We start from the raw sequence: 97625 nt of genomic DNA, 5'->3' as shown, positions 1-97625 counted from the left end.
CAAAGCGGTGGGAAGAGAGAAATTAAACAAAACTATCAACGTGATGGGAATAGTTCACGGGCGACTACATCCCCTGGACAAGCCAGAGGATGAGGGGAAGTGAACTCCCTTACTTGACAATCACCTTCGCGCCTTCATCGACGCGGTTGTAAAGATCGATGATGTCCTGGTTCATCAGGCGGATGCAGCCCGATGACATTGCTTTGCCGATGGACCACCATTCCGGCGTGCCGTGCAGGCGATAGCCGGTGTCGCGGCCGCCCTGGTAAAGATAAAGCGCGCGAGCGCCGAGTGGGTTCTTCAAGCCCGGCTCCATGCCGCCGCGATAGACAGCCAGTTCCGGCTGGCGCTTGATCATCGGGGCGGGCGGCGTCCACGTTGGCCATTCGCGCTTCATGGCGACGCGCGCCGTGCCGGACCATCCGAAGCCTTCGCGCCCAACGCCGATGCCGTAGCGCATCGCCTTGCCGCCGGGCATGACGTAATAGAGGAACTTGTTTTCGGTATCGACGATCACCGTCCCCGGCGCTTCCTGGGTTTGGTAGTCAACAATCTGCCGCTGATATTGGGGCGGGATTTTACCGTAGGGTATGGCGGGAAGCGTGTAGCCTGCATCCGTCACCGAGGAATAGGCAAGAACGTGGCTGCGCTCTTCCGCTGTTGTACAGCCTGCTAGAGCGGCTGCGGCAAGTATTGCGGCAGCTGCCTGTAACTGCTTGATATTCATATATCTTCCCTCACGAAATATATCTGATCCGACGAATCACCCAAACCAGTTACACCAACCTATTGACCGTTTTCTTAACTGACGGTTAACCATAATGCGAGTTCTTCAACGGTGGCTTGTTTCCGAAAAATGCCGATGTGGCGCGGAAAAGCCACATTTCTGGCTTCCGCAGCGCATGATCCCGAAAAGTTGCAGACTTTTCGGATAAGATCATGCGGGCAAAGAAAGAGCCTTCCAATGCCGATCATGACCCTCAACCAGACCCATCCGCTCGCCGACGGACGCCAGTCGGAAAACGCCATGCTGGTGCGGCGCGGCGTGCAGCGCCTGTTCCTGGAAATGGGGCTGGCGGTCCTGCCGGAACTGCCGCTGGCTTCCGGACGCCGCGCCGACCTCGCCGCGCTGACGAAGAGCGGCGATGTCTGGATCGTCGAGATCAAATCATCGATCGAGGACTGGAAGGCGGACCGCAAATGGCCGGACTATCGCCTCCATTGCGACCGGCTGTTCTTCGCCACCCATCCCGGTGTGCCGCGCGAAATCTTCCCCGAGGAGTGCGGCCTCATCCTCTCCGATGGCTATGGCGCGGAAATCCTGCGTGAAGCACCCGAACACCGGCTTGCGGCGGCAACGCGTAAGGCGATGACGCTTCGCTTCGCCCGCATCGGCGCGTCGAGATTGACGTTAGCGGAACTGGCGGGACTGGTGATGCCGGAGGACGTAGGGGAATAGGTTCTATCCTCCCCTATCTGGGCGCTCTCTTCGCCAATATCCTCTGCAGCGTCCGGCGATGCATGTTGAGCCGACGGGCAGTTTCGGAGACGTTGCGCTCGCACATTTCATAGACCCGCTGGATATGCTCCCACCGCACGCGGTCGGCGGACATCGGGTTTTCCGGCGGCGGCACCTTCTCGCCGGAGCGCCGGGTAAGTGCGGCAAAGACTTCGTCCGCATCGGCGGGCTTGGAGAGATAATCGATGGCGCCGAGCTTCACGGCGTTGACGGCGGTGGCGATGTTGCCATAGCCCGTCAGCACGATGGCGCGGGTATCCTCTCTGCGGCCACGGATTGCCTCGATGATATCAAGCCCGTTGCCGTCGCCGAGCCGCATGTCTACCACCGCATAGGCGGGCGCGGAATTCTTGACCGCCGCAATTCCCTCTTCGACGGATTCAGCCGTCGTCACCTGAAAGCCGCGGGCTTCCATCGCGCGGGCGAGGCGCTGGAGGAACGGCTTGTCGTCATCGACCAGAAGAAGGGAAGGGTCGCTGCCGATGGCGGCGGCGTTGTCCTGATCTGCATCTTCCATCAGGGTATGTCCTCTAGAGCATGATCCCGAAAAGTTGCAGACTTTTCGGATAAGATTATGCGGCCTAACAAAGCTTTTTCTTGATGTCCCTTATTGATGTCATGCGTCAAAAAGTCAAATAGCCAGCACAATTTCGACGCACGCGGCATTCGGCAATGCGTAATGCGGCTAACAAACCGTCATTCAAACCGCCAGGGCGGCGCGCGGCCAGACTACCTTTATCTCCGCGCCCTGTCCGGGATCGCTGCGGTTGCGGAAGGTGATGTCGGCCCCGGAGCGCTCCAGCAGTGTCTTGGCGATGAAAAGCCCGAGCCCCAGCCCACCGCCGCCATTGGCGCTGGCGTCGCGGCTGGTCATATAGGGCTCGCCGATGCGGTCGAGTATATCGGGCGAAAAGCCCTGGCCGTCGTCGAGAATGGTGATTTCCACCGTGCTGTCGGTCCATTTCCAGGCAACGCTCGCCTTGGCCCGGGCGAAATCGACAGCGTTCTCGATGAGGTTACCCAGCCCGTAGATGACACCGGGATTGCGCCGGGCCACCGGCTCCGGCCCTTCGCCGCCGGTTTTGCTAACCTCGATGGCGATGCCGAAATTTCGATGTGGCGCGATTACCTCCTCGATGAGCGAGGAAAGCGGCAGCCGCGACATATGCTCCTCTCCCTCGCTCGAGAGGCTCGTCAACCGTTGCAGGATCTCGCGGCAGCGCTGCGTCTGCGAGCGCAGCAGTTCCAGATCGTCCGCCAGCCGCTCGTCCGCCCCAAGCGCGCGCTGCATTTCCTTGACCACCAGCGCGATGGTGGCGAGCGGCGTGCCGAGTTCATGCGCGGCGGCGGCGGCAAGCCCGTCAAGCGCCGAGAGATGCTGCTCGCGCTGGAGCACGAGTTCCGTCGCCGCGAGCGCGTCGGCCAATTGCCGCGCTTCCTCCGCCACGCGGTAGGCATAGACGCCGGTGAACACCAGCGCCGAGACGATGGCGCACCAGACCCCCGCGATGAGCAGGTAAGGCAGCGTCATCTCGATGCCGGGATACCAGGGCAGGGGACGGTGGTAGATGGCCAGAAGCGTGGTGCAGACGATGACAAGCGCGCCCAGCACCATGGTGCTGCGGGCGGGAAGCGATGTCGCTGAAATGACAACAGGCACGATCAGCAGCACCGCGAACGGATTTTGCAGCCCGCCGGTGAGATAGAGAAGCCCGGCAAGCTGAAGCAGGTCGAAGGCGAGAACGGCAAAAGCCGCTTCCGGCGCAAGCCGGTGATTGACCGGGTAGCGGAAGGAGAGAAGCAGATTAAGCCACGCGGAAGCCGCGATCAGCCCCAGGCAGATGCTGACCGGGAAGGGGAATTCCAGGTAGAGCATCACGGTGAGGATGGCCGCCGTCTGCCCGGCAATTGCCAGCCAGCGCAGCCGCACCAGCGTCGTCAGCCGGAGCCGGCGCGAGAGAAACGAGGCGCGATTGTTGAAATCGGGGGTCATTGTGTTTTCCTACTGCCCGCGCGGTTTCGCCCGCCGCGTCGCTTCCGCATTGGCGGGGTCTTCGGGCCAGACATGCTTGGGATAACGCCCGCGCATATCGGCCCGCACATCGGCCCATGAACCTTTCCAGAAACCCGGCAGGTCACGGGTGATCTGGATCGGGCGATGAGCGGGGGAGAGCAGCTCCAGCAGCAGCGGCACCTTGCCGTCCGCTATGGATGGATGAACGCCGAGGCCGAAAAGTTCCTGCACCCGCACCGCGATGACCGGTTCCTCCGCATCGTAACGGATGGGTATTTGCGAGCCGGTCGGCACTTCGAAATGCGTGGGCGCTAGCTTGTCCACCTGGCGCTGCAAATCGAAAGGGACGAGGCTCATCAGCCCATTTTTCAGCGCATGGCCCGCAATGCGGTCGAGCTGCGCTTCGCCGGTCAGGAACGGCAGCAGCCAGTCCTCCAGTTTTTCGAGAAGCGGCTCGTCTTCCATCGACGGCCAGGGTTCGCCAAGGCCGCGATGGAGCCAGCCGAGGCGGCGGCGCAGGGTTTCCGCTTCCTTGCTCCATGGCAGGATGGCGAGGCCATGCGCCCGCCCCGCTTCGATCACACCCTCGTCGGCGGCGCTCCCCGATGGCGCGGCGAGCGGTTTTTCTGAGAGAGCGATGGCGCCGATGCGGACCGCCTCGCGGGCGCGCAATGCATTCTTTTCGGGATCGTAGATGATCTGCCTGCCGCTCTCGATCTGATCGCCCAAAGCGGAACGTATCTCCGTTTCCGACACCTCCGCTGCTGAAAGAATGCGCGCACGGCCCGCCTTGCCGCTCATATCGGCCACGACAAGCCATGGCGCGCGGCTAAGGCTGACGCCGGGATCGACTTCGCCGCCGCGCCCATTGGCGAGCAGGAACTGCCCCGTCGCCCCGCGCGCCTTGGCGATGCGGTCTGGATAGGCGTCGATCAGCATCCGCCCGATGCTTGACCCGGCAGGCGCGCCCTTGTTCGGCACCGAAGCTGCAAGGCGTTTGGCCAATCCCTTGGCCCGCATGGCGCGGTCGGAGCGGTCATTGCGAAAGCGCCCGGCGCGTGCTTCGAGATCCGTTTCATTGCCGCCAAGCCCGCGCTCGGTGAGAAGCATCGCGAGTTCCGCGGCGGTCTGCGCTTCGCCGCGCTTGCCCGCTTCCGCCACCATATGCGCGAGGCGGACGGGCAGCGCCAGCGCGCGCATCGCCTCCGCTTCCGGCGTGAATCGGCCCGCCGCATCCAGCGCGCCAAGCCGGGTCAAGAGCGCTTTCGCCTCGGCCAATGCCGGTTTCGGTGGCGGATCGAGAAAAGCGAGCGTTGCGGGATCGGTCACGCCCCATGCGGCGCAGTCGAGCACGAGGCCGGAAAGATCGGCCTCCAGAATTTCCGGCGGCGAGAAGGGCGGCAGCGCAGCCGTCTGGCCCGAATGCCAGAGGCGGATGGCGACGCCCGGCGCCGTTCGCCCGGCCCGGCCCGCCCGCTGATCCACCGCCGCACGCGAGGCGCGGACGGTTTCAAGCCGGGTAAGCCCAGTCGCGGGTTCGTATTTCGGCAGGCGGGCGAGGCCGGAATCGATCACCACCCGCACGCCGTCAATAGTGATCGAGGTTTCGGCAATGGAGGTCGCCAGCACCACCTTGCGCTTGCCATCAGGCGCGGGGCGGATGGCGGCGTCCTGATCCCGCCCTTCCATCGCACCATAGAGCGGCGCGAGTATGACATTTGCAGACAGGCGACCCTCGAGGAGCCGCGCCGTGCGCTCGATTTCGCCTTGTCCGGGGAGGAAGGCAAGGATGCTGCCCGTCTCCTCCGCCAGGGCCTCGCGGATTGCTCGCGCCATTGCATCCTCGATGCGCTCGTCGTGCTTGCGGTCGCGATAGCGGATATCGACCGGATGGGCGCGGCCCTCGCTCGTCACCACAGGCGCGTCGCCCAGCAATGACGCCACGCGCGCGCCGTCGAGCGTCGCCGACATCACGAGTATCTTCAGATCGTCGCGCAAGCCCGCCTGCACGTCGAGCGCCAGCGCCAGTCCGAAATCCGCGTCGAGGCTGCGCTCGTGAAACTCGTCGAAGAGAATGGCGGAAACGCCCTTCAAATCCGGATCGTCGAGGATCATCCGCGCGAACACGCCCTCGGTGACGACAAGGATTTTGGTCTTCGTCGAAACCTTGCTTTCCAGCCGCATCCGGTAGCCGACCGTACCGCCGGGTTCTTCGCCAATGAGCGAGGCCATGCGGCTTGCGGCGGCGCGGGCGGCGAGCCTGCGCGGCTCCAGAAGCACGATCATGCCATCCTTCCGCCACGGAGCGCCCAGCATATGGAGCGGCACCAGCGTCGTCTTGCCCGCGCCGGGTGGCGCGACGAGCACGGCGCTCGCATGGGCCGCCAGCGCCTCATCGAGCGCGGGAAGAACACGGGTAACGGGAAGGTCGGGCAGGCTTGGCAAAAAATGTTCCATAAATGCATCCGGAGGCTCACCGATACACCAGTTTTGCCGGGAATGGAAAGGCGCAACCGAAGCGGTTGACATACTCCCCCATAGTATATACCGTCCGCAGCATTCGGGAGGGCCAATGCCACATTCACCTGACGATAAGAAGCGCGCCCTGACGCGCCTGCGCCGCATCAAGGGGCAGGCCGAGGCGCTGGAGCGCGCGGTGGAAGCCGGCACGGAATGCGCGGCCCTGCTGCAGCAGATCGCGGCATTGCGCGGCGCTGCCAATGGGCTGATGGCGGAGGTACTGGAGAGCCATTTCCGCGAGACCTTCGGGCTCGCGGGGGGACCCACCGGTCCGGCCAACCCCGACGCGCAAATCGACGAAATCATGGGAATTCTGCGCACCTATCTCAAATAGCGCTAATACATCGAACTGGAAGGAAACTTTGTCATGAAATCTCGCGCCGCCGTCGCCTGGGAAGCGAACAAGCCGCTCACCATCGAGACCATCGAGATAGGCGGGCCGAAGCCGGGGGAAGTGCTGGTCGAGATCATGGCGACCGGTGTCTGCCATACCGACGCCTACACGCTGTCGGGCCTCGATTCGGAGGGCAAGTTCCCGGCCATTCTCGGCCATGAGGGCGCGGGCATCGTGCGGGAGGTCGGCGCGGGTGTCACCTCGGTCAAGCCCGGCGATCACGTCATACCGCTTTACACGCCGGAATGCCGTGGGTGCAAAACCTGCCTGTCGCAGCGCTCCAATCTCTGCACCGCCATCCGCGCCACGCAAGGCCAGGGCCTGATGCCGGACAAGACCACGCGCTTCTCATGCGATGCCGGCGAGGTGTTCCATTACATGGGCTGCTCGACCTTCTCCAATTTCACCGTTCTGCCGGAAATCGCGGTCGCCAAGGTGCGCGAGGACGCGCCCTTCGACAAGATCTGCTATATCGGCTGCGGCGTCACGACAGGCATCGGCGCGGTGGTTTATACGGCGAAGGTCTGGCCGGGCGCGAATGTCGTGGTCTTCGGCCTTGGCGGCATCGGCCTCAATGTCATTCAGGGTGCGCGCATGGTCGGCGCGGACAAGATCATCGGCGTCGATCTCAACCCCGCCAAGGTCGAGATGGCGAAGAAATTCGGCATGACCCACTTCGTCAACCCGGACGAGGTCGGTCGCGACAAGGTGGTCGAGGCCATTGTGGACCTGACCGGCGGCGGGGCGGATTTCTCCTTCGAGTGCATCGGTAATGTCCACACCATGCGCCAGGCGCTGGAATGCTGCCATCGCGGCTGGGGCGAGTCGATCATCATCGGCGTCGCTCCCTCGGGCACGGAGATTTCCACGCGCCCGTTCCAACTCGTCACGGGCCGCGTCTGGAAAGGCTCGGCCTTCGGCGGCGCGCGTGGCCGCACCGACGTGCCGAAGATCGTCGACTGGTACATGGAAGGCAAGATCGATATCGACTCCCTCATCACCCACACCATGCCGCTCGATGAGATCAACACCGCCTTCGACCTGATGCATGAGGGCAAGTCGATCCGCTCCGTGGTGGTCTATTGATGGGCGACGGAGAATTGCAATTCGTCTGGAGCAAGCTCGATGAGCTTGCTCCGCGCGACCTCTATGCCGTGCTGAAACTGCGCGTGGATGTTTTCGTCGTCGAGCAGAAATGCCCTTATCCGGAACTGGACGGCAAGGACCTTGACGCCCTGCATCTGCGGGTGCTGGACGACGGCGCGCTCGCGGCCTACTTACGCATTCTTCCGCCCTCAGGGGAAGGCTCCGCCCGGATCGGCCGCGTCATCGTGGCACCCAGCCACCGCGGCAGGAGACTCGGCGAAACGATCATGCGCGAGGCGGTCGTCTATTGCCGGGAGCGCTTTCATGACCGCGATATCGAAATCAGCGCCCAGAGCCATCTTCACGGCTTCTACGGCTCTTTCGGCTTCGTTCCGGTCTCGGAGGAATATCTCGAAGATGGCATCCCGCATATCGACATGCGGCTTGCAGCTTAGACCCTCACCGCACCATGCGCGGGTCGCCGGCGAACAGCGCCTTGGGGAAGCCCAGGCGCAGTTCCGGCATGTCGCAGAGCGCGTTCACGCCATAATCGGAAAACACCATGCGCCAAGTGGCAAAGCGCGACGGGCGCGGGCTTGAGAAGGCTTGGGCGGTGAGAATGGCGAAGTTCGCGCCGCCCTTCGGATCGCGCACCGAGCGATAGCGTATAATCGCGATTTCCGCCGTCCGCGCGGCGTCACAGAGCGCGAGGCAGGCGGAATAGTTGGTCAGATGCGTCCAATGCGCCTCGTCCTTCACCAAAGGCTCGGCGGTCAGATCGATCGCATCGCCTGAAAACTTCACCTGAAACGCGGTGAATTCCAGCGCATTGCCCGGCCAGGACGTTTGCGGGCTCTCGGCGAAGAACAGCAGCCGATAGAAGGCGGTCTCGGCGACGGCGGTTTCCATCGCCTCGCTGCCATAGAACACGCCCGGCGTATAGCCGGCGCGGCGAAAGCGGGAGTCATCGGGATAGCGGCCATAGCGGAAAGGCGTGGCCAACAGATAATCGAGGCCCCGGCATTCCGGCGGCAGGGGCGGCTTGGTTACCTCGAGCGCGTCTTCCAAAAGCCCCTGCTCATCCAGCGTATCGACAAGCTTCATGGTGGAGACGCGGTGCTGCGCCTCGACCAGCCGCCAGCAGCTTCCTTCGTGAGGCCGTGCCTCAGAGCGGAGCGCGGCGGGCGTCCAGATAGGCGAGGACATGGGCGAGGCCATCTATGGTCTTGATCCGTTCCAGTGGCTTGCCGCCAAGCGCCGTATTGTCCGCGCGCAGCCATTGCCGCGCGGCCGCATCGTCGCCGCCCATGATCGCATCGAGCGAGCGATAGAGACGAATGAAAAGCAACGCCAGCTCATAGGGTTTGCCGCTCAAGGCAGTATCCCCGCCGCCGCGCTTCAGCCGCGAAAGCGAAGCCTCCGAAAGCCCGACAATGACAGCCAGTTCTTTGCCGCTGACCCCGAGCAGGTCCGCAGCGCGAATGAGCGCTTTGGCAACGACAGCCACCCGATCCGAAAGGCTTGGCTCCGGCCGTGCCCGGCCAAACGGCGCTTGTCCTTCAGAGAAACCCAGCATTGTCTTCTCTCCATTCCTCATGAAAGAATATATGGAGCAATTTCAGGAGAAATCAAGTGCTATTTTCGCGCCTCGGTGACACTTTCATCGGTATGCCGCCTTGTGGTTGCGTTGTCAGCTTCTGCACTGGCCAAGGCTTGGTATCGCCTACCGTGTCGAAGCGGTAGCGGGACAACAGCACCGCCAGCGCAATGACGCCCTCCTGCAGGGCGAAGCTCGCGCCGATGCAGACGCGCGGGCCTGCGCCGAAGGGCAGGTACTGGAAACGGTCGATTTTATCGCGATGTTCGGGGTGGAAGCGAGCCGGGATGAAGGCTTCCGGGTTTTCCCAATAGAGGCGGTGACGGTGGATCGTCCATGGCATGGCGAGCACCGCCGTGTCCTTCCTGATTTTCAGGTCCTGATATTGGTCGTCCTCCACCGCTTCCCGGTTGATCGAGGGCGCCGGCGGATAGAGCCGCATCGCCTCCTCGAAGGCGGCGCGAGTGAGAGGCAGCCTCGTCAGCCATTCCTGCGGCGGGAGATCGCGCCCGCCATTGGCGAAGAAGGCGTCGATTTCATTCTCGACGATCTCGCGCTCCTGCGGCGCTTCGGCCAGGAGATAGAGTGTCCAGCCCAGCGCCCGGGCCGTTGTTTCGTGTCCCGCGCCGATGAAGGTGATGATGTTGTCCTCGATTTCGGTGCGGGAGAGGCCTTCTGGCCCCTCGGTTTTGAGAAGCAGCGTCAGAAAATCATTGGCCACGTCTTCATTTTTCGCCATGCGCGCCTTGCGCATGGCCACCGTGTCGGTAACGATCTTGCGGAAGAAGGCGAGTGACCTTCGCCCCCTGATCTGGGTGAAGCGTGGCAGCCAGTTAGGCGCGCCCAACAAGTCGAGTGGATCGACTCTACCCATGGTTTCGAACAGATTGTCGATTTCCTTGGCGAACTGGCCAGATTCTCCGGCGATCTCACCGGAAAACAGCGTTGCCGCCAGAATGTCATAAGTGAGCAGTGTCATGTCGCGCGCGACATCGGTGACGAGGCCCGGCGTGGCGTAGCGTTCCGCGAAGGCTTCGGAGCGCTCCCGCATCGCCTCGGCGAAGCCGTGGATATGGCGCGGTGTGAATACCGGCGCCATCGCCTTGCGCGAGCGTCGCCAGACCTCGCCCTCTGCCGTCAATAGCCCGTCGCGCAGGATCGGCCGCAGGATGCGTTGGCGCACCCGCGCCATGCGGTAGTTCTTTGCATTATCCACCAGCACATGGCGGATAAGCCCGGGATCGTTGGCGATAAGGGTGTGGGTGCCGAGCCAATCCACCTCCACCCATGGCTCATTGTAGGAAGGCTTGCCCCAGAGTTCGAGCGGGTTGCGGTATATGATGCGGATAAGCTCGAGACGCCCGACCGGCTTGTCGCGCGGCCTGGGCGCGGGCGGAATGAAGGGATTATCCCTTCCGCCCTTGGTGCATACGCCGCCCATTGTCATGTCGCTCATCAACAAACCTCCCGAGTTAAACCCGCCGCCTTGGTCCAATATAGGAATGTAATGGGCGAGCGGCCATGGGAGAGGCGATTTCCCCGCAAAATCGCCGCAAAGATTTGGAAAAACTGGCTTTAGCGCCTATATTGAAGTCTTCTCAGCGCGTGATTCGAGGGGCTTCCCGCGCTGTTCTTTTCGGCAGACAGACGAAAGTTTTCCATGAGCGAAATATCCGAGACGACACCGGAAGCAAACTCCGGCGCATCCTCCGAATATGGGGCTGATTCCATCAAGGTGCTCAAGGGGCTGGATGCGGTGCGAAAGCGCCCCGGCATGTATATCGGCGACACCGACGATGGTTCTGGCCTGCACCACATGGTCTACGAGGTGGTGGACAACGCGATCGACGAGGCGCTCGCCGGTCACGCCACCCTTGTCACCGTCACGCTCAATCCCGATGGCTCCTGCACCGTCACCGACAACGGTCGCGGCATTCCAACCGGCATCCATTCTTCGGAAGGTGTATCGGCGGCGGAAGTCATCATGACGCAGCTCCATGCGGGCGGCAAGTTCGACCAGAATTCCTACAAAGTGTCCGGCGGCCTGCACGGCGTCGGCGTCTCCGTGGTCAATGCCCTGTCGGTCTGGCTCAAGCTGAAGATCCGCCGCGCCGGTCAGATTCACGAGATGAGCTTCACCCATGGCGTACCGGACGCTCCGCTTGCCGTCGCCGGCGACGCGGGCGCGGAGACGGGAACGGAAGTCACCTTCCTGCCGAGCTCCGAAACTTTCACCATGGTCGAGTTCGATTACGACACGCTGGAACGGCGCCTGCGCGAGCTTGCGTTCCTCAATTCCGGCGTGCGCATCCTTCTGACCGACAAGCGCCATGCGGACGTCAGGAAACAGGAACTGCATTATGATGGCGGCCTGGTCGAATATGTTCGCCATATCGACAGCGGCAAAAGCTCGGTCATCGGCGAGCCCATTTACATCCACACCGAAAAGGACGGGATGACCGTCGAGGTGGCGATGTGGTGGAACGATTCCTACCACGAGAAAGTGCTCTGCTTCACCAACAACATTCCGCAGCGCGAGGGGGGAACGCACCTCGCCGGCTTCCGTGGCGCACTGACCCGTCAGGTGACGGGCTATGCCGAAAGCTCGGGGTTGACCAAGAAGGAAAAGGTGGCGCTTATCGGTGACGATTGCCGGGAGGGGCTGACCGCCATTCTCTCCGTCAAGGTGCCGGACCCGAAATTCTCCTCGCAAACGAAAGACAAGCTGGTTTCCTCAGAAGTTCGCCCCGTGGTGGAAAGCTGCGTCAATGAAGCTCTGTCCATCTGGCTGGAGGAACATCCAGCGCAGGCGAAAATCATTGTCGATAAAGTCATTCAGGCTGCGGCTGCCCGTGAGGCTGCCCGCAAGGCCCGTGACATTACACGCAAATCAAATCTCACCATGACATCCTTGCCCGGCAAGCTGGCGGACTGCCAGGAGCGCGATCCGGCCAAGTCCGAGATATTCATCGTCGAGGGTGACTCAGCGGGCGGCTCGGCCAAGGGCGGGCGCTCGCGCCAGAACCAGGCGATCCTGCCCCTGCGCGGCAAGATCCTGAATGTCGAACGCGTGAAGCTGGACAGGATGCTGACGTCGGAGCAGATCGGCACGCTCATCATGGCGCTTGGCACCTCCATCGGGAAGGATGAGGTGAACGGGTTCAACCCGGACAAGCTGCGCTATCACAAGATCATCATCATGACCGACGCCGACGTGGACGGCGCGCACATTCGCACGCTACTCCTGACCTTCTTCTTCCGGCAGATGCCGGAGCTGATCGAGCGCGGCCATCTCTATATCGCCCAGCCGCCGCTCTATAAGGTGACGCGCGGCAAGTCCTCGCAATATATCAAGAACGAGGAAGCCTTCGAGGAATATCTGATCGAATCGGGCCTGGAAGAGGCGACGCTGACTCTCGCCAATGGTGAGGTGCGGGCACGGGCTGACCTGCGCGCCATCATCGACGATGCGCTGACCGTCCGCCAACTCCTGGGCGGCCTCCACACCCGCTATAACCGCAACGTCGCGGAACAGGCCGCCATCGCCGGCGCGCTCAATCCGGAAGCGGTGAGCGATGCGCAAAGGGCGCAACTGGCCGCCGACGATATCGCCCGCCGTCTCGACCTCATCGCTGAGGAGACAGAGCGCGGCTGGGCCGGGTTTGTGACGGAAGAAGGCGGCTACCGCTTCGAGCGGATGCTTCGCGGCGTCAAGGACGTCACCACGCTCGACATGGCGTTGCTCGGTTCCGCTGATGCCCGCCAGCTTGACCGTTTTGCGGCGCGCTTGCATGAGGTTTACGCCGCGCCTCCCGCGCTTCGCCGCAAGGACAAGATCGAAGTAATCTCCGGGCCGCTGGCGCTGCTTGACGCCGTCTTCGCCACCGGAAAAAAAGGTCTGACCCTGCAGCGCTATAAAGGCTTGGGCGAAATGAACGCCGAGCAGCTCTGGGAGACGACGCTCGACCCCAACGCCCGCTCGCTGTTGCAGGTCAAGGTTTCCGACGCTACCGATGCGGATTCGCTCTTCAGCCGCCTGATGGGCGACAATGTCGAGCCGCGCCGCGAATTCATCCAGGAAAACGCGCTGAGCGTCGCCAATCTCGACGTATAATCGGTTTTTCGCCGAAATTCTCAAAAGAAGGCCCGGGATGCGCCGCATCCTCGGGCCTTCGTGCATTCACGATTGACAAGCAAGGTTTGTACCAGTTTTGTAAAGGCGGGGAGACATCTATCCAAGGGGGAGAAAAACGTAAACGCCATGGCACTTTCGCCAAAGCTCGACTTGCGGCAATCGCAATCGCTGGTCATGACGCCGCAGCTGATGCAATCCATCCGGCTGTTGCAGATGACCCATATCGAGCTTGAGCATTTCATCGATGTGGAAATCGAGAAGAACCCGCTGCTTGAGCGACTCGATGAGGCCGATGGTCCGGCCCCTGACGATGCCGACGAGAACAGGCGCGAGGAGCAGGCGGAAGAGGGTGACTGGCTCAGGGACAACAGCGTGTTGGATGCTGGCGCCATCGCGGAGGCATATGACGCCTCCATGGAAAACGTCTTCCCCGACGACCCCGGGCGCCATGACGAGATCGCGCCCGACCTCGCTGCGCAATGGAAATCGTCCAGCGGCGACGGCTATGTCGCCACAGGTGAAGGTTTCGATATCGAGCAGGTGACTGCGCATCGCATTTCCCTGCGCGAGCATGTGGAAGAGCAGATATTGTTCGCCTTGCGCGATCCCGCCGAACGGCTTATCGCTGCCGACCTCACAGATCATCTCGATGAACTGGGTTATCTGCGCGCGGATATCGCTGACGTGGCGGCGCGCCTGGGGGTGGCGTTGCCGCGCGTCGAGCGTGTGCTCGCTGTCCTGCAAGGCTTCGATCCACCTGGTTTGTTCGCCCGTGATCTTGCCGAATGCCTGGGGCTTCAGCTCAAGGAAAAGAACCGCTTCGACCCGGCCATGCAGGCGCTGGTCGCCAATCTGGAATTGCTGGCGAAGCGGGATTTCCAGTCGCTGAAAAAGCTGTGCGGCGTCGATGAACACGACCTCCTCGACATGCTGGCGGAAATCCGTCTTCTCGACCCGAAACCGGGCGCGCTGTTTTCGACGAACGCGGCGGAAGCCATCGTGCCTGATATCCACGTCCTGCCCGCGCCTGACGGCGGCTGGGAGATCGAGCTCAACCCCGCCGCCCTGCCGCGCGTGCTGGTCAATCATGATTACTATACGGTCGTTGCGCGTGGCGCCGGACCGCAGGACAAGGATTTTCTTGTCGAGTGCATGCAGACCGCCAATTGGCTGGCGCGCAGCCTCGACCAGCGGGCGCGCACCATCCTCAAAGTCGCCCGCGAGATCGTGCGGCGGCAGGATGGTTTTCTCGCCCATGGCATTTCGCATTTGCGGCCGCTCAATCTGCGCATGGTCGCGGACGCCATCCAGATGCATGAATCGACGGTCAGCCGCGTCACCGCCAATAAATACATGCTGACGCCGCGCGGCGTTTTCGAATTGCGCTATTTCTTCACCGCCGCCATCGCCTCGGCGGAAGAGGGCTGCGCCGCGCATTCGTCCGAGGCGGTGCGCCACCAGATCCGCCGGTTGATAGAGCGCGAGACCCCCGATTCGATATTGTCCGACGACGCCATTGTGGATATCCTCAATCGCGAAGGCGTGGATATCGCCCGGCGCACCGTCGCCAAATACAGGGAAGCGATGAGCATCCCCTCATCGATCCAGCGGCGCCGGGAAAAGAAGGCGCTCGCCGCTGCCGGATAAGAGGGCTGGAGTGCCGGAGAGTTGTTGGACTTTTCAGCTGCAACCAGGGAAGGAGGCCGTTAAGGTTTCCTTAAGTTTGAATTGACTTTCCCAACGTCAACACATAGAAGCCCGCTCGCGTGGACAATACGCGAGCGGGCCCTCGCTTGGGCAGGTTGCCGGAAAGGGAGGATTGCACGCAGTGGTGGTTTGATGCATGATTTCACAAAGCCGCAGGCTTTTGGACAAGATCATGCAGATAATGTCGGAACGGGAAAGTTGATCGCATGATCCGGGCATGAAGATACCGGATCGCTTTGCTCACACCGCGCCTTGTGGTTAGATGTGACCCGAGGTGAAACGCAAACGAGGCATAACCACATGAGTCTGCGTGTATCTGGCAAGCATATGGACATCGGCGATGCATTCCGCATCCGGATCGAGGAACGGATCGGAGAGGCAGTCGGCAAATATTTCGACGGGGGGTATTCCGGCCACGTGACGGTCGTGAAATCCGGCTCCCGCTTTTCGGCGGATTGCATGCTCTATCTCGATACGGGCGCTGCCCTGCAGACGACGGGCGAGGCGCAGGATCCGCAACTGGCCTTCGATGCCGCCGCCGACCGGATCGAGACACGCCTGCGCCGTTACAAGCGTCGGCTGAAATCGCATCAGGTCGCCAACAGCAATTCCGCTTATGACGACGTGGCCTACCGGGTGATGTCGCCCGTGCCGGAGGATGATGAGGACGAAGTTCCGCAGGAGTATGCGCCTACGATTGTCGCCGAAACCTCCGTTTCGCTGCGCACCATGAGCGTCGCCTCCGCCGTCGTGGAACTCGACCTCAAGGACAATCCGGTCCTGGTGTTCCGCAATGCCGGCAACGACCAGGTCAATATCGTGTACCGCCGGGCCGATGGAAATATCGGCTGGATCGACCCTTCGGCGGTGAAGGGGCAGAAGATGTCCCGCTCTTGAGCATGAGTTGAAGGTCGCAGCGGGAAAGCCGCGGGCTTTTCGAAGGAGATTATGCGCCTGGAAACAAATCATTCCGGCGCAATTGGTGGGATCCGGCGCGGCGTTTCCAGCTCCGGATCCTGAGGGGTTTCCGCATTGTTCGGGGTGCGCGGAGGCTTATATAGAGCCGGGGTCGTGAGGCCCCGCAGTAGAAGGAATGGAGAGAATGGATCTTAGCGATCTGATTCAGCCGGCGGCTATCCTGCCGGCGCTGAAAGCGGGCTCCAAAAAACAATTGCTTCAGATCATGGCCGAGAAGGCCGCGGAACTGACCGGTCTCCCCGAACGCGAGGTATTCGATACCGTGCTGCAGCGGGAGCGGCTCGGCTCCACGGGCGTGGGCAATGGTATCGCCATTCCCCATGGCAAGCTGCCCAGCGTCAAGCGCATCACCGGCATCTTCGCCCGTCTCGACAATCCCGTGGATTTCGAGGCGCTGGACGACCAGCCCGTCGATATTGTTTTCCTGCTGCTCGCGCCTGAAAATGCGGGTGCGGATCATCTGAAGGCGCTGTCCCGTATCGCCCGCCTGCTGCGGGATCCCGATGTGGTGATGAAGCTGCGCGGCACTCATGACGCGCAGGCGCTCTATGCTTTCCTGACCACACAGCCGACGTCGCACGCGGCTTGAAGCTCCACCGCCTCATCCTCGGGATAAGCCCGAGGACGACGGGACATAGGATTACTGCAGCATCACCGTGCGCAATTCATGCTCTTGCGCGCCGGCAAGAATATTGGCGCGGGCGTCGGAGAGCACGATGGGCGCGCCGTCGGCGCCGAAGAGGGCCCAGAGCTCCAGTCCCGGGGCCATGGGCGGCAGTGCGGGAAAGCTGCGCGCCAGATCGTCGGTGCGCATCTTGCGCATATAGGCGACTTCGCCCGCACCCAGATGTGCGAATTCTGCTTCCGTGAAAATTTGCTTTTGAGTGGTCATTTAAGCCTCCATCCTGACAAGCCGTGGCCGACCTTGCCTTGAGAGCTGAGCATGATCCCAAAAAGTTGCAGACTTTTTGGATAAGGTCATGCGACTGAAGCAATGCATGATCCCAAAAAGTGGAAGGCTTTTTGGATTAGACCATGCGACTGAAGCGATGCACGATCCCGAAGTAACGGGCTATTTGGATGGGACCATGCGGCCAAATTAAGATCGAGTAGCCTTCTCAATCCTTCACGCTGATATCGATACGCTTGACGAGGCGTTCCGGTTCCGGACGATCAAGATCGATTGAGAGCAATCCGTTCTTGAGTTGCGCCGAGATCACCCGCATTCCGTCCGCCAGCACGAAGACGCGCTGGAATTGGCGGGCCGCGATGCCGCGGTGCAGGAACTCGCGTTCCTCTTCCTCGGTCTGCCGTCCGCGAATGACGAGCTGGTTGTCCTCAGTGGTGACTTCCAGGTCATTGTCGGAAAAGCCCGCTACCGCAAGGGTGATCCTCAGCCGTTCATGGCCGGAATTGGTGCGCAGGCGTTCGATATTATAGGGCGGATATCCGTCGCCGGATTTTGCGATTCGCTCCAGGGTTTTTTCCATCGTATCGAACCCGAGCAAAAGCGGGCTCGAAAACGGCGTCATGCGTGTCATTTTCAGTCCTCGTCAAAGCGACCGTACCCAGCAAGCCCGGGGAAGATAAAGCGGTTTTCCGTCAGGCTTTGCGTGGGCAATTTGGAAGAACCCATTTCGGCATTTCTCCCTTGCCTTGAGATATGGTCCGTGAAATCGGTCTGTTCAAGAGCAGAATCGGATTCCTGCCCGCTGGGTTCTCCATCCGGGCCGTTTTCCCTCGTCTACGATAAGGAATGGTTACGCAAATGGCGCGCAAGATCATCATCGACACTGACCCCGGCCAGGACGACGCGCTGGCAATCCTGCTGGCGCTGGCAAGCCCGGAACTCGATGTCCTCGGCATCACCGTGGTGGCAGGCAACGTGCCGCTGGCTCTGACCGAGAAGAACGCGCGCAAGATCTGCGAGCTGGCGGGCCGGACGGATGTGAAAATCTATGCAGGCGCTGCGCAACCGCTGATGCGCCGGCTGGTGACCGCGGAGCACGTGCATGGCCGCACTGGCCTCGACGGGCCCGACCTGCCCGAGCCGCAAATGCCGCTCCAGCCGCAGCACGCCGTCGATTTCCTCATCGAGACGATTATGCGCGAGGAGCCGGGCAGCCTCACGCTCTGCCCCATCGGCCCGCTCACCAATATCGCGCAGGCGCTGATCCGCGCGCCGGAGATCGCGCCGCGCATCCGCGAGATCGTGCTGATGGGCGGCGGCTTCTTCGAGGGCGGCAACATCACGCCCACCGCCGAATTCAACATCTATGTCGACCCGGAAGCGGCGAAGATCGTATTTGCCTCCGGCGTCCCGCTGGTCGTCATGCCGCTCGACGTCACCCACAAGGCGCTGACCACCGCCAGGCGCATCGACCGCTTCCGCGCCATGGGCACCCGCGCGGGCGACGCCTGCGTGGCGCTGCTCGAATTCTTCGAGCGCTTCGACGAAGCGAAGTACGGCAGCGACGGCGGCCCGCTCCATGACCCCAACGTCATTGCCTATCTCCTGAAACCGGAGCTCTATTCCGGCCGCACCTGCAATGTCGAAATCGAGACGCAGTCGGAGCTGACCTTGGGCATGACTGTGGTCGATTGGTGGGGCGTGACGGGCCGCGCTAATAACGCGCTCGTCATGCGCGATGTGGACCACGACGGGTTCTTCGCGCTGCTGACGGAGCGGATTGAGCAGCTGTAGGGGCGCTTGGGCTTGGCGCTTACCCCGGCAACTCCCCCGCCAACGGAATAGCCGGCTGCGCTCCGGGCTTGAGACACGCAATCGAAGCCGCAATCGCCGCGCGGCGGCAGGCGGCTTCCAGTTCCAGGCCCGTGTCCAGACCGGCGGCGAGATAGCCGCAGAAGGTGTCGCCCGCGCCAACCGTATCGACCGGCGCGACCGGATAGGCAGGGACGGCGAATTGCCGGTCTGGCGTCGTGACGCGTAGCCCGTCCGCGCCCAACGTCACGATCACCGTGCGCCCCGTCCTGCCCGTGAAACCCGCCATCCGGGCCTCGCGGTCCGTACCCTCGAGCTTCAGTCGATCCGCGGCGAGGTCGAATTCCGTTTCATTGGCAATGACGATATCGGCAAGCGGCAGCAGGTCCGCCGCTTCGTTCTGCCAGGGCGCGGTGTTGAGGATGGAGACCGTACCGCTCGCCCGCGCCGCTTCCAGCGCAGCCTTGACGAGGGGGAGGGGGATTTCATGCTGGAGCAGCAGATGCCCGCCGGAAAGGCCCGCGCCATCGACATCGCCTTGCGAAATTGTACCGTTCGCCCCCGGCACCACGACGATCACGTTCTCGCCCGACGCCTCGACGGTGATGAGCGCTACGCCCGTTGCACTCTCGGTCTTGCGCACGCGGGAAAGATCGACGCCGCCTTTCTCAAGAAGCGCCAGCGCTTCCGCCGCGAAGGCATCATTGCCCACTGCACCGATCATGTGCACCGTGCCGCCCGCCCGTGCTGCGGCCAGCGCCTGATTCGCTCCTTTGCCGCCCGGCGCGGTCTGGAAAGCAGAGCCGGACACCGTCTCGCCGGGCTTAGGCAATTGCGCGGTCCGGGCGATAAGATCGAGATTGATGGAGCCGATAACGGTGATCATGGGAACCCCTGCTGCGTGATGATGGAAGCCATATACAGGCTATCGGCGGGAAATGGCCAGAGGATCAGCGCCCCTTCGCGGTCGCAAGCGCCCGCGCGAAGGCGGAGGCGAAGCTTTCGCGATCGTCGGGATTGAGGAAGGAGCCGATGGCGATTCGCCGCCCTTCGCCTTCCACATTCATGGCGGTGATGCCGATTTCCTCGTGCCGCGAGACGCGGAAGCGCGCCCAGAACGGGTTGAAGCGATGCTCACGCGTCCGCCCCGATGGCGCCACCTGCCGGATGTCGAGCGCGGTGCGCGAAACCGATATCTCCTCCCGCGCCCGGCCCGCCCGGTAATTGAAGCGGAAGGCGAGATAGACGAGCAGCACATCGAGGCCGAAAAAGCCGAACACCGGCCACGCGCCGATGGAGAGAAACAGGATGCCGGTGAATATCCACCCGGCAAGGAGCGCCGTCATCAGAACCAGAAAGCCGGTGCGCCCAAGCGAGCGGTGCGGCACCAGCAGCGCCTGGAAGAAAGGCGCGTCATTTGCGTGTGTGTTTGCGCCATCCGGATGGCTCATTTCATTCTGCTTCCTTGCCGCGCAGGGAGGTGGACGAGTATAGAGGGGATATGGAAAACACCAAAATCAAATCGGCGGAAAAGGCCGTCGCAAGGCGTCCGGCCCGCGTGGCGGGAACGCTCTATACGAAGGCGGAAATCCATGAGATTTTCCGCCGCTTTTCGGTCCAGCGCCCCGAGCCGAAAGGGGAACTGGAATATGTAAACTCCTTTACGCTTCTTGTCGCCGTGGTGCTCTCGGCGCAGGCGACGGATGTCGGCGTCAACAAGGCGACGCGCCCGCTCTTCGCCATTGCCGACACGCCGCAGAAGATGCTGGCGCTCGGCGAGGCGAAGGTCGGCGAATATATCAAGACCATCGGCCTGTGGCGCAACAAGGCAAAGAATGTCGTCGCCCTCTCGGAAGCGCTGATCCGCGACCATGGCGGCGAGGTGCCGGACAATCGCGACGACCTCGTCAAGCTTCCCGGCGTTGGCCGCAAGACCGCCAATGTGGTCCTCAACGTTGCCTTCAACCGGGCCGCCATGGCAGTAGACACCCACATCTTCCGCATCGGCAACCGCATCGGACTTGCACCTGGGAAAACCCCTGAAGCGGTCGAGGACAAGCTCATGCGGGTGGTGCCCAAGGAATATCTCCTCCACGCCCACCATTGGCTGATCCTGCATGGCCGCTATGTCTGCAAGGCGCGCAAGCCCGAATGCGAAGAATGCATCATCGCCGACCTCTGCAAGGCGGCGGTGAAAACCACCGACATCCCCGCGCCGCTGATTCCTATTATCCCCTGATCATGGAAGCTGCCGGAGCCTGCTCGCGTCGCGATACCGCCTTGTAGAGATGCACCATCATTGCGGCGGCGAAGAGCGGCGTCAGAAGGTTGACGATGGGGATGGCGAGGAAGGCGGCGATGATAAGCCCGGCCAGAAACACCGTGACGGCATATTTGCTGCGCAGCGCCTTCGCCTCGTCGGGCGTGCGAAACCGCATTGCCGCGAACTCGAAATATTCCCGCCCCAGAAGATAGCCGTTGACGATGAAGAAGGCGATGAGATTGACGCCCGGCACCAGCAGCAGGAACAGCGCGAAAATGTTGCCGACGATGACAACGCCGAGGAATTTCAGCGAAAGCACCAGCGACTGCATCAAGGGAAGCGCCTGTCCGGGCGCATCGGCGGGGTAATCCGTCCGCTCGATGATCTCGGCCGCGTCGTCGAGGAACAGCCCGGCAATCAAGGCGGTGATGGGCGCGATCAGCAGCGCCAGCCCGAGCGCGAGGCCAAGGCTGGCAAAGATCGCTCCGACCGTGCCGAGCCATCCCGCCCACTCGGGCAATCCGGGCAGCATCTGGCCGAGATAGGGCCACGCCAGATGGACGAAGATCTGGCGCAGCGCGATCCACAGCAGCATGAGAATGACGAACGTCGCCCCCAGCGATTTCCACAGGAGCGAACGGAATGCCGGCGTAGGCAGATGCCGTAGCGCGGCGCTGGCCGCATCGAAAATCATCATTATATCCCTTGGTCAAATGCTGGATGCGCGGTCCAACACATAGGGTGGATGGAAGTCTTGGAAAAGGGCAAGGCTAGCCAAGAGCGCCGCAAAACGGTACATCGAATCCTTGCGGGGATATTGCCGCTATCGTCAACTGCTGGGGCCGCTCGATTTCCCATGTCCAAATTCGATGTTTTGTGCATCGGCAATGCGATTGTCGATATTCTCGCGCGCACCGATGATGTCTTCCTGGTGAAGAACGCCATCATCAAGGGCGCGATGAACCTCATAGACGCACCACGCGCCGAACTGCTCTATGAGCGGATGGGCCCCGCGGTGGAAATGTCCGGCGGCAGTGCCGGCAACACCGCCGCCGGTGTCGCCAGCCTCGGCGGACGCGCCGCCTATTTCGGCAAGGTCGCGGCGGATTATCTCGGCCGCATCTTCACCCATGACATCCGCGCGCAAGGCGTGGTGTTTGACACCCGTCCGCTGGACGGCGGCGTTCCCACCGCCCGGTCGATGATTTTCGTGACCGCCGATGGCGAGCGCTCGATGAACACCTATCTCGGCGCCTGCGTCGAGCTCGGACCCGAGGATGTCGAAAGCTCCAAGGTGGCCGAAGCAAAGGTCACCTATTTCGAAGGCTATCTCTGGGATCCCCCGCGCGCCAAGGAGGCGATCCGGCTATCCGCCAAGCTCGCCCATGAGCACGGGCGCGAAGTGGCGATGACCCTTTCCGACCCGTTCTGCGTCGACCGCTATCGCGACGAGTTTCTGGAACTGATGCGTTCCGGCACGGTCGATATCGTCTTCGCCAACGAGGCAGAGCTGAAATCGCTCTATCAGACGGAATCCTTCGAGGCCGGGCTGGAGGCGATCCGTCAGGATTGCAAGCTCGCCGCGGTGACGCGCTCGGAAAAGGGTTCTGTCATCGTATCAGGCGATGAAACCGTGGCCGTCCCCGCCATCGAGCTGCGCGAACTCGTCGACACGACCGGAGCGGGCGATCTCTACGCCTCCGGCTTTCTCTATGGCTACACAAACGGCTATTTGCTGGAAAACTGCGCTCATCTGGGCTCGCTGGCAGCCGGCGTCATCATCCAGCAAATGGGCCCCCGCCCCCAATCGAGCTTGCGAGATATTGCGGAGCAGAGGGGGTTGATAAAGGGAGTGCCGGCGGAGGGGTAGCTGGGTAAAGCGCCCTCCTTCCCCCTTGCGGGGAAGGTGTCTGCGGAGCAGACGGATGGGGGTGGTGACGTTTGCGCTTCTGCTGGAGATAGTGGCGTAAACGTCACCACCCCCACCCGACCCTTCGGGCCACCCTCCCCGCAAGGGGGAGGGTGCGCGCTTATCGTCAGGCGTCCTTTTCAGCCTGCGGATTGACCGGACCCGGCTCCGCCGGAGCGTCGGCCGCCGCCTGCTTGGGGCCGCCGCGCGAGACGCCGACGAGGGCGGGGCGCAGCACGCGGTCGCCGATGACGTAACCCGCCTGCACCACCTGCAGCACCGTGTTGTTCGGCACATCGGCATTGGGGATTTCGAACATCGCCTGATGGAAATTCGGATCGAATTTCTGGCCCTCGGGCTCGATCTTCTTCACGCCATGGCGCTCCAGCGTGGAAAGCATGGCGCGTTCCGTCATCTCCACGCCTTCGGCGAGCGCCTTCAGGCCCGTATCGCCCGCCTCCAGCGCTTCCGCCGGAATAGCTTCCAGCGCGCGGGCGAGATTGTCCGATACGGCGAGCATGTCGCGCGCGAAATTGGTGACCGCGTAAGCCTTCGCATCCTGCACGTCTCGGGCGGTGCGCTTGCGCAAATTCTCCATGTCAGCGGCAAGCCGCAGGAGCTGGTCCTTCAATTCGCTGTTCTCGGCCTGAAGCTCCGCAACCGGGTCGGCCTCTGTTTCCGCTTCATCTTCCGCTGCTTCGGCTTTCGCCTCGGCCTTCCTGGATTTCAGGAAATCGTCTGCCGCGCGCTTCAGCGCATCGCGATCCCTGGGATTATTGATGTCGCGCTGATGCAGATCGGCAGCCTCGTCCTTATGCTTCTCTTCAGCCATTCTCTTCTTCCGTTCTAAAAATCGTCGTCGCCCGGATATCGAGCTTCATATCTTGGAAATCAAGTGGTTGTGAAGAAATGCATCATCTCGCCAATTAGCGCAACAGCCTCGAAACGAGCTGCGCCGTATAATCCACCATCGGCACGATGCGGGCATAGTTGAGCCGCGTCGGACCGATGACTCCGAGCGCGCCAACCACCCGTTGCTCCGCGTCGCGATAGGGCGCGACGATGAGCGAGGAGCCGGACAGCGAGAAGAGCTTGTTCTCTGAGCCGATGAAGATGCGCACGCCCGATCCCGCCTCGGCCAGTTCCAGCAACTGGATCATGCCTTCCTTGGTTTCAAGATCGTCGAAGAGGTGCCGCAGCCGCTCGACATCTTCCTGGGCGTTGATGTTTTCGAGAAGATTGGCGCGCCCGCGCACGATAAGCCGCGTCGGCTGGTCATTGCCGCCGCCGCTCCAGATCGCGAGGCCCTGCTCGACCAGATGCTGCGACAGCGTGTCGAGTTCCTGCTTCGTCTCCTCCTTGAGTTGCGCCAACTCGCTGCGCGCCTCCGATAGCGTGCGGCCCTGAATATGCGCGTTGAGGAAGTTGGATGCTTCGGCCAGCTGCGAGGCTGTCACGCCGGGGGGCAGCGAGATGATGCGGTTTTCCACGTCGCCGCTCTGGGTGACCATCACTGCAAGCGCCTGCGTCGGCTCCAGCCGCACGAATTCGATATGCTTGAGCGCGCCTTCCGCCTTGGTGGCTAGCACCAGCCCTGCGCCGCGCGACAGGCCGGAGAGGATCTGGCTTGCTTCGGTCAGCACGTTTTCCACCGAATTGCCGCCGCCCGCCGCGCGCACCTGCGTCTCGATCGACTTGCGCTCGTCGGGCGGCAGGTCGCCGATCTCGAGAAACGCATCGACGAAAAAGCGCAGGCCAAGCTGCGTCGGCAGGCGTCCCGCCGAGACATGCGGCGCGTAGATGAGGCCCAATTGCTCGAGGTCGCTCATCACATTGCGGATCGTCGCCGGCGAAAGCGCCAGCGGCAGAAGACGGGAGAGATTGCGTGAACCGACCGGCTCGCCGTCGCCCAGATAGCTTTCCACGATGCGCCGGAAAATGTCGCGCGAGCGCTGGTCGAGGGTCGCAAGCGTTTCGGGAACTGCTGCTTTCATCATGTCCGTTGCGCGGGCTCCATCAGGCCTGAATGGCTGGGTTGAACATGATTATATATGCGCGCCCATCCGGCGGTCAAAGGCGCGCTGCCCTTAAGTATCTTTCTATTTCCGTCGTTGCGGCCTAAAAGCCCATTTCAGATAAGATGAATCGAGGGTCCCCATGCGTCCATCCAAGCGCGCCGCAGACGAAATGCGCGCCGTCTCATTCGAGCGCGGCGTTTCCAAACATGCCGAAGGCTCCTGTCTGGTCCGCTTCGGCGATACGCATGTGCTCTGCACGGCGAGCCTGGAAGAAAAAGTGCCGGGCTGGATGCGCAATTCCGGCAAGGGCTGGGTGACGGCGGAATATGGCATGCTGCCCCGCTCCACCGGCGACCGGATGCGGCGCGAAGCTTCCACCGGCAAGCAGGGCGGGCGAACGCTGGAGATTCAAAGATTGATCGGCCGTTCCTTACGCGCCGTGGTCGATCTCCAGGCGCTGGGCGAGCAGCAGATCACCATCGATTGTGACGTCATCCAGGCCGATGGCGGCACCCGAACCGCCGCAATCTCCGGCGGCTGGGTGGCGCTCCATGAGTGCCTGCGCTGGATGGAAACGCGCCAGATGGTGAAGGTCGAGAAGGTTCTGAAGGACCACGTTGCCGCCATTTCCTGCGGCATATGGGGTGGCGAGCCGGTCATCGACCTCGACTATGCCGAGGATTCGACCGCCGCGACCGACGCCAATTTCGTCATGACAGGCAAGGGCGGCATCGTCGAAATCCAGGGCACTGCCGAGGGCGAGCCGTTCTCGGAAGAGCAGTTCGGCTCGCTTATGCAACTTGCGCGCACGGGCATCAACCGGCTCGTTTCCCTGCAGAAGATGGCGGTGGCTTGATCGAATGAGAAGACTGGAAAAAGGCCGGCTGATCGTTGCTACCCACAACAAGGGCAAGCTCAAGGAAATCCATGACCTGATCGGCCCGTTCGGCTTCGAGACGCAATCGGCGGGCGAACTAGGCCTGCCCGAGCCGGAAGAGACGGGCACGACCTTCGAGGAAAACGCCGCCATCAAGGCGCTGGCCGCGGCGAAAGTCACCGGACTGCCCGCCCTCTCGGACGATTCGGGCGTCGCCGTCGATGCCCTAGATGGCGCGCCGGGCGTCTACACCGCCAACTGGGCGGAACTGCCCGACGGCACGCGCGATTTCGTCTACGGCATGCACAGCGTGGAAAATGCGCTGCGCGAGAAGGGCGCGCTCACGCCGGACAAGCGTACCGCGCGGTTCGTCTCGGTCATCTGTATCGCCTGGCCGGACGGGCACACGGATTTCTATCGCGGAGAGGTAGAAGGCACGCTCGTCTGGCCGCCGCGTGGAGAGCAGGGCTTCGGCTATGACCCGATGTTCCTGCCCGATGGTCACGAGCGCACCTTTGGCGAAATGTCCGCCGAGGAGAAGCATGGCTGGAAGCCGGGGATGGCGGAAGCGCTGTCGCATCGCGCCCGCGCCTTCCGTCTTTTCGCGCGCGATGCGCTCGGGATCGAGTGATGACACGAGGCGAAGGCAGCTTCGGCGTCTATCTCCATTGGCCGTTCTGCGCGGCCAAATGCCCTTATTGCGACTTCAACAGCCATGTCCGCCACCAGCAGGTGGACCAGCCGCGCTTTGCCGCCGCCTTCGCCCGCGAAATGCGGACGATACGGCAGCGAACAGGCCCCCGCACCGTCACCAGCATTTTTCTGGGCGGCGGCACGCCTTCGCTGATGGAGCCGGCCACCGTGGAGCGGCTGCTGAACGAGATCGCGGCCAATTGGAGCATTGCTGATGGCGTCGAGGTGACGCTGGAGGCCAACCCGTCGAGCGTCGAGGCGGAGCGCTTTCGCGGCTATCGCGCGGCGGGCGTCAACCGCGTTTCCATGGGCGTGCAGGCGCTGAACGATCAGGATTTGCGGCGGCTCGGTCGGCTGCACAATGTCGAGGAAGCGCTGAAGGCGATCGGGCTTGCCCGCGAGATTTTCCCACGCCTGTCCTTCGACCTCATCTATGCCCGCCCTGACCAGACCATCGCCGATTGGCGCGCGGAACTGGAACGGGCCATCGAACTCGCCGCCGATCATCTGTCACTCTATCAGCTCACCATTGAGGAAGGCACGCCCTTCTACAATCTCTGGAAGGCGGGCAAGCTGGTCACCCCCGATGGCGACCACGCCGCCGCGCTCTATCTCGAAACGCAGGAAGTGACGGCGGCGCGCGGTCTCCCGGCTTACGAAATATCCAATCACGCCGCACCGGGCGCCGAATCGCGGCACAATCTCGTCTACTGGCGCTATGGCGAATATGCCGGCATCGGGCCGGGCGCCCATGGCCGTTTCGTCGAGAACGGCGTGCGCACCGTGACCATGACCGAGCGCCATCCCGAGACCTGGGCCGAAAAGGCCGAGCGCGAGGGCCAGGGTATCGTCGAGGAAGAATATCTGACGCCCGACCAGGAGGGCGACGAGTTCCTGATGATGGGTCTGCGCCTGACCGAAGGTGTGGACATCACCCGCTACCGCCGCCTGACCGGGCACGAGATTGACGAGGGCAGGCTAGAAGCGCTCATCGGCCAGGGCCTGATCGAACCGATGACCCGCACCCGCATCCGCGCCACACCGGAGGGCGCGCTGCTGCTCGACGCGGTGGTGGCGGATCTGGCGGCTTAGATAGCTTGGCGTCTGGGCCTTTGCCGGATAGGGTTGAAACCGCCTTTTCAGATGAAACCGGTGCTCATGCATTTACCGCCGCTCACCCTCCTCTGGCCTGCCGGCCATCTCCCCCTCAAGGGGGGAGATTGCGCCTTCATCGGTATTCGGTACCAATCGCCAGCGTTGCAAAGGTGGGGCAGAGGGCGGTGTCAGCCAATCTCCCCCCTTGAGGGGGAGGTGCCCGGCAGGGCAGAGGGGGGTATTGCGCAAGCGCTTCCAAACAAACAGGAGTGCTTTTGTTGACCCATCCCGACACCTCCCAGCGAGACTACCTCATCGGCCAGGCGACCTTCCATGCTCGCCCGCTCGAGCCCGCGCTCTACATCGTAGCCACGCCCATCGGAAATCTCGGTGACATGACCATCCGCGGTCTTGAAACGCTCGCCTCCGCCGATATTCTCGCCTGCGAGGACACGCGCGTCACCCGCGTGCTGCTCGACCGTTTCGGCATAGCCAAGCGCCCCGTCGCCTATCACGAGCACAACGCCGCCGAAGCGGGGCCTAAACTTATCGCCGCACTCAAGGAGGGCAAAAGCGTTGCGCTTGTCTCGGATGCCGGGACGCCGCTCGTCTCCGACCCCGGCTACCGGCTGGTGGGCGAGGCGAGGGCGGCGGGCATTCGCGTCGTTCCCGTTCCCGGTGCATCCGCCGTGCTGGCGGCATTGATGGCGTCTGGCTTGCCGACCGACAGTTTCCACTTCGCCGGCTTTCTGCCGGTGAAGCAGGGCCAGCGCCGCGCGAAACTGGAAGCACTGCAAAGGATCGACGCGACGCTCGTCTTCTTCGAATCCCCCAACCGTACCGCCGCCACGCTTGCCGACATGGCCGCGGTATTCGGCGAGACGCGCCCCGGCGCGCTCTGCCGCGAACTCACCAAGGCCTATGAGACGGTTGTGACCGCGCCGCTCGGGGAACTCACCCGGCAATTCGACGGCGAGGACCGCCTGCGCGGCGAAGTCGTCCTGCTAGTCGGCCCTCCGCAAGCGGCGGACGCCCCTGCGAGCGCCGAGGACATCGACCGGCTTCTTCTCTCGCTCGCAGCCGAAATGTCGCCGTCCAAGGCGGCGGGCGAAGCGGCGCGGATGACCGGCGGCCACAAAGGCGAACTCTACCAGCGGCTGATCGAACTGAAAGAGCGGCGCGGATGATGGAGTTGGAGCGCAAGCGCAAGGCGTTCTTCCGCGGACATTCTGCGGAACGGCTCGCCTCACTGGCGTTGATGCTCAAAGGCTTCCGCATCGTTGCGCGCCGCTACAAGACCCGGCTTGGCGAAATCGACCTGATCGCCCGTCGGGGTCATCTCGTTCTGGTAGTTGAGGTCAAAGCCCGCCCCTCGCTCGAATCCGCCATGGAGGCGGTAGGCTACACATCCATGCGACGGATCGAGGCTGCCGCCGATCTCTGGCTTGCCCGTCAGCCCGACCGGGCGCATCTCTCGCTGCGCTTCGATCTCGTCGCCGTCCTGCCCTGGCGCTGGCCCGTGCATGTGCCCGCGGCGTTTATGGCGGCCCGTTAAATCCTTGTCCTGATTGGTAAATCCCATCTAAATTGTGGGATATTCGCACCTTCGCCTTCTGGACGAATATTCTTGGGGCCTGTCGTTTTCGGGAAAAACGCTCCGAATTGCGTATAGGTGCGCGCAAGTCTGTTCCTTATAAACTTCAGGTAAATCCCGGATAATCCGGGGTGAACTGAAAAGGATTTCCCGTGGCGTCTGATTCTGCCTCCCTGTCGGTATTTCCCGCCTTCTTCCGCGTCCAGAATAAAGTGGTCGTGGTCGTGGGCGATGGCGAGGAGGCGCTCAACAAGGCGCGGCTTCTCGGACAGACCAATGCCACGATCCGCGTAGTGGCTCCGCACCCGGCGCTCGCACTTGCGCGCTATATTGCTGATCATGGGCTTGATCATATCGGCGAAGCTTTCGCGCCGTCCCATATTTCCGGCGCGAAGCTCGTCTTCGTCGCCACCGGCGAGGAAGAGCGGGATGCGGCAATCGCCGCCGAGGCGCGCCGCCAGCGCATCCCCGTCAATGTGGTGGACCGCCCCGAGCTTTGCGATTTTCTAACCCCGGCCATCGTCAACCGCGCGCCGCTTGCCATAGCCATCGGCTCGGAAGGCACGGGCCCTGTGCTGACGCAGATGATCCGCGCCCGCATCGACGCCGCCCTGTCGCCGCGTCTGGGCGCGCTTGCCCGGTTCGCCGAGTCCTACCGCCCTGCCGTCGAGAAATTGCTCGCCAAGGGCGTGGCCCGCCGGATGTTCTGGCGCACCTTCTTTTCCGGCGCGGTGGCGAGCGGGATCGAGCGTGGCGATGAACCTGCCGCCCATGCCGCCGCGCGGTCGCTGCTCGAGGCGGAAACGCCGCAGGGCTATGTCTGGCTCGTCGGTGCAGGCCCTGGTGCGGAGGATCTTTTGACGCTGCGCGCGCAGCGCGTGCTGATGGAGGCGGATGTGATCGTGCACGACACCGGCGTTCCAGATAGCGTCATCGCGATGGGACGCCGCGATGCCGAGCGCATTGCCGTGGGGAGCCGCAAGGGTTGCCGGGCGCGAAGCCGGGAGGCCGGGGCGCTGCTTGTGCAATTGGCGGGCGAAGGCAAGCGCGTCGCGCGGCTCAAATCCGGCGACCTGTTCCTCTCCAGCCGCGCGGGCGAGGAGATGGCGACGTTGCAGGCGGCAGGCATCGGCGCGGAAATCGTCCCTGGCATTTCGCTCGCCTTTACGGCCGTTTCACCCGCTGCAGCCAGGGACATTCACGCGCCGCACTCCGAAGGATTGACCACATGACGAGCAAGGTTCTGACCGCCAACCGCCTTATCGACGGTGAAGTCGTCTGGTATGGTGCCGATGGGGAATGGCGCAGCACCATCGATGGCGTATGGGTTGCCCGCGACGCCGAGACCGAAGTCGCGCTGGCGGCAGCCGGCAAGGCAGCGGTCCGCGCCAATCTGGTGGTCGATGTCAATCTGATCGATGTCGAGGATCGCGGCGGCAAGCTGCATCCGCTGCGCCTGCGCGAGCGCATCCGCATCTCCGGGCCGACCATCGATTTCGGCCCAGGCATTCTTTCCGAGGTTTAAGCCATGTATCGTTATGACGAATTCGACCGCGCCTTCGTCGCCGCCCGTGTCGCGCAGTTCAAGGATCAGGTCGAGCGCCGCCTCGCAGGCGAGCTGACCGAGGATCAGTTCCGCCCCCTTCGCCTGATGAACGGCGTCTACCTCCAGCTTCATGCCTATATGCTGCGCGTCGCCGTTCCCTATGGTACACTGTCCTCCCGGCAGGTGCGCAAGCTTGCCCATATCGCCCGCAAATATGACCGCGGCTACGGCCATTTCACCACGCGGCAGAACATCCAGTACAATTGGCCGGCGCTGGCGGATATTCCGGCTATTCTCGACGAGCTTGCAGAAGTCGAGATGCACGCCATGCAGACCTCGGGCAATTGCATCCGCAATGTCACCGCCGATCATTTCGCCGGTGTCGCGGCGGATGAGGTGGCCGATCCGCGCCCCTATGCGGAAATTCTGCGGCAATGGTCGTCGCTCCACCCGGAATTCTCCTACCTGCCGCGCAAGTTCAAGATTGCCGTGACAGGCGCGGAGCACGACCGCGCGGCAATCCAGGTGCATGACATCGGCCTGCACCTGAAGAAAACGCAAGCGGGTGAGTTGGGCTTCGCCGTCTATGTGGGCGGCGGCCAGGGACGCACGCCAATGGTGGCGAAGAAGATTCGCGATTTCCTGCCTGTCGAGGATCTGCTGTCCTACACCACGGCAATCGTCCGCGTTTACAATCTCCATGGCCGCCGCGACAACAAGTTCAAGGCCCGTATCAAGATTCTCGTCCATGAAACCGGCGCGGAGGAACTGACCCGCCAGATCGAAGCCGAATGGCAGGCGCTGAAAGAGAGCGAACTCAAGCTGCCGCAAGCCGATATCGATGCCATCGAAACCTATTTTCGCCCGCCAGCACTGGCGGATAGGCCGGAAGGATGGGCCACACTGGCCGCGGCCAAAAAGGCGGATGCCGGTTTCGCAGCTTGGGTGGACCAGAATGTCACGCCGCACAAGCACCCGGACTACGGCGTCGTCACCATCTCGCTGAAACCCATCGGCGGTATTCCCGGCGACGCCAGCGCCTCGCAGATGGACCTTGTCGCTGATATTGCAGAGCAGTTCAGCCAGGACGAAATCCGCGTCAGCCACGAGCAGAATCTGGTACTGCCGCATGCGGCGCTCGCCGATCTTCGCGCGGTCTACGACCTGCTTCTCACTGACGGGCTCGCCACCGCCAATGCGGGGCTCATCACCGACATCATCGCTTGCCCCGGCCTCGATTATTGCGCGCTTGCCAATGCCCGCTCGATTCCCGTGGCGCAGCGCATTTCCGAGCGCTTCGGCGCGGCGGAGCGGCAGGCGGAAATCGGCGATCTGAAGATCAAAATCTCCGGCTGCATCAATGCCTGCGGCCATCACCATGTCGGCCATATCGGCATTCTCGGCGTCGAGAAGAAGGGCGAGGAGCTTTACCAGATCACGCTCGGCGGCTCGGCGGACGAGATCACCACAGTGGGCGAAATTACCGGGCGCGGCTTCTCGTCGGAAGAGGTGGTGGATGCCATAGAGAAAATCGTCGATACCTATCTCGCTTTGCGCCAAAGCAAGGACGAAATCTTCCTCGCCGCTTACAGGCGGGTGGGGCTGGCACCGTTCAAGGAGGCGCTCTATGGCGAAATCAGCCGTGCTGCCTGACACCGTTGAGTCCGCCGCCGACGAGGCGCGCGCGCTGGAGGCCCGTTATGGCAATCTCGACGCGCGGCTCATCATCGAGCTTGCCGTCGATCATCTGTTCAATGAGGAGATCGCTGTGGTCTCCTCCTTCGGCGCCGAATCGGCGGTGCTGCTGCATCTCATCTCCGAGGTCGACCACACGACACCGGTTATCTTCCTCGACACGGGCAAGCATTTTCCGGCAACCCTCGCCCATCGGCGCCGTCTGGTGGAGGAACTGGGCTTGACCGATGTGCGCGACATCCTTCCCTTGCCCGAGACACTCAAGGCGGAAGACCCGTTCGGCGCGCTGTCGATGACCGACAAGGACCGCTGCTGCCATATCCGTAAGGTGGAGCCGATGGCGCGCGCCGTCGCGCCCTGGCGTGCATGGACGACGGGCCGCAAGCAGTTCCAGGCCTCGACCCGCGCCAGCCTGCCCGTGTTCGAGGCGGTGGGCCCGCGCATCCGCATCAACCCGCTCGCTCGCTGGCGCGCGGCGGATATCAAGGCCTATATGGCAGCGCACGGCCTCCCTGTCCATCCGCTGGTGGAAAAGGGCTACCCCTCCATCGGCTGCATGCCCTGCACGCGGCCCGTCGCTGATGGAGAAGACCAGCGCGCCGGACGTTGGGCCGGATCGGACAAGACCGAATGCGGCATTCACCTGACCGGCCTTGCCGAAACGCTCTCCACCCTTTCGCCCAGGGAAACGAATTCATGACTGACGCAGCCGAAAAACAGCTCTGGGGACGTGACGGCTTCCGCGACGATCCCTATATCGAGGCTGCCAGCCTGGAGGAAGCGGGTGACGCGCCCGCCGTCATTCTGCCATTGGCCGCATGGCTCGGGCTCGATGACGATGTGCGGCGCACCAGCAACCGCCGGGTCGGCGTGACGGTCGCACCAGGCGAGAGCATCGATCCGCTTATCGACAAACTCGACACGATCCCGCTGATCGCCCTGCAATTTCCGGCCTTCAACGACGGACGCTCCTATTCCAAGGCTGGCATCCTGAAGGAGCGCCACGGCTTTGCCGGAGAGCTGCGCGCCGTGGGCGATGTGCTGATCGACCAGGTGGTTTTCATGCTCCGCGCCGGTTTCGACACGCTTCAGGTGACGAACGCGGTAGCGCTGAAGCGCCTCGCCGCCGACGATTTGCGCGACACGCCGGGTTATTACCAGCCGGGACGCGGCTCGGCGAAGGCCAGCGGCTACAGCTGGCGCCGGACGCCAGCGGCTTGAGAACGAGGACATGATCCCCTTCACCCTCGTGGTTCGAGGCTCATTCCGCTGCGCTCCACTCGCACCTCACCATGAGGGTGAAGGGCGCGCGGCGCTTCAGTATCCCTCATCCTGAGGTGCGTAGTGCCCCCTGAGCTTGTCGAAGGGGAAACGAAGCCTCGAAGGGCGAGGGCGCTTGGCGCAATTCTTAAAACGGGTTTGAACGACAGGAAGCATTGATGTCCGATACGATTGAAACCGATGTTGTCATTGTTGGTGCGGGGCCGGTGGGGCTGTTCGCCGTGTTCGAGCTGGGCCTTCTCGACCTGCGCGCCCATGCCATAGACATTCTCGACCGTCCGGGCGGGCAGTGCGCCGAGCTTTATCCGGAAAAGCCGATTTACGACATTCCCGGCCTGCCGGAAGTGACCGGCCAGCAACTGACCGACAATCTCCTGAAGCAGATCGCGCCTTTCGATCCGCAATTCCATTTCTCCACCATGGTGACGGCGTTGACGCGCCTCGAAGACGGCCGGTTCCGCGTCGAGACCGATGCGGGCGAAGTCTTCGTTGCCAAGGTGGTTGTTATCGCCGCTGGCGGCGGTTCCTTCCAGCCCAAGCGCCCGCCGGTGCCTGACATCGAGCACTACGAGGGCCGATCCGTCTTCTACGCCGTGCGCAAGATCGAAGCCTTCCGCGACCGCGACGTGGTGATTGTCGGCGGCGGCGATTCGGCGCTCGATTGGACGCTGAACCTCGAGCCGGTGGCGAAGTCGGTGACGCTCGTCCACCGTCGCCCGGAATTCCGCGCCGCGCCCGATAGTGTCAACAAGATGTGGGCGCTGGAGAAGGAAGGCCGCGTGAAGTTCCGCATGGGCCAACTCGCCAGCCTCAATGGCTCGGATGGCGAATTGTCGCAAGTGGTGATCAAGGGCGCCGAAGGCGAGGAAGTGCTGGAGGCCGACCGCCTGCTGTCTTTCTTCGGCCTTACGATGAAGCTCGGACCTATCGCCGATTGGGGGCTGAATCTCGACCAGAACCTCATCGCCGTCGATACGGAGAAGTTCGAGACGTCGGAGCCAGGCATCTTCGCCATCGGCGACATCAACACCTATCCCGGCAAATTGAAGCTCATCCTTTCGGGCTTCCACGAGGCGGCCTTGATGGCGCAGGCGGCAAAGCGTATTGTCGCGCCCGGCGAGCGGATCGTCTTCCAATATACGACCTCATCCACTTCCCTGCAGAAGAAACTGAAGGCGGCTTGAGCATGATCCGAAAAGTTACAGACTTTTTCGATAAGATTATGCGACTAAATTAAAAGGCTTCTAGTGTCCGATACCCTGCTTATCCACGTTACCGACCAGAATGGCGAGCGCCACACGCTGGAGGCGCTCGAAGGCTTCCGCGTGATGGAGATCATCCGCGACTGGGGACTTGACATCAAGGCCGAGTGCGGCGGCGCCTGCGCCTGCGGCACCTGCCATGTCTATGTGGACGATGCGTGGACGGACAAGCTCTATGCACCGCTGGACGAGGAGCAGGACCAGCTCGACCAGACATTCCATGTCGAGGACAATTCCCGCCTTTCCTGCCAGCTCATCATGACGCAGGAATTGAACGGTCTCGAAGTGACGCTCGCGCCGGGCACGGAAAAGGGGCGGGAGGCCGCATGACGCGAATCGGCCGGGTACGAACAAAACTTTGTTACCTGCCGCGCCATATTTTATGCCCGGTTTTCTGACATCCCCTATTGCCTTACTGCCCTGCTGCCTTATTGCCTTCTCCTATTCCCATTTTGGATGGAAGGAGAAAGCCTTGATCCGGCACATCGTTTTTTTCAGCGCCAAGGAAGGGCAGGATATTCAGGAAATCCGCGCCGGGCTGGAGCGGCTGGGCACGATTCCCCATTCCGATCTGTTCGAGGTTCTGGAGAACAGCAAAGTCGATCCGCTCTGCGACAAGATTGACCTCGTCGTCTATGCGGAATTCGCTGACGAAGCGGCGCTTGCGGCATACAAGGCCCACCCTACCTATGCCGAAACCACCCGCCACGTCCGCCCGATGCGCGAGCTGCGCTTTTCGGCGGATGTGGTGTCGAAGGTAAGGTGAGCATGATCCCGAAAAGTTGCAGACTTTTCGGATAAGATTACGCGGCAAAATAAGATCAGCCTCGCCGAGGCTTCATCGCCAGCGGCAGATTGCCGAAAAGGTCGGGCTCGCTGGTCGTCCGCGCGCCTTCGATGGCGAGGATGCGCAGTTTCGTCTCGACTCCGCCATTGCCGGAAAATCCGCCCGTCTTGCCATTCGCGCCGAGCACGCGATGGCATGGGACGATGATGGGATAGGGGTTCTTGCCAAGCGCCTGCCCCACGGCTTGCGAAAGGCTGACATCGCCGATTTCCCTTGCAATCGCGCCATAGGTCATGGTCTCGCCGGGCGGTATGCGCAACGCTATTTCATAGACCTGCCGGTAGAGCGGCGGCAGATTCTCCATGTCGAGCAGTGCGATCGACAAATCTGCTTTTTCGCCTTCGAGCAGCGCCTTGATGCGGTCCATCACGTCCTGCACCGGAGCAGGCGCTTCGCTCTCCCGCGCCGAAGGGAATCGCCTTTGCAGCCGCGCCAGCGTTGTCGCTGCATTCGCCTCCGGCAGCTGTAGCGCGACGATTCCTCGCTTACCCCATGCGATGCCGCAAGGGCCGATAGCTGTGTCGAAAATGGTAAGTCCAAGCGATTCCATGCCGCCGATCCTATCAGAAATCCTGATTTGATGCTGTTGGACGCGAGCGGTAATAATGTTATGCGTAGAGGCAAATGCGGGCATCCGAGGAACGCAAATGGACGATTATGAAAGATACGCCACCGGGCTGCTGATTGTATTCGGCGCGCTCATCATCGGCGGTTTGATGGCGGTCAACATTACCGTCGGGGATAAGCCCGGCTTCCTCTTCGCCTTGGGCGCGGCCATCGTTGCGTGGGGTTCGGCTTTCGCGGTGCTGTTCGATCGTCCGCGCATCTATGGCCTGATGATTGCCGCCGCGGTCGCGCTGGTCGGCGCCTCCATCGCCGCCTATGTCATGTAAGAAATCATCCTATAAACCCTCCGCGTGTTGACACGGGACTGCCGGGCGTTCCTAATGGTTCTATCGAGGTCCTTCGAGTCGGCCCGAGCATGATCCCGAAAAGCTGCAGGCTTTTCGGAGAAGGTCACGGGCTTAAGACCGACCGAGGGCTAAGAGGGAAGCCGGTGCGCATCTTAGACAAGATGCAAGGCCGGCGCTGCCCCCGCAACTGTAAGCGGCGAGCTGCTGTCATTCAACGCCACTGGTCTTGAGAACCGGGAAGGCCGACAGTCGCATTGACCCGTGAGCCAGGAGACCTGCCTCGATGCAAGGGATGTGAAGCATCCCGTGAATAGCTCAACGGGCGGGGTGTCCCGGTGCATCGCTTGGCAATGGATGGCGCAAGGCCACCTGTTCCCTTTCGTGCGCGCTCGAATATCCCCGTCACCATCATCGGGGTTTTTGATGCCGACTGCCGAACTTGCCGCCCAGACCATCGCTAGACGCCGCGCCGCCTCGCAATGCACGCCTGAGGAAATTTTTATCGCATGGCTCCTATGGCTCCCCAAGGAAGCCGACATGGCAGAAGCCGCCGCCGAGGAAATCCGCAAGCTCGACCGCTATCAAGGCGCGCTCGCCGGCCCGCGTCGCTTGCGCGAGATGTTTGTTGCGCTGGTCGCGACGCTCGAAATCGCCCTTCATTGACATAAAGATATCTTTATGTCATTAAATCTGCTCGCCCATCCCCTTGGCTGGCAGAGCAGGTATTTGTTTTATGAATTCCATTGACGATCTCTTCGGTGCGCAAGCGCCGAGGCGGGACGGTTCCGAGGTTCTGGCGGCGCTGACGAAGGCGGCGCGGGAGCGAATCCTTATCCTCGACGGCGCGATGGGAACGCAGATCCAGGGGCTTGGCTTCCACGAGGAGCATTTCCGTGGCGAACGCTTCGCCGCCTGCGATTGCCAGCTGCAGGGCAACAACGATCTGCTGACGCTCACCCAGCCGGCGGCGATCGAGGAAATCCATTATGCTTATGCCATGGCGGGAGCGGATATCCTCGAAACCAATACCTTTTCCTCCACCTCCATCGCGCAGGCCGATTACGGTATGGAGGCGATGGTCTATGATTTGAACCGCGACGGCGCGCGCCTTGCCCGCCGCGCCGCCTTGCGTGCCGAACAGGCCGATGGCCGCCGCCGCTTCGTAGCTGGAGCGCTGGGACCGACCAACCGCACCGCCTCCATCTCGCCCGACGTCAACAATCCGGGCTATCGCGCCGTCACCTTCGACGACCTCAGGGTTGCTTACGCAGAGCAGGTGAGGGGCCTCATCGATGGCGGTGCCGACATCATCCTGATCGAGACGATCTTTGATACGCTGAATGCGAAGGCGGCGGTTTTCGCGACGCAGGAGGTCTTTGCGGAAAAAGATATCCATCTGCCGGTGATGATATCAGGCACGATCACTGACCTCTCGGGCCGCACGCTTTCCGGCCAGACGCCGACCGCCTTCTGGTATTCGCTGCGCCATGCCCGGCCCTTCACCATCGGTCTTAATTGCGCGCTCGGCGCAAACGCCATGCGCGCCCATCTGGCGGAGATATCGGGCATCGCCGATACCTTCGTCTGCGCCTACCCGAATGCGGGTCTGCCCAATGAATTCGGCCAGTATGACGAAAGCCCGGAGGCGATGGCCGCCCAGATCGAGGACTTCGCCCGCGAGGGGCTGGTCAATATCGTCGGCGGCTGCTGTGGCTCGACGCCTGACCATATCCGCGCCATCGCCAAGGCCGTTGCGGGTCACAAGCCGCGCGTCGTGCCGCAGGCTGAGCCGCTGATGAGGCTGTCCGGGCTGGAGCCGTTCACGCTGACGAAGGATATCCCCTTCGTCAATGTCGGTGAGCGCACCAATGTCACCGGCTCGGCGAAGTTCCGCAAGCTGATCACGGCGGGCGACTATGCCGGCGCGCTCGACGTCGCGCGCGACCAGGTGGAGAACGGCGCGCAGATCATCGACGTCAACATGGACGAGGGGCTTATCGATTCGGCTAGGGCGATGACCGAGTTCCTCAATCTCATTGCCGCCGAGCCTGACATCGCCCGCGTGCCCGTCATGATCGATTCCTCCAAATGGGAGGTGATCGAGGCGGGGCTCAAATGCGTGCAGGGCAAGCCGGTGGTCAACTCCATCTCGATGAAGGAGGGCGAGGAAGCCTTCCTGCATCATGCGCGGCTCTGCCGGGCCTATGGCGCCGCCGTCGTCATCATGGCCTTCGATGAGCAGGGGCAGGCGGACACGCAAGCGCGCAAGGTCGAAATCTGCACCCGCGCCTACAAGCTTCTGACCGAGAAGGTCGGCTTCCCGCCGGAAGACATCATCTTCGACCCGAATATCTTCGCGGTTGCCACCGGAATTGAGGAACACAACAATTACGGCGTCGATTTCATCGAGGCCACGCGTGAGATCATCCGCACCCTGCCGCATGTCCATGTGTCCGGCGGCGTATCCAATCTCTCCTTCTCCTTCCGCGGCAATGAGCCGGTGCGCGAGGCGATGCATGCCGTCTTCCTCTACCACGCCATCCAGGCGGGCATGGATATGGGTATCGTCAATGCCGGGCAGCTGGCGGTGTATGAATCGATCGAACCGGGATTGCGCGAGGCGTGTGAGGATGTGGTGCGGAACCGCCGCCCCGACGCGACCGAGCGCCTTCTGGAACTCGCCGAGCGCTTCAAGGGCGCGGCGGGCAAGGAAGCCCGGGAGCGCGATCTTTCATGGCGCGAATGGCCGGTGGAAAAGCGGCTGGAGCATGCGCTCGTCAACGGCATCACCGAATATATCGAGGCAGACACCGAGGAAGCGCGGCAAAAGGCGGAACGTCCCCTGCATGTCATCGAAGGCCCGCTGATGGCCGGCATGAATGTGGTGGGCGATCTCTTCGGCTCCGGCAAGATGTTCCTGCCGCAGGTGGTGAAATCCGCCCGCGTCATGAAGCAGGCCGTGGCCGTGCTCCTGCCCTATATGGAAGAGGAAAAGCGCCTGAACGGCGATGCGTCCGGACGCCAAAGCGCCGGCAAGGTGCTGATGGCGACCGTCAAGGGCGATGTCCACGATATCGGCAAGAACATTGTCGGCGTCGTGCTCGCCTGCAACAATTACGAGATCATCGATCTCGGCGTCATGGTCCCGGCGCAGAAGATTCTTGAAACGGCGCGCGCCGAAAAAGTCGATATCATCGGCCTCTCGGGGCTCATCACCCCATCGCTCGATGAGATGGCGCATGTCGCCGCCGAAATGGAGCGCGAGGGCTTTGATATCCCGCTGCTCATCGGTGGCGCCACGACGAGCCGGGTGCATACGGCGGTAAAAATCCACCCGCGCTATGAACGCGGCCAGGCGGTCTATGTGGTGGATGCGAGCCGCGCCGTCGGTGTTGTTTCCAGCCTGTTGTCCCCGGAAGGAAGGCAAGCCTATATCGACGGTGTGCGCGCCGAATATGCCAAGGTGGCCGCCGCCCACGCCCGCAACGAGGCGGAGAAGCAGCGTCTGCCGCTCGCCCGCGCCCGCGCCAATTCCCATAAGATCGATTGGGACGCCTACACCCCGCCAAAGCCCAGCTTCCTTGGAACCCGCACTTTCGACGGCTGGGACCTGGGGGAGCTCTCCCGCTATATCGACTGGACACCCTTCTTCCAGACATGGGAACTGAAAGGCCGCTTCCCGGCGATCCTCGAGGATGAAAAGCAGGGCGAGGCGGCGCGCCAGCTTTATGCCGATGCGCAAGCGATGCTGAAGAAGATCATCGACGAGAAATGGTTCCGCCCGCGCGCCGTCATCGGCTTCTGGCCGGCCAACAACGTCGGCGACGATATCAGGCTCTTCACGGATGAGAGCCGCAAGCAGGAGCTTGCCACCTTCTTCACCCTCCGCCAGCAGCTCTCCCGTCGCGGCGACAAGCCGAACCTCGCGCTTTCCGATTTCGTCGCACCGCTCGGGAGCAAGCCGGACTATCTCGGCGGCTTCGTGGTGACGGCGGGCATCGAGGAGGTAGCGATTGCCGAGCGCTTCGAGCGCGCCAATGACGATTATTCCTCGATCCTCGTGAAAGCGCTGGCCGACCGCTTCGCCGAAGCCTTCGCCGAACGCATGCATGAGCGCGTGCGCAAGGAGTTCTGGGGCTATGCGCCCGATGAAAACCGGACGAGCGACGAACTGATCGCCGAGACCTACCGCGGCATTCGCCCCGCGCCGGGCTATCCCGCGCAACCCGACCATACCGAGAAAGCGACGCTCTTCCGCCTGCTCGACGCGGAAAGGACGGCGGGAGTCGAGCTGACCGAGGGCTATTCCATGTGGCCCGGCTCATCCGTCTCGGGCCTCTATTTCTCCCATCCGGAAAGCTACTATTTCGGTGTCGCCAAGGTCGAGCGCGACCAGGTGGAGGACTACGCCGCCCGCAAGGGCATGAGTGTGGAGGAAGTCGAGCGCTGGCTTGGACCGATCCTCAACTATATACCCGGCGGGGCTAACCCTTCTGTGGAGGCGGCGGAGTGAAGCTCGCGATTTCGTGAGCAGTACATTACCGCGATTTAATCCGGCCATTCATGTTCCATTCACGGGTCAGGGACGATGGTGGGCGTGTGAGATTCACCTGCCCAACCAACAAGGAATCAAGATGAAAAATCTTGTCATCGCCGTCACCGCGCTTTCGATCCTCGCTCCCACGGCGGCCTTCGCCCAGTACCAGCCGCCGCGCCATGGTTATGAGCAGCGGGTCGAGAAATCATGGGGCAAGCGCCATGACGACCGCCGCGACATGCGTCGCCATGACGACCGGCGTGAGCGCTGGACGCGGGGCCGGGAACTGCCGCGCAGCTATCGCGGCAATGTCGTGCGCGACTACAGCCGCTATCACCTGCGCAAGCCGCCGCGCGGGCAGCATTGGGTGCGGGTCGGCAACGACTATATGCTCATCAGCATCGCCAGCGGCATCATCGGCGCGATCGTTGCGGGACGGTAAGCATTCCATTGCCTCCTGCCAAAAGAAAGCGGCTCTCCGGGGCCGCTTTTTTGCACCAGAATCACGCGGCCTGCCGCCATGTGACGCTGAGACGTTTCATCAAGGACAGGGCATCCGCCGGCGCGCGCACCTTCATGTCATTATCGAAGTAAACATAGACGTCCCGCCCCTTGGCGAGCGGCCTGGTCGGCGCCATCACCCGCTCGACATCCTCAGGCTCGCGGCCTTCCGCCCAGGCGCGTATCCGCCCCGCCCAGCGGTCGAGTGACCTACCGTCGTAGCCGCTCGCATAGAGCTCCTCCGAGCCATGCAGGCGGCAATAGACGAAGTACGCAGTGAGATCCATCAAGAGCGGCCATTCCACCGTGTCGGCGACGACAAGCCCCACTTTATGGCGACGCAGGAGCGCGATGAACTCCGGCGAGCGGAAGCTGTCGTGGCGGATTTCCACGGCATGACGAAGCGGCCGGGTTGCATCGCTCTCCGTAAACGCGCGCCCTTCAAGCCGCGCATCATGCCGCCGCGCAAGGGCGGAAGCCTCATCGGTGTCATGGGGCAGTAGGGCGAGGAAGGCGTCGAACAATTCCGGATCGAATTTCAGGCTTGGCGGAAACTTCCAGAGGATCGGCCCGAGCTTCGGCCCAAGCCGCAGAAGGCCCGAGGCCAGAAAATTTGCCAGCGGCGTCTCCACGTCCCTCAACCGCCGCAGATGGGTGATGTAGCGCGAGCCCTTGATGGCGAAGACGAAATCGTCAGGCGTCGCCTTGCTCCAGCGGGCAAAGCTCTCGGGCCGCTGCAACCCATAGAACGTGCCGTTGACTTCGATCGAGGGAAACTGCTCCGCCGCATAGGCAAGCTCCTGCCGCTGCGGCAGCCCTTCCGGATAGAACACCCCGTGCCAGCGCGCATAGGTCCATCCCGATATGCCGATGCGGATCGTGCCTGTCCTCGCCATGGATTTCGCCTGTGTCTGAGCGGTTCGATGACGGAACGTTGGTTGCGTGGCTATCGTTCCCATGATGGCATGAAGCCGGGGTTCCTGACCCGCCGGCATCGACGATTTGTTGGCATGGTCCCATATCTGTGATAGGTTACATGTAACCTTTCTTTGAAGGAGAAAGCCATGCCCTCTCCATCCAAGACCCGGTCTTCGCGCGTGAAGGTGCGAGCACATCGCGCTCGCCTGCGGGCTCAAGGCTTGCGTCCGATCCAGATATGGGTGCCAGACGTGCGTACGCCAGCCTTCAAAGCTAAGGCGCACCGTCAATCGCTCGCCGTCGCAGCTAGCGCGAAGGCCGACGCGGATCAGGCATTTATCGATGCCATATCCGATTGGGGCAATGAATGAAGCGCGGGGAGATATGGACGGCCGCAGGAGGCAAAGCCTATGCAGGCAAGCCTCGTCCTGTGGTAATTGTCCAAGATGACAGTTTCGACGCGATGGACTCCATCACCATTTGCGCCTTCACGTCGGATGAAACGGTAGCCCCGTTATTCCGGCTTCCCATAGAACCGAATGAACGCAACAACCTGCGTACAATGTCCCACCTGATGGTCGATAAGGTTACGACCGTCCCGAAAGCTAAAATAGGCAGCCTGGTCGGACGGCTGGATGATGAGGATATAGTGCGCCTCAACCAGTCAATGATGGTATTTCTTGGTTTGGCCACGGGGCCGAAAACAAAAAGAGCAGTTTGATCAAACATAAAAATCAAGGAAATCAATGGTGTGGCGGAGAGAGCGGGATTCGAACCCGCGATACGGTTTCCCGTATACACACTTTCCAGGCGTGCGCCTTCAACCACTCGGCCACCTCTCCGTTCGTCCGTTTTGCCCAAGATGGGTGGCGAAACGGATAAACAAATGCACCGGAGAATCCTGTAACGCTGGTTAGGCGTCTACCATCCGGTGCGGCGCGCACTATAGCCAGAATGAGGCCGGGTTCAACCGCTATTTCACGTGAATCTGAAAAGAATTCGAAACCATGCGTCCGTGATTGCGCCCCGCCTTGCCGCGCTCTAAATTCAGCAGGCTCCGGAACATTCGTAGAGTGACACATCCATGCTGCGTTTCCTGTCTCGCGTACTCGCCGTTACGTCCCTTGCGCTCGCCGTCATCTGTGCCGTGCTCGACGCCGCCCGCTCCGTCGGCGCGGGAAAAATAGTCGCCACGCCGCTCCATGACATCTGGTCCGCCGCATCGCCGCAGACGCTGGCCGATGCACAAATGCTGGTGACGCATTACATAAGCCCCATGGCGTGGGACCCGGCGCTCATCTGGGTGCTGCAGCAGCCGGCCTGGCTGATCCTAGTGGTGCTGGCGCTGTTGTTTCATGTCCTGACCTATCGCCGCCAAGCCCGGTTCGGCTATGTGGTCGCAGACTCATAGGAGAAGCCCGATGACCCTGATGGAAAAACTGACGAAAAAGGTCCAGATGCCCGCCCCGGAAGAGGCGCTGCCGGGCCGTGCGGAGCCGATTCCCACCGCGAGCACTCATTTCATCACCGGCCGTCCGCTCAAAGGGCCATGGCCGGACAACATGAAGAAGATCATGTTCGGCATGGGCTGCTTCTGGGGCGTGGAGCGGCTGTTCTGGCGCATGCCGGGCGTGCATGCCACTGCGGCGGGCTATGCCGGCGGCATCACGCCCAATCCCACCTATGAGGAAACCTGCACCGGCCTGACCGGACATACGGAAGTGGTGCTGGTGGTTTACGACCCCGCCATCATAAGCCTCGCCGATCTTTTGAAGGCCTTCTGGGAAGAGCATGACCCGACGCAGGGCATGCGCCAGGGCGCGGACATCGGCACGACCTACCGCTCCGCCATCTACACCTTCTCGCCTGATGACCGGGAGGCTGCGCAGGCGAGCCGCGAAGCCTATCAGAAGGCGCTGGACGCGAAGGGACTTGGCCCCATCACCACGGAAATCCGCGATGCGCCGGAATTCTACTACGCCGAGGACTACCACCAGCAATATCTGGCCAAGAACCCCGGCGGCTATTGCGGCCTCAAGGGCACCGGCGTCGTCTGCATCGCATAGTTATGGGTTTCCGGGAAGGATGATGGGATCTGTGGGATTTTCCACAGCATCGAGATTCCACGTGAAATTTTTGCGACACCATGCCAGATAGTGGGCCAAGTGTGCGGGTGGGTTCTGCGCGCTATATTGGCTATGTGTGAAGAGTGATCCAGAGGGTTGAAACAATGAAACAATTTATCACGGGCCTGATGGCCGCGACTGTCCTTTCCGTCGGCGGTATGGCAAGCGCCTTCGCGGCGGATGAAAAGCCGGCCGTCATCTATGATCTCGGCGGAAAATTCGACAAATCCTTCAACGAGGCGGCTTATCTCGGCGCAGAAAAATACAAGGCCGACACGGGCATCGCCTATCGCGAATTCGAAATCCAGAACGAGGCGCAGCGCGAGCAGGCCTTGCGCAAATTCGCGCAGGATGGAAACTCGCCGGTCGTCATCGCCGGTTTCTCCGCGACCGCTGCCATCGAGAAGGTGGCGGATGAATTCCCGGACACCAAATTCGTCATCATCGACGCCGTCGTTGAAAAGCCGAATGTCCGCTCGGTCGTCTTCAAGGATGAGGAAGGCTCTTATCTCGTCGGTCTCCTCGGCGCCATGGCGTCGAAGACCGGCACGGTCGGCTTTGTCGGCGGCATGGATGTGCCTCTGATCCGTAAATTCGCCTGCGGTTATGTCGGCGGCGTCAAGGCCACCAACAAGGATGCCAAGATCATCCAGAACATGACGGGCGACACGCCCTCCGCGTGGAACGATCCGGCCAAGGGCGCGGAGATCGCCAAGTCGCAAATGGACCAGGGCGCAGATGTCATCTATCATGCCGCCGGCGGCACGGGCATCGGCGTTCTCCAGGCGGTTGCCGACGCGGGAAAGCTTGGCATTGGCGTCGATTCCAACCAGAACAGCCTGCATCCCGGCCATGTGCTGACCTCTATGGTCAAGCGCGTCGACGTCGCCGTCTATAACGCCTTCAAGGACGTCGCCGACAACAAGTTCACCAGCGGCGTCCAGGTTCTGGGCCTCAAGGAAAACGGCGTCGACTATGCGGTCGACAAGGACAATGAAAAACTGATCAGCCCGGAAATGAAGCAGGCCGCCGAAGCCGCCAAGGCCGACATCATCGCCGGCAAGATCAAGGTCCACGACTATATGACGGACAACAAGTGCCCGTATTGATGGGGTAGCTTGCACGTTGAATGCGAAACCGCCGGGTGATGAGCCCGGCGGTTTTGTTTAGGGCATGTTTTGATTGCGGCGCCAAGCGCCCTCGCTCTTCGAGGCCCTTTCCGGTCAGAGATAGGAGAGTTCTCAAAGCTGTAGAGACTTGCTCATGATGGACAACTCTTCACCGCCATCCGTGAAGCGTTCCTGAATTTCCCAGCCCATTCGGTGATAGTATTGCGGTTTGGCGGTATAGAGATAGGCTTCTTGAAAACCCAACTCGCGAGCCGCGCGTTCAATCGCAGCCAGTAATTCCCGACCCACGCCGCGCCCACGAAAATCCGGTTGCACCAGAACGCTGGCAACCCAAGGCTTGAGATGCTGGTGGCTGGACAGATCGCAATCGATCAGCAGGACCATGCCGCACGGTGTCCCGTCCAGTTGCGCCACCAGCGCCTCCTGCTTATCGCCGGCAATAATTTGTTCCAGACCTGCCACCGTCTCGTCGAGGCTACGTCCAGCCTGCCTTCCCCATTGGTCGTAATTCCAGCGAGCGCATGTGGGGATCAGTTCGGGACGCTGACCCAATGCTTCGATCTTGATCATTTCTTGCTCACCAATGCGGCGGCTTCGTCACCGGCACATCCGGCGCGGCCTGTTCTTCCAGCACGAGGAACCTGTCGGTCAGCGCGTCGAGCTTCTTGCGCAAGGCCTCGATGGTTTTCCACTGCTCGGCGATCTCGCCTGAAAGCTCCTCGATGGTCTTGTCCTGTTCGGCCACGCGGATTTCCAGTTCCGTCAGCCGCTCCGCATCCGATCCGTTCATCATCGCTCCTGTCGCATCGTCAAGGACCGACTCTGCCAGAGACGGCCCTGTGAATCCACCGCTTGTACGGTTTTCAGGAGTCTTTAATGTTGACACGGGCCGTATCCTTGGATGATGCAGCCCTGTTCAAAAGTTACCCATGGATGGGGAAATGGCGGAAGCTGCAATCGAACTCATCGGCATCGACAAGCGCTTCGGGTTGGTTCATGCCAACCGCGATATTCATCTGCGCATCGAACGCGGCACCGTTCACGGCATCATCGGCGAGAATGGCGCGGGTAAGTCGACGCTGATGTCGATCCTCTACGGCTTCTACCAGGCCGACCGTGGCGAGATCCGCGTCAACGGCAAAAAGGTCGCGATCACCGATCCCAATGCGGCCATCGCAGCGGGCATCGGTATGGTGCATCAGCATTTCATGCTGGTGGAGAATTTCACCGTGCTGGAAAATGTCATGCTCGGCGTCGAGGGCGCGCCGCTGCTGGCCAAGGGCATTGCCAAGGTGCGCGCAGAGCTGCGGCGGCTGGAGCAGGAATATGGCCTCGAGGTGGACCCCGACGCGCTGATCGAGGATTTGCCGCTTGGGCTGCAGCAGCGGGTGGAAATTCTGAAGGCGCTCTATCGCGGCGCGGACATATTGATCCTTGACGAGCCGACCGGCGTGCTGACGCCTGCCGAGGCCGATCATCTCTTCCGCATCTTGAAGCAGCTGAAGGAGCAGGGGAAAACCATCGTTCTCATCACGCATAAGTTGCGCGAGATCAAGGCCGTCACGGACAATGTTTCAGTCATGCGGCGCGGCGAGATTGTCGCCACGCTCCCGACGGCGCAGGCGAGCGTCGAGGAACTCGCCGAACTAATGGTCGGGCGGCGCGTGCTCCTGCGCGTCAACAAGGCGGAGGCGAAGCCCGGCGCGGTCAAGCTCGCCGTCGAAAATCTGAGCGTCCGCGACAACCGGGACAGCCTCGCCGTCGAGAATGTTTCCTTCAATGTGCGCGCGGGCGAGATCGTCGGCATAGCCGGCGTTGCGGGCAATGGTCAGTCGGAACTGATCGAGGCGATTGCCGGCATCCGCCGCGCGGTTTCGGGCAAGGTCCTGCTCGACGGCCAGCCGGTCGATGTCACCGGCAAGGCCAATCCCGCCGAGCTCCGGCGTCGCGGGCTCGCCCATGTTCCTGAAGATCGCCATCATATGGGCCTGGTGCTTCCCTTCGAGGAAAGCGAGAACGCTATTCTGGGCTATCACGACGACCCGCGCTATCTGAAAGGGCCGTTCCTCAACATCGAGGCGATCCGCGCGGATGCAGCGGCGAAGATTGGCCAATACGATATCCGCCCCGCCGACACACGGCTCAAGACCGCCAATTTCTCCGGCGGCAACCAGCAAAAGATCGTGCTTGCCCGTGAGATCGAGCGCGACCCACCCGTCCTGATCGTCGCGCAGCCGACGCGCGGCGTCGATGTCGGCGCCATCGAGTTCATCCACCGCCGTATCATCGAGATGCGCGACGCGGGCAAGGCGGTGCTGCTCGTTTCCGTCGAGCTCGACGAGATCCGTTCGCTTTCCGACCGCATCCTGGTGATGTTCGCGGGCCGCGTCGTCGGTGAATGCGGACCGGAGGCAAGCGAAGGCGAAATCGGCCTGCTGATGGCGGGCGTGGAAAACAAGAAAGCGGCTGAGTAATGACGCAGACACAGGCACTCATCATCATCGACGTGCAGAAGGCGATCGATGATCCCAAATGGGGCCGGCGCGGCCAGCCCGAAGCGGAAGCCGCCATGGCGCGCCTGATCGCCGCCTGGCGCGAGCGCCGCCTGCCGGTGATTCACATCCGTCATGATTCCACCGTTCCGGACTCGCCCTATCGCCCCGGCACCGATGGCAATGAATTCAAGGCGGAAGTCGCGCCGCAGATGGGCGAGCCTGTCGTGGACAAGCGCACCAACAACGCCTTCGTCGGCACGGATTTGATGGACGTGCTCGACGAATTGCAGGTCGGCCGCCTGGTCGTTGCGGGCGTTCTCCTCGAAAACTCCGTCGACGCCACGGTGCGCATGGCCGCAAATCTTGGCTTTGAGGTCACCATTGCTGAGGACGCGGTGGCGAGTATCGACCGCAAGGACCGTAACGGCCGAACATGGACGGCGGAGGAGGTCCACGCGCTGACGCTCTCCATTCTCGATGGCGAGTATGCCCGCATCTCCACCGCGCAAGCCATCATCGAGGCGCTGCCATGAGCCAACCCTTTGCCAAACTCCCCGCCTGGGCGGATTACGGGCTAATTCCGCTCATCAACCTGACGGTCGCCTTTCTCGTCGCCGGGCTTGTCGTGCTGCTCGTCGGGGAGAACCCGCTGCAGGCGGCGGCGCTGATGGTCAAGGGCGCGTTCGGCTCGGGCGAGGGCATCGGCTACACGCTCTACTATGCGACCAATTTCATCTTCACCGGCCTTTGCGTGGCGGTCGCCTTCCATTGCGGCCTGTTCAATATCGGCGGCGAGGGGCAGGCCTATATTGGCGGCCTCGGCGTTTCGCTCGTCTGCCTCGCCTTCGGAAATATGCTGCCCTGGTGGCTGACCTTTCCGCTCGCCATCCTGGGCGCGGCTCTGGCCGGCGCGCTCTGGGCGCTGATCCCGGCATGGCTGCAGGCGCGGCGCGGCTCGCATATCGTCATCACGACGATCATGTTCAATTTCATCGCCGCCAGCCTCATGGTCTATCTGCTGGTCGGCGCGCTGAAACCGGCGGCATCCCAGGCGCCCGAAACCGCCGTCTTCGGCCCCGGCGGGCAATTGCCGCAGCTGGGCTGGCTGCTCCAGATCTTCGGCCTCCAGGTGCGCTCCGCGCCGTTCAACGTTTCCTTCCTGCTGGCGCTGCTCTCGGCCTTTCTCGTCTGGGTGCTGATCTGGCGCACTAGGCTCGGCTATGAAATTCGCACCATGGGCTTCAGCCCTCGCGCAGCCGATTATGCCGGTATCAGCCAGGCGAAGATCATCGTCATCACCATGATGATATCGGGCGCGCTGGCGGGTATGATGGCATTGAACCCGGTCATGGGCGCTCAGCATCGCATGCAGCTCGATTTCGTCTCCGGCGCGGGCTTCGTCGGCATCGCCGTGGCGCTGATGGGGCGGTCGCATCCGGTCGGCATCGTCCTTGCCGCCATCCTGTTCGGCATGCTCTATCAGGGCGGCGCGGAAATCGCCTTCGACATGCCCAACATCTCGCGCGACATGATCGTCATCATCCAAGGGCTGGTGATCCTCTTTGCGGGAGCGCTCGAGCATATGTTCCGCCCCGCCATCCAGCGGCTGTTCGGACGCATCGGCGGCTCGGCTTTACGCGCCGCGCCCATCGCCACGGGGGAGAGCCATTGATGGACGCTTACGTCACGCTCATCCAGCTCCTGGATTCCACCGTCCGCCTGACCGTGCCGCTGCTCTTCGCCTGCCTCGCCGGGCTTTATTCCGAGCGTGCGGGCATTTTTGACATCGGCCTTGAGGGCAAGATGCTGGCAGGCGCCTTCGCCGCCGGAACGGTCGCCTATATCACCGGCTCGGCCTATACGGGCTTGCTTGCCGCAATCCTCGTCTCGGTGCTGCTGGGCCTCGTGCATGGCTTCGCCTCGATCACCCATCGCGGCAACCAGATCGTCTCCGGCGTCGCCATCAATTTCATCGCGGCGGGCACGACGGTCATCCTCGGGCAGGCATGGTTCCGGCAGGGCGGTCGCACGCCTGCACTGCCGGCCGAGGCGCGTTTCGGCGCGCTGCAATTGCCGGGCGCTGAGGCGCTGAAAGACGTACCTGTTATCGGCTATGTCTATTTCGAGCTTCTGTCCGGCCATTCGCTTTTGACCTATCTCGCCTTCCTGATGGTGCCGTTCACCTGGTGGGTGCTTTACCGCACGCGCTTTGGCCTCCGCCTGAGGGCGGTGGGTGAGAACCCGGCGGCGGTGGATACGGCGGGCATCTCCGTGCCATGGCTGCGCTATCGCGCGGTGATCTGCTGCGGCATTCTCTGCGGCCTCGCGGGCTCTTATCTGGCGCAGGCGCAGGGCGCTGGCTTCGTCAAGGACATGACGGCGGGCAAGGGCTATATCGCGCTCGCCGCGCTGATCTTCGCCAAATGGCGACCGGTCAATGCCATGTTCGCCTGCCTCCTCTTCGGCTTCCTCGACGCGCTGGCGATCCGCATGCAGGGCAGCCCGCTGCCCCTCATCGGCCATGTTCCGGCGCAGTTCATGCAGGCGCTGCCTTATGTGCTGACCGTGGTGCTGCTGGCGGGCTTCATCGGCAAGGCCATCCCGCCCAGAGCCGGCGGCGTGCCCTATGTGAAGGAACGATAATCATGTCTAGCGATCTGTTCGATGCCGCCTATGCCGCAATGCAGAAATGCCATGCGCCCTATTCGAAATTTCCTGTTGGAGCGGCATTGCGTACGAAGGATGGGCGCATCTATTCCGGCTGCAATGTCGAGGTGATTTCCTTCCCGGAAGGCTGGTGCGCGGAGACGACCGCGCTCTCGCACTTCGTCATGGGAGGGGGCGGCGAGATATCCGAAATCCTCGTCGTCGCCGAGAAGCTGGAGAAATGTTCGCCCTGCGGCGGCTGCCGCCAGCGTCTTGCCGAATTCGCCGGGCCGGACACGCCGCTGCATCTGTGCGATAACAGCGGCGTGGTGGAAACCGTACGGCTGGGGGATTTGCTGCCGCGCGGTTTCAAGACGGATGTGATCGGGGGATAAGATAGATGAACGAAGCCGCCAGCCGCATCGCCGCGAGGTTTACAGAAGCGAAACTCGCGCCCACACTCGCCATCGTGCTGGGCTCGGGGCTTGGCCCTCTGGTGGACGTGGTGGAAGATGCCGTGCGCTTACCATACGCGGACCTTCCCGGCTTTCCGGCAAGCGGAGTTTCAGGCCATGCGGGAGAACTGGTAGCGGGGAGGGTATCCGGCAAGCCGGTCATCATCCTCGCGGGCCGCGCCCATTATTACGAACACGGCAACCCCGCCATCATGCGCCCGGCCCTGGAGACGCTGAAAAGCCTCGGCGTCGAAACGCTGATCCTCACCAATGCCGCCGGTTCCGTGCGGGAGGACCTCGCTCCCGGCAGCGTCATGCTGATCGACGATCACATCAACTATTCCGGCATGAACCCGCTGATCGGCGAGCCCTCGGATGCGCGTTTCGTCGGCATGACATCTGCCTATGATACCGAACTGAAACACGCCCTCGAGACAGCCGCCGCCAAAGCGGGCGAGGCGCTTTCGAGGGGCGTCTATATGTGGTTCTCCGGCCCCTCCTTCGAGACCCCGGCCGAGATCCGTATGGCGCGAGTGCTGGGCGCGGATGCGGTCGGCATGTCCACCGTGCCGGAGGTGATTCTTGCACGGTTCCTGGCCTTGCGTGTCGCCGCCTGTTCGGTCATCACCAACTACGGCGCGGGCATGACGGGAGCCGAACTGTCGCATCAGGAAACGAAGGACATGGCGCCCATCGGGGGCAAGCGCCTGCAAACGATTCTGGAACATTTTTTGGCCGCATGATCTTATCCGAACGTTAAGCAAATTTTCGGGATCATGCTCAGTGGGAGACATAGCATGAATGCAGCCGACCGCAGAACTCTGGCGCTTCGCGTCCTGCCCCTGATCGACCTGACCGATCTGGACGAGAATTCCACCGCGCAGGCGGTGGCGGAACTGAGCGCCCGGGCGATCACCCCGCATGGGTCCACGGCGGCGATCTGCATCTGGCCGCGCTTTGTCGAGACGGGCAAGGCGCTGCTCCACGGCACCGGTGTGCGGGTCGCGACGGTGGTGAATTTCCCCCATGGCGGCACCGATATCGACGAGGTGGTGGCCGAAACGGAGCAGGCGATCAAGGACGGGGCGGACGAGATCGACCTCGTGCTGCCCTACCGCGATTTCGCCGCCAATGGCGCGGCTATCTCCCGGCAGATGATCCGGTCGGTCAAGAAGTTCTGTGGCCGCAAGGTGAAGCTAAAGATCATCCTCGAGACAGGTAAGCTCGCCGATGAAGCCCTGATCGAGACGGCGTCGGAAGTGGCGCTGGAAGAGGGGGCGGATTTCATCAAGACCTCCACCGGCAAGGTTGAGGTCAATGCCACGCCCGCCGCACTGCGCATCATGCTGGAGGCGATCCGTGAGTCCGGCCGCGACGCCGGGGTCAAGCCCGCCGGCGGCATCCGCACGCTGGAGGATGCCGCTCTATACCTCGACTTCGCCGATGAGATCATGGGCGAAGGTTGGGTGAAGCCCGAGACCTTCCGTTTCGGCGCATCGAAGCTGCTCGATGACGTGCTCGCCGCCCTGGGCGGCAGCGGCAGCGCCTCGACCTCAGGCTATTAATCCATGCTGCCGCAGGAGATCATCCGCGCCAAGCGCGACGGCAGGACCCTACCCCCGCAGGAGATTGCCTTCTTTGCCCGCAGCATAGCGACCGGTGCGGTCAGCGAAGGACAAATCGCCGCCTTCGCCATGGCGGTTTTCTTCAACGGCATGAGCCGTGACGAGGCGGTGGCGCTGACGCTCGCCATGCGCGATTCCGGCGACGTGCTGGACTGGTCCTCGCTTAATGGCCCTGTGGTGGACAAGCATTCGACCGGCGGCGTCGGCGACAATGTTTCTCTGATGCTCGCGCCCATCGTCGCCGCCTGCGGCGCCTATGTGCCGATGATTTCCGGACGCGGCTTAGGGCACACCGGCGGCACGCTCGACAAGATGGATTCGATCCCCGGCTATGTCAGTCAGCCGGACAAGGCATTGTTCGAAAAAACGGTGCGCGAGGCGGGTTGCGCCATCATCGGCCAGACCGCCAATCTCGCCCCCGCCGACAAGCGCTTCTACGCCATCCGCGACGTGACGGCGACGGTGGAATCGATCCCGCTCATCACCGCCTCCATCCTGTCGAAGAAGCTCGCTGCCGGGCTGCAAGGGCTGGTGCTCGACGTGAAGAGCGGCAACGGCGCTTTCATGGAAAAGAGCCGCGATGCCACCGCTTTGGCAGAAAGCCTCGTCGCCGTCGCCAATGGCGCGGGGCTGCCCACATCCGCGCTCCTGACCGACATGAACCAGCCGCTGGCATCAGCCGCCGGCAATGCGGTGGAAGTGAAGAACGCCGTCGATTTCCTCACCGGCGACCGGCGCGACGCGCGGCTGGAAGAGGTGACGCTGGCGCTAGTCGCCGAAATGCTCGTCACCGCAAAGCTTGCGGCCACTTCGCTCGAAGCGACGCAGAAAGCACGTGCGGCGCTGACAAGCGGCAGGGCCGCGGAAACCTTCGGGCGCATGGTGGCGCTCCTGGGCGGGCCGAGTGATTTCGTCTCCCGCCCTGCGCATTACCTCCCCGTCGCCCCGGTCATCCGCGAAGTGCCGTCGCCGCAAAAGGGCTTTGTCGGCTCCATCGAAACCCGTGCGCTGGGCCTCGCCGTTGTCGCATTGGGCGGCGGACGCACGCGGCCACAGGATGCGGTCGACCACGCCGTCGGCCTCACCGCCTTGCAGCCCATCGGCGCGGAAATGAACGCGGGCGACCCGCTCGCGCTCGTCCATGCTCGCGATGAGGCATCAGCGGAAGCAGCGGTTCGCGCCGTTCAGGCCGCGTACGGCTTCGTACCGCTGCGCCCCCGCGCTGTACGCCCGGTCAAGCGGCGGATTACGGGGTAGGCCTTTAGAGCGCGGCGCGCAATTGGTGAGGGGCATGCTGGGTGTTCGTACTAAAACTGAAATATTAAACGCCCTATAATAATTTTGAAACTGTTATATTTTCTTCGGCAATATTTTGCGAAATATGTTTGGAGGATATCATGAAACCCAGTAATATTGACATATACTATGAAGTGCATGGCAGCGGCCCTCCCATTGTCCTGATCGCTGGATACACTTGCGACCATACGTTCTGGGATGCGATGGTTCCCCATCTGGCCGATCAATTTCAGGTCGTCACCTTCGACAACCGGGGCGTTGGCCGGACGAAGGACGATGGTAAGCCGTTCACCGTTGCGGACATGGCTGTCGATACGGCGGCATTGATCCAGCGTTTAAAACTAGACCGCCCCGCCATCGTTGGCCAGTCCATGGGCGGGACAATTGCCCAGACAGTGCTGGTACAGTTCCCCGAACTGTGCGGGCGCTGCGTTATTCTCAACTCGGCGGCAGTCTTTCGCCGGGCGGCGCTCATGGCGCTGGAAAACCTGTTGGCTTTGCGCAAGGCCGGTGCCGATTTCGATCTTTTGGTGGATGCCACCCTGCCTTGGGTGGCTGGAAGCGATTGGCTTGCCCAGCCGGAAAATATCGCGACCTTCAAAACCGCGCTTAAACAAAACCCCGTTCCGCAATCGGCCGCGGATCAGGAGCGGCAATTGGCGGCGCTGATGAAGTTCGACGCCCGTTCATGGAACAAGCCATGGCGCGAGCCTGCCCTGGTCGTCTCGGCGGCCGAGGATGTGCTGGCGCTCCCGACGGAAGGAAAGGCGCTGGCCAAAAGCCTCGGCGCGAAATATGTCGAAATCCCCGGCGGCCACGGCAGCCCCATCGAGCAGCCGCAACGCCTTGCTCGGCTTCTTATGAAGTTTCTGCAGAACGCGTCGAGCGGATAGCTCGTTTATATGCGGCGGATCGGTGCGGGATATTGAGCGACAATCTCATCAGCCGTCATGAGCGGAATGCCTTCCACGATTGATTGCGCAATAAGAAGCCGGTCAAATGGATCCTTGTGAATGGGCGGGAGCCCTTCCACCGCGACGGCGTGCTCGCTCGTGATCGGAAGCTCGAGATAGCCGTTGTCGATCAGGCCCCGCCGCAGCAAACGGGGATCGACGGTAAAGTCCGCACGGCCAAGTCCGCGCTTGATCGAAATCTCCCAAAGGCTCGCCGCGCTGAACAGAAGATCGTTTTCGGCATTCTCGATTTCAGCGCGCGCGGTCCACGGCAGTTTTTCGGGCTCGCCTGCCGCCCAAAGCAGAAGATGCGTGTCCAGCAGCAGCTTCATGCCTCGTCGCCGAACAGTTCCGCTATATCCTCGTCGCCCATGCGGTCGAAATCGTCCGGGACCGAAAATTGACCGGCCATGAACCCCACCCGGCGTGTTTCGTCCGTAGTGGGTGCATCGATGGCGATGACCTTAACCATCGGCTTGCCGGATTTGGCAATGACGAACGGCTCGCCTTTGGCTGCCTTGTCTATAAGACGCGAAAGATGCGTCTTGGCTTCGTGAATATTGACGGTGTGCATGACACACTCCTAACTTAGTCCATTAGACTTAGTCTTTTTACCCGCAATTTTCAAGCCCGTGCGCGAAAAGGCGAAATTACTTCGTCCCGTACATCCGGTCGCCCGCATCGCCCAGACCCGGCACGATGTAGCCATTTTCGTCCAGCCGGCTGTCGATGGCGGCGGTGTAGACCGGCACGTCCGGATGCGCCTTGGTGAAGCGTTCGATGCCCTCGGGCGCGGCGAGCAGGCAGAGGAAGCGGATGTTGCTCGCGCCGCGCTCCTTTAGCTTGTCGATGGCCGCGATGGCGGAGTTGGCGGTGGCGAGCATCGGGTCGACAACGATAATCAGCCGATTAACAATATCCTCGGGAGCCTTGAAATAATATTCGATGGGTTGCAGCGTTTCATGGTCGCGGTAAAGCCCGATATGGGCGACGCGCGCGGCAGGCACCAGATCCAGCATCCCCTCCAGCAGGCCGTTTCCGGCGCGCAGGATCGAGGCGAAGACCAGCTTTTTACCTCCCAGCGTCGGTGCGTCCATCGGCATCAGCGGCGTTTCGATGCGCGTCGTCGTCAGTTCGAGGTCGCGCGTCACTTCGTAGCACAGCAGCAGGGAGATTTCCTTCAGCAGCCGCCGGAAACTCGCCGTCGAGGTTTCCTTTTTGCGCATGATGGTGAGCTTGTGCTGGACAAGCGGATGATCGATGACGGTGACGCTCATGGTGGTCTCATATGCAATTGAGCAAGGCCAGGAAAAGTGGGAACCGGTTTTCCGTCCGGACTTGCGGATAAAACAAAACTCTAAACATCCTCGTGCCTGCTTGTTTCGCCTGATGCAAGCTTTATATCGGGAGGCAGAACAGCGAAGAGCAATGATCCCGAAAAGTTGCAGACTTTTCGGATAAGATCATGCGGCGAGAGAAGGTGGCGATATGATCCATGAAGATGGCAATGCGGCCCGCGTCGGCCCGAGCGGCGGCATGGAGCAGTCCTTCGGCTTCCGCAAGGTCGCGGAGGGGGAGAAGCAGGGGCTGGTCAACGAGGTGTTCCACCGCGTCGCCTCCCGCTACGACCTGATGAACGATTTGATGTCCGCCGGCATGCACCGCGTCTGGAAGGATGCGATGGTGAATTGGCTGTCGCCGCCCAAGCGTGAGGGCTGGCAGGTGCTGGATGTGGCGGGCGGCACGGGTGACATCGCCTTCCGCATTCTGGAAGCCTCCAACCGTCAGGCGCGAGCCACGGTGCTCGACATCAACGGCTCGATGCTCGCCGTAGGCCATGACCGCGCGGTGAAAAAAGGCCTTGCCGACAATATCGAATTCGTCGAGGCCAACGCCGAGGAACTGCCTTTCGAAGACAATCGCTTCGACGCCTACACCATCGCCTTCGGCATCCGCAACGTGCCGCATATCGACCGCGCGCTGGCCGAAGCCTATCGCGTGCTGAAGCCGGGCGGGCGGTTCTTCTGCCTCGAATTCTCTGAAGTGGAAATGCCGCTGCTCGACCGCTTCTACGACGCCTGGTCGTTCAATGCCATTCCGCGCATCGGCGACCTCGTGGCCGGTGACGCCGATTCCTACCGCTATCTGGTCGAATCCATTCGCAAATTCCCCCGTCAGGCCGATTTCGCCGACATGATCCGCTCCGCCGGTTTCGAGCGCGTGAGCTGGCGCAATTATTCCGGCGGCATCGCCGCGCTACATTCCGGCTGGAAACTATAATTTGATGAGCACGAGTATCGTCGCATGAGCAGACTCGCCGCCACCTTCCGGCTCCTTCAGGCTGGATGGATCATGACGCGCGAGGGCGTCATCACTGCGCTGCCCTCCGATGGCTTGAGCGGCCTGCCCGCTTTCGGCCACCGCATTGCCGGACTGCTGGCGCGCCGCCGCGCCCGCACCACGCTGCGCTCCGAGCGCATGTCCCGCGCGATGAACAAGCTGGGACCGTCCTATGTCAAGCTCGGCCAGTTCTTGGCGACGCGGCCCGATATTGTAGGGCGCGACGTGGCCCTCGATCTGGCGATGCTGCAGGACCGGCTCGATTACTTCCCGCGCGAAGCTGCCGTCAGGGCAATCGAAGGCTCGCTTGGCCGGCCCATCGATGATCTCTATGTCCGCTTCGACCCGCCCATCGCAGCGGCCTCCATGGCACAGGTGCACCCGGCTGAGGTGATGCGCGATGGTGCGCCGCACAAGGTGGCGGTCAAGGTGATCCGCCCCGGCGTGCGCCAGCGCTTCGCCCGCGACCTCGAAAGCTTCTTCATGCTGGCGCAGATGCAGGAGCGCTATGTTCCGGCCACGCGCCGCCTGCGTCCGGTCGAGATCACACAGACGCTCGCCCAGTCGACGCGCATCGAGATGGACTTACGGCTGGAGGCGGCGGCGCTTTCTGAAATCGCCGAGAATGTGAAGGAGGATCCGGGCTTCCGTGTCCCCGCCGTGGATTGGGAGCGCACAGGTCGCGACGTGCTGACGCTCGAATGGATCGACGGCGTCAAGATGTCCGATATCGAGGGCTTGCGCGCCGCCGGCCACGATCTGAAAATGCTGGCCGAAACGCTCATCCAGTCCTTCCTGCGCCATACGTTGCGTGACGGTTTCTTCCATGCCGACATGCATCCCGGCAATCTCTTCGTCGATCCTCAGGGCACCATCGTCGCGGTGGATTTCGGCATCACCGGGCGGCTCGGCAAGAAGGAGCGCCGCTTCCTCGCCGAAATTCTCTACGGCTTTATCACGCGCGATTATGCCCGCGTTGCGGATGTGCATTTCGAGGCTGGCTATGTGCCGCATCGCCATGACGCGGCAAGCTTCGCCCAGGCGATCCGCGCCATCGGCGAGCCGATCCATGGCCAATCGGCACAGACCATTTCCATGGCGAAGCTGTTGACCCTGCTGTTCGAGGTCACCGAGCTTTTCGACATGCAGACGCGGCCCGAACTGCTGCTTCTGCAAAAGACCATGGTGGTCGTAGAAGGCGTGTCCCGCACGCTCGATCCGCATTTCAACATGTGGAAGGCCGCAGAGCCTGTCGTGAGCGATTATCTCAGGGAAAGCCTCGGGCCGGTCGGCATCATCGCCGACGCGCGCGAAAGCGGTTCCGCGCTCCTGCATCTGCTGCGCCAGACGCCTGAAATGGTCAAGCGCTTCGAACGGATCACCTATGAGCTGGACCATATGGCGGAGGAAGGGCTGCGGCTCGCGCCCGAGACAGCCGAGGCCATCGGCAGGGCTTCGGCGCGGCGCTCGCGCTGGGGCCGGGTGGGCTTTGCCCTGCTTGCATTGGCCGTTCTTGCAATCGCTTTCGGCTTCCATTCCTAGCCGAATGGGCGTAATTTGATTGCAATGATTGCGTTTTGAGCAAGGAGTTGCAATCACATGGCCAGCATCACCATCCGGAATCTCGATGACGCGGCGAAGGAGCGACTGCGGCTGCGCGCCGCCCGCAATGGCCGCTCCATGGAGGAGGAGGCGCGGCTTATCCTTCGCAATATCGACGCCCCTGATGCCCCCCTACATCAGGTAAAAGCGGGTGCTACCCTCCCCTCTTTGACGGGGAAGAGGGTACTGCTCATCATCGGGGGGGGCATTGCGGCCTATAAATCCCTCGACCTGATCCGCCGCCTGCGCGAGCGCGGCGCGAGCGTGCGCCCGGTCATGACCCGCGCCGCGCAGGAATTCATCACGCCGCTCTCGGTGGGCGCGCTCGCCGCCGATCACGTCTTTACCGACCTCTTTTCCCGCGAGGATGAGCAGGATGTCGGCCATATCCGCCTGTCGCGCGAGGCGGATCTGATCGTCGTCGCGCCCGCTACCGCCGATCTTATGGCGAAGATGGCGCATGGCCTTGCCGACGACCTCGCCTCCGCCGTGCTGCTCGCCACCACTGCGCCCGTGCTCATCGCCCCCGCCATGAATCCGCTGATGTGGAACCATCCTGCCACTCGCCGCAACCGCGCCACGCTGGCTGGCGACGGTATCCGCTTCGTCGGGCCCAACAGAGGCGAGATGGCCGAAGGCGGCGAGGCGGGCACGGGCCGCATGGCCGAGCCGCTGGAAATCGTCGCCGCCGTCGAAACCTTCTTCAAGCCGGCGCATCAGCCGTTAGCCGGCAAAAAGATCGTGGTCACCTCCGGCCCCACCGTCGAGCCGATCGATCCCGTGCGCTACATTGCCAACCGCTCCTCCGGCAAGCAGGGCCACGCCATTGCGGCGGCGCTCGCGTATCTTGGAGCGGACGTGCACCTCGTCTCCGGCCCGGTCTCCATCCCGGACCCGCAAGGCGTGGCGGTCACCCATGTCGAGACCGCGCGGCAGATGAAGCAGGCGGTCGAAAATCTGCTTCCTGCCGACGCTGCGGTGATGGTCGCCGCCGTCGCGGACTGGCGCACCGAGGGCGAGGCTTCGCAGAAGATCAAGAAGCAGCCGGGCGGCGAGCCGCCGGTGCTGCGCATGGTCGAAAACCCCGACATCCTGGCCATGATCGGCCACCATGCCAATCGCCCGCGCCTCGTCGTCGGCTTCGCTGCTGAAACGCAGGATCTGCTCGCCAACGCGCAGAAGAAGCTGGAAAAGAAGGGTGCCGACTGGATCGTCGCCAACGATGTGTCACACGGCGTTATGGGCGGGGACCGCAACCATGTCCGCATCGTCTCGGAAGATGGCATCGAGGAATGGCCCGAGATGAATAAGGATGAGGTGGCGGCGCGGTTGGCGGGGAAAATCGCTGAAGCGCTGGGGTAACAGGAACTCAAATCACCAAATAAAAAGCAAATCCATGTCACATTCCATCCCGCTGTCTCGTCTAGGCATCGGTAAACCCCAAGGACATGGAGCCATACGATGCAACAGAGAATGAAATATTACAACGTCGCGCCGCAGCTGATGCAGGCCATGCTCGATCTGGAAGAGAAGGTGAAGACCAGCGGGCTGGATGAAACGATCCGCCATCTGGTCAAGATCCGCGCCTCGCAGATCAATGGCTGCGCCTATTGCATCCATATGCACACCGGTGAGGCTCGCGCCCATGGCGAGACGGAAGAGCGCATCTACCTCCTCGATGGCTGGAGGGAATCGCCGCTTTATACGGATCGCGAGCGCGCCGCGCTTGCATGGACGGAGGCGCTGACGCTGGTGGCGCAGACCCGCGCTCCCGATGATGTCTACGAAGCGCTGAAGGCGCAGTTCAGCGACGAGGAAATCGTGAAGCTCACCTTTGCCATCACCACCATCAACGCATGGAACCGCATATCGGTCGGCTTCCGTTCCATCCATCCAGTGAAGAAGGCTCATGCCGCAGCTTGATGAACCCATAAACACCGCCCCTGATGATGCAGGGGCGGTCTTCGAGGCTCTTCGCCCGCGATTGATCCGCATCGCTTATCGCATGCTGGGATCGGTCGCGGAGGCGGAGGACATCGTGCAGGATGCCTGGCTGCGCTGGCTAAGCACTGACCGGGCTTCCGTGCGCGATGCCAGGGCATTTCTCGCGCGTATCGTAACGCGCCTCTGTCTGGACCATTTGAAATCGGCGCGGGTGCGGCGCGAAACCTATCCCGGCACCTGGTTGCCCGAGCCAATCGTCGATCCGGTGGAAGATGAAGAAGACGATCTGACGCTCACGCTGATGATGGCGCTGGAACGGCTGTCGCCGTTGGAACGCGCCGCCTTCCTCCTGCATGACGTGTTCGACGTGAATTTTGACGAGGTAGCACGCATTCTGGGTCGCGACCCCGCCGCCTGCCGCAAGCTCGCCAGCCGCGCACGCGATCATGTGCGCGAGAACCGTCCGCGCTATGCCGTTCCCGAGGATAAGGGTCGCAGCATAGCCGAAGCCTTCTTCCAGGCCTCGCGCAACGGCGACATGACCGCCTTGCAAGGGCTCCTGGCGGAAGATGCCGTGATGTATTCCGATGGCGGCGGCATCCGTATCGCGACGCTCAACCCGATCTTTGGGCGGGAGAAGATCGTGCGCTTCTTCGTCGCCATATCCGAGAAGCCCAGCGGCCGCATGCCGCCGGCCCACCGCTTCGACCGCATCGACGGCCTGCCCGGTATCGTCACGCTCGAGGAAGACGGCCTGCCGCAGACCGTGGCGCTCGATATCGCCAATGGGAAAATCACCGCGATCTATGTCATGCGCAACCCGGACAAGCTGCGGCATTTGCAAATTGATGGCGGGCGGTCGGAATAGAGCGGTTCTTGTTTGGTAGATAAGCGCCAAGCGCCCTCGTGGTTCGAGGCTCATTTCGCTGCGCTCCATTCACACCTCACCATGAGGGCTACTGGACCGCCGCCACCCCTTCACTCTCGTTGTAGCGCCGGCGGTCATCCCCATCCTGAGGCGCGGCTGCCCCTTCACCCTCATCCTGAGGCGCTCGCGTAGCGAGCCTCGAAGGGCGAGGGTGAAGGCGCACAGTTGGTTCCGTATAAATCTGAAATGCCCTCGAGAAAACTCATCCAGCAGCCGATAATAGGCAATCTTGCCGTCAGGCGGCCCTGTCGCGCACCTGATAATCCTTGACAGTGGCGAAGCGGATCGCCTTCCAGCGCTCGGCCTCGTAGTTCAGCGAGAAGCCATTCTGGGCGAGAAATACCGGGTCATTGTCAAGATCATGTGCGATATCGGCGCGGTGCGCGGCGATGAAGCGGGCAAGCTCTGCCGGATCGTCCGCCGAGATCCAGCGGCAGACGGAAAAGCGCGACATCTCGAAACCAACAGGGAGCGAATATTCCACTTTCAGCCGCTCGGTCAGCACGTCGATCTGCAGCGCTCCGACAACGCCGACAATGGCGGGCGAGCCGTCATCGGGCAGGAAAAGCTGCACCACGCCTTCCTCCGCCATCTGCTGCAACGCTTCCTTCAGCTTCTTCGCCTTCATCGCATCGTCGAGGCGCACGCGGCGTAGGATTTCCGGCGCGAAGTTGGGAACGCCGCGGAAGAGAATGTCCTCGCCCTCGGTCAGCGTATCGCCAATGCGCAGCGTGCCATGGTTCGGAATGCCCACGACATCGCCCGCAAACGCCTCGTCGGCGATCTGCCGCGTGCGGGCGAAGAAGAACTGCGGGGCGGACAGGCTCATTGGCTTGCCAGTGCGCACCAGCTTCGCCTTCATGCCCCGCGCGAGCTTGCCTGAACAGACGCGCAGGAAGGCAATGCGGTCGCGGTGGTTCGGGTCCATATTGGCCTGGATCTTGAAGACGAAGCCGGTCATCCGTTCCTCCGTCGCCTCCACCTTGCGCGTGTCGGCTTCCTGCGCGCGCGGCGAGGGGCCGTAGTCGCAGAAGGCTTCGATCAGGTCGCGCACGCCGTAATTCTTGAGCGCCGAGCCGAAATAGACCGGCGTCATGTGCCCCTCGCGGAAGGCCTGCAAATTGAACGGGCGGCAGACGCCTTGCGCCAGTTCCACCCCGTCGGTCCATGCCTGCCGCTCATTTTCCGGCAGCAGCTTCGCCACTTCCTCCGGACCGCTCACCTTGGTCGGCTGCTCCTCATTGTCCTGCCTGCGCAATGTGCTGTTGTGCAGGTCGAAGGTGCCGGCGAAGCTCTTCCCCGAGCCGATGGGCCAGGTGATGGGCGCGGTGTCGAGTGCCAGCTTCTCCTCGATCTCGTCGAGGATTTCCAGCGGGTCGCGCGCCTCGCGGTCCATCTTGTTGACGAAGGTGATGATCGGGATGTCGCGCATCCGGCAGACTTCGAAGAGCTTCAGCGTGCGCGGCTCGATACCCTTGGCCGCGTCGATGACCATGACAGCCGAGTCCACCGCCGTCAGCGTGCGGTAGGTGTCGTCGGCGAAGTCCTCATGGCCCGGCGTGTCGAGCAGGTTGAAGACGCAATCCTTGTATTCGAACGTCATGACCGAGGTGACGACCGAGATGCCGCGCTCGCGCTCGATCTTCATCCAGTCCGAGCGGGTCTGGATGCGGTCCTTTTTGGCCTTCACCTCGCCCGCCAACTGGATCGCGCCGCCGAAAAGCAAGAGCTTTTCCGTCAGCGTCGTCTTGCCGGCGTCCGGGTGGGCGATGATCGCGAAGGTGCGGCGTCTGGAAACGGGATGATCGGCGACGGGCATGCGGACAAGCTCATTTCAAAAATTCGGGAACTGCGGGCTTCTACCAGCCCAAGCGCCGCCCGTCGACCATCAATTCGAATGCGCTGGCTTTCGCCCGCACACCTGGCAAAGCTGAAGGCCGGTCATGCCCCAGAAGACGCCATCCACCATTCCGGCAATGCCACCATAGAGCACATTATAGTCGGCACTGGCGGCGAGGTCCGCATGATGCGCCACGGCTACGGAAAGCGCGTATTTGCAGAGAAAGCCGATGATGATCGCGATCAGCGTCACCGGCGTTCCCGGGCGATGGATGAGTCGGCTTGCCGGATCGAGCCAAGCCGGTTCCTGCCGTGCCGCCAGAAGCCAACCAATGGCGCCGCCGATCACCAGACCGCATGCAAAGGCCGCAAGAGCAAGAGCTGGATGGTGCAACTCCCTTGCGACGTCATAGAGCGCCCAGGCGAAGAACAGCACTGGCAGAAGAAGCATCCGTTGCCACGTCATTTCACGCGGTTGCAAGGCTATGATGCCTCGATAGAGCAGGAAGACCATGAGCACCCACACCCAGACAGGGGTGTGGGCGATGATTGAGGCAGCAGACATAAACGGGCTCCCCGGCTCGTAGCGTCAGCACATTTATTTCGCCTTGGCGGCGGTCGTTCTGGTCCGGGAGGTGGTCGTCTTCGCTCTGGCAGCCGGCTTTGCCCTCGTGGTTTTCCTGGCGCCAGCGGGAGCAGGGGCGTTGACGGCGGCGGCGAGGGGCGCGGGGCTTCCGAAGCCCTTGAGGCCGAGGCCGAAGGCGATGAACGACCAGCCCTGGAAGATCAGGTCGATCGCCAGGAATGCGCCCAGCACCCACAGGCTGTTGACCGGCCAGCCGAGCGCGATGACGATGCCCACCAGCGCCGTCAGAACGCCCGTCGCCACGATCCAGCCCCAGCCCGTGGTGTTGTGCCTTGCCTCATAGCCGCTCCAGATGCGCACAAGGCCGGTTGCCAACAGCGCTGCGGCGAGCAGGAAGGTCAGCACCGTGGAAGCGAGGATAGGGTTCATGAAGGCGACGATACCGGCGGCGGCATAAAGCAGCCCGCTCAGCGCCCAGAAGAGGTGGCTTTTCCACCCCGTAACGCCGAAGGCATGGACGATTTCGACAATGCCGCCCAGAAGCATCAGCATGCCGATGAAGAGGACGGAGGCCACGGTGGCGAGGACGAGATTGCCGAGCGCAATGCCGCCGAGGATGAGCAGCAGCACGCCGATTCCGACGAACCATGCCCATTTGCTTCGAAGTATCTCCGAAACGTCGGCTGCGTTTGGAATATTGGCCGGCATGATATTTCCTGGTGTCTTAGCCATTTCACTTCTCCTGACAAGATTGGAAGCATGATCCTGTAGGATCGCGCGGATGAACTTAAATAGACTGTGCCAAATTAAATTTAATTTTATCCTTCATCTTGGAACTTCTTTGAGAAATACATGTGTCTTCTGTTGGGAATGGAAATCGTTCCTCTCCATCTTGTGATTGCATTATTTGCCCTGCCGGTTGCTCTTCCCAAAACCTTTGATTTCGCGGATAAAAGGCCGTCATCAGGACTGCCATTTCTCATGCTTGAAGCCATTTCGACCCACTGGGCGCAAATCTTCGCCGTCGTTTCGCTCGTCATGGGCGCGGCGGCGGCCATTCACGCCACGATGACGAAGGAGGATGTTCGTGCTGCAATCGGCTGGGTCGGCGTCATCGTCCTGTCGCCGATTCTGGGCGCGCTCATCTATGCGGTGGCGGGCATAAACCGCATACGCCGCTCGACGCTGACACTACAACGCGCCGGGATGCCAAAGGTTGAGCAATATCACCTCGCCGAATATGACGTGGCGGACGAGACGATGGAACGACAGTTCGGCGATGCGCTGGCCACGATGAAGACGCTGGGCGACCGCGTCAGCCGTTATCACCTTACTTCGGGCAACAGCATCGAGGTTCTGCCAGGCGGCGACGAGGCCTATGCCGCCATGCTCGACGCCATCGACGGGGCACAACGCAGCATCCTCCTCGAAACCTACATCTTTGACAGGGATGTCATCGGCATTCGCTTCGCCGATGCGCTGGTGAAGGCCGAGCGGCGCGGCGTCGAAGTGCGGGTGCTCATCGATGCAGTGGGGGCGCGCTATTCGATCCCCAGTATCGTGGGTTATCTCAAGCGCGGCGGCGTGCCGGTGGATGTCTTCAACGGCAACATCATCATCGGCCTGCGGCTGCCCTATGCGAATCTGCGCACGCACCGCAAAATCCTGGTTGTCGACGGCGCGGTCGCCTTCACCGGCGGCATGAACATCCGTGCCGGCTTCGCCGCTGCCGTGGCGGGCGAAAACGTCTCGGGCGATACGCATTTCCGCGTCACCGGCCCCATCGTCACCGATTTGTTCCACACGGCGCTGGAGGACTGGCTGTTCGTCACCGGCGAGCTCTTGACCGGTCCCGCCTGGGCCATCGTCCCGCCTGAGGCAAGGCTCGGTTCCGGTATCCTCGCCCGCGCCGTGCCGTCAGGGCCGGACAGGAGCCTTGAAACCAACCACCGCATGATGATCGGGGCGTTTTCGGTCGCCAAGGATTATATCCGCATCATGTCGCCCTATTTCCTGCCGGACCGCGAGCTGATCAGCGCGCTGGTGACGGCGGCGCGGCGCGGCGTTGCCGTGGATATTCTCGTGCCTGGTGTCAACAATCTGAAGCTCGTCGATCACGCCATGACCGCGCAGTTCGACCAGCTGTTGAAGGATGGCTGCCGCATCTGGCGCGCAGCTGGACATTTCAATCATTCGAAGCTCATGGTGGTGGACGACGCCTGGGCCTATATCGGCTCGTCCAATCTCGACCCTCGCTCGCTGCGGCTCAATTTCGAGGTGGATGTCGAGGTGTTCGACGTGCGTTTCGCCAAAAAGGTCGACGCCCGCATCCGCGCCGCGATGAAGGGCGCGAAGCCCGTTCTTCTGGAAGATCTGCGCGCCCGCCCGTTCCCGGCCCGGCTGCTGGAGCGCATCATCTGGCTCGGATCGCCCTATCTATGACGCCTGTTTGACGCCGAACACGGCCCCAAGGTCGATATGCGCCTTAATCGGCAGATGGTCGGAGGCGACGCGCGCCAGTGGCGTGTTGTGGACCTCCAGCGTGGTGACGAGATCATGCGGATGGCCCAGTACCCGGTCGAGCGCCAGTACCGGGAAGCGCGAGGGAAAGCTTGGCACCGCGCCCGAGGAGGGATCGAAGACCGGCAGCAGCGAGGCGAGCGAGGAGCGTCTGCCGACGCGCCACTCGTTAAGGTCGCCGATGAGCAGGGTAGGGCGCGCTTCCTCCGCTTCGAAAGCGGCCAGGATCGCCTCCGCCTGCTGCTCGCGCGAGCGCCGCAGCAGGCCCAGATGGGCCGCGATGATGCGCAATTCTCCGATGGAAAAATCGATATCCACCACCAGCGCCCCGCGCGGCTCGACGCCGGGAAGGTTCAATTGGCGCACGCGCCGCACCGTGCCCTTGCGCAACAGGATGAGATTGCCGTGCCAGCCATGCCCGGTGGGCGACATCGGGTTGATCGGCGCGGGCACAAGCCCGCTCTCCCGCTCCAGCCAGGCAAGATCGAGAAGCCCGGAGCGCTGCCCGAACCGCTTGTCCGCCTCCTGAATTGCGATCACGTCGGCATCGATCTCTGCAATGACGCGCTGGGTGCGCTCCGGATCGAACCTGTTGTCCACGCCGATGCATTTATGCACGTTGTAGGACGCAATGACCGTATCCCCGACGCCGCTATTTGCGGAAGGCGGCCTGTGGCCGGGCCTGTTGCGAATGGCCGTGAGAATGTTCGCGGAGAGCCTGTTGTTACTCTGAAGCTTTCTTCGCACCAACGCCTGCCTTTTTGCCTGTGAGCGCGCCGGGACCTGCCAGCAGAAAAAGGGGTGGCGTTAAGATAGTCATTAAGGGTGGGGTGGCGCAAGTTTTTGCCGCCCCTGCCACGGCATGTCCTACAGTATTCTGATCGCCGACGTAGCGATGATGATGAGCGCGACCGCGATCATCAGCGGGCGGACCGGCACGTGCTTGACCACATAGGCGCCGATGGGCGCGGCGATGACGCCGCCCACGATCAGGCCGATGGCTGCGTTGAGTTCCGACCAGCCGAGCGTCAGCACGAAGGTGATGGAGATGGACAGCGTCACCAGGAATTCGGTCAGGTTGGTGGAGCCGATCACCTTTTTCGGGTCATGGCCGCGCCCGACAAGCGATGTCGTCACGATCGGTCCCCAGCCGCCACCGCCTGCGGCATCGAGGATCCCGCCGCCGAACCCGACATAGGGAATGATCCAGTCGCGCACATCGCGCGGCCAGAGCGGCCGGAACGCCTTGAACAGGATATAGACACCGATGGCCAAGAGATAAGCCGAGACGAGCGGCTCGATCACCTTGCCGTCGATTTGTGTCAGCATATAAGCGCCAATGACCCCGCCCGCTATGCCGGCGGGGGCCAGCCGCGCGACGAAATGCCAGTTCACATTGCGCTGATAGACATGGGAAATGCCGGAGGCGGCGGTGGTGAATACTTCCGCCACATGAGTCATGGCGCTCGCCGTCGCCGGAGGCATGCCTATGGCCAGAAGGCTGGTCGTGGACAGCACTCCAAACGCCATTCCAAGCGCGCCATCGACGATCTGCGCGCAAAATCCGATAACAACGAAGGTGAGAAAATCGCCTGACAGAAAATCGAATGACATGAAGCCCTCTGCCGTGAAACGCGGTTCGGCACAACGCCCCGCTTCGATGGATGTTCCATCGCGGAAGGGCGGAAGGCCTGTCCGCAGGCGTCCGAGCGCGGATTGCAGCTATGTTCCGGGGCACGGAATAATTCAGTTCAAGCCTGCATATATCGACTCAAACTTTCGCCTGATTTTCTTATAGTAGCGGGTGATGGTGCCGTCCGGCTTGAGCACCTGGCCAGCCGCGATCAGTTCAGGCTCGAGCGCGTCATAGCGTACGTCCTGCACGTCGCTGCCGGACAGGAGCGCAAGGCTTGCTGCAATGCCTGCTGATTCTCCCAGGATCATGAAGACCGGTTCCATGCGGATCGACCCATAGGCGATGTGGGACGCCGCGATCGCCGCCGGGACCAGCAGATTGCGCGCCTCATTTCGGCGCGGCACCAGCGAGAGGTAGCTGATCGCATAATCGCCGCCCGGGCTCACTTCTATATTGCCTTCGTTGCGGGCAAAGCCGCGATCATCGACATAGCGACGCACATTATGCGAATCCATGTTGTACGAGCCGAGCCCGACCGATTGCGGTGTCGGCTCCTGCCTGCGAAGGTGCTTCTCGGTCATCACGAAATCGGAGACCATCCTGCGCGCCTCGCGCATATAAATTTCCCGCGGCCAATTGCCGTTATCCCTGAACTCGTCGCCGCACAGCCCCCACGGCGCCATCGCCTCACGAACATCGGCGGGAACGCGCGGGTCGTTCTGCATGAACCACAGCAGCCCCTGCTGATAATCCCGATGCTCGGCGACGATACGCTCGCGCTCGGCATAGGAGCCGGTCGGATAACCGTAGTTCATGCCGATATTGTCGAAGGAGAAGGCACCGAAATTGTTGGTATCGGTCTTGCCGTTCGGAATGGCGTCGTATTTTGTAAAGGGGTCGCGCCAGCCGGCGTCATAATAGCGGGCGAGCAACTCGTATTGACGCGGGTCGTAATTGGCGGGCTTTGGAAAAGGCGCCCGGATGTCGGGCCGCTTCGTCATGCACAGGCGATAGGTGTAGGCCTGGATGCGCTTGTCTCCCGCGCCCTCCTCGCCGGCCGGGCCCGGCTCGATCCGCGGCAGGAGCCCGCTCTCGGGTTTTCCCGGAACCACATAGGGGTCCACGTCGAGCGTGAAATTGTGCGAAATCGAGTTGCGCGGCTGATTGCCGTTGAGCGTTTCGCCATATTGGGCGTTGGCCTCACGGCCGGTGGTGAACGACACGCCCGCCATCGCCATCAGATCGCCTTCATAGCTGGCGTCGATGAACAGGTCGCCCGCAATCTTGCGGCCATCCTCGGCGATCATCTCCCGGACCTTGCCGTCCTGCGAGACAACGCCTCCCTGATCGAGCCGCAGCTTGAAATTATAGACCGGAACGATGCCGTGCTGTGCGAGCCAGCCCTGGTAGATCGCCTCCGCGACATGAGGCTCGAATACCCATTGCGTGCCGGGAATGTCGTTTTCGGAGCCGGGATGGGCCTGCGCCGGGGGAATATCGGTGATGCCTCGTTCGGCATAATAGGATTTGACGTCGCGATAGAACTGCAGCGCGAGACCGCCGATGGCGTGATGATTGCCCGCATCGGCATAGCCCAGCCCGTTGGTGCTCAGGCCCCCGACCCAGCTGTCGCGGCATGCGAGCACCACATCGTGCGAGCGCCGCTTCGCCGCAATCGCGGCGGTGATGCCGGCTGGTGTGCATCCATAGATGACGATCTGCGCGCGCAGATCGTGCGCGGGCTGCGCATGAACGGTGGACGACGACGCGGCCAACAGCGCGGCGCAAAACAACTTCGCGGCTCGATACATATGATCCCCCCAACTCCTCGGCCCAATCCCCTGGGCACCGGCTGTTACCGCAGTGCAATATGCGCGGCGGCCTGCTGTGGACTCGTCATGCTTGTAATCAATATTGCAGCGTTCCGCCCGGTTACCGTAGCGTACTCAATCATTTGCCTAATTTCTTGCTAGTCTTTTCATGCCCTCAGGTTGTATTGGATGTCAAGTAGCACAAGTGAATTTTTTGATGCACTGCAACATTAAAGCTTAAGGTCCAGCCACTGGTAATCCGCGTGGCAGTCTTTTGCCGCATGGCGCGGAAGAGTATGGTGAGGCTGCGGCCGAGGAATTCCCGATGCAAATCTATCTTACGACGGCCTTGATCTACATCGGCGCGGCCATTGCCGAGATTGCGGGCTGCTTTGCCTTCTGGGCGTGGCTGAGGCAGGGAAAATCGATCTTATGGCTCGCGCCGGGACTCGGTTCGCTGATTGCTTTTGCCTTCCTGCTGACCCTTGCGCCGAGCGAGAATGCAGGACGGGCTTATGCGGCCTATGGCGGCATCTATATCATGGCGTCGCTGTTGTGGCTTTGGCTGGTGGAGGAGCAGCAGCCCGACAGATGGGATATCGCCGGGGTCGCTCTTGCGGTCATCGCCGCCGGCATCATCCTCTTCGCCCCGCGTGGGGGAAGTTATTGAGAACAAAGATATTCAAGGGAAATGGTGCCCAGAAGAGGACTCGAACCTCCACGCCTCGCGGCACAGGTACCTGAAACCTGCGCGTCTACCAATTCCGCCATCTGGGCGACGCGGACCGATGTAAGGGGCGGCCCGCGCTCTGTCAATCAGGTTTCGATAAAATTTCCAACTTTTTCCGATAAACGGAAAAACGGCCTTATCCCTCAAGCACTTCCTTGGAAGCGATGGTGGAATCGGCGTTGAGCCGGTAAACGATCGGAATGCCGGTGCCGAGTTCCTGGCCGACGATCTCCTCGCCCGAAAGCCCTTCCAGCGCCATGATCAGCGCGCGCAGCGAATTGCCGTGCGCGGCGACGAGCACCGTCTCCCCGCGCAGGACATGCGGCTGGATGGTGTGGAGGTAATAGGGCCAGACGCGCGCGCCGGTATCGCGCAGGCTCTCGCCGCCGGGCGGGGGTACGTCATAGGAGCGGCGCCAGATATGCACCTGTTCCTCGCCCCATTTTACGCGCGCATCGTCCTTGTTGAGGCCCGAAAGCTCGCCGTAATCGCGCTCGTTCAGCGCCTGGTTGCGGGTCGTCTTTAAATCCGGCTGGCCGACTTCATCGAGAATATGCTGGCAGGTCGCCTGCGCCCGCGAAAGGTCGGAGGTGAAGGCGATATCGAAATGAAGGCCCGCCGCCTTCAGTCGCTTGCCGGCCTCCTTCGCTTCTTCGTGGCCCTTCTCGGTCAGGCCGGGATCTCGCCATCCGGTGAACAGGTTTTTGAGATTCCATTCGCTCTGGCCGTGCCGAACGAGGACGAGTGTGCGGGACATGTCATGCTCCATGCTTGCGGAAGAAAATCTAGTCGTTGAGGCCCAGCACATCGCGCATGGTGTAGAGCCCCGGCTTGCGGCCCTGTGCCCAGAGCGCGGCCTTGACCGCACCGCGCGCGAAGATGGTGCGGTCCTCGGCATTGTGCGACAGGGTGATGCGCTCGCCCGTGCCGGCGAGGATGACCGAATGGTCGCCAACCACCGAGCCGCCGCGTAAAGTGGCAAAGCCTATGGTGCCGTTCTCGCGTGCCCCGGTGTGCCCATCGCGGGAGCGCACGCTGTTATCCCCGAGGTCGATGCCACGCCCCTTTGCCGCCGCTTCGCCCAGGAGGAGGGCGGTGCCGGACGGCGCGTCCACCTTGTGCTTGTGGTGCATCTCGAGAATCTCGATATCGAAATCATCGGGGCCCAGCGCCTTCGCCGCCTTCTCCACCAGCACGGAGAGCAGGTTCACGCCAAGGCTCATATTGCCGGATTTGACGATTGCAGCGCGCGCGGCAGCCTCGCAGATCTGCTCGTCATCGGCGGGCGAGCACCCCGTGGTGCCGATGACATGGACAATGCCGGCCTCTGCGGCGAGCTTTGCAAATTCCACAGTCGCGGCGGGAGAGGTGAAGTCGAGCACGCCGTCCGCGGCCTTGAAGACGGGCAGGGGATCATCGGTGATCGCAATGCCGAGCGGCCCGACGCCCGCCACTTCACCCGCATCGCGGCCGATGAGCGGCGAGCCTGATCGTTCCACCGCGCCGGAAAGCTGTGCGCCATCCATGGCGGCAATCGCGCGGATCAGCGCCTGGCCCATGCGGCCGCCCGCGCCGACAACCGCCAGCTTCATGCCGGAATTTTCCGTTTCGCTCATGGCTCGATCCCCGTTTCCGCGCCGCGTGGTGCAATATTGTCGCCTGTTTCCGCCTTGTCGTCCAGCGCCTGCCAACTGTCCCGGCTTTGCAGTTTGTGGAAGCGGGCATAGATGCTGTGCGGGTCGGCCATCAGCGTCTCATGCCGCCCTTCCTCGACCACGCGGCCCGCCTCCATCACCACGATATGGTCGGCATTGACGATGGTCGAGAGGCGATGCGCGATGACGATGGTGGTGCGGCCCTTCATCACGCTGTCGAGCGCCTGCTGCACGCGCTTTTCCGATTCATTGTCGAGCGCCGAGGTCGCTTCGTCCAGCAGCAGGATCGGCGCGTTGCGCACGATGGCCCGTGCGATGGAAACGCGCTGGCGTTGCCCGCCGGAAAGCGTCACGCCATTCTCACCCACCGGCGTGTCATAGCCCTGCGGCTGCTGCAGGATGAAGTCATGCGCATGGGCGAGCTTCGCCGCTTCGATAATCTCCTCCATCGTGGCATCGGGACGCCCATAACGGATATTGTCGGCGATGGTGCCTTCGAAGAGATAGGGCTGCTGCGAGACATAGGCCATCGCATGGCGCAGCGATTCCTTCGTCACTCCCGCAATGTCCTGCCCGTCGATGAGAATGCGCCCGCGCTCCAGGTCGTAGAAGCGCTCGACCAAGGCGATAAGGGTCGACTTGCCCGCGCCGGACGCGCCGATGATGGCGGTCGTCTTGCCTGCTGCGGCGACGAAGCTGACGCCATGAAGTACCGGAGCAATGTCCGAATAGGAGAAAGACAAATCCTCGAAGCGGATCTCGCCCTTCTCCACATGGAGCGGCTTGGCGTCAGGCACGTCGCTCTGCTTCGGCTCCGTGTCGAGGATTTCATAGATCATGCGCGCATTGACGAGCGCGCGCTCCAGCCCGACCTGCAAACGTGCGAGGCGGCGGGCGGGATCATAGGCCAGCAGTAGCGCAGTGATAAAGGCGAACATCGCGCCGGGCGGCTGCTGCGTCAGCAGCGCGCGATAGCCGCCATAGGCGAGCACGCCCGCGACCGCGAAGCCGGCAAGGATTTCGGAAATAGGCGTGATGCGTTCGGAGACCTTGGCGATCTTGTTGCTGCGGCTTTCGGCCTGGCCGATCAGCTTGCCGATCTTGGCGCGCAGCTGGTCCTCCATGGTGAAAGCCTTGACGATGGCGATGCCCTGCACCGATTCCTGCATCGCGCCGAGAAGATGGGAGTTGAGGTTCACCACCTCCCGCGTCACCGAGCGGATGCGGCGGGAAATATAGGCGACCGCCAGGATGAGCGGGGGCCCGATCAGGAAGACGATGGCGGAGAGCACCGGGTCCATGTAGAACATCGTGCCGATGAGGCCGATGAGCGAGATCATGTCGCGCGCGATCGATGTGATCGTCATGTTCAGAAGATCGCGTATGCCTGCAACATTCTGGTTGATCTGCGCCGCAAGATGGCCGGAGCGCATCTCGCTGTAGAAATCGATGCCGAGCTTCATCAGATGGTCGAAGATGCGCTTCTGGTAGCGCGCCACCAGATTGTTGCCGATCTTGGCCAGCTCAACCGATTGCACATAGCCCGAAAGCCCGCGCAGGATGAACACGCCGAGGATCGAGCCGCAGATGATCCAGACCCAGTTGAGCTGCTGTTCGTAGAAGATCTTGTCGATCATCGGCTTCATCAGATAGGCGAGCACGCCATTCGACGCGCCCACCACCAACGATGCCACAACCGCGACGATATAATTCCGCTTATATTCGCGCAGGTTTTCCGACATCATGCGCCGGATGACGCGCGCCGCCTCGGAAGGATCGATCTTTTTCTTCTTGGGCTTTTCTACGCTCACGAGGGAAATCCTTATTCTGAGCGTCCTATAGCCTTGTTGAGCGGATTTGCCTATCCCGAGCGCTGAGTTCCTCCTTCCCCCTTGCGGGGATTGAGGAGCGTTCGGCCGGAGGCCGAGGAAAAGCCAACGATTTGGCTTTTCCAGCGACGAACCCCGCGGAGCGGGCGGATGGGGGTGGTGACGGCTGCGCTTTTGCTGGAAACATGGCGTAAACGTCACCACCCCCACCCGACCCTTCGGGCCACCCTCCCCGCAAGGGGGAGGGAAGTCATCCCGCCTTCCGCCACCTGCGCCCTTCGGTCGGCACGCCGAAGCGCGCCGGGGTGCGGGCATAGGCGGAAAGACCGCTTAAGGCCGCTAGCGGATGGGTGATCACATAGACCGGCATGGTCTTCATGATTTCCTCATGCGGCGCCTTGTCCTCGAAGGCCTCGCGGAACGAGGGGTCCCGCAACGCCGGAAGAATTCGCTGCACGATGCCGCCAGCGAGATAAATGCCGCCATGCGCCATGAAGGTGAGGGCGAAATCGCCGGCACACCGTCCGAGATAGACGACGAAAAGCTGCAAGGTCTCCTTCGCCTGCGCGGAGGTGCCGTCCAGCGCTGCGCCGGTGATTTCGGCTGGTGTCGTCAGCGCCGGCTGCACGCCGTCCGCCTTGCAGACGGCGCGGTAGATGTTCTGCAAGCCGCGCCCGCATAGCACCTGCTCAGCCGAGATACGCCCGCCGATGCGCTCCAGATGCGGGAAGATTTGCAGGTCGCGCGCCGTGCGCGGGCCGAAATCCACATGCCCGCCTTCGCCCGGCACCGGCACCCAGGTCTGGCGCGTGCGGATGAGCCCCGCCACGCCCAGGCCGGTGCCCGGTCCGAGCACGACGCGGCTGCCGTTCGGCTCGCTTTCGCCGCCGCCGATCTTTTCCAGATATTCGCTTTCGAGCGAGGTGACGGCCAGCGCCTGCGCCTCGAAATCATTGAGGATGGTGATGTCTTCCAGCCCCAGCGTCTCCATCATCTGCTTCGGCTTCAGCACCCAATGGCAATTGGTGAGGCCCACCTCGTCGCCATCGACAGGCCCGGCAATGGCCAGCACCGCCGAGCGCGGCTGGATCGAGGTGTGGTCGAGCACGGCGGTCTGGATCGCCTCGTCGATGGTCGCGTAGTCAGCCGTCTGCAGGATGGGGAACTGCTTCGGCTCCGCGTAGGAATCGAGGAGGATGGCGAACCGCGCATTGGTGCCACCGATATCCCCGACGAGAACCGGAAAGCGCAAGGTGCAGTCGACATCGGTGCTGGAGATCATGTTCATTTCCCGGTCCGCCAAAAATTTGCTGCTCTCATTCGTCAGAAGCGCGATCCTATCCGAAAGCCGGTTGGGATCGTGCCCTATGGGTGCGCCAGTTTTTCAACCAGCAATTCCGCCGTGGCGCGGTTGAGCGCCATCGGTATGTCATAGACGCTGCCCAGCCGCGTCAGCGCCTTCACGTCGACATCATGCGGCATCGGCGACAAGGGGTCGATGAGGAAGATCATCGCATGCACCTTGCCCTCGGCGATCATCGCGCCGATCTGCTGGTCGCCGCCCAGCGGCCCGCTCTTGACCCGCTCGACCGACAGGGACGGGCAGGCTTCCTGCACCAGGCCGCCGGTGGTGCCGGTCGCAACGATCCGCCAGCGCGACAGCACCACCTCATGGACGCGGGCGAAGGCGACCATGTCGTTCTTCTTCAGGTCATGCGCGATCAGCGCTATGCGGAGGGGCTTCGTCACGGGCTTATCCTAAATCGATTGAAGCCTATAGCGAAACCACCCTTCTGTGAAAAGGGCCGATTGTTGTCATACGGCGCGGCTCCCGTGGAATCATGTTTTGACGGAATCGCCAGGCAACCCCCCTCTGTCCTGCCGGACATCTCCCCCACAAGGGGGGAGATTGGCTGTCAGAACCGCTTCCGCCAATCGCCAACGCTGCAAGATAAAGCGCGTCATCAAATGAAAACCAATCTCCCCCTTGCGGGGGAGATGCCCGGGAGGGCAGAGGGGCGCGCCTCGCGATTCCATCAAACATGATCCGCTTTTCAATTCCCCGGACGCCGCGCCGGAAGCGGAACATCCGCCGGGGGCGTCGGCGGGCTGAAAGCCGCGGCGGGGGCGGCAGGCGTGGCGGCTGCTTCCTCCTCCCGGGCTGCGGTTGCCATGGCTGCCGCGCCGCCAAGCGTCACTTCCGCGATGGAGGTGGGGCCCGGCTCGGTCAGGACGCGTGCGCAGGCCGGCGGCAGGTCCGATACCATCATCGGCCTTGGCGGCTTTGCCGGTTTCGTCGGCTTGGCTGGCTTCGCCGGCTTTTTCCACGGCTCATCTGTGAACCACCAGGCGAGCGGCTTGCCGCAACCGTCATCGTTCATGTTGATCGGTTCCTGCGGCTTGCAGCCGGGCGAGCCGGGCTGGCAGGAGATGCGTACATGGAAATGGTAGTGGTGCCCCCAATAGGGGCGGACTTTCGCCAGCCAGCGGCGGTCGCCGGTGACGGTGTCGCAGAGTTTTTTCTTGATGCCGGGGTGAACGAAGATGCGCTCTACTTCCGGATAGCTCGCCGCCCGCTTCAGCAGCGCGGCGCGGCTCGCCGTCCATTTGTTCGGATCGACATACAGCGTGTCGCCCTTGAGCATCGAAACAGCGCTCACCTTCTCACGGTCCTCGTCGGTGAAACGGCGCTTAGGCATCGGCGTCAGCCAGATATCGGCGTCGAGCCCGACCTGATGCGAGGCATGGCCGGAAAGCATCGGACCGCCGCGCGGCTGCGAGATATCGCCGACGAGCAGGCCGGACCAGCCATCCTTCGCCGCCGCCTCACGCGACAGCTTCTCCAGAAGTGCAATCATCCTCGGGTGGCCCCAGCGCCGGTTGCGCGACAGACGCATCACCTGCCATGTCGGGCCGTCAACGGGGATGGCTATGCCCCCGGCAAGGCAACCCTTGGAGTAAAACCCGACCGATTGCGGCGGCGCGACGGCGGGCAGCGCCTGGCTGCCGAAAGCCTGCTTGGCCGGCATGTCCTCCGCCATCGCCAGGGGCGTGAAGTCGGAGGTGACCGTGGCCGCAAGGACGGCGGCGAGAATGGTTTTCTTCAATCGTGTAGCGATCATGGGCCGTTCCATGGCTTGGGTAGCATGATCCGAAGCTACTTAACTCTGGACGAGATCATGCGGCAAAAACTGAGGCGCGAATCAAGGCAGCCGAATTGCGGCCATTCTGCGGTGAGATGGAAAATGCGGCAATGGCGGGGCGTTGCAGAACGCGCGGAGACTCACTGCCAGTTGCCGGTCTGCCACATGGCGGAAAAGGCAGTGCGATAGTCCGGATAGGTGAAGCGGTAGCCGAGCGCCCGGATGGCGGCGTTGGAGACCCGCTTGTTCTCGCCGTAGAAGGAGCGCGCCATGGGCGTCAGTTCCGCTTCGTCGAACGGCACTTCCGGCGGCGGCGTCACGCCCATGAGCTCGGCGGCATAGGCCACCACATCCTGCGGCGGCGAGGGCTCGTCATCGGTGATGTTATAGACGCCGCCCGCATTGGTGCCCGCGAGAAAGCGCAGGGAGCCTGCGATATCGTCCACATGGATGCGGTTGAAGACCTGCTCCGGCTTGACGATGCGCCGCGCCGTGTCGCGCGTGAGATTGACGAAGGCATTGCGGCCCGGACCGTAGATGCCCGATAGGCGCAGTATGGCGAGCGGGATGCCATGCTCTTCGCCCAACCGCATCCATGCCTGCTCCGCTTCCACCCGCTCGCGGCTGCGGCGGGATGTCGGCGCGCAGGGCGTCGCCTCGTCGACCCATCTGCCCTGATGGTCGCCATAGACGCCCACGGTCGAGAGATAGCCGATCCAGCGGATGGTGTTATCAGGACGGCGCAAGGCTTCCTCCACGAGGGCGACGGCTGGATCACCCTCCTCGCCGGGGGAGATAGAAATCACCACATGGGTGGAATGGGCAAGCCGGTCCAGCAGTTCCGTCGAAGGCGTTTCGCCGTCAAACAGATGCGGCGTGATGCCCGCCTCATTGAGATTTGCGAATTTCTCCTCGCTTCGCGTGGTGCCGTCGATGCGCTCGGCTTCGCCTGCCATCCGCCGCGCAAAGGCTTGAGCCGAATAACCCGCCCCAAACAGAAAGATCCGCATCAACTCGTCTCCAGAGCATGATCCTGAACCGAAGGTCAGCGGCAGCAAAAAGCTGCAGACTTCCAGGTAAGATCATGCGGCTAAAACAAATGCCCATTCGGCCAGCACCGTAGCATCGCTTTCCGCTGCTGCCAGCCTCTCGCGCGATTTTTTGAACATATGCGGCGCAGCGAGTTGCCCGAGCGCCCAGACCGCCGCGCCGCGCACCAGCGGCGACGGGTCGGAGAGAAGCGGCTCGACCAGAGGCGACAGGCCGGCATCCTGCGAGTTGCCCGCCGCGATCAGCACATTGCGGATGAACCGGTCGCGCCCGATCCGCTTCACCGGTGAGCCGGAGAAAAGCGCGCGGAAGGCCGGGTCATCGAGAACAAGCAGTTCCGCGAGGCGGGGCGCTTTCAGGTCGTCCCGCGCCTTCAGCTTCATCTCGCTCGCGGCCTGCGCGAATTTGTTCCACGGGCAGACCGCGAGGCAATCGTCGCAGCCATAGATGCGGTTGCCGATGGCCTTGCGGAATTCGGGCGGGATCGGTCCCTTGTTCTCGATGGTGAGATAAGAGATGCAGCGCCGCGCATCGAGCCGGTAGGGCGCGGAAAAGGCATCCGTCGGGCAGGCGTCGAGGCAGGCGCGGCAGGAGCCGCAATGGTCCCTTTCCGGCTCGTCCGGCGGGATTTCGGCTGTGGTGAAGATCGAGCCAAGGAACAGCCAGGAGCCGAATGCACGGCTTACGAGATTGGTGTGCTTGCCCTGCCAGCCAAGCCCCGCCGCTGCGGCGAGCGGCTTTTCCATGACCGGTGCGGTATCGACGAACACCTTCACGTCGCTCCCCGCCCGCGCGGCAAAGCGGCTGGCGATATGCTTTAGCTTACCCTTGATGATATCATGATAATCGCGGTTCTGCGCATAGACCGAGATGGCGGCGCGGTCTTTCTCTTGAAGCACCGCGCGCGGGTCGTTTTCCGGCCCGTAATTCATCGCCAGCATCATGATGGAGCGCACTTCCGGCCACAGCACACGGGGATCGCCCCGCCGCTCAAGCGTCTCCTCCATCCATGCCATGGAGCCGTGATTGCCCTCGGCCACATACTGGCGCAGCCGCTCGCCCGCTTGCCCGATAGCGCCGGGCGTGGTGAAGGCGACCGCGTCAAACCCGGCTGCTTTCGCCTCGTCGATCAGGAAGCGCTTGAGCTTTTCGGTACTAGAAATCGAGATCGCCATAATGGGCCACCGGGGAGAGCCCGCGCACCCGGTCCGCGAGCAGGGGGCGGAAGGAGGGGCGCGATTTGACGCGCATGTACCAGTCCCGCGCTGCCGGATAATGCGCCCACTCGATCTCGCCCAGATAGTCGAGGACGGAAAGGGCCGCGGCCGCCGCCATGTCGGCATAGCTCGGCTGCGCGCCGCCCAGCCAGTCGCGCGTCGCCGAAAGCCAGTCGACATATTTCAGATGCTGGCGGATGTTGCTGCGCGCGGCGCGCAGCGCGGTTGAATCAGGCGAGCTGCCGCCCTGTTCCGCCGCCATCTGCAACTTGAACACGCGCTCGCGCGCGATATGCCGCGTCACCTCATTGTCGAGCTTACCGAGGAACCAGTCGACCAGCCGGCGCACCTCCGCCCGTTCGCTCGGGGACTCCGGCAGAAGCCGGCGGTTGCGTTTCAGCGCGCCGCGCGTCTCGTCGAGATATTCGGCGATGACCGTCGCCCCGGCGATCGGCACGTCGTTTTCGGCCAGCAGCACCGGCAGCGTGCCGGCCGGGTTGAGCGCGAGAAACTCCTTGCGCCGCGTCCATGGCTTTTCCTCGATCAGCTCGGCCTCGACGCCGTACTCGCTGAGGATCAGCCGCGCATAGCGCGAGCCTGCGGACATTGGATGGTGAAAGAGCGTCAGCATTATTGCCTGGGATGATCTTTCAATCTGGATTGAACGAAACTGGGTCGACTCCATGCCTTCCAGCATGATCCCGAACCGAAGGTCAGCGTCAGCAGAAAGTGCAGACTTTTCGGTCAGGACATGTGGCTAAGCCAAATTCCCAAACAGAATATCAAAATCCTGTTCGAGGCTGGCATTTCACCGTCCGGCGGCGTATTTCTTCCGCCGTCCGATTCCGGCTAGCCCTGTTGGGGAAACCTATAGGAGCAACAAGGGCTGGAAACAAGCGATCCCTGCCATCCTCTCACGGCACCCTTGTCAGCGAAAGTTCCCCGCATGGATATCAAAACCTTTTTCGACGCCGCGATCCTGGGTCTTCTCGAAGGCCTCACGGAATTCATTCCCGTTTCCTCAACGGGCCATTTGCTGCTTGCCGGCCATTTCCTAGGCTTCCACTCGACGGGCAAGACTTTCGAGGTGCTGATCCAGCTGGGCGCGATCCTTGCCATCCTCAGCGTTTATTTCGGCAGGCTCTGGCACTTGCTCGTCAGCCTGCCCAGCGATGCGCGCAGCCGGCGCTTCGTTCTCGGCATCCTGGTCGCTTTTCTGCCTGCAGCTGTCATCGGCGCGATGGCGCATGGCTTCATCAAATCGGTGCTGTTCGAAACACCGATGCTCATCTGCATCATGCTGATTCTGGGCGGCTTCGTGCTGCTTATCGTCGACCGCCTGCCGCTGAAGCCGCGCTATCACGACGTGATGGACTTTCCGCTTTCGCTTTGCCTCAAGATCGGCCTTTGCCAGTGCCTGGCGATGATTCCCGGCGTCTCGCGCTCCGGTTCCACCATTGTCGGCGCGCTCCTGATGGGCACGGACAAGCGTTCGGCGGCGGAATTCTCCTTCTTCCTCGCCATGCCCACCATGGCCGGGGCCTTCACCTACGACCTCTACAAGAACCGCGACATCCTGAGCCTGAACGACGGCGCGATCATCCTGGTCGGCTTCGTCATGGCGTTCATCTCGGGCGTCTTCGTCGTCCGCCATTTGCTCGATTACGTTTCCCGCCACGGCTTCACACTCTTCGCCTGGTGGCGGCTCATCGTCGGCGCGGCGGGCCTTGCGGCGCTCATGATCTGGGGATGAGGCGCAACCCGCGCCCATCTTGAAAAGAATAAAAGAAAAGGGGGCCTCGCGGCCCCTTTGTTATTTCTGGTCCGCCCATTTCGGCGGCAGTTCCTTTTTGGTGAACTGCCCCTGCTCGCGATAGCGCCAGAGATAGGAGGGGAGGATCACGTCGGTGCCGGTCGGTCGAATGCCGGCGCCTTCCAGCGTGCGGCCTTCGCGCTTCGCCTCATCAGAGACCACATTGTCATGCTGCAGCTGCGTCACCTGATCGTTGGTGATGACCGGCTTCGGCAGCAGGCCCGCCACCCCGGCGATGATGCGCGCCGCGAACCACGGGATCGGCAGCAGGATGCGCTTGCGGTTGATGACCTCAAGCATCTCCTCCATGCAGCGGCGGAAGCTCATCGCCTCCGGCCCGCCGAGCTCGTAGACGCGGCCATGCTCGACCGTGCCGTCCACCGTCCGCGCGATCATATCGGCGACATCGCCGACATAGACCGGCTGGAACAGCGTCTTGCCCCCGCCGATCAGCGGCAGAAAGGGCGAGAAGCGCGCCATATTGGCGAATTTGTTGAAGAAGCCGTCCTCCGGCCCGAAAATGATCGAGGGGCGGATGATGGTGGCATGCGGCAGCACCTCATGCACCGCCTTTTCCGCCTCGCCCTTGGTGCGGGCATAGGCCGAGGCCGAATGCGGGTCCGCGCCGATGGCGGACATATGGGTCAGCGGGATGCCCTTTTCCTTCGCGGCTTCCGCCACCGCGCGCGCGCCGGCCAGCTGCACCGCGTCGAAGCGCTGGGCTCCGCTTTCGGAGAGGATGCCGACAAGGTTGATCACGTGATCCGCGCCGCGCAGCGCCAGCTCGATCGACTGCGGATAACGCAGATTGGCCTGCACGGTCTGGATCTGGCCCAGATTGCCAAGCGGCTGAAGATAGGGCGCCAGCGTAGGGTTGCGCACCGCGACGCGCACCCTGTATCCGCGCTTGGCGAGCGCCGCCACCACATGGCGGCCGACAAAGCCCGACCCGCCAAAGACGGTGACGAGTTTCGGTTTGTTGAGAAGACCTGTTCTCTCGACGGCCATGGCACAATCTCCTGCAATCAATGAAGCGCATCGGCTTTTATCTGCGGCTCATGTAATGTTTTTTTGTGCGCGCCGAAAGAGGACATATGTTCCCATACGTGTTTCCTCTTTGCGTTTCACGGTCCGCCTGCTAAATCGCGCGCATGAGCACACCATTGGACCATATTCGCAACTTCTCCATCGTCGCCCATATCGACCATGGGAAATCCACCCTTGCCGACCGGCTGATCCAGTTGACCGGGGGGCTGGACATGCGCGAGATGAAGGAGCAGGTGCTCGACTCGATGGATATCGAGCGCGAGCGCGGCATCACCATCAAGGCCCAGACCGTCCGCCTGCATTACAAGGCGAAGAACGGCGAGGATTATGTCCTGAACCTCATCGACACGCCGGGCCATGTCGACTTCGCATATGAAGTCTCCCGTTCGCTTGCGGCCTGCGAAGGCTCGCTGCTTGTGGTCGATGCCAGCCAGGGCGTCGAGGCGCAGACGCTCGCCAATGTCTACCAGGCCATCGACAACAATCACGAACTGGTCGTGGTGCTGAACAAGGTGGACCTTCCCGCCGCCGAGCCGGAACGCGTCCAGCAGCAGATTGAGGAAGTGATCGGCATTGACGCCTCCGACGCAGTGCTGATTTCGGCCAAGACCGGCCTCGGCATCGAGAATGTGCTCGAGGCCATCGTTGAGAAACTGCCCCCGCCCAAGGCCGGCGACCGCAACGCCCCCTTGAAGGCCATGCTGGTCGATAGCTGGTACGACGCCTATCTCGGCGTCATCGTGCTGGTGCGCATCATCGACGGCGTGCTGAAAAAGGGCCAGACCATCCGCATGATGGGCACGGACGCGAAATATCCGGTCGAGCGTACCGGCGTCTTCACGCCCAAGATGGTGAATGTCGACGAACTCGGCCCCGGCGAGCTGGGCTTTATCACCGCCTCCATCAAGGAGGTGGCGGATACCCGCGTCGGCGACACCATCACCGAGGACCGCCGCCCGACCGAACATATGCTGCCGGGCTTCAAGCCGGCGCAGCCGGTGGTGTTCTGCGGCCTCTTCCCCGTCGATGCGGCGGATTTCGAGGATCTGCGCGCCGCCATGGGCAAGCTGCGCCTCAACGACGCCAGCTTCTCCTTCGAGATGGAAACCTCCGCCGCGCTCGGCTTCGGCTTCCGCTGCGGCTTCCTTGGCCTGCTCCATCTCGAAATCATCCAGGAGCGGCTGGAGCGCGAGTTCAACCTCGATTTGATCGCCACCGCTCCATCGGTCGTCTACCGCATGCAGATGACCGACGGCACGGTGAAGGAACTGCACAACCCCGCCGACATGCCCGATGTGGTAAAGATCGCGGCCATCGAGGAGCCATGGATTCGCGCCACCATCCTGACGCCGGACGATTATCTCGGCTCCATCCTGAAGCTCTGCCAGGAACGGCGCGGCATTCAGGTGGATCTCTCCTATGTCGGCCCGCGCGCCATGGTCACCTATGACCTGCCGCTCAACGAGGTGGTGTTCGATTTCTACGACCGCCTGAAATCGATCTCCAAAGGCTACGCATCCTTCGACTATAATCTGTCGGAATATCGCGAAGGCGATCTGGTCAAGATGTCGATCCTCGTCAATGACGAGCCGGTCGATGCGCTCTCCATGCTGGTCCACCGCTCGGCGGCGGAAAAGCGCGGCCGCGTGCTGTGCGAGAAGCTGAAGGAGCTGATCCCGCAGCACATGTTCAAGATCCCGATCCAGGCCGCCATCGGCGGCCGCATCGTCGCCCGCGAAACCATCTCGGCCCTGCGCAAGGACGTGACCGCCAAATGCTACGGCGGCGACGTCACCCGCAAGCGCAAGCTTCTGGAAAAACAGAAGGAAGGCAAGAAGAAGATGCGCCAGTTCGGCAAGGTGGACATCCCGCAGGAGGCGTTCATTCAGGCGCTCAAGATGGGGGATAGTTGAGGGCGCTGCGGCGCCCTTTCCATTCCCATGGCCATCCGCTTAATCCTCTGCGCTCTTCCTTTTCTGGTGGTCGCCTGCGCTTCGCCCGCGCCGCATCCTCCTGCTCCGGTCGTGGTGCACGCACCCCCGTCCACTGAGGGCATCAAGCCGCTGACAGTCGAGCAGGATGAGCAGATCGGGCAGTAGATTTGTGAACGCGGGGCCTGGAGCCCGTCGCGGCGCTGAGATGCCACTGCTCCCTTGCCGTGGATCCCTGGGGTCAAGCCCGAGGATGACGACTGTAGGAGTCGAAGGTGCGTCGACGGCAGGCGCGGCGGTTGGACATTGGCGATTTCGTCCCTCCCATCGTCATCCTCGGGCTTGACCCGAGGATCCACGGCAAGGGGACAGAGACAGTTTTGTCATTCGCAACCGGATCAAACACGCGACTCGTAAAACAGGCCTCGACCTATTCTACAAAACTTATCCCACAGCCCATAATCTCCCCTTATCCTTCCCCTCAGTTCTTCCCGCGGGAACGCGGCTCGCGACGGCGGGTCTCGCGGGGAAGGACCGGCGCCTCCGGTGTGCTGCTGACGTAGCGGCGCGCCCGGGGAGGCTCCGTCCAAGGGTTCCCCTGCCGGGACTACGCCCGGTGTGTGCTGGACGAGCACTTAAGGGGGAGGGCGGTTTGTCCTTTTCTGAAGCGGAACGGGCGGAGACGAAAATCGCCGGACGGGCGGTCTTGTGATCGCAGTCAATTAAATGACGAGCGCTCGCAAGACCGCCCGTTTTCCTGTTCCTGGTTTGAGGATGTTCTTTCTCAACAACCAGACGCGAGATGCGGGTGTGGTAATGCACCCCGCTGCAAAGACCTGTTCATGACCAGAAAAAAGCTATGCCCTACCGAACAGCGGTTCGACTATGAGAATTTCGTCTATATCCAGCCGCTGCGAGCCGAGCACCAGACTGACGAGCAATATGAGGCCCACTGCCGAATTCATCGGGAACGCGCGGTAACATTGGGCATATTGCGTGGAGCTGCACAATACGCCGCGACCGTGCTCGGGTATCACCGCGATTGTGACCTTGCCATCTGCAGGCGCGCCGGCGCCTGCAAGGGCCGTCGGCGGGAGGATGATTGGCTCTATCCTTATCCGGTCGCGCCGCCCTGTGGTACAGGCGAGCGTATGGAACCGCTACGAGCGGCTGTGCGCCGCATTCAGGACGCTTTCGGCGAGGGCAACTGCACCATCACCGCGAGCTACGTCATCCTCAAATGCGGGCGCGATGTGATAACTGGCGAGGCGTGACCGTCACATCCTCCCGCCCTTGACCGCCCTCCATTTTCCGCCTATCTCATATCCAGCAAAATTCGTTGGGGTGCCGAAAGGCTGAGAGGTGCTAACGCGCCAACCCATTGAACCTGATCCAGGGTAATACCTGCGTAGGGAACGGAGTTTGGCTCGTCGAGGACCGGGAATTATTTTCCCGTTGGAAGCATAGCTCCATTCAGTTCGAGGCGGCTCGAGTTCCGTTCGGGAATGAGAGCGCCATGACGAGAACCGAACAGCCACGTGCCTTTTCCACGTCGGCCATACCGATCTGCCTCACCATAGCGGGCACCGACCCATCCGGCGGGGCGGGCATTCAGGCGGATATCAAAGCCTTCTCCGCGCTCGGCGTTTATGCTGCGTCGGTCATCACCGCCGTCGTTGCGCAGAATACACGGGGCGTCACCGCCGTGCAGGATATGCCGCCTGCGATGGTCGCCGCGCAAATGGATGCGGTGTTCGGCGACCTTTCCGTCGATGCGGTCAAGATCGGCATGTTGTCCGTGCCGGAAACCATCGAAACGGTGGCGCGAGGGCTTACGGGCTATACAGGGCCTATCGTGCTCGACCCCGTCATGGTGGCGAAATCCGGCGACCGGCTCCTGAGCCTCGAGGCCATTTCCACCTTGCGCGACAAGCTTCTGCCCCGCGCCACCTTGCTCACCCCCAACCTGCCGGAAGCCGCCTGTCTGCTCGATTGCGAAGTCGCTGAGAGCGAGAGCGAAGCTGTGGAACAGGGCAGGGCGCTGCTGGCCTTGGGCGCGGAGGCGGTTCTGATGAAAGGCGGCCATAGCCGGACGGAAAATTGCACCGACATCCTCCTCCGCGCCGGCGCCGAACCCTTACGGCTGACCGCTCCGCGCATCGATACGCGCAACACCCATGGCACCGGCTGCACGCTCTCCTCGGCCATCGCCGCAGAACTCGCAAAAGGGCTGCCGCTCGAAGACGCCTTCATCGCCGCCCATGCCTATCTGCAGGGCGCGATCCGCGCCGCCGACCGGCTCCGCGTCGGCTCGGGCAACGGCCCCGTGCATCATTTCCACGCCCTTTGGACCATGGGAGCCAGGCCATGAACATCATCCTCAATGGCAAGCCGCATGAAACCTCTGCGGCCACGCTCAACGCGCTGCTCGCCGAACTTGATCTCGCCGAGGCCGTCGTCGCCACGGCGCTCAATGGCGAATTTGTTCGCGCGGCGAAGCGGGGCGAAACCGCCCTTCACGACAATGACCGGGTGGAGATTCTCGCACCCATGCAAGGAGGCTGAAATGGTTGAATTTTACGGTACCCCAGTTGCGAGCCGGCTCATGCTCGGCACCGCGCGCTATCCTTCGCCAGCTATCCTTGCCGATGCGGTGCGCGCGTCGGGCACCAGCATCGTCACCGTGTCGCTGCGGCGCGAAACCGGGCCGGACAAGCAGGGACAGGAGTTCTGGGCGCTGATCAAGGAGCTTGGCGTGCAGGTGCTCCCCAACACAGCCGGTTGCTACACCGTGCAGGAGGCCGTCACGACGGCGCATATGGCGCGCGAGCTGTTCGGCACGTCATGGATCAAGCTGGAGGTGATCGGCGACAAGGACACGCTGTGCCCGGATATGTTCGGGTCGGTCGAAGCCGCCCGTATTCTGGCGGAGGATGGCTTCGAGGTGTTTCCCTACATGACCGAGGATCTGATCGCCGCCGAGCGGCTGGTCGAGGCGGGCTGCAAGGTGCTGATGCCCTGGGCCGCGCCCATCGGCTCGGGACGGGGCCTCAACAATCTGTTCGGCTTGAAGACGCTTCGCGCTCGGTTTCCCGGCATTCCGCTGGTGGTCGACGCCGGTATCGGCGTCCCCTCGCATGCGGCTCAGGCGATGGAGCTGGGCTATGACGCCGTCCTCATCAACACCGCCGTCGGCAAGGCGGGCGATCCGGTGAAGATGGCGAAAGCCTTCGCCATGGCGGTGGAAGCCGGGCGGCTTGCCTATGAGGCCGGTCCTATCGAGGCGCGGGAAGTGGCGACGCCCTCTACGCCATTTGTCGGCAAGGCGGCGCTCTAGATGTTCTGGATCCCTTCACCCTCGTGGTTCGAGGCTCATTCCGCTTCGCTCCAATCGCACCTCACCATGAGGGTGAAGGGGCGTCGGCGCTCTACGGTCCTACACATGAAGAGCGAAGCGTTCAGTAGCCCTCATCCTGAGGTGCTCGTGCAGCGTAGCGAAACGAGCCTCGAAGGGCGAGGGCGCTTGGCGCTTCTGCCAAAGAAAGAAACACTCAGATGACGCTCGATCCGTTCTATCCGATCTTCGATTCCACCGCCTGGCTGGAGCGGCTGCTACCGACGGGGATCAAGCTCGTGCAATTGCGCATCAAGGACAAGGCTGAGCCGGCATTGCGCGATGAAATCCGCCGCGCCCGGGATCTCTGCGCGTTTTATCAATGCCAGCTGATCGTCAACGATTTCTGGCGGATCGCCATCGAGGAAGGCTGCAACTATGTCCATCTCGGCCAGGAGGATCTGGATGGCGCGGATATCGAGGCCATCCGCAAGGCGGGGCTGAAGCTCGGCGTCTCCAGCCATGACGAGGCGGAGCTTGAACGGGCCTTGATCGTCGCGCCCGACTATATCGCCCTCGGCCCGGTCTACCCGACCATTTTGAAGAAGATGAAGTGGGAGCAGCAGGGGCTGGAGCGGCTGACTGAATGGAAGGCGCGCATCGGCAATATCCCGCTCGTCGCCATCGGCGGCATGAATGTCGAGCGCGCGCCCGGCGCTTTCGCGGCGGGGGCCGATATCGTCTCCGTCGTGACAGACATCACCTTGAATGCCGACCCGGAGGCGCGGGTCCGGCAATGGCTTGAAATCACCCGTCCTTACAGCAATGGAGCTTTCCAATGAGAAAGATTGCGCTCGGCCTGTCCATGGCGGCGAGCCTGATGATGGCCTCGTCCGCTTATGCCGATGACAAGCTGAAACTGATCCTCGACTGGTATGTGAACCCGGATCACGGGCCGATCATCGTCGCCGACAAGCTTGGTTACTTCAAGGATGCGGGGCTCGATGTGGAAATCGTCGCGCCCGCCGATGCCTCGACGCCTTCCAAAATGGTGGCCGCCGGGCAGGCCGACGTTGCCGTGTCGTATCAGCAGCAGGTTCACATGCAGGTGCATCAGGGCTTGCCGCTCATCCGCGTCGGCACGCTTATCGACTCGCCGCTCAACTGCCTGATGGTGCGCGACGACGGCTCGGTCAAATCGATCGAGGATTTAAAGGGCAAGAAGATCGGCTATTCAGTCGCGGGCGTCGAGGAAACGCTGCTCGGCACCATCCTCGCCAAGCATGGGCTCAAGCTCTCCGATGTCGAACTCGTCAATGTGAATTTCTCGCTCGCGCCGTCGCTGATGTCGAAACAGGTCGATGCTGTCATGGGCGCCTATCGCAACGTGGAACTGAACCAGATGGCGGTGGAGGGCGTGCCTGGCAAGTGCTTCTTTGTCGAGGAGGAAGGCGTGCCTGTTTATGATGAGCTGGTCTATGTCGCGAACAAGGACAAGCTCGACAAGGCGGAGAAGGATAAGATTTCCCGCTTCCTCGCCGCGACCGAGAAAGCCGCGCAATATATCGTCAACCATCCGCAAAAGAGCTTCGAAAGCTATGCCTCCTACAGCACGGAGCTGAACGACGACCTCAACAAGCGCTCATGGGCGGATACGGTCGCCCGCTTCTCGCGCTCGCCCGCCGCGCTCGATTATGGCCGCTGGAGCCGGTACGAGGCCTATCTGAAAGAGAACGGCCTCGTCCCGTCCATCTTGGCCGTAGATCAATTCGCCATCGATGTGAACGCACCCGCCGGGAGCGACAAGCCATGAGCCAGCCGCAACTCCATTATTCGTCGGAATTGTTTACAAGGCTCCGCGCGGCCACGCTCGATGATTGGAAGTCCTATGTCGAGCACGACTTCCTGCTGAAGCTCGGCAACGGCACGCTGCCCAAGACCGCCTTCCTGCATTATCTGAAACAGGATTATGTGTATCTGCATCATTATGCACGGGCATGGGCACTCGGCGTCATCAAGGCGCGGACCTTGCAGGAAACGCGCCATTGCGCAAGCACCATGCACCGGCTGGCGGTGACGGAACTGCCGCTGCATGTCGGTATCTGCGCCCGCGAGGGGATCGGCGAAGAAGAGCTGTTCAACACGAGGGAAGAACCGGAGAACCTCGCCTATACCCGCTATGTGCTCGATTGCGGGCAGGCGGGAGATTTCCTCGATCTCCTGACCGCGCTCGTTCCCTGCGCGCTCGGCTATGGCGAGATCGGCCTCAACGTCGCCGCCACTGCTATATCAGGCACGCCCTATCAGGAGTGGATCGACACCTATGCCGGCCCCGGCTATCAGGACATGTGCCACACGGTCGGCAAGCTCTTCGATGAAGCCGCAAAGGACCGCATCGGCACGGATTTCGAGCAGAGCCCGCGCTGGCCGCAACTCTGCCAGATCTTCGCAACCGCCAGCAGGCTCGAGGCGGATTTCTGGCAGATGGGCTTGAAAGCAGTTTCAGGAAAAGTGGGAACCGGTTTTCCGTCTGAAACTGCGGTCGCACAAAAATGAAGGCGGCGTAGGTGCTGGCAAATCGCTCCCGCCTGAAACGCATCGCCGACGGGGTTCTGTCGGCGGTCGCGGTGCTCGTCGTCTGGCAGGCCACGGTAGGCATCGGCCATATGCCGCGCTTCATCCTGCCGGGGCCGCTCGATGTCGCCCGCTCGCTCATCGACAATGCCACGCTCATCGCTGATAATGCGGCCGTCACCATCGGCGAGGTGCTGGGCGGCCTTTTCCTCGGCAGCGTGGTCGGCATCTTGACGGCAATCGGGCTGATGATGTCGCCGCTCGCGCAGCGGCTGGTCATGCCGGCGATGATCTTCAGCCAGGCAATCCCGATCTTCGCACTCGCGCCGATCCTGACGCTATGGCTCGGCTATGGCCCGGCGTCGAAGATCGCCGTCACGGTGCTGATGATCTTCTTCCCCGTCGTCTCCACCTTCTTCGACGGCATGAGCCGGACAGACAGGAACCTCATCGATGCGGCGGAAATTCTAGGCGCGAAGCGGCTGACAATCCTCCTGCGCATCCGCATTCCCTCGGCTTTCCCCGCGCTCGCCTCCGGCCTCAGCCTCGCCGCCGTCTATGCGCCCATCGGCGCGGTGGTGGGGGAATGGGTCGGTGCGTCAAAGGGGCTTGGATATTTGATGCTGCTCGCCAACGGACGGGCGAAAGTCGACCTGATGTTCGCCTGCCTCTTCGTGCTCGCGGCCTTCACCATGCTGTTGCACAGCATCGTTTCGCATGCCGGAAAACGTCTGGCTGCCTGGCCCAGAAAACCCGCAAAATAAATATAAAACAGCGCGAAACAGCCGAGTTGAAAGAAGACTCTTCTACAACCGTTTGCTATGAAAATGCATCGACGGCAAAAGCAGCAAACGTCGAGCCAGCCGACGTACTGACGAGGATAGGCCGCGTCAGCATTGGCAGTGCCTCGCCGTCGATACGGAGTGATAACTATGGGCTATTCCGTGCCTATAATCGTCACGCTTGAGATAAGGAAAACCCGCACAGGCTGGACAATCCGTGTGCGGGTTCAATTCCTAGTCTGAGCGTCAGGTTCAGGGGCGAAAGCTCCTGAACCGCTCCGCTAATTTACTGCATCAGCCGGTCGTTTTCAAGAACTTAAGTATTCCCCGTCCGCCCGATACTCACGCTTCCCTTGCCAAACATCTGTCGGAAAAGCGCCTCCGAACGCGCGACGCCTTCTTCAGTAAGCCAGACGGATTTTGCCTTGCTGACGGGATTGCCGATAAAGCCCTTCTCCTGAAGGCGGTTCAACGCATTCCAATCGAACCCCTTCCAGGCGCGGCCGTCGCGGTCAAGCGTCAAGTAAAAAAGCGCGAGAACGGCGTTCGTCTACCTTGTCCTCATCGAAATCCATCTGGGATCTCCCCTTCGCTACAAATCCGCTCCCTTATAGTCCACACAATCGAGAGACTGGACAAGCTGCGATGAGAAAGGTGCCACCGGCCCGGGAGACGGTGGCAGTCAGGCTGGTCAAGCCAGCGTATAAGCCGTCTTGACCACCGTATAGAACTCGGCGGCGTATTTGCCCTGCTCGCGCGGTCCATAGGACGAGCCTTTGCGGCCGCCGAACGGCACGTGGAAATCGACGCCGGCGGTCGGCAGATTGACCATCACCATGCCCGCTTCCGCGTTGCGCTTGAAGTGCGTGGCGTATTTGAGGCTCGTCGTGGCAATGCCCGAGGAGAGGCCGAACGGCGTGTCGTTGGCAAGCGCGAGCGCCTCTTCATAATCCTTGACGCGGATGACGGACGCCACCGGGCCGAAGATTTCCTCGCGGCTGATGCGCATGTCGTTGGTCGCTTCGGTGAAGAGCGTCGGCTGCAGGTAGAAGCCCGGCGTCTCGCGCTCGATCCGCTCGCCGCCGAAGGCAAGCTTGGCGCCTTCCTGTTTGCCGATCTCGATATAGTCCATGTCCTGCTTCAACTGCTTCTCATCGACGACAGGGCCGATATGCGTGCCGGGCTTCAGCGCGTTGTCGACGACGAGGCCTTTCAAACGTTCGGTCATCGCCACGACGAATTTGTCGTGGATGCCCTCGGTGACGATGATGCGCGAGGAGGCGGTGCAGCGCTGGCCTGTGGAGAAGAAGGCCGAGTTGACGGCGGCTTCGACGGCCACGTTGATGTCGGCGTCGTCGAGCACGACGAACGGGTTCTTGCCGCCCATTTCCAGCTGGAACTTGCGGTTATGCTCGATGGAGGCCGCCGCCACGCGCTTGCCCGTGCCGACCGAGCCGGTGAAGGTGATGGCGTTGACATCGGGGCTGTCGAGCATGGCCTGCCCCACGATCGAGCCCTTGCCCATGACGAGGTTCAGCACGCCCTTCGGCAGGCCTGCGCGGTGCAGGATGTCGACGATGGCCCAGGAGCAGCCCGGCACCAGTTCGGCCGGCTTGAACACGATGGTGTTGCCGTAGCAGAGCGCCGGCGCAATCTTCCACGCGGGAATGGCGATGGGGAAGTTCCACGGCGTGATGATGCCGACGACGCCGACCGCTTCGCGCGTGACCTCGACGCCGATGCCCGGGCGCACGGACGGGATGGTCTCGCCCGCAAGGCGCAACGCCTCGCCGGCAAAGAAATCGAAAATCTGACCGGCGCGGACGGTCTCGCCGATGCCCTCGGCAAGCGTCTTGCCTTCCTCGCGCGAGAGCAGGCGGCCCAGCTCTTCCTTGCGGGCGAGGATTTCATCCGCCGCCTTGCGCAGGATGGTGTGGCGCTCAAGGATGCCCGAGCGCGACCAAACCGGGAAGGCGGCCTTGGCGGCGGCGATGGCGGCCTTGGTCTCTTCCGCGCCTGCGCCCGCGAACTCGCCGACGACATCATTCGTGTCGGACGGATTGATGTTGGGCACGCCGCTCTCACCGATCCATTCGCCATCAATCAGGTTCTTGTGAAATGTCATTTTGCCCGTCCTTCCGTTCATGCCTTGCGGCGGCGGCACCGGCGCGGAATGATTGTCCCGAAGCGTCCGATGCGTCGATTGAATATGCAGATTGCAATGAAGATTGCCGTAGTTACCTACGCCCCGGGCCGGGTGCTTTCAAGGCCATAAGTACGATAATTGAATGACAAGAGGCCGCGCCATGGACGGTAAGCCCATTTCACCCTTAAATGGAAATGGTTGGCTCATTCTTTTATCGCTGCGGCGACGTCACCGTAGAGGCATGGATCCCAGTGCTTGTCACTGGGATCCATGCCTCTACCTCTCCACCATAACAACGGTTCCAAAACCCAATTCAGGCGATTCCATCAAGACATGAACCGCTCTATTCCGAAGGGGTGGGTGCGCTGGCCTTGGTTGCCGGCTTGTCGGTCTGCATCGACACTGCGGGCGCGCCATCAGGTCCCTGCGCCGCCAGCCATTCGCTGACGATGCGCACATCCTCGTCGCCGAGCAGGTGGCCCGTCGCGACGGTGCGGGAGGCGACGCGCGCGCCGCTGGACTTGAGGATCGCCGAGAGCGCCGGCGCATAGGGCGAATAGATCTTGTCCTCAGCGCCCGCCACGGTCAGCACATTGACCTTGGAGAGGTTGGCGACGGGCGTTTCATCGAGCACCGGCATCGGGCGCATGAGCACCGCGCGCTTGACGAGGTCGGGATGCAGCAGCATCGTCGCGGCGAGCAGGTTCGCGCCGTTGGAATAGCCGACGAAGGTGGCGCGGGAGAGATCGATATTGTGGCTCTCCGCAAGCTTGGAGAGGAAGATGACAAAGGCGTCGGCTTCGGCGCGCACATCCTTCTGGTCGAACTTGACAGGCGTGATGCTGCGGTACCAACGGGTGCGCCCTTCCTGCAGCACCCTGCCGCGCACGCCGAGCAGCACCGCATTGGGCCAGATCTTCGAGGCGAGCGGCACGAGGCTTGTTTCATCGCCGCCTGAGCCGTGCAGGAGGATCACCGTCCTCGCCGTGGGGTTCTCCGGGCGGTAGAACCGGTAGAGGAACTGCGGATTGCGGACGATCTTCTGCACCGCGTCAGGGCCGGCCGTTTCATTCTTCTTTTTCATCGTCACACCCTCGCCGAGCCGGATGCCGGCAGGCCCCGTCTTCATGCCGGAGGCAGCAGCCGGTTTCGCGCCGGAGGCCTCGTTTTGAACCTTAGGGTCGGATACGGCTTGAGGCAATCCGGACGCCGCCGCGGGCAGGGCGGGCACCAGACAAAGAAGGGTGGACAATACGCCTGTTATACAACTCTTCACCATAAAGCCTATCCTGGCACCGAGAAGTTAAGCAAGTTTTAGAATCCCGCCATCACGCAGTGTAATCTAATGCAACAGATCGTGCGCTTCGACAACGCATATGGCGCCGGTGCATTTTTTAACAAGGGCTGATCCATTTCGGCCACAATGCTGGTATGCTCTGTCGCATATTGTGGGCGAACAGAGAAATGCCATGGCTTATCGCATCCCGCCTGTGCTTCCTTCCGAAATTACACCCAAAAGCGTTTATCTGCGCCGCCGGGAGTTCCTGTCCGGCGCGGTCGCGGCGGGGCTGATCGGCGTTTCGCCAACATTTGCGCAGGCCAAAGCCCTCAAGGCTCCGCGCGGACCCTATGCAACGGATGAAGCGCCGACGCCGCTCGCAGATGTGACTAGCTACAACAATTTCTACGAATTCGGCGTCGACAAGAGCGATCCATCATCTAATTCCGGCAATTTCAAGCCGAAGCCGTGGAAAGTGAAGGTGGATGGACTCGTTGCCAAGCCGATGGAGTTCGACATCGACGATCTGATCACCAAAATGCCGATCCAGGAACGCATCTACCGTATGCGCTGCGTCGAGGCTTGGTCGATGGTCATCCCATGGACCGGCTTCCAGCTTTCCGAGCTTCTGAACAAGGTCGAGCCGCTTTCATCGGCGAAATACGTCGCCTTCGAAACCGTGGTGCGCCCGGACGAGATGCCGGGGCAGCAGGGTGTGTTCCAGGCGCTCGACTGGCCCTATGTCGAGGGGCTGCGGCTGGATGAAGCCATGCATCCGCTCACTATCCTCGCGGTCGGGCTCTATGGCGAAACGCTGCCTAACCAGAACGGCGCGCCGATCCGGCTGGTCGTGCCCTGGAAATACGGCTTCAAGGGCATCAAGTCGATCGTGCGCATCAGCCTGGTGGACAAGGAGCCGCCCACTTCGTGGAACAAACAGAACCCGCAGGAATATGGCTTCTACGCCAATGTTAATCCCGCGGTGGATCATCCGCGCTGGAGCCAGGCGACGGAGCGCCGCATCGGCGAGGGCGGGTTTTTCGGTTCGGGACGGCGCAAGACATTGCCCTTCAACGGCTATGCGGAAGAGGTCGCCTCGCTCTATTCAGGCATGGATTTGAAGGTCAATTTTTGAGATGGCCAAACGGCATGGCAGTGCGCTTGTCTGGACGCTTTACGGCCTAGGTCTTCTCCCCGCCCTATGGAGCTTTTATCTAGGCAGCACCGGCGGCCTCGGCGCCGATCCCGTGAAAGCGTTCGAGCATGCGCTCGGGCTCTGGGCGCTGCGCTTCCTGATCCTGACGCTGATGGTCTCGCCGCTGCGCGACCTCTTCTCGGTCAACCTCCTGCGCTATCGGCGCGCGCTCGGGCTGCTCGCCTTTTACTATGCGGCCATGCATTTCAGCGTTTACATGATCCTCGACCAGGCGCTGGATCTGAATGCGGTCGTCGCCGATATCGTCAAGCGGCCCTTCATCACCATCGGTATGGCGAGCCTCGTGCTTCTCGTTCCGCTCGCCGTGACCTCCAACAGCTGGTCGATCCGGCGGCTTGGGCGCAACTGGGTGACGCTGCACCGGCTCGTCTACCTTGCCGCTGCCGGCGGCGCGATCCACTTCATCCTGTCGAAGAAAAGCTGGCAGGCCGAACCGGTGATCTATGCCGCGATCATTGCGGGGTTGCTCCTGTGGAGGGCGGTGCGTCCGCGACGCCGTTCTCCCTCCCCCTTGCGGGGAGGGTGGCCCGAAGGGTCGGGTGGGGGTGGTGACGTTTGCGCTACGGTCGTTAGCAAAAGCACAAACGTCACCACCCCCATCCGCCCGCTCCACGGGCACCTTCCCCGCAAGGGGGAAGGATAAAGGGCGCGCTTATCAATCCACCGCCGCGGTGACGATGATCTCGACTTTGTATTCCGGACTTGCGAGCTTCGCCTCGCCGGTGGCGCGGGCAGGCGTGTTGGCCGGATCGACCCAGGCATCCCAGACGGCGTTCATCTCGGCGAAATTGGCCATGTCGTCGAGCCAGATAATCACCTGCAGCAGCTTGGACTTGCTGCTTCCCACTTCCGCCAGAAGCCGGTCGATTTCGGCAAGAATGGTCTTGGTCTGCTCAGCAACGCTTTGGCCCGGCTCGCCGACCTGTCCGGCGAGATAGACGGTGTTGCCGTGGACGACGGCCTGGCTCATGCGCGGATCGGGCTCGATGCGGCGAATGCTCATTACAAACTCCTAGTTTGATTGGGACGGCAGTCAATATCATACGCAAGCACGCCGATCATCGCAAAATTGCACCGTGTCCTAATATGAGTTCCCTTGCGAATCGTACGTTTTCGTGCGATATTTATTTCAAGAGAAGGGGGCGATTATGAAAAGGGAAGCACTTCTTCGCGAGCTTCGAAAATTGGCTCGCAAAACCGGCAAAACTTTCGAAGTCAACGAAAACAGAGATAAGGGAGCGCACTACCGGGTTAGATTTGGAGATAGAGAAACAACCATCCAATCCGGCGAGCTGACGCCGCTTCGAGTTGAAGCCATCAAGAAA

General features: G+C 62.1%; 100 protein-coding genes, 2 tRNA genes, 3 pseudogenes and 2 riboswitches (1 of these 107 cut by a window edge). Of the genes and pseudogenes, 62 read left to right on the top strand and 43 right to left on the bottom strand.

All coding sequences use genetic code 11. The features are described from left to right. Positions 1–109 precede the first annotated feature (109 nt). A complete protein-coding gene (locus IEX53_RS02400) occupies positions 110–727 on the bottom strand; it encodes a L,D-transpeptidase (protein WP_188821043.1) in 618 nt (205 codons plus the stop codon). Positions 728–964: 237 nt separating this feature from the next. Between IEX53_RS02400 and IEX53_RS02395 the strand changes: the two genes are divergently transcribed. Continuing rightward, positions 965–1459, top strand: coding sequence for an MmcB family DNA repair protein (locus IEX53_RS02395; protein WP_188821041.1), 495 nt, complete (start codon positions 965–967; stop codon positions 1457–1459). Positions 1460–1472: 13 nt separating this feature from the next. Here the strand turns inward: IEX53_RS02395 and IEX53_RS02390 are convergent, their stop codons facing one another. The 3 genes from IEX53_RS02390 to hrpB form a co-directional block, all read right to left on the bottom strand. Continuing rightward, positions 1473–2036, bottom strand: a complete 564-nt coding sequence (locus tag IEX53_RS02390; protein WP_188821039.1) for an ActR/PrrA/RegA family redox response regulator transcription factor — start codon at positions 2034–2036, stop codon at positions 1473–1475. 183 nt (positions 2037–2219) lie between these two features. Then, a complete protein-coding gene (locus IEX53_RS02385; RefSeq protein ID WP_188821037.1) occupies positions 2220–3512 on the bottom strand; it encodes an ActS/PrrB/RegB family redox-sensitive histidine kinase in 1293 nt (430 codons plus the stop codon). 9 nt (positions 3513–3521) lie between these two features. Beyond that, positions 3522–5978 (bottom strand): ATP-dependent helicase HrpB, encoded by a 2457-nt coding sequence (gene hrpB / locus IEX53_RS02380; protein ID WP_188821123.1) that lies wholly within the window; start codon positions 5976–5978, stop codon positions 3522–3524. Between the two features lie 127 nt (positions 5979–6105). On the opposite strand from hrpB, the gene IEX53_RS02375 reads away from it, so the two are divergent. The 3 genes from IEX53_RS02375 to IEX53_RS02365 are packed head-to-tail and all read left to right on the top strand — an operon-like array spanning position 6106 to position 7988. Beyond that, positions 6106–6387, top strand: coding sequence for a metal/formaldehyde-sensitive transcriptional repressor (locus IEX53_RS02375; protein ID WP_188821035.1), 282 nt, complete (start codon positions 6106–6108; stop codon positions 6385–6387). 33 nt (positions 6388–6420) lie between these two features. After that, positions 6421–7533 (top strand): S-(hydroxymethyl)glutathione dehydrogenase/class III alcohol dehydrogenase, encoded by a 1113-nt coding sequence (locus IEX53_RS02370; protein WP_188821033.1) that lies wholly within the window; start codon positions 6421–6423, stop codon positions 7531–7533. After that, positions 7533–7988 (top strand): GNAT family N-acetyltransferase, encoded by a 456-nt coding sequence (locus tag IEX53_RS02365; protein ID WP_188821031.1) that lies wholly within the window; start codon positions 7533–7535, stop codon positions 7986–7988. Before IEX53_RS02370 ends, IEX53_RS02365 begins: the two co-directional genes overlap by 1 nt. Before the next feature lie 4 nt (positions 7989–7992). Here the strand turns inward: IEX53_RS02365 and IEX53_RS02360 are convergent, their stop codons facing one another. Genes IEX53_RS02360 through IEX53_RS02350 form a run of 3 tightly spaced genes read right to left on the bottom strand, consistent with a single transcriptional unit; the run spans position 7993 to position 10586 of the window. Continuing rightward, positions 7993–8739, bottom strand: a complete 747-nt coding sequence (locus tag IEX53_RS02360; RefSeq protein WP_188821029.1) for an RES family NAD+ phosphorylase — start codon at positions 8737–8739, stop codon at positions 7993–7995. Further along, positions 8699–9109: an antitoxin Xre/MbcA/ParS toxin-binding domain-containing protein gene (locus IEX53_RS02355; protein WP_188821027.1), complete on the bottom strand. Its 411-nt coding sequence runs from the start codon at positions 9107–9109 to the stop codon at positions 8699–8701. The genes IEX53_RS02360 and IEX53_RS02355 overlap by 41 nt, the downstream gene beginning before the upstream one ends. A 52-nt stretch (positions 9110–9161) precedes the next feature. Then, positions 9162–10586 carry a cytochrome P450 gene (locus IEX53_RS02350; protein ID WP_373288518.1) on the bottom strand — a complete coding sequence of 475 codons (1425 nt, stop codon included), beginning with the start codon at positions 10584–10586 and terminating at the stop codon, positions 9162–9164. A gap of 204 nt (positions 10587–10790) precedes the next feature. Here IEX53_RS02350 and gyrB point away from each other — a divergent pair, with 204 nt between their 5' ends. The 4 genes from gyrB (at position 10791) to ptsN (ending at position 16539) form a co-directional block, all read left to right on the top strand. Further along, a complete protein-coding gene (gene gyrB, locus IEX53_RS02345) occupies positions 10791–13244 on the top strand; it encodes a DNA topoisomerase (ATP-hydrolyzing) subunit B (protein ID WP_188821025.1) in 2454 nt (817 codons plus the stop codon). Positions 13245–13391: 147 nt separating this feature from the next. Then, positions 13392–14912: an RNA polymerase factor sigma-54 gene (gene rpoN, locus IEX53_RS02340; protein ID WP_188821023.1), complete on the top strand. Its 1521-nt coding sequence runs from the start codon at positions 13392–13394 to the stop codon at positions 14910–14912. A 360-nt stretch (positions 14913–15272) separates the two neighbouring features. After that, positions 15273–15869: a ribosome hibernation-promoting factor, HPF/YfiA family gene (gene hpf, locus IEX53_RS02335; protein ID WP_188821021.1), complete on the top strand. Its 597-nt coding sequence runs from the start codon at positions 15273–15275 to the stop codon at positions 15867–15869. 205 nt (positions 15870–16074) lie between these two features. Next, on the top strand, positions 16075–16539 hold the full coding sequence (gene ptsN, locus IEX53_RS02330) for a PTS IIA-like nitrogen regulatory protein PtsN (protein ID WP_188821020.1): 465 nt from the start codon (positions 16075–16077) through the stop codon (positions 16537–16539). A gap of 51 nt (positions 16540–16590) precedes the next feature. Here the strand turns inward: ptsN and IEX53_RS02325 are convergent, their stop codons facing one another. Together IEX53_RS02325 and IEX53_RS02320 are read right to left on the bottom strand one after the other, a co-directional pair. After that, positions 16591–16842 carry a BQ00720 family protein gene (locus IEX53_RS02325; protein WP_188821018.1) on the bottom strand — a complete coding sequence of 84 codons (252 nt, stop codon included), beginning with the start codon at positions 16840–16842 and terminating at the stop codon, positions 16591–16593. A gap of 226 nt (positions 16843–17068) precedes the next feature. After that, positions 17069–17491: an Hsp20 family protein gene (locus IEX53_RS02320; RefSeq protein ID WP_188821016.1), complete on the bottom strand. Its 423-nt coding sequence runs from the start codon at positions 17489–17491 to the stop codon at positions 17069–17071. A 227-nt stretch (positions 17492–17718) separates the two neighbouring features. Here IEX53_RS02320 and IEX53_RS02315 point away from each other — a divergent pair, with 227 nt between their 5' ends. Continuing rightward, a complete protein-coding gene (locus IEX53_RS02315; RefSeq protein ID WP_188821014.1) occupies positions 17719–18654 on the top strand; it encodes a nucleoside hydrolase in 936 nt (311 codons plus the stop codon). Positions 18655–18673: 19 nt separating this feature from the next. Here IEX53_RS02315 and IEX53_RS02310 read toward each other — a convergent pair whose 3' ends face one another. Further along, positions 18674–19558 (bottom strand): ribokinase, encoded by an 885-nt coding sequence (locus IEX53_RS02310; protein WP_188821012.1) that lies wholly within the window; start codon positions 19556–19558, stop codon positions 18674–18676. A gap of 64 nt (positions 19559–19622) precedes the next feature. Further along, positions 19623–20123, bottom strand: a complete 501-nt coding sequence (locus IEX53_RS02305; protein ID WP_188821010.1) for a DUF2244 domain-containing protein — start codon at positions 20121–20123, stop codon at positions 19623–19625. A gap of 50 nt (positions 20124–20173) precedes the next feature. On the opposite strand from IEX53_RS02305, the gene nth reads away from it, so the two are divergent. Continuing rightward, on the top strand, positions 20174–20911 hold the full coding sequence (gene nth, locus IEX53_RS02300) for an endonuclease III (RefSeq protein ID WP_188821008.1): 738 nt from the start codon (positions 20174–20176) through the stop codon (positions 20909–20911). On the opposite strand, the gene IEX53_RS02295 is transcribed toward nth, so the two are convergent. Beyond that, positions 20901–21629 (bottom strand): sulfate transporter family protein, encoded by a 729-nt coding sequence (locus IEX53_RS02295; protein WP_188821119.1) that lies wholly within the window; start codon positions 21627–21629, stop codon positions 20901–20903. The genes nth and IEX53_RS02295 overlap by 11 nt on opposite strands. 162 nt (positions 21630–21791) lie before the next feature. Here IEX53_RS02295 and IEX53_RS02290 point away from each other — a divergent pair, with 162 nt between their 5' ends. After that, positions 21792–22805, top strand: coding sequence for an adenosine kinase (locus tag IEX53_RS02290; protein WP_188821006.1), 1014 nt, complete (start codon positions 21792–21794; stop codon positions 22803–22805). A gap of 166 nt (positions 22806–22971) precedes the next feature. Here IEX53_RS02290 and grpE read toward each other — a convergent pair whose 3' ends face one another. Both grpE and hrcA read right to left on the bottom strand, forming a co-directional pair. Then, a complete protein-coding gene (grpE, locus tag IEX53_RS02285; RefSeq protein WP_188821004.1) occupies positions 22972–23676 on the bottom strand; it encodes a nucleotide exchange factor GrpE in 705 nt (234 codons plus the stop codon). 94 nt (positions 23677–23770) lie between these two features. Next, complete coding sequence (gene hrcA / locus IEX53_RS02280; protein WP_188821002.1) at positions 23771–24841, bottom strand: heat-inducible transcriptional repressor HrcA; 1071 nt, start codon at positions 24839–24841, stop codon at positions 23771–23773. Between the two features lie 160 nt (positions 24842–25001). Between hrcA and rph the strand changes: the two genes are divergently transcribed. From rph to IEX53_RS02215, 13 genes and pseudogenes are all read left to right on the top strand, one after another. Then, the gene (rph, locus tag IEX53_RS02275; protein WP_188821000.1) at positions 25002–25718 is read left to right on the top strand and encodes a ribonuclease PH; all 717 of its coding nucleotides are present in this window, start codon (positions 25002–25004) and stop codon (positions 25716–25718) included. Positions 25719–25722: 4 nt separating this feature from the next. Continuing rightward, positions 25723–26370 (top strand): RdgB/HAM1 family non-canonical purine NTP pyrophosphatase, encoded by a 648-nt coding sequence (gene rdgB / locus IEX53_RS02270; protein ID WP_188820998.1) that lies wholly within the window; start codon positions 25723–25725, stop codon positions 26368–26370. Then, complete coding sequence (gene hemW, locus IEX53_RS02265) at positions 26370–27524, top strand: radical SAM family heme chaperone HemW (RefSeq protein ID WP_188820996.1); 1155 nt, start codon at positions 26370–26372, stop codon at positions 27522–27524. The genes rdgB and hemW overlap by 1 nt, the downstream gene beginning before the upstream one ends. A gap of 281 nt (positions 27525–27805) precedes the next feature. After that, the gene (gene rsmI, locus IEX53_RS02260) at positions 27806–28714 is read left to right on the top strand and encodes a 16S rRNA (cytidine(1402)-2'-O)-methyltransferase (RefSeq protein ID WP_308429126.1); all 909 of its coding nucleotides are present in this window, start codon (positions 27806–27808) and stop codon (positions 28712–28714) included. After that, on the top strand, positions 28711–29082 hold the full coding sequence (locus IEX53_RS02255; protein WP_188820992.1) for a YraN family protein: 372 nt from the start codon (positions 28711–28713) through the stop codon (positions 29080–29082). The genes rsmI and IEX53_RS02255 overlap by 4 nt, the downstream gene beginning before the upstream one ends. 191 nt (positions 29083–29273) lie before the next feature. Next, positions 29274–30329: pseudogene (locus IEX53_RS02250) on the top strand (siroheme synthase family protein); the annotation flags it as partial. A gap of 20 nt (positions 30330–30349) precedes the next feature. Further along, entirely contained in the window at positions 30350–30646 is a 297-nt protein-coding gene (locus IEX53_RS02245; protein WP_188820989.1) for a DUF2849 domain-containing protein, read from the top strand. A gap of 3 nt (positions 30647–30649) precedes the next feature. Continuing rightward, entirely contained in the window at positions 30650–32320 is a 1671-nt protein-coding gene (locus IEX53_RS02240; RefSeq protein ID WP_188820987.1) for a nitrite/sulfite reductase, read from the top strand. Next, complete coding sequence (locus IEX53_RS02235; protein ID WP_188820985.1) at positions 32295–33062, top strand: phosphoadenylyl-sulfate reductase; 768 nt, start codon at positions 32295–32297, stop codon at positions 33060–33062. The genes IEX53_RS02240 and IEX53_RS02235 overlap by 26 nt, the downstream gene beginning before the upstream one ends. Then, positions 33059–33583: a DUF934 domain-containing protein gene (locus IEX53_RS02230; protein ID WP_188820984.1), complete on the top strand. Its 525-nt coding sequence runs from the start codon at positions 33059–33061 to the stop codon at positions 33581–33583. Before IEX53_RS02235 ends, IEX53_RS02230 begins: the two co-directional genes overlap by 4 nt. Positions 33584–33801: 218 nt before the next feature. Further along, positions 33802–34827, top strand: coding sequence for an NAD(P)/FAD-dependent oxidoreductase (locus IEX53_RS02225; protein WP_188820982.1), 1026 nt, complete (start codon positions 33802–33804; stop codon positions 34825–34827). Between the two features lie 63 nt (positions 34828–34890). Then, on the top strand, positions 34891–35235 hold the full coding sequence (locus IEX53_RS02220; protein ID WP_373288516.1) for a 2Fe-2S iron-sulfur cluster-binding protein: 345 nt from the start codon (positions 34891–34893) through the stop codon (positions 35233–35235). A gap of 142 nt (positions 35236–35377) precedes the next feature. After that, positions 35378–35671 (top strand): Dabb family protein, encoded by a 294-nt coding sequence (locus IEX53_RS02215; protein ID WP_188820980.1) that lies wholly within the window; start codon positions 35378–35380, stop codon positions 35669–35671. A gap of 55 nt (positions 35672–35726) precedes the next feature. Here the strand turns inward: IEX53_RS02215 and IEX53_RS02210 are convergent, their stop codons facing one another. Then, positions 35727–36302 (bottom strand): methylated-DNA--[protein]-cysteine S-methyltransferase, encoded by a 576-nt coding sequence (locus tag IEX53_RS02210; protein WP_188820978.1) that lies wholly within the window; start codon positions 36300–36302, stop codon positions 35727–35729. A 97-nt stretch (positions 36303–36399) separates the two neighbouring features. On the opposite strand from IEX53_RS02210, the gene IEX53_RS02205 reads away from it, so the two are divergent. From IEX53_RS02205 to IEX53_RS02190, 4 genes are all read left to right on the top strand, one after another. Continuing rightward, positions 36400–36645: a hypothetical protein gene (locus IEX53_RS02205; protein ID WP_188820976.1), complete on the top strand. Its 246-nt coding sequence runs from the start codon at positions 36400–36402 to the stop codon at positions 36643–36645. Positions 36646–36749: 104 nt separating this feature from the next. Beyond that, positions 36750–36963: riboswitch (cobalamin riboswitch) on the top strand. Between the two features lie 126 nt (positions 36964–37089). Continuing rightward, the gene (locus tag IEX53_RS02200) at positions 37090–37329 is read left to right on the top strand and encodes a hypothetical protein (protein ID WP_188820974.1); all 240 of its coding nucleotides are present in this window, start codon (positions 37090–37092) and stop codon (positions 37327–37329) included. A gap of 70 nt (positions 37330–37399) precedes the next feature. Then, positions 37400–41179: a methionine synthase gene (gene metH / locus IEX53_RS02195; RefSeq protein WP_188820972.1), complete on the top strand. Its 3780-nt coding sequence runs from the start codon at positions 37400–37402 to the stop codon at positions 41177–41179. Between the two features lie 121 nt (positions 41180–41300). Beyond that, the gene (locus IEX53_RS02190; protein ID WP_188820970.1) at positions 41301–41645 is read left to right on the top strand and encodes an RcnB family protein; all 345 of its coding nucleotides are present in this window, start codon (positions 41301–41303) and stop codon (positions 41643–41645) included. 61 nt (positions 41646–41706) lie between these two features. Here the strand turns inward: IEX53_RS02190 and IEX53_RS02185 are convergent, their stop codons facing one another. Continuing rightward, positions 41707–42600, bottom strand: coding sequence for a DUF72 domain-containing protein (locus IEX53_RS02185; RefSeq protein ID WP_188820968.1), 894 nt, complete (start codon positions 42598–42600; stop codon positions 41707–41709). 168 nt (positions 42601–42768) lie between these two features. On the opposite strand from IEX53_RS02185, the gene IEX53_RS02180 reads away from it, so the two are divergent. After that, on the top strand, positions 42769–42993 hold the full coding sequence (locus IEX53_RS02180) for an antitoxin MazE family protein (RefSeq protein ID WP_188820967.1): 225 nt from the start codon (positions 42769–42771) through the stop codon (positions 42991–42993). Then, positions 42990–43343: a type II toxin-antitoxin system PemK/MazF family toxin gene (locus IEX53_RS02175; protein ID WP_188820965.1), complete on the top strand. Its 354-nt coding sequence runs from the start codon at positions 42990–42992 to the stop codon at positions 43341–43343. The genes IEX53_RS02180 and IEX53_RS02175 overlap by 4 nt, the downstream gene beginning before the upstream one ends. A gap of 31 nt (positions 43344–43374) precedes the next feature. Here IEX53_RS02175 and IEX53_RS02170 read toward each other — a convergent pair. Beyond that, positions 43375–43464, bottom strand: a tRNA-Ser gene (locus IEX53_RS02170). 242 nt (positions 43465–43706) lie between these two features. Between IEX53_RS02170 and IEX53_RS02165 the strand changes: the two genes are divergently transcribed. The 3 genes from IEX53_RS02165 to IEX53_RS02155 all read left to right on the top strand — a co-directional run bounded on the left by IEX53_RS02165 (position 43707) and on the right by IEX53_RS02155 (position 45857). Next, a complete protein-coding gene (locus IEX53_RS02165; protein WP_188820963.1) occupies positions 43707–44033 on the top strand; it encodes a hypothetical protein in 327 nt (108 codons plus the stop codon). A 10-nt stretch (positions 44034–44043) separates the two neighbouring features. Continuing rightward, the gene (gene msrA / locus IEX53_RS02160; protein ID WP_188820961.1) at positions 44044–44688 is read left to right on the top strand and encodes a peptide-methionine (S)-S-oxide reductase MsrA; all 645 of its coding nucleotides are present in this window, start codon (positions 44044–44046) and stop codon (positions 44686–44688) included. A 164-nt stretch (positions 44689–44852) separates the two neighbouring features. After that, positions 44853–45857 (top strand): BMP family lipoprotein, encoded by a 1005-nt coding sequence (locus IEX53_RS02155; protein WP_188820959.1) that lies wholly within the window; start codon positions 44853–44855, stop codon positions 45855–45857. Between the two features lie 132 nt (positions 45858–45989). Here the strand turns inward: IEX53_RS02155 and IEX53_RS02150 are convergent, their stop codons facing one another. Together IEX53_RS02150 and IEX53_RS02145 are read right to left on the bottom strand one after the other, a co-directional pair. Further along, entirely contained in the window at positions 45990–46448 is a 459-nt protein-coding gene (locus tag IEX53_RS02150) for a GNAT family N-acetyltransferase (RefSeq protein ID WP_188820957.1), read from the bottom strand. A 7-nt stretch (positions 46449–46455) separates the two neighbouring features. Then, positions 46456–46668 carry a SlyX family protein gene (locus IEX53_RS02145; protein ID WP_188821115.1) on the bottom strand — a complete coding sequence of 71 codons (213 nt, stop codon included), beginning with the start codon at positions 46666–46668 and terminating at the stop codon, positions 46456–46458. A 151-nt stretch (positions 46669–46819) separates the two neighbouring features. Here IEX53_RS02145 and IEX53_RS02140 point away from each other — a divergent pair, with 151 nt between their 5' ends. The 9 genes from IEX53_RS02140 to IEX53_RS02100 all read left to right on the top strand — a co-directional run bounded on the left by IEX53_RS02140 (position 46820) and on the right by IEX53_RS02100 (position 55288). Then, on the top strand, positions 46820–48352 hold the full coding sequence (locus tag IEX53_RS02140; RefSeq protein WP_188820955.1) for an ABC transporter ATP-binding protein: 1533 nt from the start codon (positions 46820–46822) through the stop codon (positions 48350–48352). Beyond that, the gene (locus IEX53_RS02135; RefSeq protein WP_188820953.1) at positions 48352–48906 is read left to right on the top strand and encodes a cysteine hydrolase family protein; all 555 of its coding nucleotides are present in this window, start codon (positions 48352–48354) and stop codon (positions 48904–48906) included. The genes IEX53_RS02140 and IEX53_RS02135 overlap by 1 nt, the downstream gene beginning before the upstream one ends. Further along, on the top strand, positions 48903–50045 hold the full coding sequence (locus tag IEX53_RS02130; RefSeq protein WP_188820952.1) for an ABC transporter permease: 1143 nt from the start codon (positions 48903–48905) through the stop codon (positions 50043–50045). The genes IEX53_RS02135 and IEX53_RS02130 overlap by 4 nt, the downstream gene beginning before the upstream one ends. Further along, positions 50045–51016, top strand: coding sequence for an ABC transporter permease (locus IEX53_RS02125; RefSeq protein ID WP_188820950.1), 972 nt, complete (start codon positions 50045–50047; stop codon positions 51014–51016). The genes IEX53_RS02130 and IEX53_RS02125 overlap by 1 nt, the downstream gene beginning before the upstream one ends. Positions 51017–51018: 2 nt before the next feature. Further along, a complete protein-coding gene (locus IEX53_RS02120) occupies positions 51019–51414 on the top strand; it encodes a cytidine deaminase (protein ID WP_188820948.1) in 396 nt (131 codons plus the stop codon). Positions 51415–51419: 5 nt separating this feature from the next. Next, on the top strand, positions 51420–52217 hold the full coding sequence (locus IEX53_RS02115) for a purine-nucleoside phosphorylase (RefSeq protein ID WP_188820946.1): 798 nt from the start codon (positions 51420–51422) through the stop codon (positions 52215–52217). Between the two features lie 54 nt (positions 52218–52271). Further along, the gene (deoC, locus tag IEX53_RS02110; protein ID WP_188820943.1) at positions 52272–53039 is read left to right on the top strand and encodes a deoxyribose-phosphate aldolase; all 768 of its coding nucleotides are present in this window, start codon (positions 52272–52274) and stop codon (positions 53037–53039) included. 3 nt (positions 53040–53042) lie between these two features. Further along, the gene (gene deoA / locus IEX53_RS02105; RefSeq protein WP_188820941.1) at positions 53043–54356 is read left to right on the top strand and encodes a thymidine phosphorylase; all 1314 of its coding nucleotides are present in this window, start codon (positions 53043–53045) and stop codon (positions 54354–54356) included. A 140-nt stretch (positions 54357–54496) separates the two neighbouring features. Next, positions 54497–55288, top strand: a complete 792-nt coding sequence (locus IEX53_RS02100) for an alpha/beta fold hydrolase (protein WP_188820939.1) — start codon at positions 54497–54499, stop codon at positions 55286–55288. Between the two features lie 5 nt (positions 55289–55293). Here IEX53_RS02100 and IEX53_RS02095 read toward each other — a convergent pair whose 3' ends face one another. From IEX53_RS02095 to upp, 3 genes are all read right to left on the bottom strand, one after another. Beyond that, positions 55294–55680: a type II toxin-antitoxin system VapC family toxin gene (locus tag IEX53_RS02095; RefSeq protein WP_188820937.1), complete on the bottom strand. Its 387-nt coding sequence runs from the start codon at positions 55678–55680 to the stop codon at positions 55294–55296. Further along, positions 55677–55922: a type II toxin-antitoxin system Phd/YefM family antitoxin gene (locus IEX53_RS02090; RefSeq protein WP_188820935.1), complete on the bottom strand. Its 246-nt coding sequence runs from the start codon at positions 55920–55922 to the stop codon at positions 55677–55679. The genes IEX53_RS02095 and IEX53_RS02090 overlap by 4 nt, the downstream gene beginning before the upstream one ends. Positions 55923–55998: 76 nt before the next feature. Next, a complete protein-coding gene (upp, locus tag IEX53_RS02085; protein ID WP_188820933.1) occupies positions 55999–56625 on the bottom strand; it encodes a uracil phosphoribosyltransferase in 627 nt (208 codons plus the stop codon). Positions 56626–56836: 211 nt separating this feature from the next. Between upp and ubiE the strand changes: the two genes are divergently transcribed. The 5 genes from ubiE to IEX53_RS02060 all read left to right on the top strand — a co-directional run bounded on the left by ubiE (position 56837) and on the right by IEX53_RS02060 (position 62102). Next, positions 56837–57628 (top strand): bifunctional demethylmenaquinone methyltransferase/2-methoxy-6-polyprenyl-1,4-benzoquinol methylase UbiE, encoded by a 792-nt coding sequence (gene ubiE / locus IEX53_RS02080; protein WP_188820931.1) that lies wholly within the window; start codon positions 56837–56839, stop codon positions 57626–57628. Positions 57629–57652: 24 nt separating this feature from the next. Next, entirely contained in the window at positions 57653–59230 is a 1578-nt protein-coding gene (ubiB, locus tag IEX53_RS02075) for a 2-polyprenylphenol 6-hydroxylase (RefSeq protein WP_188820929.1), read from the top strand. Positions 59231–59287: 57 nt separating this feature from the next. Then, on the top strand, positions 59288–60652 hold the full coding sequence (gene coaBC, locus IEX53_RS02070) for a bifunctional phosphopantothenoylcysteine decarboxylase/phosphopantothenate--cysteine ligase CoaBC (RefSeq protein WP_188820927.1): 1365 nt from the start codon (positions 59288–59290) through the stop codon (positions 60650–60652). 99 nt (positions 60653–60751) lie between these two features. Continuing rightward, positions 60752–61213 (top strand): carboxymuconolactone decarboxylase family protein, encoded by a 462-nt coding sequence (locus tag IEX53_RS02065; RefSeq protein ID WP_188820925.1) that lies wholly within the window; start codon positions 60752–60754, stop codon positions 61211–61213. Beyond that, a complete protein-coding gene (locus tag IEX53_RS02060) occupies positions 61200–62102 on the top strand; it encodes a sigma-70 family RNA polymerase sigma factor (RefSeq protein ID WP_188820923.1) in 903 nt (300 codons plus the stop codon). The genes IEX53_RS02065 and IEX53_RS02060 overlap by 14 nt, the downstream gene beginning before the upstream one ends. Positions 62103–62397: 295 nt before the next feature. Here the strand turns inward: IEX53_RS02060 and IEX53_RS02055 are convergent, their stop codons facing one another. The 3 genes and pseudogenes from IEX53_RS02055 to IEX53_RS02045 form a co-directional block, all read right to left on the bottom strand. Then, a complete protein-coding gene (locus tag IEX53_RS02055) occupies positions 62398–63981 on the bottom strand; it encodes a peptide chain release factor 3 (RefSeq protein WP_188820921.1) in 1584 nt (527 codons plus the stop codon). Between the two features lie 69 nt (positions 63982–64050). Then, positions 64051–64566, bottom strand: coding sequence for a DUF6622 family protein (locus tag IEX53_RS02050; protein WP_188820920.1), 516 nt, complete (start codon positions 64564–64566; stop codon positions 64051–64053). A gap of 177 nt (positions 64567–64743) precedes the next feature. Then, a pseudogene (locus tag IEX53_RS02045) lies at positions 64744–65295 on the bottom strand (HdeD family acid-resistance protein); the annotation flags it as partial. 273 nt (positions 65296–65568) lie between these two features. Between IEX53_RS02045 and IEX53_RS02040 the strand changes: the two are divergent. Next, positions 65569–67029 (top strand): phospholipase D-like domain-containing protein, encoded by a 1461-nt coding sequence (locus IEX53_RS02040; protein ID WP_188820918.1) that lies wholly within the window; start codon positions 65569–65571, stop codon positions 67027–67029. Here IEX53_RS02040 and IEX53_RS02035 read toward each other — a convergent pair. The 3 genes from IEX53_RS02035 to IEX53_RS02025 all read right to left on the bottom strand — a co-directional run bounded on the left by IEX53_RS02035 (position 67024) and on the right by IEX53_RS02025 (position 70554). Beyond that, positions 67024–67854, bottom strand: a complete 831-nt coding sequence (locus IEX53_RS02035) for an endonuclease/exonuclease/phosphatase family protein (protein WP_188820916.1) — start codon at positions 67852–67854, stop codon at positions 67024–67026. The two genes, IEX53_RS02040 and IEX53_RS02035, sit on opposite strands and share 6 nt — an antisense overlap. A gap of 120 nt (positions 67855–67974) precedes the next feature. Beyond that, a complete protein-coding gene (locus tag IEX53_RS02030; RefSeq protein WP_188820914.1) occupies positions 67975–68721 on the bottom strand; it encodes a sulfite exporter TauE/SafE family protein in 747 nt (248 codons plus the stop codon). 132 nt (positions 68722–68853) lie between these two features. Continuing rightward, positions 68854–70554, bottom strand: a complete 1701-nt coding sequence (locus tag IEX53_RS02025; RefSeq protein ID WP_210311615.1) for an FAD-dependent oxidoreductase — start codon at positions 70552–70554, stop codon at positions 68854–68856. Between the two features lie 325 nt (positions 70555–70879). Between IEX53_RS02025 and IEX53_RS02020 the strand changes: the two genes are divergently transcribed. Beyond that, positions 70880–71224, top strand: a complete 345-nt coding sequence (locus IEX53_RS02020) for a YnfA family protein (protein ID WP_188820912.1) — start codon at positions 70880–70882, stop codon at positions 71222–71224. Between the two features lie 22 nt (positions 71225–71246). Here IEX53_RS02020 and IEX53_RS02015 read toward each other — a convergent pair. The 10 genes from IEX53_RS02015 to IEX53_RS01970 all read right to left on the bottom strand — a co-directional run bounded on the left by IEX53_RS02015 (position 71247) and on the right by IEX53_RS01970 (position 80809). Next, positions 71247–71331: transfer RNA gene (locus IEX53_RS02015), tRNA-Leu, on the bottom strand. A gap of 89 nt (positions 71332–71420) precedes the next feature. Then, positions 71421–72041, bottom strand: coding sequence for a 2,3-bisphosphoglycerate-dependent phosphoglycerate mutase (locus IEX53_RS02010; RefSeq protein ID WP_188820911.1), 621 nt, complete (start codon positions 72039–72041; stop codon positions 71421–71423). 28 nt (positions 72042–72069) lie between these two features. Further along, entirely contained in the window at positions 72070–72900 is an 831-nt protein-coding gene (dapB, locus tag IEX53_RS02005; protein WP_188820909.1) for a 4-hydroxy-tetrahydrodipicolinate reductase, read from the bottom strand. Further along, on the bottom strand, positions 72897–74684 hold the full coding sequence (locus IEX53_RS02000) for an ABC transporter ATP-binding protein (protein WP_373288523.1): 1788 nt from the start codon (positions 74682–74684) through the stop codon (positions 72897–72899). Before IEX53_RS02000 ends, dapB begins: the two co-directional genes overlap by 4 nt. 334 nt (positions 74685–75018) lie before the next feature. Continuing rightward, positions 75019–76050, bottom strand: coding sequence for a glucokinase (locus IEX53_RS01995; RefSeq protein WP_188820905.1), 1032 nt, complete (start codon positions 76048–76050; stop codon positions 75019–75021). Positions 76051–76133: 83 nt separating this feature from the next. Continuing rightward, complete coding sequence (locus IEX53_RS01990; protein ID WP_188820903.1) at positions 76134–76517, bottom strand: methylglyoxal synthase; 384 nt, start codon at positions 76515–76517, stop codon at positions 76134–76136. Positions 76518–76822: 305 nt separating this feature from the next. Further along, the gene (gene mepA, locus IEX53_RS01985; protein ID WP_188820901.1) at positions 76823–77890 is read right to left on the bottom strand and encodes a penicillin-insensitive murein endopeptidase; all 1068 of its coding nucleotides are present in this window, start codon (positions 77888–77890) and stop codon (positions 76823–76825) included. Between the two features lie 161 nt (positions 77891–78051). After that, on the bottom strand, positions 78052–78921 hold the full coding sequence (locus IEX53_RS01980) for an SDR family oxidoreductase (protein WP_188820899.1): 870 nt from the start codon (positions 78919–78921) through the stop codon (positions 78052–78054). 72 nt (positions 78922–78993) lie between these two features. Further along, positions 78994–80136 (bottom strand): tRNA epoxyqueuosine(34) reductase QueG, encoded by a 1143-nt coding sequence (gene queG, locus IEX53_RS01975; protein ID WP_188820896.1) that lies wholly within the window; start codon positions 80134–80136, stop codon positions 78994–78996. Then, the gene (locus tag IEX53_RS01970) at positions 80117–80809 is read right to left on the bottom strand and encodes a glutathione S-transferase family protein (protein WP_188820895.1); all 693 of its coding nucleotides are present in this window, start codon (positions 80807–80809) and stop codon (positions 80117–80119) included. The genes queG and IEX53_RS01970 overlap by 20 nt, the downstream gene beginning before the upstream one ends. Before the next feature lie 315 nt (positions 80810–81124). On the opposite strand from IEX53_RS01970, the gene IEX53_RS01965 reads away from it, so the two are divergent. Then, positions 81125–81931, top strand: coding sequence for an undecaprenyl-diphosphate phosphatase (locus IEX53_RS01965; protein WP_188820893.1), 807 nt, complete (start codon positions 81125–81127; stop codon positions 81929–81931). A gap of 60 nt (positions 81932–81991) precedes the next feature. On the opposite strand, the gene IEX53_RS01960 is transcribed toward IEX53_RS01965, so the two are convergent. Then, positions 81992–82999, bottom strand: a complete 1008-nt coding sequence (locus tag IEX53_RS01960; protein ID WP_188820891.1) for a complex I NDUFA9 subunit family protein — start codon at positions 82997–82999, stop codon at positions 81992–81994. Between the two features lie 143 nt (positions 83000–83142). Between IEX53_RS01960 and lepA the strand changes: the two genes are divergently transcribed. The 9 genes from lepA (at position 83143) to IEX53_RS01915 (ending at position 91641) form a co-directional block, all read left to right on the top strand. After that, positions 83143–84951: a translation elongation factor 4 gene (lepA, locus tag IEX53_RS01955; RefSeq protein ID WP_188820889.1), complete on the top strand. Its 1809-nt coding sequence runs from the start codon at positions 83143–83145 to the stop codon at positions 84949–84951. A gap of 860 nt (positions 84952–85811) precedes the next feature. Then, the gene (locus IEX53_RS01950) at positions 85812–86243 is read left to right on the top strand and encodes a hypothetical protein (protein WP_188820886.1); all 432 of its coding nucleotides are present in this window, start codon (positions 85812–85814) and stop codon (positions 86241–86243) included. Between the two features lie 56 nt (positions 86244–86299). Continuing rightward, a riboswitch (TPP riboswitch) is annotated at positions 86300–86401 on the top strand. 84 nt (positions 86402–86485) lie between these two features. Next, positions 86486–87340, top strand: coding sequence for a bifunctional hydroxymethylpyrimidine kinase/phosphomethylpyrimidine kinase (gene thiD, locus IEX53_RS01945; RefSeq protein ID WP_188820885.1), 855 nt, complete (start codon positions 86486–86488; stop codon positions 87338–87340). After that, positions 87337–87534 carry a sulfur carrier protein ThiS gene (thiS, locus tag IEX53_RS01940; protein ID WP_188820883.1) on the top strand — a complete coding sequence of 66 codons (198 nt, stop codon included), beginning with the start codon at positions 87337–87339 and terminating at the stop codon, positions 87532–87534. Before thiD ends, thiS begins: the two co-directional genes overlap by 4 nt. Before the next feature lies 1 nt (position 87535). Next, positions 87536–88306 carry a thiazole synthase gene (locus tag IEX53_RS01935; protein WP_188820881.1) on the top strand — a complete coding sequence of 257 codons (771 nt, stop codon included), beginning with the start codon at positions 87536–87538 and terminating at the stop codon, positions 88304–88306. 218 nt (positions 88307–88524) lie between these two features. Further along, positions 88525–89145: a thiamine phosphate synthase gene (locus tag IEX53_RS01930; RefSeq protein WP_188820879.1), complete on the top strand. Its 621-nt coding sequence runs from the start codon at positions 88525–88527 to the stop codon at positions 89143–89145. Next, complete coding sequence (locus IEX53_RS01925) at positions 89142–90116, top strand: ABC transporter substrate-binding protein (RefSeq protein ID WP_188820877.1); 975 nt, start codon at positions 89142–89144, stop codon at positions 90114–90116. The genes IEX53_RS01930 and IEX53_RS01925 overlap by 4 nt, the downstream gene beginning before the upstream one ends. Beyond that, on the top strand, positions 90113–90859 hold the full coding sequence (gene tenA / locus IEX53_RS01920; RefSeq protein WP_188820875.1) for a thiaminase II: 747 nt from the start codon (positions 90113–90115) through the stop codon (positions 90857–90859). The genes IEX53_RS01925 and tenA overlap by 4 nt, the downstream gene beginning before the upstream one ends. Before the next feature lie 11 nt (positions 90860–90870). Continuing rightward, positions 90871–91641: an ABC transporter permease gene (locus IEX53_RS01915; protein ID WP_188820873.1), complete on the top strand. Its 771-nt coding sequence runs from the start codon at positions 90871–90873 to the stop codon at positions 91639–91641. A 334-nt stretch (positions 91642–91975) separates the two neighbouring features. Here IEX53_RS01915 and IEX53_RS23740 read toward each other — a convergent pair. The 3 genes and pseudogenes from IEX53_RS23740 to IEX53_RS01905 form a co-directional block, all read right to left on the bottom strand. Continuing rightward, positions 91976–92234: pseudogene (locus IEX53_RS23740) on the bottom strand (DUF6429 family protein). Positions 92235–92350: 116 nt separating this feature from the next. Then, complete coding sequence (locus tag IEX53_RS01910; RefSeq protein WP_188820871.1) at positions 92351–93784, bottom strand: aldehyde dehydrogenase family protein; 1434 nt, start codon at positions 93782–93784, stop codon at positions 92351–92353. 364 nt (positions 93785–94148) lie between these two features. Next, positions 94149–95084: an alpha/beta hydrolase gene (locus IEX53_RS01905; protein ID WP_308429125.1), complete on the bottom strand. Its 936-nt coding sequence runs from the start codon at positions 95082–95084 to the stop codon at positions 94149–94151. Positions 95085–95274: 190 nt separating this feature from the next. Here IEX53_RS01905 and msrP point away from each other — a divergent pair, with 190 nt between their 5' ends. Beyond that, positions 95275–96219, top strand: a complete 945-nt coding sequence (msrP, locus tag IEX53_RS01900; protein WP_188820869.1) for a protein-methionine-sulfoxide reductase catalytic subunit MsrP — start codon at positions 95275–95277, stop codon at positions 96217–96219. A 1-nt stretch (position 96220) separates the two neighbouring features. Beyond that, a complete protein-coding gene (gene msrQ / locus IEX53_RS01895; protein ID WP_188820867.1) occupies positions 96221–96943 on the top strand; it encodes a protein-methionine-sulfoxide reductase heme-binding subunit MsrQ in 723 nt (240 codons plus the stop codon). A 12-nt stretch (positions 96944–96955) separates the two neighbouring features. Here the strand turns inward: msrQ and IEX53_RS01890 are convergent, their stop codons facing one another. Then, entirely contained in the window at positions 96956–97303 is a 348-nt protein-coding gene (locus tag IEX53_RS01890; protein WP_188820866.1) for a RidA family protein, read from the bottom strand. Positions 97304–97448: 145 nt separating this feature from the next. Here IEX53_RS01890 and IEX53_RS01885 point away from each other — a divergent pair, with 145 nt between their 5' ends. After that, positions 97449–97625, top strand: partial view of a hypothetical protein gene (locus IEX53_RS01885; RefSeq protein ID WP_188820864.1) — the 5' portion only. Its footprint extends 18 nt past the window's final position; 177 of the gene's 195 nt are visible here — the first part of the coding sequence; it begins with the start codon at positions 97449–97451; its stop codon lies beyond the right edge, outside the window.

Source organism: Paramesorhizobium endophyticum (genome assembly GCF_014640615.1).
GTDB classification, from domain to species: domain Bacteria; phylum Pseudomonadota; class Alphaproteobacteria; order Rhizobiales; family Rhizobiaceae; genus Paramesorhizobium; species Paramesorhizobium endophyticum.
Note: the sequence above shows the minus strand (reverse complement) of the source record. Positions and strands in the feature narration are given on the sequence as shown.

Bases quoted from the DNA above. Each gene is read 5' to 3' on its own strand.
- IEX53_RS02355 (WP_188821027.1), bottom strand. From the start codon at position 9,109: ATGCTGGGTTTCTCTGAAGGACAAGCGCCGTTTGGCCGGGCACGGCCG.
- upp (WP_188820933.1), bottom strand. From the start codon at position 56,625: ATGAGCGTCACCGTCATCGATCATCCGCTTGTCCAGCACAAGCTCACC.
- IEX53_RS02130 (WP_188820952.1), top strand. From the start codon at position 48,903: ATGAGCCAACCCTTTGCCAAACTCCCCGCCTGGGCGGATTACGGGCTA.
- dapB (WP_188820909.1), bottom strand. From the start codon at position 72,900: ATGAGCGAAACGGAAAATTCCGGCATGAAGCTGGCGGTTGTCGGCGCG.
- IEX53_RS02310 (WP_188821012.1), bottom strand. From the start codon at position 19,558: ATGATCACCGTTATCGGCTCCATCAATCTCGATCTTATCGCCCGGACC.
- IEX53_RS02180 (WP_188820967.1), top strand. From the start codon at position 42,769: ATGCCCTCTCCATCCAAGACCCGGTCTTCGCGCGTGAAGGTGCGAGCA.
- IEX53_RS01980 (WP_188820899.1), bottom strand. From the start codon at position 78,921: ATGCGGATCTTTCTGTTTGGGGCGGGTTATTCGGCTCAAGCCTTTGCG.
- IEX53_RS02065 (WP_188820925.1), top strand. From the start codon at position 60,752: ATGCAACAGAGAATGAAATATTACAACGTCGCGCCGCAGCTGATGCAG.
- lepA (WP_188820889.1), top strand. From the start codon at position 83,143: ATGAGCACACCATTGGACCATATTCGCAACTTCTCCATCGTCGCCCAT.
- nth (WP_188821008.1), top strand. From the start codon at position 20,174: ATGGAAAACACCAAAATCAAATCGGCGGAAAAGGCCGTCGCAAGGCGT.
- ubiB (WP_188820929.1), top strand. From the start codon at position 57,653: ATGAGCAGACTCGCCGCCACCTTCCGGCTCCTTCAGGCTGGATGGATC.
- IEX53_RS02090 (WP_188820935.1), bottom strand. From the start codon at position 55,922: ATGCACACCGTCAATATTCACGAAGCCAAGACGCATCTTTCGCGTCTT.
- IEX53_RS02245 (WP_188820989.1), top strand. From the start codon at position 30,350: ATGACGAGCAAGGTTCTGACCGCCAACCGCCTTATCGACGGTGAAGTC.
- IEX53_RS02290 (WP_188821006.1), top strand. From the start codon at position 21,792: ATGTCCAAATTCGATGTTTTGTGCATCGGCAATGCGATTGTCGATATT.
- IEX53_RS02370 (WP_188821033.1), top strand. From the start codon at position 6,421: ATGAAATCTCGCGCCGCCGTCGCCTGGGAAGCGAACAAGCCGCTCACC.
- IEX53_RS02010 (WP_188820911.1), bottom strand. From the start codon at position 72,041: ATGTCCCGCACACTCGTCCTCGTTCGGCACGGCCAGAGCGAATGGAAT.
- IEX53_RS01965 (WP_188820893.1), top strand. From the start codon at position 81,125: ATGGATATCAAAACCTTTTTCGACGCCGCGATCCTGGGTCTTCTCGAA.
- rdgB (WP_188820998.1), top strand. From the start codon at position 25,723: ATGAGAAGACTGGAAAAAGGCCGGCTGATCGTTGCTACCCACAACAAG.
- IEX53_RS02120 (WP_188820948.1), top strand. From the start codon at position 51,019: ATGTCTAGCGATCTGTTCGATGCCGCCTATGCCGCAATGCAGAAATGC.
- msrP (WP_188820869.1), top strand. From the start codon at position 95,275: ATGGCTTATCGCATCCCGCCTGTGCTTCCTTCCGAAATTACACCCAAA.
- thiD (WP_188820885.1), top strand. From the start codon at position 86,486: ATGACGAGAACCGAACAGCCACGTGCCTTTTCCACGTCGGCCATACCG.
- msrA (WP_188820961.1), top strand. From the start codon at position 44,044: ATGACCCTGATGGAAAAACTGACGAAAAAGGTCCAGATGCCCGCCCCG.
- IEX53_RS02185 (WP_188820968.1), bottom strand. From the start codon at position 42,600: ATGGCGAGGACAGGCACGATCCGCATCGGCATATCGGGATGGACCTAT.
- metH (WP_188820972.1), top strand. From the start codon at position 37,400: ATGAATTCCATTGACGATCTCTTCGGTGCGCAAGCGCCGAGGCGGGAC.
- IEX53_RS02205 (WP_188820976.1), top strand. From the start codon at position 36,400: ATGGACGATTATGAAAGATACGCCACCGGGCTGCTGATTGTATTCGGC.
- IEX53_RS02020 (WP_188820912.1), top strand. From the start codon at position 70,880: ATGCAAATCTATCTTACGACGGCCTTGATCTACATCGGCGCGGCCATT.
- IEX53_RS02390 (WP_188821039.1), bottom strand. From the start codon at position 2,036: ATGGAAGATGCAGATCAGGACAACGCCGCCGCCATCGGCAGCGACCCT.
- IEX53_RS02320 (WP_188821016.1), bottom strand. From the start codon at position 17,491: ATGACACGCATGACGCCGTTTTCGAGCCCGCTTTTGCTCGGGTTCGAT.
- hemW (WP_188820996.1), top strand. From the start codon at position 26,370: ATGACACGAGGCGAAGGCAGCTTCGGCGTCTATCTCCATTGGCCGTTC.
- IEX53_RS02135 (WP_188820953.1), top strand. From the start codon at position 48,352: ATGACGCAGACACAGGCACTCATCATCATCGACGTGCAGAAGGCGATC.
- IEX53_RS02210 (WP_188820978.1), bottom strand. From the start codon at position 36,302: ATGGAATCGCTTGGACTTACCATTTTCGACACAGCTATCGGCCCTTGC.
- IEX53_RS02395 (WP_188821041.1), top strand. From the start codon at position 965: ATGCCGATCATGACCCTCAACCAGACCCATCCGCTCGCCGACGGACGC.
- IEX53_RS02030 (WP_188820914.1), bottom strand. From the start codon at position 68,721: ATGTCATTCGATTTTCTGTCAGGCGATTTTCTCACCTTCGTTGTTATC.
- IEX53_RS02100 (WP_188820939.1), top strand. From the start codon at position 54,497: ATGAAACCCAGTAATATTGACATATACTATGAAGTGCATGGCAGCGGC.
- IEX53_RS02315 (WP_188821014.1), top strand. From the start codon at position 17,719: ATGGCGCGCAAGATCATCATCGACACTGACCCCGGCCAGGACGACGCG.
- IEX53_RS02365 (WP_188821031.1), top strand. From the start codon at position 7,533: ATGGGCGACGGAGAATTGCAATTCGTCTGGAGCAAGCTCGATGAGCTT.
- IEX53_RS01925 (WP_188820877.1), top strand. From the start codon at position 89,142: ATGAGAAAGATTGCGCTCGGCCTGTCCATGGCGGCGAGCCTGATGATG.
- mepA (WP_188820901.1), bottom strand. From the start codon at position 77,890: ATGATCGCTACACGATTGAAGAAAACCATTCTCGCCGCCGTCCTTGCG.
- deoC (WP_188820943.1), top strand. From the start codon at position 52,272: ATGAATGCAGCCGACCGCAGAACTCTGGCGCTTCGCGTCCTGCCCCTG.
- IEX53_RS02400 (WP_188821043.1), bottom strand. From the start codon at position 727: ATGAATATCAAGCAGTTACAGGCAGCTGCCGCAATACTTGCCGCAGCC.
- IEX53_RS01960 (WP_188820891.1), bottom strand. From the start codon at position 82,999: ATGGCCGTCGAGAGAACAGGTCTTCTCAACAAACCGAAACTCGTCACC.
- hpf (WP_188821021.1), top strand. From the start codon at position 15,273: ATGAGTCTGCGTGTATCTGGCAAGCATATGGACATCGGCGATGCATTC.
- IEX53_RS02155 (WP_188820959.1), top strand. From the start codon at position 44,853: ATGAAACAATTTATCACGGGCCTGATGGCCGCGACTGTCCTTTCCGTC.
- IEX53_RS02230 (WP_188820984.1), top strand. From the start codon at position 33,059: ATGACTGACGCAGCCGAAAAACAGCTCTGGGGACGTGACGGCTTCCGC.
- IEX53_RS01890 (WP_188820866.1), bottom strand. From the start codon at position 97,303: ATGAGCATTCGCCGCATCGAGCCCGATCCGCGCATGAGCCAGGCCGTC.
- IEX53_RS02040 (WP_188820918.1), top strand. From the start codon at position 65,569: ATGCTTGAAGCCATTTCGACCCACTGGGCGCAAATCTTCGCCGTCGTT.
- IEX53_RS02060 (WP_188820923.1), top strand. From the start codon at position 61,200: ATGCCGCAGCTTGATGAACCCATAAACACCGCCCCTGATGATGCAGGG.
- queG (WP_188820896.1), bottom strand. From the start codon at position 80,136: ATGGCGATCTCGATTTCTAGTACCGAAAAGCTCAAGCGCTTCCTGATC.
- tenA (WP_188820875.1), top strand. From the start codon at position 90,113: ATGAGCCAGCCGCAACTCCATTATTCGTCGGAATTGTTTACAAGGCTC.
- IEX53_RS02140 (WP_188820955.1), top strand. From the start codon at position 46,820: ATGGCGGAAGCTGCAATCGAACTCATCGGCATCGACAAGCGCTTCGGG.
- coaBC (WP_188820927.1), top strand. From the start codon at position 59,288: ATGGCCAGCATCACCATCCGGAATCTCGATGACGCGGCGAAGGAGCGA.
- ptsN (WP_188821020.1), top strand. From the start codon at position 16,075: ATGGATCTTAGCGATCTGATTCAGCCGGCGGCTATCCTGCCGGCGCTG.
- thiS (WP_188820883.1), top strand. From the start codon at position 87,337: ATGAACATCATCCTCAATGGCAAGCCGCATGAAACCTCTGCGGCCACG.
- IEX53_RS02050 (WP_188820920.1), bottom strand. From the start codon at position 64,566: ATGTCTGCTGCCTCAATCATCGCCCACACCCCTGTCTGGGTGTGGGTG.
- IEX53_RS02150 (WP_188820957.1), bottom strand. From the start codon at position 46,448: ATGATCAAGATCGAAGCATTGGGTCAGCGTCCCGAACTGATCCCCACA.
- IEX53_RS01910 (WP_188820871.1), bottom strand. From the start codon at position 93,784: ATGACATTTCACAAGAACCTGATTGATGGCGAATGGATCGGTGAGAGC.
- IEX53_RS02235 (WP_188820985.1), top strand. From the start codon at position 32,295: ATGGCGAAATCAGCCGTGCTGCCTGACACCGTTGAGTCCGCCGCCGAC.
- IEX53_RS01950 (WP_188820886.1), top strand. From the start codon at position 85,812: ATGACCAGAAAAAAGCTATGCCCTACCGAACAGCGGTTCGACTATGAG.
- IEX53_RS02125 (WP_188820950.1), top strand. From the start codon at position 50,045: ATGGACGCTTACGTCACGCTCATCCAGCTCCTGGATTCCACCGTCCGC.
- gyrB (WP_188821025.1), top strand. From the start codon at position 10,791: ATGAGCGAAATATCCGAGACGACACCGGAAGCAAACTCCGGCGCATCC.
- IEX53_RS02115 (WP_188820946.1), top strand. From the start codon at position 51,420: ATGAACGAAGCCGCCAGCCGCATCGCCGCGAGGTTTACAGAAGCGAAA.
- IEX53_RS02200 (WP_188820974.1), top strand. From the start codon at position 37,090: ATGCCGACTGCCGAACTTGCCGCCCAGACCATCGCTAGACGCCGCGCC.
- IEX53_RS02025 (WP_210311615.1), bottom strand. From the start codon at position 70,554: ATGTATCGAGCCGCGAAGTTGTTTTGCGCCGCGCTGTTGGCCGCGTCG.
- IEX53_RS02295 (WP_188821119.1), bottom strand. From the start codon at position 21,629: ATGATTTTCGATGCGGCCAGCGCCGCGCTACGGCATCTGCCTACGCCG.
- IEX53_RS01995 (WP_188820905.1), bottom strand. From the start codon at position 76,050: ATGATCTCCAGCACCGATGTCGACTGCACCTTGCGCTTTCCGGTTCTC.
- IEX53_RS01970 (WP_188820895.1), bottom strand. From the start codon at position 80,809: ATGCTGACGCTCTTTCACCATCCAATGTCCGCAGGCTCGCGCTATGCG.
- grpE (WP_188821004.1), bottom strand. From the start codon at position 23,676: ATGGCTGAAGAGAAGCATAAGGACGAGGCTGCCGATCTGCATCAGCGC.
- IEX53_RS02175 (WP_188820965.1), top strand. From the start codon at position 42,990: ATGAAGCGCGGGGAGATATGGACGGCCGCAGGAGGCAAAGCCTATGCA.
- msrQ (WP_188820867.1), top strand. From the start codon at position 96,221: ATGGCCAAACGGCATGGCAGTGCGCTTGTCTGGACGCTTTACGGCCTA.
- IEX53_RS02145 (WP_188821115.1), bottom strand. From the start codon at position 46,668: ATGAACGGATCGGATGCGGAGCGGCTGACGGAACTGGAAATCCGCGTG.
- hrcA (WP_188821002.1), bottom strand. From the start codon at position 24,841: ATGATGAAAGCAGCAGTTCCCGAAACGCTTGCGACCCTCGACCAGCGC.
- IEX53_RS02255 (WP_188820992.1), top strand. From the start codon at position 28,711: ATGATGGAGTTGGAGCGCAAGCGCAAGGCGTTCTTCCGCGGACATTCT.
- IEX53_RS02325 (WP_188821018.1), bottom strand. From the start codon at position 16,842: ATGACCACTCAAAAGCAAATTTTCACGGAAGCAGAATTCGCACATCTG.
- IEX53_RS02240 (WP_188820987.1), top strand. From the start codon at position 30,650: ATGTATCGTTATGACGAATTCGACCGCGCCTTCGTCGCCGCCCGTGTC.
- IEX53_RS01905 (WP_308429125.1), bottom strand. From the start codon at position 95,084: ATGGTGAAGAGTTGTATAACAGGCGTATTGTCCACCCTTCTTTGTCTG.
- IEX53_RS02385 (WP_188821037.1), bottom strand. From the start codon at position 3,512: ATGACCCCCGATTTCAACAATCGCGCCTCGTTTCTCTCGCGCCGGCTC.
- IEX53_RS02360 (WP_188821029.1), bottom strand. From the start codon at position 8,739: ATGTCCTCGCCTATCTGGACGCCCGCCGCGCTCCGCTCTGAGGCACGG.
- IEX53_RS02055 (WP_188820921.1), bottom strand. From the start codon at position 63,981: ATGCCCGTCGCCGATCATCCCGTTTCCAGACGCCGCACCTTCGCGATC.
- IEX53_RS01930 (WP_188820879.1), top strand. From the start codon at position 88,525: ATGACGCTCGATCCGTTCTATCCGATCTTCGATTCCACCGCCTGGCTG.
- IEX53_RS02190 (WP_188820970.1), top strand. From the start codon at position 41,301: ATGAAAAATCTTGTCATCGCCGTCACCGCGCTTTCGATCCTCGCTCCC.
- rpoN (WP_188821023.1), top strand. From the start codon at position 13,392: ATGGCACTTTCGCCAAAGCTCGACTTGCGGCAATCGCAATCGCTGGTC.
- IEX53_RS02375 (WP_188821035.1), top strand. From the start codon at position 6,106: ATGCCACATTCACCTGACGATAAGAAGCGCGCCCTGACGCGCCTGCGC.
- deoA (WP_188820941.1), top strand. From the start codon at position 53,043: ATGCTGCCGCAGGAGATCATCCGCGCCAAGCGCGACGGCAGGACCCTA.
- IEX53_RS02225 (WP_188820982.1), top strand. From the start codon at position 33,802: ATGTCCGATACGATTGAAACCGATGTTGTCATTGTTGGTGCGGGGCCG.
- IEX53_RS02350 (WP_373288518.1), bottom strand. From the start codon at position 10,586: ATGAGCGACATGACAATGGGCGGCGTATGCACCAAGGGCGGAAGGGAT.
- IEX53_RS02165 (WP_188820963.1), top strand. From the start codon at position 43,707: ATGCTGCGTTTCCTGTCTCGCGTACTCGCCGTTACGTCCCTTGCGCTC.
- IEX53_RS02305 (WP_188821010.1), bottom strand. From the start codon at position 20,123: ATGAGCCATCCGGATGGCGCAAACACACACGCAAATGACGCGCCTTTC.
- ubiE (WP_188820931.1), top strand. From the start codon at position 56,837: ATGATCCATGAAGATGGCAATGCGGCCCGCGTCGGCCCGAGCGGCGGC.
- IEX53_RS02000 (WP_373288523.1), bottom strand. From the start codon at position 74,684: ATGATGTCGGAAAACCTGCGCGAATATAAGCGGAATTATATCGTCGCG.
- IEX53_RS02095 (WP_188820937.1), bottom strand. From the start codon at position 55,680: ATGAAGCTGCTGCTGGACACGCATCTTCTGCTTTGGGCGGCAGGCGAG.
- IEX53_RS01935 (WP_188820881.1), top strand. From the start codon at position 87,536: ATGGTTGAATTTTACGGTACCCCAGTTGCGAGCCGGCTCATGCTCGGC.
- rph (WP_188821000.1), top strand. From the start codon at position 25,002: ATGCGTCCATCCAAGCGCGCCGCAGACGAAATGCGCGCCGTCTCATTC.